General features: G+C 62.5%; 104 protein-coding genes and 3 pseudogenes (1 of these 107 running past the window's edge). 56 read left to right on the top strand and 51 right to left on the bottom strand.

Annotated features, from left to right (window positions below; genetic code table 11):
* Positions 1-78 precede the first annotated feature (78 nt).
* The gene (locus AB7245_RS38995; RefSeq protein WP_014492272.1) at positions 79-246 is read left to right on the top strand and encodes a hypothetical protein; all 168 of its coding nucleotides are present in this window, start codon (positions 79-81) and stop codon (positions 244-246) included.
* 11 nt (positions 247-257) lie between these two features.
* Here the strand turns inward: AB7245_RS38995 and AB7245_RS38990 are convergent, their stop codons facing one another.
* The 3 genes from AB7245_RS38990 to putA form a co-directional block, all read right to left on the bottom strand.
* The gene (locus AB7245_RS38990; protein ID WP_085399818.1) at positions 258-905 is read right to left on the bottom strand and encodes a glutathione S-transferase family protein; all 648 of its coding nucleotides are present in this window, start codon (positions 903-905) and stop codon (positions 258-260) included.
* Between the two features lie 341 nt (positions 906-1246).
* Positions 1247-2452 carry a CaiB/BaiF CoA transferase family protein gene (locus AB7245_RS38985; protein ID WP_085399819.1) on the bottom strand — a complete coding sequence of 402 codons (1206 nt, stop codon included), beginning with the start codon at positions 2450-2452 and terminating at the stop codon, positions 1247-1249.
* A 116-nt stretch (positions 2453-2568) separates the two neighbouring features.
* A complete protein-coding gene (gene putA / locus AB7245_RS38980; RefSeq protein ID WP_085399820.1) occupies positions 2569-5568 on the bottom strand; it encodes a bifunctional proline dehydrogenase/L-glutamate gamma-semialdehyde dehydrogenase PutA in 3000 nt (999 codons plus the stop codon).
* A 114-nt stretch (positions 5569-5682) separates the two neighbouring features.
* Between putA and AB7245_RS38975 the strand changes: the two genes are divergently transcribed.
* Complete coding sequence (locus AB7245_RS38975) at positions 5683-6144, top strand: Lrp/AsnC ligand binding domain-containing protein (protein ID WP_038954741.1); 462 nt, start codon at positions 5683-5685, stop codon at positions 6142-6144.
* Positions 6145-6314: 170 nt separating this feature from the next.
* Here the strand turns inward: AB7245_RS38975 and AB7245_RS38970 are convergent, their stop codons facing one another.
* From AB7245_RS38970 to AB7245_RS38955, 4 genes are all read right to left on the bottom strand, one after another.
* Complete coding sequence (locus AB7245_RS38970; RefSeq protein WP_008134691.1) at positions 6315-6515, bottom strand: cold-shock protein; 201 nt, start codon at positions 6513-6515, stop codon at positions 6315-6317.
* Between the two features lie 208 nt (positions 6516-6723).
* A complete protein-coding gene (sorB, locus tag AB7245_RS38965) occupies positions 6724-7032 on the bottom strand; it encodes a SorB family sulfite dehydrogenase c-type cytochrome subunit (RefSeq protein WP_071917135.1) in 309 nt (102 codons plus the stop codon).
* A gap of 12 nt (positions 7033-7044) precedes the next feature.
* Positions 7045-8244, bottom strand: a complete 1200-nt coding sequence (sorA, locus tag AB7245_RS38960; RefSeq protein WP_085399821.1) for a SorA family sulfite dehydrogenase catalytic subunit — start codon at positions 8242-8244, stop codon at positions 7045-7047.
* A 334-nt stretch (positions 8245-8578) separates the two neighbouring features.
* Complete coding sequence (locus AB7245_RS38955) at positions 8579-10309, bottom strand: adenylate/guanylate cyclase domain-containing protein (RefSeq protein WP_135215202.1); 1731 nt, start codon at positions 10307-10309, stop codon at positions 8579-8581.
* Positions 10310-10675: 366 nt separating this feature from the next.
* On the opposite strand from AB7245_RS38955, the gene AB7245_RS38950 reads away from it, so the two are divergent.
* Both AB7245_RS38950 and AB7245_RS38945 read left to right on the top strand, forming a co-directional pair.
* A complete protein-coding gene (locus AB7245_RS38950; RefSeq protein ID WP_244623209.1) occupies positions 10676-12247 on the top strand; it encodes a glycosyltransferase family 39 protein in 1572 nt (523 codons plus the stop codon).
* A 257-nt stretch (positions 12248-12504) separates the two neighbouring features.
* Positions 12505-12747 (top strand): hypothetical protein, encoded by a 243-nt coding sequence (locus AB7245_RS38945; RefSeq protein ID WP_085399824.1) that lies wholly within the window; start codon positions 12505-12507, stop codon positions 12745-12747.
* A gap of 12 nt (positions 12748-12759) precedes the next feature.
* On the opposite strand, the gene AB7245_RS38940 is transcribed toward AB7245_RS38945, so the two are convergent.
* The 4 genes from AB7245_RS38940 to AB7245_RS38925 form a co-directional block, all read right to left on the bottom strand.
* The gene (locus AB7245_RS38940; RefSeq protein ID WP_167768100.1) at positions 12760-12960 is read right to left on the bottom strand and encodes a hypothetical protein; all 201 of its coding nucleotides are present in this window, start codon (positions 12958-12960) and stop codon (positions 12760-12762) included.
* 316 nt (positions 12961-13276) lie between these two features.
* Complete coding sequence (locus AB7245_RS38935; RefSeq protein WP_275552114.1) at positions 13277-13411, bottom strand: hypothetical protein; 135 nt, start codon at positions 13409-13411, stop codon at positions 13277-13279.
* Between the two features lie 585 nt (positions 13412-13996).
* On the bottom strand, positions 13997-15022 hold the full coding sequence (locus tag AB7245_RS38930; RefSeq protein WP_085399827.1) for a YcjF family protein: 1026 nt from the start codon (positions 15020-15022) through the stop codon (positions 13997-13999).
* On the bottom strand, positions 15019-16488 hold the full coding sequence (locus AB7245_RS38925; protein WP_085399828.1) for a YcjX family protein: 1470 nt from the start codon (positions 16486-16488) through the stop codon (positions 15019-15021). The genes AB7245_RS38930 and AB7245_RS38925 overlap by 4 nt, the downstream gene beginning before the upstream one ends.
* 179 nt (positions 16489-16667) lie before the next feature.
* Here AB7245_RS38925 and trhA point away from each other — a divergent pair, with 179 nt between their 5' ends.
* Both trhA and AB7245_RS38915 read left to right on the top strand, forming a co-directional pair.
* A complete protein-coding gene (gene trhA, locus AB7245_RS38920; protein ID WP_028151267.1) occupies positions 16668-17363 on the top strand; it encodes a PAQR family membrane homeostasis protein TrhA in 696 nt (231 codons plus the stop codon).
* A 93-nt stretch (positions 17364-17456) separates the two neighbouring features.
* On the top strand, positions 17457-18251 hold the full coding sequence (locus AB7245_RS38915; RefSeq protein ID WP_085399829.1) for an SDR family oxidoreductase: 795 nt from the start codon (positions 17457-17459) through the stop codon (positions 18249-18251).
* A 139-nt stretch (positions 18252-18390) separates the two neighbouring features.
* On the opposite strand, the gene AB7245_RS38910 is transcribed toward AB7245_RS38915, so the two are convergent.
* Complete coding sequence (locus AB7245_RS38910) at positions 18391-18852, bottom strand: MarR family winged helix-turn-helix transcriptional regulator (RefSeq protein ID WP_085399839.1); 462 nt, start codon at positions 18850-18852, stop codon at positions 18391-18393.
* Between the two features lie 75 nt (positions 18853-18927).
* On the opposite strand from AB7245_RS38910, the gene AB7245_RS38905 reads away from it, so the two are divergent.
* Entirely contained in the window at positions 18928-19704 is a 777-nt protein-coding gene (locus AB7245_RS38905; protein WP_063985429.1) for an SDR family NAD(P)-dependent oxidoreductase, read from the top strand.
* Between the two features lie 109 nt (positions 19705-19813).
* Here AB7245_RS38905 and mdlC read toward each other — a convergent pair whose 3' ends face one another.
* From mdlC to AB7245_RS38885, 4 genes are all read right to left on the bottom strand, one after another.
* The gene (gene mdlC, locus AB7245_RS38900) at positions 19814-21436 is read right to left on the bottom strand and encodes a benzoylformate decarboxylase (RefSeq protein WP_085399830.1); all 1623 of its coding nucleotides are present in this window, start codon (positions 21434-21436) and stop codon (positions 19814-19816) included.
* A 140-nt stretch (positions 21437-21576) separates the two neighbouring features.
* On the bottom strand, positions 21577-22428 hold the full coding sequence (locus AB7245_RS38895) for an FAS1-like dehydratase domain-containing protein (protein WP_085399831.1): 852 nt from the start codon (positions 22426-22428) through the stop codon (positions 21577-21579).
* A 15-nt stretch (positions 22429-22443) separates the two neighbouring features.
* On the bottom strand, positions 22444-23547 hold the full coding sequence (locus AB7245_RS38890) for a CaiB/BaiF CoA transferase family protein (protein WP_085399832.1): 1104 nt from the start codon (positions 23545-23547) through the stop codon (positions 22444-22446).
* 9 nt (positions 23548-23556) lie between these two features.
* Positions 23557-24726 carry an acyl-CoA dehydrogenase family protein gene (locus AB7245_RS38885; protein ID WP_063985425.1) on the bottom strand — a complete coding sequence of 390 codons (1170 nt, stop codon included), beginning with the start codon at positions 24724-24726 and terminating at the stop codon, positions 23557-23559.
* Between the two features lie 125 nt (positions 24727-24851).
* On the opposite strand from AB7245_RS38885, the gene AB7245_RS38880 reads away from it, so the two are divergent.
* Positions 24852-25772 (top strand): LysR substrate-binding domain-containing protein, encoded by a 921-nt coding sequence (locus AB7245_RS38880; RefSeq protein WP_085399833.1) that lies wholly within the window; start codon positions 24852-24854, stop codon positions 25770-25772.
* Positions 25773-26067: 295 nt separating this feature from the next.
* Here AB7245_RS38880 and AB7245_RS38875 read toward each other — a convergent pair whose 3' ends face one another.
* Together AB7245_RS38875 and AB7245_RS38870 are read right to left on the bottom strand one after the other, a co-directional pair.
* The gene (locus tag AB7245_RS38875; RefSeq protein WP_439035570.1) at positions 26068-27342 is read right to left on the bottom strand and encodes a cytochrome P450; all 1275 of its coding nucleotides are present in this window, start codon (positions 27340-27342) and stop codon (positions 26068-26070) included.
* Between the two features lie 54 nt (positions 27343-27396).
* Positions 27397-28662 (bottom strand): cytochrome P450, encoded by a 1266-nt coding sequence (locus AB7245_RS38870; protein WP_085399840.1) that lies wholly within the window; start codon positions 28660-28662, stop codon positions 27397-27399.
* Between the two features lie 400 nt (positions 28663-29062).
* Between AB7245_RS38870 and AB7245_RS38865 the strand changes: the two genes are divergently transcribed.
* The gene (locus tag AB7245_RS38865; RefSeq protein ID WP_193560897.1) at positions 29063-30208 is read left to right on the top strand and encodes a YjgN family protein; all 1146 of its coding nucleotides are present in this window, start codon (positions 29063-29065) and stop codon (positions 30206-30208) included.
* 3 nt (positions 30209-30211) lie between these two features.
* Positions 30212-31324, top strand: a complete 1113-nt coding sequence (locus AB7245_RS38860; protein WP_063985420.1) for a M48 family metallopeptidase — start codon at positions 30212-30214, stop codon at positions 31322-31324.
* Between the two features lie 66 nt (positions 31325-31390).
* On the opposite strand, the gene upp is transcribed toward AB7245_RS38860, so the two are convergent.
* From upp to AB7245_RS38845, 3 genes are all read right to left on the bottom strand, one after another.
* Positions 31391-32020 carry a uracil phosphoribosyltransferase gene (gene upp, locus AB7245_RS38855; RefSeq protein ID WP_014492299.1) on the bottom strand — a complete coding sequence of 210 codons (630 nt, stop codon included), beginning with the start codon at positions 32018-32020 and terminating at the stop codon, positions 31391-31393.
* A gap of 252 nt (positions 32021-32272) precedes the next feature.
* Positions 32273-33511, bottom strand: coding sequence for a URC4/urg3 family protein (locus tag AB7245_RS38850; protein WP_085399835.1), 1239 nt, complete (start codon positions 33509-33511; stop codon positions 32273-32275).
* 7 nt (positions 33512-33518) lie between these two features.
* Positions 33519-34775 (bottom strand): GTP cyclohydrolase II, encoded by a 1257-nt coding sequence (locus tag AB7245_RS38845; RefSeq protein WP_028159520.1) that lies wholly within the window; start codon positions 34773-34775, stop codon positions 33519-33521.
* Between the two features lie 388 nt (positions 34776-35163).
* Here AB7245_RS38845 and AB7245_RS38840 point away from each other — a divergent pair, with 388 nt between their 5' ends.
* Positions 35164-36291: a threonine synthase gene (locus AB7245_RS38840; RefSeq protein WP_085399836.1), complete on the top strand. Its 1128-nt coding sequence runs from the start codon at positions 35164-35166 to the stop codon at positions 36289-36291.
* A 187-nt stretch (positions 36292-36478) separates the two neighbouring features.
* On the opposite strand, the gene AB7245_RS38835 is transcribed toward AB7245_RS38840, so the two are convergent.
* Positions 36479-37294 carry a DUF2927 domain-containing protein gene (locus AB7245_RS38835; RefSeq protein WP_085398749.1) on the bottom strand — a complete coding sequence of 272 codons (816 nt, stop codon included), beginning with the start codon at positions 37292-37294 and terminating at the stop codon, positions 36479-36481.
* An 84-nt stretch (positions 37295-37378) separates the two neighbouring features.
* Positions 37379-37957 (bottom strand): L,D-transpeptidase, encoded by a 579-nt coding sequence (locus AB7245_RS38830; protein ID WP_063985416.1) that lies wholly within the window; start codon positions 37955-37957, stop codon positions 37379-37381.
* Positions 37958-38226: 269 nt separating this feature from the next.
* On the opposite strand from AB7245_RS38830, the gene AB7245_RS38825 reads away from it, so the two are divergent.
* Positions 38227-39774: an acetolactate synthase large subunit gene (locus tag AB7245_RS38825; RefSeq protein ID WP_085398748.1), complete on the top strand. Its 1548-nt coding sequence runs from the start codon at positions 38227-38229 to the stop codon at positions 39772-39774.
* 38 nt (positions 39775-39812) lie between these two features.
* Entirely contained in the window at positions 39813-40331 is a 519-nt protein-coding gene (locus AB7245_RS38820; protein WP_085398747.1) for a hypothetical protein, read from the top strand.
* Between the two features lie 88 nt (positions 40332-40419).
* Here the strand turns inward: AB7245_RS38820 and AB7245_RS38815 are convergent, their stop codons facing one another.
* Positions 40420-41958, bottom strand: coding sequence for a peroxidase family protein (locus AB7245_RS38815; RefSeq protein ID WP_085398746.1), 1539 nt, complete (start codon positions 41956-41958; stop codon positions 40420-40422).
* A 336-nt stretch (positions 41959-42294) separates the two neighbouring features.
* The gene (locus AB7245_RS38810; RefSeq protein ID WP_085398745.1) at positions 42295-42528 is read right to left on the bottom strand and encodes a DUF3551 domain-containing protein; all 234 of its coding nucleotides are present in this window, start codon (positions 42526-42528) and stop codon (positions 42295-42297) included.
* Between the two features lie 254 nt (positions 42529-42782).
* On the opposite strand from AB7245_RS38810, the gene AB7245_RS38805 reads away from it, so the two are divergent.
* The 6 genes from AB7245_RS38805 (at position 42783) to AB7245_RS38780 (ending at position 47585) form a co-directional block, all read left to right on the top strand.
* Positions 42783-43121, top strand: a complete 339-nt coding sequence (locus AB7245_RS38805; RefSeq protein ID WP_085398744.1) for a hypothetical protein — start codon at positions 42783-42785, stop codon at positions 43119-43121.
* Positions 43122-43291: 170 nt separating this feature from the next.
* The gene (locus tag AB7245_RS38800; protein ID WP_071909689.1) at positions 43292-43777 is read left to right on the top strand and encodes a hypothetical protein; all 486 of its coding nucleotides are present in this window, start codon (positions 43292-43294) and stop codon (positions 43775-43777) included.
* A gap of 92 nt (positions 43778-43869) precedes the next feature.
* Positions 43870-44352, top strand: a complete 483-nt coding sequence (gene greA / locus AB7245_RS38795; RefSeq protein WP_085398743.1) for a transcription elongation factor GreA — start codon at positions 43870-43872, stop codon at positions 44350-44352.
* 203 nt (positions 44353-44555) lie between these two features.
* Positions 44556-46142 (top strand): tetratricopeptide repeat protein, encoded by a 1587-nt coding sequence (locus AB7245_RS38790; protein WP_085398742.1) that lies wholly within the window; start codon positions 44556-44558, stop codon positions 46140-46142.
* A 20-nt stretch (positions 46143-46162) separates the two neighbouring features.
* A complete protein-coding gene (locus tag AB7245_RS38785; protein WP_085398741.1) occupies positions 46163-46726 on the top strand; it encodes a hypothetical protein in 564 nt (187 codons plus the stop codon).
* A 181-nt stretch (positions 46727-46907) separates the two neighbouring features.
* Positions 46908-47585 (top strand): hypothetical protein, encoded by a 678-nt coding sequence (locus AB7245_RS38780; protein WP_085398754.1) that lies wholly within the window; start codon positions 46908-46910, stop codon positions 47583-47585.
* A 91-nt stretch (positions 47586-47676) separates the two neighbouring features.
* Here AB7245_RS38780 and AB7245_RS38775 read toward each other — a convergent pair whose 3' ends face one another.
* From AB7245_RS38775 to AB7245_RS38765, 3 genes are all read right to left on the bottom strand, one after another.
* The gene (locus AB7245_RS38775; RefSeq protein ID WP_028151240.1) at positions 47677-48042 is read right to left on the bottom strand and encodes a hypothetical protein; all 366 of its coding nucleotides are present in this window, start codon (positions 48040-48042) and stop codon (positions 47677-47679) included.
* Positions 48039-48473 carry a hypothetical protein gene (locus tag AB7245_RS38770; RefSeq protein ID WP_085398740.1) on the bottom strand — a complete coding sequence of 145 codons (435 nt, stop codon included), beginning with the start codon at positions 48471-48473 and terminating at the stop codon, positions 48039-48041. Before AB7245_RS38770 ends, AB7245_RS38775 begins: the two co-directional genes overlap by 4 nt.
* A gap of 62 nt (positions 48474-48535) precedes the next feature.
* On the bottom strand, positions 48536-49813 hold the full coding sequence (locus AB7245_RS38765; RefSeq protein ID WP_244623211.1) for a metallophosphoesterase family protein: 1278 nt from the start codon (positions 49811-49813) through the stop codon (positions 48536-48538).
* Positions 49814-50123: 310 nt separating this feature from the next.
* Here AB7245_RS38765 and AB7245_RS38760 point away from each other — a divergent pair, with 310 nt between their 5' ends.
* Together AB7245_RS38760 and AB7245_RS38755 are read left to right on the top strand one after the other, a co-directional pair.
* The gene (locus tag AB7245_RS38760; RefSeq protein WP_085398739.1) at positions 50124-51461 is read left to right on the top strand and encodes a TAXI family TRAP transporter solute-binding subunit; all 1338 of its coding nucleotides are present in this window, start codon (positions 50124-50126) and stop codon (positions 51459-51461) included.
* Between the two features lie 33 nt (positions 51462-51494).
* Positions 51495-52244, top strand: a complete 750-nt coding sequence (locus AB7245_RS38755; RefSeq protein WP_085398738.1) for a DUF4239 domain-containing protein — start codon at positions 51495-51497, stop codon at positions 52242-52244.
* A 301-nt stretch (positions 52245-52545) separates the two neighbouring features.
* Here AB7245_RS38755 and AB7245_RS38750 read toward each other — a convergent pair whose 3' ends face one another.
* The gene (locus AB7245_RS38750) at positions 52546-53451 is read right to left on the bottom strand and encodes a LysR family transcriptional regulator (protein WP_085398752.1); all 906 of its coding nucleotides are present in this window, start codon (positions 53449-53451) and stop codon (positions 52546-52548) included.
* Positions 53452-53564: 113 nt separating this feature from the next.
* On the opposite strand from AB7245_RS38750, the gene AB7245_RS38745 reads away from it, so the two are divergent.
* The 4 genes from AB7245_RS38745 (at position 53565) to AB7245_RS38730 (ending at position 59501) form a co-directional block, all read left to right on the top strand.
* Entirely contained in the window at positions 53565-54461 is an 897-nt protein-coding gene (locus AB7245_RS38745) for a sterol desaturase family protein (protein ID WP_038388984.1), read from the top strand.
* 394 nt (positions 54462-54855) lie between these two features.
* A complete protein-coding gene (locus AB7245_RS38740) occupies positions 54856-56382 on the top strand; it encodes a coniferyl aldehyde dehydrogenase (RefSeq protein ID WP_247346175.1) in 1527 nt (508 codons plus the stop codon).
* A 183-nt stretch (positions 56383-56565) separates the two neighbouring features.
* Positions 56566-57246: a 3-oxoacyl-ACP reductase FabG gene (fabG, locus tag AB7245_RS38735; RefSeq protein ID WP_085398751.1), complete on the top strand. Its 681-nt coding sequence runs from the start codon at positions 56566-56568 to the stop codon at positions 57244-57246.
* A gap of 923 nt (positions 57247-58169) precedes the next feature.
* Entirely contained in the window at positions 58170-59501 is a 1332-nt protein-coding gene (locus AB7245_RS38730) for a tyrosine-type recombinase/integrase (RefSeq protein WP_259216370.1), read from the top strand.
* Between the two features lie 620 nt (positions 59502-60121).
* On the opposite strand, the gene AB7245_RS38725 is transcribed toward AB7245_RS38730, so the two are convergent.
* The gene (locus AB7245_RS38725) at positions 60122-60412 is read right to left on the bottom strand and encodes a hypothetical protein (RefSeq protein WP_439035569.1); all 291 of its coding nucleotides are present in this window, start codon (positions 60410-60412) and stop codon (positions 60122-60124) included.
* 500 nt (positions 60413-60912) lie between these two features.
* Here AB7245_RS38725 and AB7245_RS38720 point away from each other — a divergent pair, with 500 nt between their 5' ends.
* Positions 60913-62229, top strand: coding sequence for a DUF5623 domain-containing protein (locus AB7245_RS38720; protein ID WP_439035568.1), 1317 nt, complete (start codon positions 60913-60915; stop codon positions 62227-62229).
* Between the two features lie 182 nt (positions 62230-62411).
* On the opposite strand, the gene AB7245_RS38715 is transcribed toward AB7245_RS38720, so the two are convergent.
* Entirely contained in the window at positions 62412-62708 is a 297-nt protein-coding gene (locus AB7245_RS38715; protein ID WP_439035567.1) for a hypothetical protein, read from the bottom strand.
* Between the two features lie 48 nt (positions 62709-62756).
* Positions 62757-63305 (bottom strand): 3'-5' exonuclease, encoded by a 549-nt coding sequence (locus tag AB7245_RS38710; protein ID WP_439035566.1) that lies wholly within the window; start codon positions 63303-63305, stop codon positions 62757-62759.
* 291 nt (positions 63306-63596) lie between these two features.
* Between AB7245_RS38710 and AB7245_RS38705 the strand changes: the two genes are divergently transcribed.
* Positions 63597-63779: a hypothetical protein gene (locus tag AB7245_RS38705; protein ID WP_439035565.1), complete on the top strand. Its 183-nt coding sequence runs from the start codon at positions 63597-63599 to the stop codon at positions 63777-63779.
* Between the two features lie 150 nt (positions 63780-63929).
* The gene (locus AB7245_RS38700; RefSeq protein WP_007594558.1) at positions 63930-64973 is read left to right on the top strand and encodes an IS110 family transposase; all 1044 of its coding nucleotides are present in this window, start codon (positions 63930-63932) and stop codon (positions 64971-64973) included.
* Between the two features lie 741 nt (positions 64974-65714).
* Here AB7245_RS38700 and AB7245_RS38695 read toward each other — a convergent pair.
* The 7 genes and pseudogenes from AB7245_RS38695 to AB7245_RS38665 all read right to left on the bottom strand — a co-directional run bounded on the left by AB7245_RS38695 (position 65715) and on the right by AB7245_RS38665 (position 72117).
* Complete coding sequence (locus AB7245_RS38695) at positions 65715-66803, bottom strand: hypothetical protein (protein ID WP_439035564.1); 1089 nt, start codon at positions 66801-66803, stop codon at positions 65715-65717.
* A 100-nt stretch (positions 66804-66903) separates the two neighbouring features.
* Positions 66904-68391, bottom strand: coding sequence for an amidohydrolase family protein (locus AB7245_RS38690; RefSeq protein ID WP_439035563.1), 1488 nt, complete (start codon positions 68389-68391; stop codon positions 66904-66906).
* Positions 68392-68614: 223 nt separating this feature from the next.
* Entirely contained in the window at positions 68615-69292 is a 678-nt protein-coding gene (locus tag AB7245_RS38685; RefSeq protein WP_439035562.1) for an SOS response-associated peptidase, read from the bottom strand.
* Between the two features lie 294 nt (positions 69293-69586).
* Positions 69587-70615 (bottom strand): IS110 family transposase, encoded by a 1029-nt coding sequence (locus AB7245_RS38680; RefSeq protein WP_439035561.1) that lies wholly within the window; start codon positions 70613-70615, stop codon positions 69587-69589.
* Positions 70616-70697: 82 nt separating this feature from the next.
* Positions 70698-71147, bottom strand: a complete 450-nt coding sequence (locus tag AB7245_RS38675; protein ID WP_439035560.1) for a hypothetical protein — start codon at positions 71145-71147, stop codon at positions 70698-70700.
* A gap of 79 nt (positions 71148-71226) precedes the next feature.
* The gene (locus tag AB7245_RS38670; protein WP_439035560.1) at positions 71227-71676 is read right to left on the bottom strand and encodes a hypothetical protein; all 450 of its coding nucleotides are present in this window, start codon (positions 71674-71676) and stop codon (positions 71227-71229) included.
* Between the two features lie 46 nt (positions 71677-71722).
* A pseudogene (locus AB7245_RS38665) lies at positions 71723-72117 on the bottom strand (hypothetical protein).
* A 144-nt stretch (positions 72118-72261) separates the two neighbouring features.
* Between AB7245_RS38665 and AB7245_RS38660 the strand changes: the two are divergent.
* A pseudogene (locus tag AB7245_RS38660) lies at positions 72262-73192 on the top strand (Ku protein).
* Between the two features lie 472 nt (positions 73193-73664).
* The gene (locus tag AB7245_RS38655) at positions 73665-74489 is read left to right on the top strand and encodes a ribonuclease HII (RefSeq protein WP_439035559.1); all 825 of its coding nucleotides are present in this window, start codon (positions 73665-73667) and stop codon (positions 74487-74489) included.
* Positions 74490-74520: 31 nt separating this feature from the next.
* Here the strand turns inward: AB7245_RS38655 and AB7245_RS38650 are convergent.
* The 4 genes and pseudogenes from AB7245_RS38650 to AB7245_RS38635 all read right to left on the bottom strand — a co-directional run bounded on the left by AB7245_RS38650 (position 74521) and on the right by AB7245_RS38635 (position 79183).
* A pseudogene (locus tag AB7245_RS38650) lies at positions 74521-75046 on the bottom strand (ATP-dependent DNA ligase).
* Positions 75047-75925: 879 nt separating this feature from the next.
* The gene (locus tag AB7245_RS38645; RefSeq protein WP_439035558.1) at positions 75926-76417 is read right to left on the bottom strand and encodes a GNAT family N-acetyltransferase; all 492 of its coding nucleotides are present in this window, start codon (positions 76415-76417) and stop codon (positions 75926-75928) included.
* A 79-nt stretch (positions 76418-76496) separates the two neighbouring features.
* A complete protein-coding gene (locus AB7245_RS38640; protein ID WP_439035557.1) occupies positions 76497-77711 on the bottom strand; it encodes a hypothetical protein in 1215 nt (404 codons plus the stop codon).
* On the bottom strand, positions 77708-79183 hold the full coding sequence (locus AB7245_RS38635) for a coproporphyrinogen-III oxidase family protein (RefSeq protein WP_439035556.1): 1476 nt from the start codon (positions 79181-79183) through the stop codon (positions 77708-77710). The genes AB7245_RS38640 and AB7245_RS38635 overlap by 4 nt, the downstream gene beginning before the upstream one ends.
* Before the next feature lie 734 nt (positions 79184-79917).
* On the opposite strand from AB7245_RS38635, the gene AB7245_RS38630 reads away from it, so the two are divergent.
* From AB7245_RS38630 to AB7245_RS38620, 3 genes are all read left to right on the top strand, one after another.
* Positions 79918-80265, top strand: coding sequence for a DinB/UmuC family translesion DNA polymerase (locus AB7245_RS38630; protein ID WP_439035779.1), 348 nt, complete (start codon positions 79918-79920; stop codon positions 80263-80265).
* Positions 80266-80352: 87 nt separating this feature from the next.
* Positions 80353-80547, top strand: a complete 195-nt coding sequence (locus AB7245_RS38625; protein WP_007596423.1) for a hypothetical protein — start codon at positions 80353-80355, stop codon at positions 80545-80547.
* Between the two features lie 16 nt (positions 80548-80563).
* On the top strand, positions 80564-81049 hold the full coding sequence (locus AB7245_RS38620) for a hypothetical protein (RefSeq protein ID WP_439035555.1): 486 nt from the start codon (positions 80564-80566) through the stop codon (positions 81047-81049).
* Positions 81050-81658: 609 nt separating this feature from the next.
* On the opposite strand, the gene AB7245_RS38615 is transcribed toward AB7245_RS38620, so the two are convergent.
* Complete coding sequence (locus tag AB7245_RS38615) at positions 81659-82345, bottom strand: HAD family hydrolase (protein WP_007596419.1); 687 nt, start codon at positions 82343-82345, stop codon at positions 81659-81661.
* A 1626-nt stretch (positions 82346-83971) separates the two neighbouring features.
* Between AB7245_RS38615 and AB7245_RS38610 the strand changes: the two genes are divergently transcribed.
* Positions 83972-84133, top strand: coding sequence for a hypothetical protein (locus AB7245_RS38610; protein ID WP_157158605.1), 162 nt, complete (start codon positions 83972-83974; stop codon positions 84131-84133).
* A gap of 1155 nt (positions 84134-85288) precedes the next feature.
* Here the strand turns inward: AB7245_RS38610 and AB7245_RS38605 are convergent.
* Positions 85289-86572, bottom strand: a complete 1284-nt coding sequence (locus tag AB7245_RS38605; RefSeq protein WP_007596417.1) for an NAD(P)/FAD-dependent oxidoreductase — start codon at positions 86570-86572, stop codon at positions 85289-85291.
* A 357-nt stretch (positions 86573-86929) separates the two neighbouring features.
* Here AB7245_RS38605 and ybgC point away from each other — a divergent pair, with 357 nt between their 5' ends.
* Positions 86930-87373 (top strand): tol-pal system-associated acyl-CoA thioesterase, encoded by a 444-nt coding sequence (gene ybgC, locus AB7245_RS38600; RefSeq protein ID WP_007596415.1) that lies wholly within the window; start codon positions 86930-86932, stop codon positions 87371-87373.
* Between the two features lie 125 nt (positions 87374-87498).
* Positions 87499-87780, top strand: coding sequence for a hypothetical protein (locus AB7245_RS38595; RefSeq protein WP_007596414.1), 282 nt, complete (start codon positions 87499-87501; stop codon positions 87778-87780).
* A gap of 4 nt (positions 87781-87784) precedes the next feature.
* Here AB7245_RS38595 and AB7245_RS38590 read toward each other — a convergent pair whose 3' ends face one another.
* Positions 87785-87985 (bottom strand): hypothetical protein, encoded by a 201-nt coding sequence (locus AB7245_RS38590; RefSeq protein WP_439035554.1) that lies wholly within the window; start codon positions 87983-87985, stop codon positions 87785-87787.
* Between the two features lie 860 nt (positions 87986-88845).
* On the opposite strand from AB7245_RS38590, the gene AB7245_RS38585 reads away from it, so the two are divergent.
* Together AB7245_RS38585 and sbmA are read left to right on the top strand one after the other, a co-directional pair.
* Entirely contained in the window at positions 88846-89589 is a 744-nt protein-coding gene (locus tag AB7245_RS38585) for an outer membrane protein (protein ID WP_035993548.1), read from the top strand.
* Positions 89590-89753: 164 nt separating this feature from the next.
* Positions 89754-90965, top strand: a complete 1212-nt coding sequence (gene sbmA, locus AB7245_RS38580) for a peptide antibiotic transporter SbmA (RefSeq protein WP_259216372.1) — start codon at positions 89754-89756, stop codon at positions 90963-90965.
* 2159 nt (positions 90966-93124) lie between these two features.
* Here sbmA and AB7245_RS38575 read toward each other — a convergent pair.
* Complete coding sequence (locus AB7245_RS38575; RefSeq protein WP_369126693.1) at positions 93125-93226, bottom strand: hypothetical protein; 102 nt, start codon at positions 93224-93226, stop codon at positions 93125-93127.
* 291 nt (positions 93227-93517) lie between these two features.
* The gene (locus tag AB7245_RS38570) at positions 93518-94252 is read right to left on the bottom strand and encodes an outer membrane protein (protein WP_007596410.1); all 735 of its coding nucleotides are present in this window, start codon (positions 94250-94252) and stop codon (positions 93518-93520) included.
* 1215 nt (positions 94253-95467) lie between these two features.
* On the opposite strand from AB7245_RS38570, the gene AB7245_RS38565 reads away from it, so the two are divergent.
* Together AB7245_RS38565 and AB7245_RS38560 are read left to right on the top strand one after the other, a co-directional pair.
* Positions 95468-95872 (top strand): YbgC/FadM family acyl-CoA thioesterase, encoded by a 405-nt coding sequence (locus tag AB7245_RS38565; protein ID WP_439035553.1) that lies wholly within the window; start codon positions 95468-95470, stop codon positions 95870-95872.
* A gap of 93 nt (positions 95873-95965) precedes the next feature.
* The gene (locus AB7245_RS38560; RefSeq protein ID WP_085401797.1) at positions 95966-96433 is read left to right on the top strand and encodes a nuclear transport factor 2 family protein; all 468 of its coding nucleotides are present in this window, start codon (positions 95966-95968) and stop codon (positions 96431-96433) included.
* A gap of 209 nt (positions 96434-96642) precedes the next feature.
* Here the strand turns inward: AB7245_RS38560 and AB7245_RS38555 are convergent, their stop codons facing one another.
* Positions 96643-97356: a type 1 glutamine amidotransferase gene (locus AB7245_RS38555; RefSeq protein ID WP_085401798.1), complete on the bottom strand. Its 714-nt coding sequence runs from the start codon at positions 97354-97356 to the stop codon at positions 96643-96645.
* A 29-nt stretch (positions 97357-97385) separates the two neighbouring features.
* A complete protein-coding gene (locus tag AB7245_RS38550) occupies positions 97386-98312 on the bottom strand; it encodes a LysR family transcriptional regulator (RefSeq protein WP_085401799.1) in 927 nt (308 codons plus the stop codon).
* A 151-nt stretch (positions 98313-98463) separates the two neighbouring features.
* Here AB7245_RS38550 and AB7245_RS38545 point away from each other — a divergent pair, with 151 nt between their 5' ends.
* Genes AB7245_RS38545 through AB7245_RS38505 form a run of 9 tightly spaced genes read left to right on the top strand, consistent with a single transcriptional unit; the run spans position 98464 to position 107256 of the window.
* Positions 98464-99420 carry an N-carbamoyl-D-amino-acid hydrolase gene (locus tag AB7245_RS38545; RefSeq protein WP_085401843.1) on the top strand — a complete coding sequence of 319 codons (957 nt, stop codon included), beginning with the start codon at positions 98464-98466 and terminating at the stop codon, positions 99418-99420.
* A 53-nt stretch (positions 99421-99473) separates the two neighbouring features.
* On the top strand, positions 99474-100298 hold the full coding sequence (locus AB7245_RS38540; protein ID WP_085401800.1) for an ABC transporter substrate-binding protein: 825 nt from the start codon (positions 99474-99476) through the stop codon (positions 100296-100298).
* The gene (locus tag AB7245_RS38535; RefSeq protein ID WP_014492344.1) at positions 100295-101152 is read left to right on the top strand and encodes an amino acid ABC transporter permease; all 858 of its coding nucleotides are present in this window, start codon (positions 100295-100297) and stop codon (positions 101150-101152) included. The genes AB7245_RS38540 and AB7245_RS38535 overlap by 4 nt, the downstream gene beginning before the upstream one ends.
* Entirely contained in the window at positions 101149-101913 is a 765-nt protein-coding gene (locus AB7245_RS38530; RefSeq protein WP_085401801.1) for an amino acid ABC transporter ATP-binding protein, read from the top strand. Before AB7245_RS38535 ends, AB7245_RS38530 begins: the two co-directional genes overlap by 4 nt.
* Before the next feature lie 15 nt (positions 101914-101928).
* Complete coding sequence (locus tag AB7245_RS38525; protein WP_439035552.1) at positions 101929-102744, top strand: ABC transporter substrate-binding protein; 816 nt, start codon at positions 101929-101931, stop codon at positions 102742-102744.
* A complete protein-coding gene (locus AB7245_RS38520) occupies positions 102731-103615 on the top strand; it encodes a polysaccharide deacetylase family protein (protein ID WP_439035551.1) in 885 nt (294 codons plus the stop codon). Before AB7245_RS38525 ends, AB7245_RS38520 begins: the two co-directional genes overlap by 14 nt.
* An 8-nt stretch (positions 103616-103623) precedes the next feature.
* A complete protein-coding gene (locus tag AB7245_RS38515) occupies positions 103624-104280 on the top strand; it encodes an aspartate/glutamate racemase family protein (RefSeq protein ID WP_085401803.1) in 657 nt (218 codons plus the stop codon).
* 22 nt (positions 104281-104302) lie between these two features.
* Positions 104303-105886: an ABC transporter substrate-binding protein gene (locus tag AB7245_RS38510; protein WP_085401804.1), complete on the top strand. Its 1584-nt coding sequence runs from the start codon at positions 104303-104305 to the stop codon at positions 105884-105886.
* Positions 105883-107256 (top strand): amidohydrolase family protein, encoded by a 1374-nt coding sequence (locus AB7245_RS38505; protein WP_085401805.1) that lies wholly within the window; start codon positions 105883-105885, stop codon positions 107254-107256. The genes AB7245_RS38510 and AB7245_RS38505 overlap by 4 nt, the downstream gene beginning before the upstream one ends.
* Here the strand turns inward: AB7245_RS38505 and AB7245_RS38500 are convergent.
* The gene (locus AB7245_RS38500) at positions 107246-108163 is read right to left on the bottom strand and encodes a LysR substrate-binding domain-containing protein (RefSeq protein ID WP_085401844.1); all 918 of its coding nucleotides are present in this window, start codon (positions 108161-108163) and stop codon (positions 107246-107248) included. The two genes, AB7245_RS38505 and AB7245_RS38500, sit on opposite strands and share 11 nt — an antisense overlap.
* A 273-nt stretch (positions 108164-108436) precedes the next feature.
* Here AB7245_RS38500 and AB7245_RS38495 point away from each other — a divergent pair, with 273 nt between their 5' ends.
* The 7 genes in view from AB7245_RS38495 to AB7245_RS38465 are tightly spaced (at most 29 nt apart) and all read left to right on the top strand, a layout consistent with a single transcriptional unit that may run on beyond the window.
* The gene (locus AB7245_RS38495; RefSeq protein WP_085401806.1) at positions 108437-109471 is read left to right on the top strand and encodes an ABC transporter substrate-binding protein; all 1035 of its coding nucleotides are present in this window, start codon (positions 108437-108439) and stop codon (positions 109469-109471) included.
* Between the two features lie 23 nt (positions 109472-109494).
* Positions 109495-110535 (top strand): ABC transporter ATP-binding protein, encoded by a 1041-nt coding sequence (locus tag AB7245_RS38490; RefSeq protein ID WP_085401807.1) that lies wholly within the window; start codon positions 109495-109497, stop codon positions 110533-110535.
* Complete coding sequence (locus tag AB7245_RS38485) at positions 110532-111407, top strand: ABC transporter permease (protein WP_085401808.1); 876 nt, start codon at positions 110532-110534, stop codon at positions 111405-111407. The genes AB7245_RS38490 and AB7245_RS38485 overlap by 4 nt, the downstream gene beginning before the upstream one ends.
* Entirely contained in the window at positions 111404-112210 is an 807-nt protein-coding gene (locus AB7245_RS38480; RefSeq protein ID WP_085401809.1) for an ABC transporter permease, read from the top strand. Before AB7245_RS38485 ends, AB7245_RS38480 begins: the two co-directional genes overlap by 4 nt.
* Before the next feature lie 8 nt (positions 112211-112218).
* Positions 112219-113355 (top strand): NAD(P)/FAD-dependent oxidoreductase, encoded by a 1137-nt coding sequence (locus AB7245_RS38475; RefSeq protein WP_439035550.1) that lies wholly within the window; start codon positions 112219-112221, stop codon positions 113353-113355.
* A gap of 29 nt (positions 113356-113384) precedes the next feature.
* Complete coding sequence (locus AB7245_RS38470) at positions 113385-113681, top strand: (2Fe-2S)-binding protein (RefSeq protein WP_063981059.1); 297 nt, start codon at positions 113385-113387, stop codon at positions 113679-113681.
* On the top strand, positions 113678-114217 hold the 5' portion of the coding sequence (locus AB7245_RS38465) for an NAD(P)/FAD-dependent oxidoreductase (RefSeq protein WP_085401811.1). It continues 879 nt past the right edge of the window; only the first 540 of its 1419 coding nucleotides appear in the window; its start codon is at positions 113678-113680; its stop codon lies beyond the right edge, outside the window. The genes AB7245_RS38470 and AB7245_RS38465 overlap by 4 nt, the downstream gene beginning before the upstream one ends.

Genomic DNA, 114217 nt, shown 5'->3' with positions numbered 1-114217 from the left:
CGTGATCCGAAAAAGTGTGTAGCGGTTTTTCGAAAAGGTCACGCGCCAGATAAAACCAGCAACCGGTTTGGATGACCCATGACTGAGACCAGCGACGCCGACAAGGAGCGCAATCGCGAGATCGCGCGCAATGAGGAAGCCAAGCAGGTCACCGGCAGCATCCGCGTCAGCACCTGGGCGGTCGCGGTGGTCGTCATCGTCGGCGGGATTCTGTTCACGCTGGGCTGGCTGGCACTGCGGGGTTAGTGCCAGCGCCCTCACTTCGCGTAATTCGTCATCCGCTTGCCGGGCAAGAGTTCATAGGCCGGCTTCCAGCCGGGCAGGGTGGCCATGCGGCCGAGCCAGGCGTGGACGGCAGGATGGCTCGCCGCGAAATCAAAACCGTGCTCGTCGCTCGGATAGTGCAGGTAGGCCATCATCGAGATATCGGCGACCGTCGGCCTCGCCCCGATCGCAAAGGCATTGTGCTGGAGATGTCCGTCGAGAATGCCGAGGAAGTCCTCGAGCCGCCGGCGAAAATGCTTCAGCACCTGCGGATCGTTTTTCTCAGTGAACGCCCGCATGAAGCGATAGGTCGCCATGTAGCCGGTGAGCTTGTGGTTGTCCCAGAACAGCCAGCGCAGCAGCTCGAACTTCTCGTCCTCGGTCTCGGCACCGAAACGGCCGTACTGCCCGGCAAGCTTCAGCAGCAAGGGCGCGGTCTGTGTCATCTTCACGCCGTCGACCTCGAGCACGGGAATCTCGCCCATCGCGTTCACGGCCTTGCGCCATTCCGCCGTGCGCGTGACGCCACCACCGAAATCGGTCCACACCGGCTCGAACCTCTCGCCGCAAAGCGTCAGCATCAGCGCCAGCTTGTAGCTGTTGCCGGACTCCGGGAAGTAGTGCAGGCGATATTTGGGCATGAGGGCCTCACGAGACGCGATGTTGTCGTGAGTTTATAGCGAGATCGTCCCACGCCGTCATTGCGAGCGCAGCGAAGCAATCCAGCAATGCATCCGCGGTGGGATTCTGGATTGCTTCGCTGCGCTCGCAATGACGTCGTCTGTGACGACGAGCTACCTCCCCAACGTCGTCCCGGACAAGCGCGGCGAAGCGGAGCGCAGATCCGGGACCCATAACCACAGGAAGGTGTTTGGCGAAGACTCGGAGTTGGCAGCTCGTGTCACAACCACTCCCTGTGGTTATGGGTCCCGGGCTCGCGCCTTGCGCGCCCCGGGACGACAGGGGAGTTTGTGGCGCCGCCCTACCCCACCGCGCCTGACGACCGCAGCTGCTTGATTGCCTTCTCGTCGTATCCCGCCCCGCGCAAAATCTCGTCACTGTGCTCGCCGACGGCCGGCGGCTTGCGCGGCTGGACCTTCTTGGCGCCGTCGATCCAGATCGGGCTGGAGATGGTGAGCATGGTGTCGTTCTCGAACGGCACCAGCACCTCGTTGTCGAGCATCTGCTTGTCGTTGGGGATGTCGTCGAGAATGCCGACGATGCCGAACACCAGTCCGTTGCCGTCGAGGATCCTGCGCCACTCGGCGAGATCCCTGGTGGCAAACGTCTCGTCAAAAATCTTGATCAGCTCGACCGAGCGGGCGTGGCGGTCAGCCTTGGTGGCAAAGCGCGGATCGGTGATCAGGTCTTCGCGTCCCAGGCATTTGGCGAGCGTCGGAAACTGCTTCTCCTCGCTCAGCAGCGACAGGATCAGCCAGCGGCCGTCCTTGCACTGGTAGTGGTTGGCGACCGCATTCAGCGCGCGCTCGCGCGGCCGCCGCTCGGCGAACCTGGCGCCGCAGAGCTTGGCCTGCGCCAGCGTGCCCGCGGCCCACACCCCGTTCGCCATCAGATTGGAGGCGACATGCGAGCCCTTGCCGGTCTTCTCGCGCTGATACAGCGCGGTGACGATGGCGCCATAGAACGCCATGGCGCAGGGATGGTCGCCCATGCCGGCGACCGAGCGGGCCGGCGTCGTGTGGGTGTCGGCGCGGACGAGGTCCATCAGGCCGGAGCGCGCCCAATAGGCGTTGCTGTCGAAGCCGGGCTTGTTGGCCTCTTCGCCCTTCTCGCCATAGCCGGTGAACGAGGCGTAGATCAGCCGGTCGTTGAGATGGGCGAGGTGGTCATAGGTGATGCCGAGCTTGGCGCGCACCGGCGGCGGCATGTTGGTGATGAAGACGTCGGCCTCTTCGACCAGCTTGTAGAGCACGGCCTGCGCCTCCGGCTTAGAGAGGTCGAGCGCGATGCTCTTCTTGTTGCGGGCCTCCAGCAGCCAGGCGAAATTGTGCTCGCTGCTCGGATAGCCCGGAATGTTGGGCAGATTGCGGTAGGGGTCGCCGGCGCCGGGCGGCTCGATCTTGATGACGTCGGCGCCGAAATCCGACAGCACGGTCGCGGCCGCGGGCGCTGCGATGAAGCTCGCGCAGTCCAGAACCTTGAGCCCTGCAAAAATGCCCTTTTCCATCGCGGCGTAGCTCCCTCGCTCTTGTTGTTTCCCGCGCGCTGGAATTGGCGCAGATCAAGTCATGGCAGCATTAGACCGATGTTTCAGCGGGATGCAACGGCGCCAGGCGCAGGGCCTCACTCCTCCCCCGCAAGCAGCGCGGCATTGCCGCCGGCTGCCGCGGTGTTGATCGTCACGGTCTGCTCGGTCGCAAAGCGTGCGAGATAATGCGGGCCGCCCGCTTTCGGGCCGGTTCCGGACAGCCCGTTGCCGCCGAATGGCTGCACGCCGACCACGGCGCCGATCATGTTGCGGTTGACATAGATGTTGCCGACCTGCACGCGATCGATGATCGCCTCGATGGTGTCGTCGATCCGGGAGTGAATGCCGAGCGTGAGTCCATAGCCGCTGCGCTCGATCGCCTGCAGGACGCGGTCGAGGTTTTCCGCGCGATAGCGCACGACGTGCAGGATCGGTCCGAACACCTCCTCGGTGAGCTGGCCGGCGTCCTTGAGCTCGAAAATGTGCGGGGCGACGAAGCAGCCCTCGGGCGCAGTGCCGGCAAAGTGCAGCCGCGCCTCGCTCTTCATCCGCGCGATATGCGCATCGAGGCGCTGCTTGGCCTCGGCGTCGATCACCGGACCGACATGGGTCGCGACATCTGCGGGATCACCAATCCTGAGTTCGCGAGCAGCGCCCGCGATCATCTCGATCATGCGGTCGGCAACATCCTCCTGCACGAACAGCAGCCGCAGCGCCGAGCAGCGCTGGCCGGCGGAGCGGAAGGCCGAGGTCACGACGTCGTCGGCGACCTGCTCGGGCAGCGCGGTCGCATCCGCGATCATGGCGTTGATGCCGCCGGTCTCCGCGATCAGAGGCACGATGGGCCCGTCCTTGGCGGCGAGCGTCCGGTTGATCAGGCGCGCGACCTCGGTCGAGCCGGTGAAGACGACGCCGGCGATGTCGGCATGCGCGGTCAGCACGGCGCCGATGCGGCCGTCGCCGGTGACGAGATGCAGCGCGCTCTTGGGAATGCCGGCCTCGTGGAGCAGGGCTACGGCCTCGCGGGCGATGCGCGGCGTCTGCTCGGCCGGTTTTGCGACGACGCTGTTGCCGGCCATCAGCGCCGCCGTGACCTGGCCTAGGAAGATCGCCAGCGGAAAATTCCACGGCGAGATCGCGACGAAGGCGCCGCGCCCGCGCATGGCGAGCGCATTGCTCTCGCCGGTCGGGCCCGGCATGGCGGCATCAACGCCGAACAGCTTTCGACCCTGCGCGGCATAATAGCGGCAGAAGTCGGCGGCCTCGCGCAGCTCCGATAGCGCATCGTCCAGCGTCTTGCCGCCCTCGGCTTGCAGCAGCGCGATGAAATGGGCGCTCCGGCTCTCCAGAAGATGCGCGGCCTGCTCCAGTGCGGCCGCGCGCGTAGCCGCCGGCGTCCGGCTCCAGGCGGCAAAGCCGGCGCGCGCAGCAGTCACCGCCGCATTGGCTCGGTCCGGCGTTGCGTCGGCTATGGGCTTGAGGTCGGCTGCCTCGGCCTTCACGTCTGCCAGCAACCGGTCGAGGGCCGCGCGCGCGCCGAATTCGACGCCGCGCGAATTGCGCCGCTCCGGCGCGAACAGATCGCCCGGCAGCGGAATTCTGGGATGGGCCGCCGCTTGCGGCCGGACGATGGCATCGGCCGGACGCTGCAACAGCGCCACAACCGGCACGCGATAGTCGGCCGCCTGCGCCACGAACGACGAGTTGGCGCCGTTCTCCAGCAGCCGCCGCACCAGATAGGCGAGCAGGTCGCGGTGGCTGCCGACCGGGGCATAGGTACGATAAGCGATGTCGGGGTGATCCTTGGCGAGCTGTTCATAAAGCGCCTCGCCCATGCCGTGCAGGCGCTGGAATTCGAAGCCGCCACCATCTTGCGCAAGCTCCAGCACGGTCGCGACCGTCAGCGCGTTGTGGGTGGCGAATTGCGGGAAGATGCGCGGCCGCAGACTCAAAAGCTTCGAAGCGCAGGCGACGTAGTTCAGATCCGTCATCGCCTTGCGCGTGAACACGGGATAGCCGTCCAGCCCGCGCTCCTGCGCGCGCTTGATCTCGGTGTCCCAATAGGCGCCCTTGACCAGCCGCACCATCAGCTGGCGGTCATGCGCGCGCGCCAGCGCGTCGACATAGTCGATCACGGCGCTCGCGCGCTTCTGATAGGCCTGGATCGCCAGCCCAAAGCCGTCCCAGCCGCTGAGCGAGGGGTCGGCGAGCGTCGCCGCGATCACGTCGAGCGACAGCTCCAGCCGGTCGGCTTCCTCGGCATCGACGGTGAAGTTCAGATCATGGGCCTTGGCGCGCTGCGCCAGATCGAGCAGCTGCGGCACCAGCTCGGCCATCACGCGCGCGCGGCTGATCGCCTCGAAGCGCGGATGCAGCGCCGACAGCTTGACCGAGATGCCGGGACGGTCGGGCAGGGGATGGTTGCCGGCCGCCTTGCCAATGGTCAGAATCGCGCTCGCATAGGCGTCGAAATAGCGCCTGGCGTCCGCCGCGGTGCGCGCGCCTTCGCCGAGCATGTCGAAGGAGTAGCGCGTCTTTTGACCGGAGCGCGGACGGCCTCGCTCCAGCGCCTGCTCGATGGTCTCGCCCAGCACGAAATGGTTGCCCATCAGCCGCATCGCCTGGCGCGTGGCGGTGCGCACCGCCGGCGCGCCCAGCCGCTTCACCAGCCGGCCGATGGTGCCGTCGGGCGTCTCGCCGGGCTGGATCACCCGCGCCGAGAGGCCGAGCGCCCAGGCCGAGGCGTTGACCAGGAAGGCGGTGGACTTGGTCTCGTGGTGGATGAAGTCGCCCTCGCCGAGCTTGTCCTCGATGAACTGGTCGGCGGTGCGCGCGTCGGGCACGCGGAGCAGCGCCTCGGCTAGCACCATCAGGGCGAGCCCCTCCTTGGTCGAGAGCGCGAACTCCCGCAGCATGTCCTCGACACCGCCAAGCCGGTCGTCGCGCTTGCGGATCGCCTCGATCAGCCGCGTCGCGGTGCGGTCGATCCGCGCCTCCTGCGGCGGGCCGAGATGCGAAGCCGGCAAGAGCCGCGCGGCAATCTCGGCATCATCGGGCGCGTAGGGGGCGGTGAAGGGCGGCGGGATGTTCGGCATGGCGTGTCCTGTGGCTGAAATCCAGGATAAGGCCCGCTAGACCGTAGTTCGATAGACAAATTAGTCATTTTGCCTTAGGAAATGAAGATCATTGCTATATTGGCCACATAAAATATGGAACTCGATCGAATTGACCGGAAGATCCTCTCAATTCTGCAGCAGGACGGGCGCATCGCCAATGTCGAGCTCGCCGAGCGCATCGGGCTGTCGCCGACCTCGGTCGGCGAGCGGCTGAAGCGGTTGCAGCGGGAGGGCTTTGTCGAGGGCTACGGCGCGCGGCTCAATCCGCACCGGCTCGGCCTGGGTCTTCTGGTGTTCGTCGAGGTGCTGCTCGACAAGACCACGCCGGACAATTTCGAGCGGTTCGCGCGCGCGGTGAAACTCGCACCCGAGGTGCTGGAGTGTCACATGGTTGCAGGAGGCTTCGACTATCTTGTGAAGGCGCGGCTTGCGGACATGACCGCCTATCGACGCTTCCTCGGCGAGACGTTGCTGTCGATGCCGGGCGTGCGCGAGACGCGAACCTATGCGGTGATGGAAGAGATCAAGCGCGACGCACCATTGCCGGTGGACTAACGAAGGGCCGTCGCGATTGTCATTGCTGTGGCGTTGAACGAGCGGTCTTCGCGGGAAAATAGCTCTCCGTGTGCAATCGCAACGCCCGTCGTCGAATGCACTGGCCGTCTTCTAAAATTTTTTTGGCCCGGCTCCCGGACAGATCCGGGAGGCAGCAAAGGCTGCCGGGCTTATACTTTGAGGTTCTCTGCGGAGGTCTTGCCCCGGTTTGCGATCTCTTCGTATTCCACCGTCTGTCCTTCGTTCAGGGACGACAGACCGGCTTTCTGCACTGCCGAGATATGCACGAACACATCCTTGCCGCCCGACGCAGGCTGGATAAATCCATAACCCTTCGTCGGGTTGAACCACTTGACCGTACCTTTAGCCATCACGTCTTCTCCGCGGGTCTTCCTCCGAGATCTCGAACCGCCAGTCCCCGCCAACCGGCCGGTTCGGTCCTAACAGGATACGCGGAATGTGGCCGGCTTGGTAGCTCAAACCATATCGGCATTTCGCCGAATTCCGCTCAACTTCGCAGCGTTTTTGCCGATTTTGCCCGTTTCGCGGTCAATTGATCGGCACGCCGCGCGCCATCCGTCAATAAGTCGCGGCCAGATAATCGACGATCTTGCCGACATCGGCATCGTCGATCGGGGCGCCATAGACCTTGATCATCTTGGTCACCTCGGCCTGCCAAAAACCTTTCTTGTCCTTCATCGGCGGCTGCGTGTTGACGTAATCGGCCGAGTGGCAGGCGCTGCAATTGCCCTGCACGACCTCGAGATTGGGGCCCGGCTTGAAGGCGGCGACCTCGTCGGGCGTCTTGTAGTTGAGCGGCGCTGCAAGGGCCGAACCGACCATTGCGGCGACGGCGAGTGAGATGGCGAGGAGAACGGTGCGCTGCATGATCATTCTCCCTCAGGCCACGGTGACGCGGACGGTTTCGACGACGTTGCGTAGATAACCCGCCGGGTTCCAGCGTGGCGCATCCGGCTGGGTCTCGCCGCCATTGCCGGTGGCGCGCACCTTGAGCTCGTGGGCGCCCGCCGCGAGCTTCACCGGCAGCTTCCATTCACGGAATGAGTATTTGCCGAGATCCTTGCCGAGCTTGGCGCTGACCCAGGTCTTTCCGCCGTCGGTGGAAACCTGGACGTCCTTGATGCCCTTGCCGCCGTCGAAGGCGATGCCGCGCAGCGTCGTGCCGCCGGCCTTCAGCTTGGCGCCATCGGGAACGCTGGTGATGAAGGATCGGATGGTGAAGCGGTTGATCGGGATCGTCGCCTTCGGCGCGGTGCCCGGTTCGACCGCATTGTTCGGCGTGTCCGGAATGCGATAGGCCGACTTCATCCAGAAGCCGTCATAGACATTGTCGATGACGGTGATCTCGTTGAGGTGCTTGACCCAGTAGGTGCCGTAATAGCCGGGCACGATCAGGCGCAGCGGAAAGCCGTTGAGGAACGGCAGGTCCTCGCCGTTCATGCCATAGGCCAGCATCACCTCGCCGTCGGTGGCGTGCTCGAGATCGAGCGCCTTGACGAAATCGGGCGTCTTGTCGCTGACGGGGCCGTCCATGCCGTTGAAGGTGACCTGCTTGGCGCCGCTCTGCACGCCCGCCATCTCCAGCACGGCCTTCAGCGGCACGCCGCGCCAGCGCGCATTGCCCATGGCGCCATTGGCGAGCTGGCCACCGGCGACACGCGGCTCGGAGAAGCCGCGGCTGTTGCCGGAGCACTGATTGACGGCGACGATCTCGGTCGCCTTCATTTTCCTGATGTCCTTGAGCGACAGCTTGAGCGGCTTGTCGACCTTGCCCTTGACCTCGAGCGTGAACTTGTCGGGATCGAGATTGTAAGGCAGGTCCGAGAGGTGATAGCGCACGAAGAACGCGTTATTCGGCGTGATCGGACCGTCGTTGAAGATCGCGAACGGCGTCTCGAGCTGCGGCGGCCGGCTGGTCAGGCCGATCATCGGCCGCTTCTGCGGATATTTCACCAGCGGCCGCTCGCCATTGGCGAAGGGAAGCGTGACGGTGTCGAGTGCCAGCGCCCTGGTGGAATTCAGTGTGGCCGCCATAGCGGCAAGGCCCGCTCCTTTGAGCAGGTCGCGTCGATCGAACATTCTCGTCTCCTCCCGGAGCTTTTCGTTGGACCGCAGTCATCACCGCGATCCCGCGCTCATCTGTCGCAACGATCGAGATGAAGTCAATTCGTGCTTTCGCAGCAGGCCCATGTCGCTGCGTTGCAGCAAGCCGGTGTTACGTTCGTAACGAGATTGCCGAGCTGTAGCCGCAGTGACAGTGCACTCCCTCGCCCCGCCTGCGGGGAGAGGGTTGGGGTGAGGGGGAGTCTCCGCGAGCGAGGTGAGAGTTGGATTCGCGGAGGCTCCCCCTCACCCGGAATCCGCGCTGCGCGCGCATTCCGACCTCTCCCCGCTTGCGGGGAGAGGTGAAGAATCAGGCCGCGACGCGCTCGCTTCGGTCAACCAGCGCCGACAGCTGCCTCGTGTCCGCAACGACGCGCACGGCCAGGGGCTCGTCGCGGCCGCGGATCGCGACCTCCTGCTGCGGCAGCGCATCGTCGGCAAGGCCCGCGGTGCGGCGGACCTCCTCCGAGACGATCGCTTCGCAGGCCAGCGTCTTGGTCATGTCCTGGAGGCGGGCCGCGACATTGACGGCATCGCCGAGCGCGGTGAAGACGATGTGATCGCGATAGCCGATATCGCCGATGATCACCTCGCCGCCGTGAATGCCAATGCCGAAGCGGATCGGCTGGCGGAGATCGTGGCTCAGGAGCTCGTTGAGCTCGTCGATATGCGTGGCGATGCCGGCGGCAGCCTTCAGCGCTTGTCGGCAGGCGGTCTCCGGATCGGCTGACAGCCCGAACAGCGCCAGCATGCCGTCGCCGACGAACTGGTTCGGCTGGCCGCCATTCTCGATCACGGCCCGCGAGACGGCGCCGAGGAAGCGGTTGACGATGAAAACGGTGTCGAATGGCAGCCGCTTCTCGGCAAGCTGCGTCGAACCGCGCATGTCCACGAACAGGCTGACGAGGTAGCGCTCCTGGCCGATTCTGGCTGATGTCGAGGCCTGTCCGTCCGCCGAATGCGTGTGGGGCGTGAAGAGCTGGAAGAAGGAGAGGTCGGAGTCCGGCCGCAGCTGGCAGGCAAGCCGGATCGAGGGATCGGCGGTGCCGACGCGCGCGAGCACGAAGGCCTCGCGCTGCGACGGCACGGGCAGGGCGGCATGATCGCCGATGATGCGGATGCGGCAGGTCGAGCAGCGGGCGCGGCCGCCGCAGACGCTGGCATGCGGCACATTGTGGCGCAGGCTCGCCTCCAGCACGGAGAGACCCTTCGGCACGCGCACCGTCTTGCCGTTGCCGTAGGACAGCGCGATCATGCCGCGGCGCCGCTCGCGCAAGGCGCGCACGCCGCGTGCCGCCAGCGCCAGTCCGAGCAGGCCGACATAGCCGATGGTGAGGCCGCCGGTGATGCGGTCGAGCGTCGCGGCTTCCGCGGTCGAGCCGAGCTGGCGGCGGGTGAGATTGTGCGTGCGCCATTCGCCGTCGTCGACCTCGATCTGGACACTGCGTCCGCCCTGGTAGACGCCGAGCAGCGACAGCGTCGGGATCAGCACGGCGGCGGCGAGCAGATAAGGCGCGGCGCGCGCGAAGAACGGTTTCAGGCGCAGCCAGAAATAGATGCCGATGCAGCCATGGACCCAGGCGATGATCAGCAGGATCGTCATGGTCCAGATGCGGTTCGAGGTGACGAAGAACAGATAGAGTTCCTGCGGATAGAGTTTCTGGTGCCCGTACAGCGTGTAGCCGAGCCGGACGCCGATCACATGGGCCATGACGAGGGCGGGGATGCTCAAGCCAAGCACGAGCTGGAGCGGCTCGATCGTCCGCCAGCGGAACTGGCGGCGTTGATAGAGCGCGTAGATGCCGAGCCCCATATGCGTGAGCGCGGCCGTATAGAACACGATCGCGATGGGGAGGAACCGCCAGAACGCCGTGTGATAGTAGACCCCGATCTCCATGGCATCGACCGAGATGTTGCCGAGCGCATGGTTGAGGAAATGGCTCACCACGTAGGAGAACAGGATGACGCCGCAGACCAGCCGAACCTGCCGCATGCTGGTCGCGCGGGACAGTTCGGACAATCGTGAGGATGCAGTGGCCATGATTCAGTTTGTATCAGTTCATGAAGGAGAACAGCCAGCGTAGCGTTTAATTCCAGGGGCGGACAGCTGGCCTGATCACATGCGCGGCAAGGTTACCGAACCGTAGGGTGGGCAAAGGCGCGCGCCACACCCACCGCTGTCGTCCCGGACAAGCGGCGCGCCGATCCGGGATCCATAGCCACAGGATCGGATTTGACGAAGACTCGTGGTTACCAGTTCGCGCCACGACTCCTCCCTGTGGCTATGGGTCCCGGGCTCGCGACTTCGTCGCGCCCCGGGACGACACCGGTGTTTGCGGCACCACCCCCTGCATTGACTCCCCCTCCCAGGTTGGCGAAAAGCGCGGCCGTGACGACAGCCCCTGATATGACCGTGTCCCCAGCCGGCGCCGCGCGCCGACCCCTCGTTATGGCCGTGCTCGTCATTGCCGCGATGACGCTGCTGCGGATCGTCTACGCCTCCGCGATCGAGCTGCGCACCGACGAGGCCTATTACTGGACCTGGTCGAAGGAGGCAGCGCTCAGCTTCCTCGATCATCCCCCCATGATCGCCTGGTTCATCCGTTTTGGCACCGCGATCTTCGGCGACACCGTGCTCGGCGTCCGCTTCGGCGGCATCGTCGCGATGCTGGTGACGCAGCTGCTGCTCGCCGACATGGTCCGCCGCCTCACTCATGATGCGCGCGCCATCATGTTCGCGGTGCTGATGCCGGAGGCTGCGCTCTATTACGGCCTGCTGATGGCCAAGGTCGCGCCGGACGTTGCCATGATCCCGTTCGCGGTGGCGATGATGTGGGCCCTGGTGCGGCTCGCGCAGGGCGGCGACGGACGCTGGTGGCTGGCGGCGGGCCTGTTCGCCGGGCTGTCGATGCTGTCGAAATTCACCGCGATCATGTTCGCGCCGGCGGTCGCCGCGTTTCTGCTGGTGCCGGATTGGCGCTGGCGCTGGCTGCGCAGTCCTTACCCCTATCTCGCGGTGCTGATCGCGATCGCCGTGTTCTCCCCGGTGCTGATCTGGAACGCGCAGCACGACTGGGCCTCGTTCCGTTTCCAGGGCGTGCGGGCCACTGCCAATTACGGCATCTCGCTGCGCACCATCGGCGACTACATCGGCCTGCAATTCGGGCTGGTCGGCTTCGTCATGCTGCCGGTCGTGCTGTCAGGCCTCGTGATGACGGCGTGGCGCGGCTATCGCACGCGCGAGCCGGTCGCGATCCTGCTGTCGACCGCGGTGCTGGTGCCGTTCCTCTATTTCTTCTTCAAGTCGACGACGCTCAGGGTCGGCGACACCTGGCCGATGTTCATGTGGCCGGTCGGCTTTGCCGCCGCTGCGGTCAACCTCGTCATGCTGTCGCACGAGCACTGGTCGGCGCGGATGATCCGCTCGAGTATCTTCTGGCTCAACACGGCGGTCGTCACGGGGATCGCCTTCGTCGTCATCGTATTCCTGTACTACGTCGCCGCGCCCTGGAACCTACTCGGCAAGATCGATCCGATCGGCGCCGAAGCCGGCTACGAGCAGATCGCGGCGCGTGCGCAGGCTGCGCTCGACGAGACCGGCGCGACCTGGATCGCGACCACGGACTATCGCACCTACGCGATGATGCGCTGGCTGTTCAGGGGCCGCGTGCCCGTCGTCGAGATCAACGAACGCGGCCGCTTCCAGGATTTTCGCGATCCCGGCATGGATCGGATCAGCGGGCATGCGGGCATCTATGTCGGGCGAGAGCCGGACAATCGCGCACCGGTGTGGGGATCGATCCCTGCGAAGCGCGAGCAGCTCGGCCAGGTCGAACGTCGGTGGCGCGGCGTTCTGACGGATACCTACGTGATTGAGAAGCTCACCGGCTGGACGCCGGAACTCTCGCCGCCAACGGATTCGCCGCTGTTTCAATGGCGGGTGCTGGCGGGGGAATTCGAGAAACGTACGCTCGCCTAACGAGGCACCCTTCTTCCCTTCTCCCCTTGTGGGGGCCCAAATGCAAACGAGGCCACGCGTTGAAGCGGCCTGGCGTGGCATGAGAACAACATACAAACAGAAATCTGAGCTGATCGCTTAGCTGCAACCAGCATTTTTCCCGACATTCACAGGCCGCCATCCCAGATTACCACCCGCTCAGGCATTTAAGCCACTAAGCTGGAGCTATCGTGACGAAGCATATTTTCTCTTATTGATATTATCTACGGGGATAGGACATGTTTGATGTCTATCGCAATGGCAAGCGGGACTTCCTCGTCGTCAGCAACGGCTCTCCGATGCCCGCGCTCTACTCTTCCAACAAATGGCGCAAGAGCAGAGCGAGAGTTCTCAAGGTCAGCGACGAGATCAGGGCAGCCGTCCAGGAGCGAGGTTATTATCTTGGCAGCGTGCGGGTGACCAAGAAGGACCTGATCCACACCGAGTGCACCGTTGTCGATACGACACCGGGCAATCTCTGAACATCCGGCCGACTAGGCCGGCAACCGCGCCAGCCCGGCCTCAATCACGACGATGTCTTCCTCGATCTGCCGGATCGTACTCCTGCAGTCGATCCCGGTACATGCATCGAGATCTGCGATAAGTTTGCGACGCTGTGTTCGAAGCTCATCAAGAGCTGCTTGGTCCCTGAGGGAAACGTAGCCCTCCACGATCAGCTCAATTGCACCTGCCACCATCAAACTCCCCACGCCTTGTTAGCCCCGGCAAGGCACTCCCGACCAGCCGAGGATCGAGCGTGCCAATTGGTTACGCGGCTCAATCCCGCGCACTGAGTTCTTCCAGAACAACGCGCCTCCGCAACTCGTGCGCAGCAGCGGTCAAACGAGACCCTGCGATCAGCCCGAGCCGCCTCAATCTTGGCAGAGCGACGGGGTCGCACAGCTCGATGGAGAGCCCGGCGCCCAATATCGCAATGGCGCGTTGCTCCTCCGCGTCGAGATCAGTCCATGGGATGCCCTTCATCACCGGCCTCAAATCGTCCAGTGCACCTCAAAATCCAAACGCGCGCCTGATATGCCGCAGCATATCCATGGCCGCGTCGGTGTACCGGCCGTTGGTCAGGTATCGATCCAGTTGCAGTGTGCTGATCAGCGCCACAAGCGCTGCCATTAAGCCCTTAAACATTGGGCCTCTCCTGAAAGAGACCGCCAACCGGGCGTGTCGAAATATTGAGCCGTTCTCAGAATGCGCGCCGCATATGGCGGCCTAATATGCAAATGGTGACATTGACTGGTAACCAGTTTCTTAACGGGCTGATGCGCCGTGGATGGGGCGGCCAGAGGCTGACTTGAAAGCGGCGACTTGAATTGCCGCTTCCTTGTGCTCAGTTGCCATTAACTGCGGCACATAATCCTCCAATACTCGAAAGGGCTAACTCGATAGTTCGCTTGCGAGGTGCGGCTTGACTGAGCAACGTCATTTTACCGGACAATTGCCCTTTAACCCCGTCCGGGTCTGCCTCAGATCAGCCGGCGAGGGATGATATTCCGCTCGTTGGCTCGATTGGGTGGCATCAGCTGCTCGGAGCCTTTCGTGTGGTCCTTTGCTGTTGCGGCACTGTTCCTGGCGCTGTTGGTGTTTGGTGCGGTCGGGTTTATCATTGTCAGCTTCGACTTTCCCGATGAACCGCGAGCTTAAGCTTCGCTCTTTCAGACGGCGCGCCATGGGTCGGTCCGGCGAATGGCACGAACGATGGCGCGGATAGCGCCGCTACTCCTCGTCCTTCTTCCGCAGCAGATCCGTCGCGAGGTCCGACAGTTTTGGCGGCGGCAGCGCCGCGAACGGCAGCGGCCGCGTCACGTCGATCGCGGCCAGACCCAGCCGCGCGGTCAGCAATCCGTTCAGCACACCTTCGCCAAGCCGCTGAGACAGCTTTGCCGCAATCCCATGGCCCAGCATCTGCTGCACCAGGCTGTCGCTCGCGGCCATGCCGCCGGTGATGGCGAGATGGGCGATCACGTGGCGGAGCAGGCGGATCATGCCGAGCGCGCCGGGGCGGCCGCCATAGAGAAAAGCGAGCTGACGGATCAGGCGCAACGCGGCCACGAACACGAACAATACGTCGATCGCCGCGCGCGGCGAAACTGCGGTCACGATCGAGACCTTTTGTGCGGCCGACGACACCAGCCGCCGCGCTTCCGCGTCCAGCGGCGACATCAGTTCGCGCTCGGCAAGCCGGATCATGTCGGCGCCGTCGATGATATCGCCGGTGTGGCTTTCCAGCGTGGCGCGCGCGCGGGCGAGCTGCGGGTTCTGGTGCGCGATCTTCAGCAGGTCCTGCACGATCACGCGGCTCTCCTTGCGATCGTCGCTGGCAAGGACCGCGGCGGCGCGCGCATGCAGCTTCTCGATGGTTGCAAGGCGCGCCAGCCCGAAGGCCTCGCGCCCGATCACCACCGCGAGCGCCAGTGCGGTGACGAAGGCGAATGCGAGGCCGACGAAGCCGAGCGTTTCGCTGCGCGCAAACAGATCCTCGATCAGACGGACCACGCCGAGCCCGGTGCCGAGCAGCGTCAGCCCGCCGAGCCCGGACCAGAACAGCGTGCCCCAGGGAAAGCCGCGCCGCGCCGGAAGCGCGGCCTCGATCGGCACCGGCAATGCCTGCGGATCGTGCTCCGGCGTGATCTGGATCGTGGCGCGTCCGAGCCGGCTGGTCTCGTCGGCTTCGGTGACGACGACGCCGGGATCGTCGAGCCGGAACGTCGCCGGCCGCCGCGGCTTGGATCGATCGTTCATGACAGCTTGTCTCCGATCAGGAACTGCAGGGCACGGTCGAGGCGGATGTGTGGCAGCGCCGGCTCGTCATTGCCCTCGCGTTCGAGCTTTGGCGGACGGAAGCGCAGGAAGCGAAAATCGCTCTTCTCGGCGGCCTCGGTCGCGAGGCCCCGGAACGCGCCGGTGCCGTTGAACAGCGGCTCGGGGTCCTGCGGCAGGTCACCCGGAAAGGTCGCAACCTCCGTGTTGCCGTCAAAGAACTCGCCGCCGGCGCTTTCGCCGGCCGCTGGCGTTCCCAGGATCGACGGCAATTTGTCGCGGCCATGCGCGACCTGGGCCTCGCGCGTGGCGCGAACTGCGGCGAGCGCCACCACGTCGATCTCCGCGCCGGTATCTTCCGCGCGCACCACCGCGCGGGTGACGGCGCGGCGCAGCACCGCCTCGAGCCGGTCGTGACTGGAATGATGCAGATGGTCCGCCTTGGTCGCCGCGAACAGGATGCGGTCGATACGCGGCCGGAACAGGCTGGAGAGGAACGTGCTGCGGCCGATGCGGAAGCAGTCGAGAATTCCGGCAAGCGCGGCTTCGAGATCGTGCAGCGCTTCGGGGCCGGAGTTGAACGCCGCGAGCGCATCGGCCAGTACGATCTGGCGATCGAGCCGGGCAAAATGATCATGGAAGAACGGCCGCACCACGACGTCCTTGTAGGCCTCGAAGCGGCGGACCATCATCGCCCACAGCGAGCCGTCCGGTGCCTGGCCGCCCACAGGCACGTCGAGCGGCGCAAAAGTCAGCGCCGGCGTGTCGGCGAGATTGCCGGGCATCAGGAAGCGGCCGGGCGGCAGCAGGCTCATCGCGAAGCGCTCGTCGCGGCAGGCGCGCAAATAGCCGGTGAAGAGCTTTGCCGCCGTCAGCGTCGCCTGCTCGTCCTCGCGCGCCTCGGGCTTGAGCGTCGCGAGATGCGCGTGCCAATCCCCCGCAAGATGCGCGCGCGGCGCCTCGCGCGACAGCGCGAGGCTTTCGGCTGACCATTGCTCATAGCTCTTCTGGAGCAGCGGCAGGTCGAGCAACCACTCGCCGGGATAATCGACGATGTCGAGCGTCAATGTGCGATCGGCGCCGTTCTGGCGCTGATAGTCGATGACGAGCCTGAGTTCGCTGATGTCGACGGTCGAGTTCGGCCAGCGCCGCTCCTCGAGCAGCGCGCGCAAATGGTTCTCATAGGCGAAGCGCGGCACGGCGTCGTCCGGCTGCGGCGCCAGATGCGCCCGCGCGATCCGGCCCGAGGCATAGGCCTCGAACACCGGAAAGCGGCCGCCACGGGTGAGGCCGTGGATCAGCGCGGTAATGAATACGGTCTTACCGGCCCGTGACAGGCCGGTGACCCCGAGACGCACCGTCGGGTTGAAGAAGTGCTCACCATAGTCGATCAGCGCCCTGGCCGACAGCCGCGCTTCTTCGACCATATCCTGGAAACTGAATGCCATATGAACGTGATTGATCTCGGGGCGGGCGGAACAGTGAAGCCGTTCACAAAAGTGGCAATTGCGTAGGGAAAATCAAGCTTCATACTTCCACCGCCTTTGTCGGCAAATCAGCCGTTTGAACGATGCGCCGATCGCGAAAGACCCTACAAGAGGGCATTGTCTTAGCCTTGCGGATTGCCATGACCGTCTTCCAGCTGAAACAGCTTGCATCCACCTCCGTCCACGCCGCGGCCGACGCGATCGGCTGGAACTACGACCGTGCCGAATTGATCGCGGACGGCGTGATCCACGCGATCGGCGTGTTCTGCGGCATCGTCGCCGCCACGGTCCTGGTGGTGCTGACGGCGGTTTATGCCGACGCCACCAACATCGTCGGGGTCTCGATCTATGTCGCCGGCCTGCTCTCGATGCTGGTGCTGTCGGCGACCTATAATCTCTGGCCGGTCTCGCCGGCCAAATGGCTGCTGCGGCGATTCGACCATTGCGCGATCTATCTGCTGATCGCGGCGACCTATACGCCGTTCATCCTCGAGGTGAGGGACAGTGTGTTCGCGCTGGTGCTGCTCGGTGGCGTCTGGTGCGTCGCGATCCTGGGTATCGTGCTGAAACTTCTCTACCCCGGCCGGTTCGACCGCGTCGCAGTCGGAATCTATCTCGCGATGGGCTGGAGCGGCGTGATGGTCTACGACGCCGTGGTCAAGGCGCTGCCTGCGCTGGTGCTGGGCTTCATCCTTGCGGGCGGCCTGCTCTACAGCTTTGGCGTGATCTTCCATGCCTGGCGGCGGCTGCGCTTCCAGAATGCGATCTGGCACGGCTTTGTCTTGGCCGGCGCGGCGTGCCATTATACCGCGGTGCTCGACCTCGTGTTGAGCTGAGCAAGATCCGCGAAGCGGAATAAGCGAAGCGGTATAAGATAGCGAAGCGCTATCCGAAAAGAGAAGCGCTACAAGACAAAGAGGAGACGTCGCATGCAGGTGACCGGCAAGGTCGTGGTCGTCACGGGCGGCGCAAACGGCATCGGCAAGGCGCTGTGCGAGGCCTTCCACAAGGCGGGTGCCGCCAAGGTCGTCGTCGCGGACATGGACGCCGCCAATGCAAGAGCCGTCGCCGCCACGGTGGATGGCGCGGCCTTCAGATGCGACGTCGCGCAGGAAAAAGAGATCGCCCACGTCATCGAGGAGACCGAACGGCAGTTCGGCCCGATCGAATTGTTCTGCTCCAATGCCGGCATCGGCGGCGGCTTCGATCCGATGTCGGTCAATGCCGGCGGCGCCTCCGACGAGCCGTGGCAGCGGAGCTGGGCGATCCATGTCATGGCCCATGTCTATGCGGCGCGGTATCTCATTCCCCGCATGAAGGCGCGCGGCGGCGGATATTTTCTCAATACGATTTCGGCGGCAGGTCTGCTGTCGCAGGTCGGAAGCCCCGCTTACTCCACCACCAAGCACGCCGCGGTCGGCTTTGCCGAAAACCTCGCGATCTCGCACAAGGCCCACAACATCAAGGTGTCGATCCTCTGCCCGCAGGGCGTCGACACCAACATGCTGCGCTCGATCCCGAAGGGCCCGCAATCCGGCGACGGCGATCTCACGCCGGAGCAGGTCGCGAAAGACGTGCTCGCCGGCCTCGAGCAGGAGACGTTCCTGATCCTGCCGCACCCCCAGGTGCTCGGTTACATGCGCAAGAAGACCGAGAATTACGACCGCTGGATCGGCGGCATGGCCAAGATCCAGGCCAAGATGCGGGAGGAGTTCGGGAAGTAGGGTAGGCTGGTGCCACCCGCACCGCTGTCATTCCCCGCGGAAACGGGGCATCCAGTACGCCGCGGCCTGTCGAGGAATCACAGCCGTCTCTGGAATACTGGATCGCCCGCCTTCGCGGGCGATGACACTGAGAATACGGCTACGCCGCCGACTCCCCCTCATCCTCCATGCGGCTCTGCCGCAGCGCCCGGGCATAGAGCATCATGCCCTCGCGCACCGTGCGCTGCTCGGCCTCTGTCAGCGCGGCCAGCGCGCCGCGCACCTGCTGGCGTCCGAACGCGTGCAGCGCCTCCAGCGTGCGCCGGCCCTTCGCCGTCAGCGACAAGAGCTTGCTGCGCGCGTCGGCTTCATCAGGCGTCTCCCGCAGCTCGCCGCAATCGACCAGCTTGCGCACCAGGCGGCTGACGCTGGATTTCTCCAGCCGCAGGAAATCGCCGAGGTCGCCTGAGTTCATCGGGCCGCGGATGCCGATCTCCAAAATGGTGTGCACCGCCGAGGGCGGATAGTCCGAGGCCGCCACCGTCGCATCCATGAAGCCGAGCTCCCGCACCATCAATCGCGAGGCGGCGCGGATGTCGTCGATCAGCGCAAGCTCGGCCATCTTGACTCCCGGCATATAGTTGTATCATACAACTATATGCGCGCAACGTCGCGCGCAAGCGTTTTGGAGTGAGCCATGAGCGGAACTGTGCCGGCCGGGATGCGGATGAGAGGCAAGGTCTGCCTCGTCACGGGCGGCGGCAGCGGCATCGGCCGCGCCACGGCGCTGCGGATGGCCTCGGAAGGTGCGGAGGCGATTGTTGTCGCGGGACGGCGGGAGGCCGAAATCAAGGACACCGCCGCAGCGTGCCGGGAGCTCGGCGCTGACGCGATCGCGATCCAAACCGACATCACGCAAGAGGATGACGTCGAACGGCTGGTTCGCACGGCGGTCGAGCGCTGCGGCCGGCTCGATGTCGCCTTCAACAATGCCGGATTCCAGGAGCGCCGCGCGCCGCTGGAAGAGCAGGGCACGGAGATCTACGACACGGTGTTCGACACCAATGTCCGTGCGCTGTTCCTGTGCCTGCGCCATCAACTGCCGGCGATGCTGGCGCAGGGCCGCGGCAGCATCGTCGTCAACGCCTCCGTCAGCGGCGTGCGCAATCCCAATCCCGGCTTCTCGCTCTACTCGGCCTCGAAGGCGGCGGCGATCTCGCTGACACGCTCGGCCGCGATGGAGAACGCCCCGCGCGGCATCCGCATCAACGCCATCGCGCCCGGCCGCGTCGTCACCGACATGATGCTGCGCGCCGGCGTCGGCGATGTCGCAACCGTCAGTGCGGGCCTGCCGCTGCGGCGGATGGGGAGCCCGGAGGAAGTGGCGGAGGCCGTGGTGTGGCTGTCGTCCGACGCGTCGTCGTATGTCGTTGGCCACGTGCTCGCGGCGGACGGGGGATTTTTGGCGTCGTGATGTCGTAGTCGTAGTTCGTAGCCCGGATGGAGCGCAGCGTAATCCGGGTCGACTCGCTTGTGCCACGATTCCCGGATTTCGCTTCGCTCCATCCGGGCTACGCGCCCCCCTAATGCTTCTGCCCGTACAGCACCGGCACCGCCGAATCCACGACGACCTCGACGAGGCTCGTCCCCTCGAACGCCATTCCGCGCTTGAGCGCCTCGCCCAGCTCCGCGGCCTTGCTCACCCGCACCGCATGGCAGCCCATGCCCTCGGCGAGCCTGACGAAATCGATCCCCGGCAGCTCCAGCCCCGGCACGTTCCTCACCTGCATCACCTGGCTGAACGAGCGCATCGCGCCGTAGCCGGAATTGTTGATGACGACGATGGTCAGCGGCAGTTTTCGTTGCGCGGCGGTCCACAGCGCCTGGATCGAATACATCGCCGAGCCGTCGCCGATCAGGCACACCGTCCGCTGCTTCGGCTTGCCGAGCGCCATGCCGACCCCCGCGGGCAGGGAGTAACCGAGGCCACCGCTCGCCATGGTGTAGAAACTGTCCTGGCCGCGCATCGGCATGAACTTCTGCATCGCCGGTCGGTGCGAGGGCACTTCCTCGACCAGCGACGCGTCATCCGGCATCGCCTGCGACAGCGAATGCAGCAAAAATTCGACCGGCAGCGGGTCGGCGGCCTGCGGCGCCGACGGCAGCGTGCGGCCTTTCGGCGTCGCGCGTTTGCTCTCCGGCAGCAAGTCGAGCAGCAGGCTCAGCGCCGGCTTCATGGTCGCGATGATGCTGGTGCCGACCGGCGTCACCGCCGCCGCGTCCGGATCGTCGGTGATCTGAAAAATCGTCGCGCCGCCATCGAAGATCGCGGCATGGCCTTCGACATGGAAGGTGAACACCGGCGCGCCGATGACGACGACGAGATCGTGCTCGCGCAGCGCATCGGACAGCTGCGCCGGCGAGGCGTGCAGGAACCCCGCGAATTGCGGATGACGCTCGGGGAACGAGCAGCGCGCGGAGAACGGGCTGACCCAGACGCTGGCCTTGGCTTTCTCGGCCACGCGCACCATCAAATCGACCGCGCCGGCGCGGTCGATGCCGGGGCCGACCACGAGGGCAGGGTGTTTTGCTGAGCCGAGCGCGGCGACGAGCGCCTTCATCGCGTCCGGCTCGGGCCCGATCTCGCGGCTGACCTTGCGCGCCTCGACCGGTGCGGTCGCATGCGCCCAGTCGTCGATCGGGATCGACACGAAGGTCGGCCCGCAGGGCGGCTGCATCGCGGTGTAATAGGCCCGCGCGATCGCGGCCGGAACGTCCTCGGGCCGGGCCGGCTCGACGCTGTATTTGACGTAAGGCCGCGGGAATTCCGAGGCGCGCTCGGCATAGAGGAACGCCTGCAAGGGCAGGATCGAGCGCGCCTGCTGGCCCGCGGTGATCACGAGCGGCGTCTGGTTGCGGTGCGCGGTGTAGATATTGCCGAGCGCGTTGCCGACGCCGGCCGCCGAATGCAGATTGACGAAGCCGGCATTGCGCGTCGCCTGCGCGTAACCATCGGCCATGCCGACGGCGGAGGCTTCCTGCAGCGCCAGCACGTAGTCGATGTCATCAGGCCAGTCGCTCAGGAACGGCAGTTCGGTCGAACCGGGGTTGCCGAACACCCTGTCGATGCCCAGCGAGCGCAGCAGATCGAGCGTCGCCTGCTTCACGGTGACGGACTTGCTGCCGCTCTTGCCGTTCTTGGACATGGTTTCCGTCCCCTGTAAATTCCTCATCCTGAGGAGCGCGGAACGCGCGTCTCGAAGGATGAAGGCCCGGCTGGTGGCCTCGCCCTTCGAGACGCGCGCGAAGGGGCGCGCTCCTCAGGGTGAGGGTCTAATAGCGGTGCCTACCACACCGCCGCGCCCTTCATCGTCGGCTGTCCCTCCGCATTCGCGGTCCACAGCTCCATTCCCGCCTCGGTCTCGTTGGCGTTGATGGAGAACTCGGTGCCCTCGAACAGCGGCTGCACGCCGCGATAGGTGAATTTCTTCGGTGCCTTGCCGTCGTGCAGCTTCGCCGCCATCTCCACGATCAGCGACGCCTGCAGCGGCCCATGGAAGATCAGGCCCGGATAGCCCTCGACCTTGGTGACGTAGTCACGGTCGTAATGGATGCGGTGACCGTTGAAGGTCAGCGCGGAATAACGAAACAGCAGCACGGGATCGGACACATGCGTCTCGCGGTGCTGCGCCTTCGGCGGCGGGGGCGGGGCCTTGGCGCCGGCGGGCGCGCTGCTCGTCATCTCGCGATAGACGATGTCCTGCCGCTCGCGGATGGCAATGCCCCGCGGCGAGGAGATGCTGTGCTCGACCGAGACGAAGCACAGCGTGCCGGTCGTGCCCGATTTCACCTGCACGTCGGCGATGCGCGAGGTCCGCGTCGATTCATCGCCGACGCGCAGCGGCTGCAGGAATTCGATCTCGCCGCCGGCCCACATCCGGCGCGGCAACGGCACCGGCGGCAGGAAGCCGCCGCGGGTCGGATGGCCGTCGGGGCCGAGCATCGACATCGGAAACACCGGCTGCGCCAGGCACCAATGCACCGTGAACGGCGCGGCATCGCCCGCTTTGGGCTCGCCGACCTCCTGGAACAGGGTCGCGCGCAGGCCCTTCACGAGCTGCGCGGTGACGATGTCGGTGGCCTCGGTGCTGCGGCCGATCCATTGCCGCAAGTGGTCGATGTCGAGCTTCTCGGTCATGACGCCTCGCTCTTGTTATGACTTCCTGGCCGGCCGCTCGCCGATGGCGGGCACAGCGCCGTAAGCGCGGGTCTCGCCGACGATGATCGGCGCCGGCGCGGGATAGCTGACACGTCCCTGCGGCGTGTCGACCTCGATGCGGCGCAGATGCGGATGATTGGTGAGGTCGGCCATGGTGTTGACCTCGGCAAAGGCGATGTCGGCGTCCGACAGCCGCTTCAACAGCTCGTCGCGCGTCATCTTGCCGAAGATATCTGCGACCGTCGTGTCGGTGAAATCGCGGTTGCGCACGCGCTCGACCATGTTGGCGACGCGCGGATCGGCCGGCAAATCGGGCTGGTCTAGCACCTTGACGCAGAGCGTCTTCCACTCGCGCTCGCTCTGGATCGAGATCAGGATGTCCTTGCCGTCCTTCGAGGTGAACACGCCGTAGGGCGCGATCGAGGGATGGCGCAGGCCCATCCGCTTCGGCGGATTGCCGGCTTCGGAATTGAGCAGCGGCACGGTGCACCAGTCGGCCATCACGTCGAACATGGAGATGCGGATGTCACAGCCCTTGCCGGTGCGCCCGCGCGCGATCAGCGCTTCCAGGATCGCCGCATGCGCGGTGGCGCCGGTCGCGACGTCGACGATCGACATGCCGACTCGCGAGGCTCCATCAGGGTTGCCGGTGATCGAGGCAAGGCCGCTCTCGGCCTGGATCAGCAGGTCATAGGCCTTGCGGTGGGCGTAGGGGCCTTCGTCGCCATAGCCGGTGATCGTGCACGAGATCAGCTTCGGATAGTCCTTCAGCAGCCGTTCGCGCGAAAAGCCGAGCTTGTCCATCGAGCCCGGCTTGAGATTCTGGATCAGCACGTCCGCGCTCGCGATCAGTTTCTCGAGCTCGGCGCAGCCTTCTTTCATTGCGAGATCGACCACCGCCGATTGCTTGCCGCGGTTGAGCCACACGAAATAGCTGCTCTGGCCCTTGGCCGCCGCGTCATAGCCGCGAGCGAAATCGCCTTCGGGCCGCTCGATCTTGATCACCTCCGCGCCGGCGTCTGCCAGCCGCGACGAGCAGAACGGCGCCGCGACCGCCTGCTCGACCGCAATCACCCTGATCCCGTCCAATGCTCCCATGACGCGACCTCAGTACGAGCGGGGCATGCCGAGCACGTGCTCGGCGACGTAGGACAGCACGAGGTTGGTCGAGATCGGCGCCACCTGGTAGAGCCGCGTCTCGCGGAATTTGCGCTCGACGTCGTACTCCTCGGCGAAGCCGAAGCCGCCATGGGTCTGGATGCAGGCGTTTGCCGCTTCCCACGACGCATCGGCCGCCAGCATCTTGGCCATGTTGGCCTCCGCGCCGCAGTCGAGCCCGGCCTCGTATTTGCGCGTCGCTTCCTTCACCATCAGCTCGGCCGCGCGCATCGAGGCGTAGGCCTTGGCGATCGGAAACTGAATGCCCTGGTTCTGGCCGATCGGCCGGCCGAACACCGCGCGCTCCTTGGCGTAGTTCGTGGCCTTGGCGATGAACCATTTGGCGTCGCCGACGCATTCGGCGGCGATCAGGATGCGCTCGGCATTCATGCCGGAGAGGATGTAGCGGAACCCCTTGCCTTCCTCGCCGATCAGATTCTCCGCCGGCACCTTCATGTCGGTAAAGAACACTTCGGTGGTGGCGTGGTTCATCATGGTGCGGATCGGGCGGATCTCGAGGCCGTTGTTCTTGGCCTCGCGCATGTCGACGATGAACACCGAAAGACCATCGGTGCGCTTCTTGCTCTGCTCCTTCGGCGTAGTGCGCGCCAGCAGCACCATCAGGTCGGAATGCTCGGCCCGGCTGGTCCAGATCTTCTGGCCGTTGACGATGTAGCTGTCGTTGCCTTCCTTGCGCGCAAAGGTCTTCAGCGAGGAGGTGTCGGTGCCGCTGGTCGGCTCGGTGACGCCGAACGCCTGAAGCCGCAATTCGCCGCTTGCGATCTTCGGCAGATATTTTGCCTTCTGCTCGTCGTTGCCGTGCCGCAGCACCGTACCCATCGTGTACATCTGGGCGTGGCAGCCGCCGCCGTTGCAGCCAGCGCGCTGGATCTCCTCGAGGATCGCAGCCGCGGCGGAAAGCTTCAGGCCCGCGCCACCATATTCCTCGGGGATCAGCACCGAGAGATAGCCGGCCTGCGTCAGCGCATCGACGAAGGCCTTGGGATAGGCCATCTCGCGATCGAGCTTGCGCCAGTACTCGCCGGGAAACTGCGCGCACAGCTTCGCGACGGCTTCGCGGATGTCGGCGTGATCTTCGGTGTGGTGTTCTTCACTCATGGCGTTTCCCGTATCTAGCGGCAGTCAAGATAACGCCGGCCGATCCTCTGGCGTTGTGAAAACATCGCCAGCCCCCTATGCTCATTTGCTATAGCGTATGAAGTAGCCTTCGAGGATTGGCAAGCATGGATTTCCGGCAGCTCAGGACCTTCAGTTGCGTGGCGGAGCTCGGCAGTCTCTCCAAGGCCTCCGACACGTTGCGCGTGGCGCAGCCGGCGCTCTCTAGGCAGATCAAGCTGCTGGAACACGAGCTGCGCACCGAATTGTTCACGCGCAATGGCCGCGGCATGGTGCTGACGGAAGCCGGCCGTCTCCTGCTGGCACGCACCTCCGGCATCGTGCGGCAGATCGACCAGATCCGCGACGACATCCAGTCGACCAAGGGGCCGCCGTCCGGCCAGGTCGTGCTCGGCCTGGTTCCGACCGTGAGTTGCGTGCTGTCGGCGCGCTTTGCGCGCCGCTGCGTCGAAAAATTTCCCGGCATTTCGCTGCGCATCGTCGAGAGCTACAGCGGCCATCTCGTCGAATGGCTGCATCGCGGCGAGATGGATCTGGCCATTCTCTACGGCCGCTCCGCCGATCTGCATCTCAACGTGGAGAGCCTTGGCCGCGACAACATCGTCGCGGTTGGCCCGCGCGGCTGCGGCCTCGCGCGCAAGAAGAGCGTCGATGTCGGCTGGCTGCTGCGCCAGCGGCTGGTGCTGCCCAGTCATTCCCACGGTCTCCGCGCGCTGATCGAGCACGCCGCCGCCCAGCGCAAGATCAAGCTCAACGTCCAGCTCGAGGCGGATTCCTTCCGCGTGCTGACGAGCCTCGTCGAGGAAGGCCTCGGCTTCGCGCTGCTGCCGCCCTCGTCGGTCCACGGTGAGGTCGCCGACGGACGGCTGGAGACCGCGCCCGTATCCAAGCCGATGACGCGCGAACTCATTTTCGCCTCTCCGATCGACCGCCCGGGCTCAACGGCGTCGCTCGCCATCACGACGCTATTGCGCGAGGAAGTCGCGGCCTGCCGCAAGGAAGGCCTGTGGGACATCAAGTTGAGTTGAGGGCCAGTGCTGAATTCTCAGGAGAATTTAGGACACAAGCCCGCAGCTGGCCCTTCGCATATTGAGCGAGCTGTCATGCCGGAATTTTATAGCCGGCCGCGCGCTCCTCGAGCGTTAGGAGCACACTCTTCGTCCTACACTCGGTGTCATTGCCCGCGAAGGCGAGCAATCCAGTATTCCAGAGACGGCGCGGCTAGAATCGAGGAGCCGCGGCGTACTGGATGCCCCGCCTGCGCGGGGCATGACAGCAGAGATTGGCGAGGCCGCTTGCCTTAAGGTAGTCCCTAGAGCACGCCTACCCCGGAATCCTCACCGGCAACGACTCATATCCCTTGATGAAGCTCGAATAGATCCGCTTGGGCTCGCCGACCACCTCGATGCGGTCGAAGCGCTTCAGCATCTCCTCCCACACGATCCGCAGCTGCAGCTCGGCGAGGCGCATGCCGACGCAGCGGTGGATGCCGAAGCCGAAGGAGAGGTGGGTGCGCGGCCGCGGGCGGTCGATGATGAAGTCGTTTGGCTTCTCGAACATCTCCTCGTCGCGGTTGCCCGAGACGTACCACATCACGACGCGGTCGCCTTTCTTGATATGCTTGCCGCCGATTTCGGTGTCGGCAAGCGCGGTACGCCGCATATGCGCCAGCGGCGTCTGCCAGCGGATCACCTCGGGCACCATGGAGTCGATCAGCTCCGGATTGGCGCGCAGCTTGTCGAACTGGTCCGGGTTCTCGCTCAGCGCCAGCACCGAGCCGCTCATGGTGTTGCGCGTGGTGTCGTTGCCGCCGACGATGAGCAGGATGATGTTGCCCATGAGATTGTCGGGGTCCATGAAGCGCGTCGCATCATTATGTGCCATCAGCGACAGCAAATCGTTGCGCGGCGCGGAGTTGACGCGTTCGTTCCAGAGCTTGGACATGTAGTCGTAGCATTCGTCCATCTCGCGGCGGCGCTCTTCGGCCGAGGCGACGATGCCGCTCTTGGGCAGGGCGGTCGCGACATCGGACCAGCGCGTCAGCTTGCGGCGTTCTTCCCAGGGGAAGTCGAACAGGGTCGCCAGCATCTGCGTCGTCAGCTCGATCGAGACGCGTTCGACGAAATTGAAGGTCTCGTTGCGGGGTAGATTGTCGAGCACGGTCTGCGAGCGCTGGCGGATCAGTTTTGCCAGCTCGTCCAGATGCGTCGGCGTGAACATCGGCGACACCGTCTTGCGCTGCGCCGAGTGCTGCGGCTGGTCCATCGCGATGAAGCTCGGCCAGTCATAGCCCTGCGGCACGTCGCGGATCCCGATGCCGCCGAGCGTCGAGTCCGAGGAGAAGATGCCGTGACTGGTGTCGACATGCATGATGTCGTTGTACTTCACCACCGACCAGTACGGCTCGATCGGCGCATTGGTGCAGTAGTGCACCGGCTCTTCCTTGCGCAGCCGCTCGAACCACGGCCACAAGGTGTCGTCCTGGAACAGCCTGGGTGCGCCGGGGTGGAATTGCGCCAGCGGCGTCGCATAGGCCTCCTCGCGGGCCCTGCGCATGCGTTCGGCGTTGTCGGTTTTGACCGGAGTCTGGATGTTCATGGTAGTAGCTCCAGTGTTTCTCTTTCTCCCCGCAAGCGGGGAGAGGGAGTGATCTCACGCCGTGATCTTCACCGGCAAGGTTTCAAGTCCCTTTACGAAACTCGAATAGACCCGTTTGGGTTCGCCGACCACGTCGATATGGTCGAAGCGCTTGAGGATCTCTTCCCAGATAATCTTGAGCTGAAGTTCGGCAAGCCGCAAGCCGACGCAACGGTGAATGCCGAAGCCGAAAGAGAGGTGCGTACGCGGGCGGGCGCGGTCGATGATGAAATCGTAGGGCTTTTCGATCGCTTCCTCGTCGCGGTTGCCCGAGACGTACCACATCACGACCTTGTCACCTTGCTTGATCTGCTTGCCGCGGAACTCGAAGTCGGCAAGCGCGGTGCGCCGCATATGCGCCAGCGGCGTCTGCCAGCGGATCACCTCCGGCACGAAACTGTCGAGCAGGCCGGGGTTCTCGCGCAGCTTGCGATACTGCTCCGGATGCTGGCTCAGCGCGTAGATCGATCCCGACATCGTGTTGCGGGTGGTGTCGTTGCCGCCGACGATCAAAAGGATGAGATTGCCGAGGAAGTTTTTTGCATCCATGTCGCGCGTCGCGGCACCATGCGCCATCATCGAGAGCAGGTCACTCTTCGGCGGCTGCTCGATGCGCTCCTTCCACAGCCGCGCGAAATAGCCCGCACATTCGGTCAGCTCGGCCTGCCGTTCGTCTTCGGTGGCGACGAGGCCGTCGGGGCCGGGAATGGTGGTCGCGATATCGGACCAGCGCGTCAGCTTGCGGCGGTCCTCCCAGGGAAAGTCGAACAGCACCGCGAGCATCTGCGTGGTGAGCTCGATCGAGACACGATCGACCCAGTCGAACACCTGGCCCACGGGCAGATTGTCGAGGCACTCGGCGGAGCGCTCGCGGATGCTGAGCGCGAGATTGTCCAGATGCGTCGGTGTGAACATCGGCGCCACGGTCTTGCGCTGCGCCGCGTGGCGCGGCGGATCCATCGAGATGAAACTCTCGCGGCGCAGGTCCGGGTCGATGTCGCGGATGGTGATGCCGCCGAGCGCGGAGGCCGAGGAGAACACCGAATGGTTGGTCTCGATCTCCATGATGTCGTTGTAGCGCGTCACCGACCAGTACGGCCCGAACATCGAGTCCTTGCAATAGTGCACGGGATCTTCGCGGCGCAGCCGATCGAAATACGGCCAGAACGTATCGGTCCTGAACAACTCGGGATCGCCCGGATCGAACTGCTCCAGCGGCAGTGACGTGGCGCGCGCGCGTAGCTCGTCGAGCTTCGCCGCGCTCTCGATGGTCCCATGCATGACCGCTCTCCCTGACATGAACCGCGCGTTCTCGTTGAATTCTGCGCTGCGGTATTTGATTTGCAATTACAGCCGGTTGTCTGCGTCGGAGCAAGGGAGACTTTTGCCACATCCAACCTTTGCGAGAGGTGGCTAGATGCGTAGCCCGGATGGAGCGGAGCGAAATCCGGGATTCGGGCCGCCATTGGCGCTGTCCCGGATGACGCGGAGCCTGTCATCGGGCTACGGATCAGCAACCGTCACGCAGATGTGTCAACGTGATCTCCCGCACCCCCGCGCCTGCGGAATCATGCGAGAAATCGAGGTAAATCGAACCCAGCCATCTTGGGGATCGACCAAATCTCTGATCTATAGTTTGACCGTATCAGGTCCGCACCCCGAGGTTGCCGCCGTGAACGACATGCAATGGGCCCCCATCGGCTCCGAACCCTTACCCCCGCCGCTGCCGCCCACGCGGGTCGACTTCACCGGCAACCGCTCCGAGTTCCGCAAATTGGTCACCAAGGGTGCCATGCTTGAGCTCGTCACCTTCGGCTTCTACCGGTTCTGGCTGGTCACCGACATCCGCCGTCATTTGTGGACGAACACCGCGGTCGACGGCGATGCGGCCGAATACACCGGCCGGGCCAAGGAGCTGCTGGTCGGCTTCCTGTTCGCGCTCGCGATCCTGGTGCCGATCTACCTCGCTTATTTTCTCATCGGCATCGAGTTCGAGCGCTGGCAGGGCTTTGCCTCGACGCCGCTGTTCATCAGCTTCTACGCCTTCGGACAGTTCGCGATTTTTCGCGCGCGGCGCTATCGCCTGACGCGCACGGTCTGGCGCGGCGTCCGGTTCTGGATGGACGGCTCGGGCTGGGCCTATTCGTTCCGGGCCATGGCGTGGGGCCTGCTGGTGTTCCTCACCCTCGGCCTGGCGCTGCCCTGGCGCGAGGCGTCGCTCGAACGCTACAAGATGCGGCACACCCATTACGGCGATCTCTCCGGCGACTTCGAAGGCGACGGCTGGACCTTCTTCAAGCGCGGCTGGTGGCTGTGGCTCTTGAGCCCGATCGCACTCGTGATCTTCCCGCTCGCCCCGTTCTTCTATGCCGAGTTCAAGGCGCGTGAATGGCGCTGGTGGCTCGACGGCATCCGCATCGGCGGTGTCAGCCTGTCCTCGGAGTTGCCGCACAACGCGTTCTACGGCCTGTACTGGAAAGTGATCGGCTGGTGGATGCTGCTTTCGACCGTTTTCGCCGCCTATATGGGCGGTGGCGCCTTACTCGTCGTCCAGCTAAGTGGCGTTCCGGCTGATCAGGTCTTCGGCCCCGGAAATGCCGGCAAGAGCATCCCGATGCTGGTCATGATGGTGATCGGCTATTTCGCCGTGGCGCTAGCGATCAACATCGTCATGCGGGTCTATCTGCAGCGCGATCTCTGGGCCAAGGTGCTGGAAACCGTCGAGGTGCACAACATCGGGGCCGCGGCGGATGTACGCGGCAGCGGTGAGCTTGCCAGCGCGCTCGGCGAAGGCTTTGCCGATGGGCTCGATGTCGCGGGATTCTGATCTGTGAGTGAGTTGTCCACCGAGGTTCCGGCGCAGTCCGCCAAGCCGACGATATTCTTCGACGGCGTGTCGAGCCGCAGGCGGGAGGTGTCGCTGGCGCTCGGTGACGCGCTCGACATCGTCGAGGAGGGCGGAGCGCCGGTTCGCTGGACCTATGCCGACATTCGCCGCGCCGACAGTCCGGCCGGGATTTTGCGCCTGGCCTCGACATCCGCGCCGCCGCTGGCGCGGCTTGAAATTCGCGACGCCGCGCTCGCCGCCGACGTGACCGCCCGCTGCATGCGTCTCGACGAGCACCAGACGTCGCGCCGCGGTGTCGCAAAGATCGTCGGCTGGTCGGTGGCCGCCGCCGTCTCCATCGTTTGCGTCGTGCTGTTCGGTGTGCCGCTCGCTGCCGACCGGCTAGCGCCGCTGGTGCCCAAGCCGATCGAACGGCGCATTGGCGACGCCTCCGAAGTCCAGGTGAAAACCATCTTCGGCCGCAAGGCGTGCGAAGACCCCGCGGGCAAAGCCGCGTTCACAAAACTGGTCAATCGTCTGCGCGATGCCGCCGGCCTCGACGACGATTCCATGACGGCCGGTGTACTGCCGACCTCGGTGCCGAATGCATTCGCGCTGCCCGGCGGCAAGGTGTACGTGCTGAGGGGCCTGGTCGACAAGGCCGAAAACCCCGACGAACTCGCCGGCATCCTTGCCCATGAGCTCGGCCATCTCAAGCATTACGACAACATGCGCGGGCTGATCTACAACGGCGGCACATCGTTCCTGATCGGCCTGTTGTTCGGCGACGTCACCGGCTCGAGCGCCGTGATCTTCGCCTCGCGCAGCGTGGTCGAAGCCTCCTATTCGCGCGAGGCCGAGACCGCCGCGGATACGTTTGCGATCGAGATCATGCACAAGCTCGGCCGCTCGCCGAAACCCGCGGCCGAACTGATGTTCCGCATCACCGGCAAGGAAGGCGGCTCCGGCCTCACCACGATCCTGGCGAGCCACCCGCTCACCGAAGACCGCCTCGCACGCATGACGAAGGAAGATCGTCCCGCCAGCGGCCCGCCGCTGCTGACGGACAAGGAATGGCAGTCGCTCAAGCTGATTTGCGGCAGCGGGAAGATCTAGAGCGTTTTCGAGCGAAGTGGCGACCGGTTCGCGTGAAGAAAACGCGTCAAAAAAAGAGCTCCGCGCCTACCGCGTCCCGTAAGCGCGGTCGCCGGCATCGCCGAGGCCCGGCAGGATAAAGCCGTTCTCGTCGAGACCTTCGTCCACTGCAGCCGTCCAGATCGGAACGTCGGGATGCAGTCCGCGCAGCCGTTCGAGCCCTTCAGGGGCCGCGATCAGGCAGGCGAGACGGATGTCCCTGGCGCCGCGCTCCTTCAGCCGGTCGATTGCGGCGACGGCCGTGTTGGCGGTCGCGACCACCGGGGTCACCACGATCGCGAGGCGCTCGCTGAGGTCGGACGGCGATTTGAAGAAATACTCGACCGCGGCAAAACTGTGCGGCTCGCGGTAGAGGCCGATATGGGCGACGCGCGCGGTCGGCACCAGATCCATCATGCCGTCGACGAAGGTCGTGCCGGCGCGCAGCATCGGCACGAATACCAGCTTCTTGCCGGCGATCTTGGCCGAATGCATCGTCGCCAGCGGCGTCTCGATGACGGTATCGGCGAGCGGCAGATCCCGCGTGATCTCGTAGCACAGCAGCATGCCGATCTCCTTGATCAGCTCGCGGAAGGACTTGGTCGAGATGGACTTGTCCCGCACCAGCGTCAGCTTGTGCTGCACCAGCGGATGATCGACGATCGTGACGCCTTCCATGAAACGCTCCTAACGAAATGCACTTGGGTGAAACGCGACGGGCCGTTGCTTCTTCCCTTCTCCCCCTGTGGGAGAAGGTGGCATAGGCGGCCCTTGGGCCGCCGTTCTTAAGAACGCCGATGCCCCGCATCGGCTACGGCGCCGGATGAGGGGTCTCTCTCCACGAACTCCAATGAGAGATGCCCTCGCGGAGACAACCCCTCACCCGGCTTCGCTTTCGCGAAGCCACCCTCTCCCACAGGGGGAGAGGGTTTAGAAAACCGTGCCGTCGCTGATCACCTTGAGCGGCGGCGCGCCGTCCGGCCGGCGCGCGAAGGCGATGGCGCGGCCGGCGGCCCAGCTGCCACCTTCGAGAATGCTCGCGAGGGGCAAGGTCTCGGGCGTGCGGCCGAGCCTGGCGCGGATGCTGCCCGCAAGCCGGTCGAGCAGCGCGACGGTGAGCGCGCGCCATTCTACGACGAGCAGGGAATCCACCGCATGCGCGCGCTCGGCATCGGCGGCGTCGCGCAGGCGCAGCACCTCGTGATCGACGAACAGGCCGCCATTGCGGTATTCGGCGAGGCCGGTGAGGCCGTCGATGTCGGTGACGTCAAAGCCGGCGCGCTGCAGCGGTTCGATCAGCGAATAGCTCAGCCATTGCGACAGCTTGTGCAGGGGTACGAGGCCTGCCGTTCCGTCGTCCGCCCCGATCGCCGGATGACGCCAGCAATCGCCGAGCGGAATCCCGGCGAGCTCGAGCCGTGACGGCCAGATCGGTCCAAGCTGGTTCAGCACTGCGGACAGGATGGCGGGCGCGGCGACCGCGCCCCCCACGGCCTGTGCCGCGATGTGATCGAACAGGCCGCCTGGCCGCGGCGTATCGTGCAGGCCGAAGATGTCCGCGCGCTCGGCAACCAGCTTGCCCAGACGTCGCAGCAGATCAGTGCGTCCGTCGAGACCGAGCAGCGGATTGGCATCGCTCGCCTGAAAGGCGGAGGTGAGGGAGGCGAGCGGTAGTTTCGCCAGCACGTCTGCATCGGCCCTGAACGGCGCACGCGCATCGCCGGAGAACAGGCCGCCTGCAAACATGTCGAGGCTTGCGATGGCAAGCCCCTCCGATCGGCCGATACTTTCGCCGGTCACAGCGTCGCGATAGCGCCACGTGGCTCCCGCACCTGCGTCGAGCAGCACGCTGACAATGGCGAGGTCGAACTCGGCGCGCGCACGTGCCGCGCGATCCGGCCACGATGCGACGTTGGCAAGCCTCGCCCAGCGATCGACGCCGCCGAGCACGAAATGCCGCCAGCGGGCATGGAAGGGAATCTCCAGCGTCGGATAGGCCTTGCGCGTGACCGCGATCACGGCCTCCGCGACGCCGTCCATGCGGTCGAGGTCGATCGTGAAGTGCCGGAGCCCGCCGGCGAGGCCGATCTCGAGCATTTTTGCGGCACGCGCGCGAACCGCTCCTGCGCTGAGCAGGGAGCGGGCCTGTTGTTCCAAAGCCTCCGCCATCGCGCGATCAGTACTTTTCCAGCGAGCGCCCGACCACGCCGTTCACGTCCTTCTCCGGCGCGATGTCGGTCGAGTAATAGCCGGCAGCCTTTTTCGCGGCGATCTCGACATAGGCGTCGGCCGGGATCAGCTCCGGCGGGATCGGCACGCGCTCGACGATGTCGATGCCCTGCGAGGTCAGCGCGTCATGCTTCATGTCGCTCATCGACAGGAAACGGTCGATGCGCTTCAGGCCGAGCCAGTGGATCGTATCCGGCATCAATTGCTGGAAGCGCGCGTCCTGGACGCCGGCGACGCATTCGGTGCGCTCGAAATAGGCGGCCGCCGCGTCGCCGTCCTCCTGGCGCTTGCGCGCATTGTAGACCAGGAATTTGGTGACCTCGCCGAGCGCGCGGCCTTCCTTGCGGTTGTAGATGACGAGCCCGAGCCCGCCCTCCTGCGCGCCGCGCGCGGATTCCTCGATGCCGTGGATGAGATAGGGGCGGCAGGTGCAGATGTCGGAGCCGAACACGTCGGAGCCGTTGCACTCGTCATGCACGCGGCAGGTGATCTTGGTGCGGTGGTCCGGAAGTTTTGTCACATCGCCGAACATGTAGACGGTGGTGCCGCCGATCGGCGGCAGGAATACCTTCATGTCCGGCCGGGTGACCAACTCGGGGAACATGCCGGCGGTCTGCTCGAACAGCGTGCGCCGCAGCTCGGTCTCGCCGGTGCCGAAGCGCGTCGCAAGGCCCGGCAGGTACCAGACCGGATCGATCGCGATTTTCACCACCGACACGCTGCCATTGGCGTGCACGACCTCGCCGTCGGCGCGCAGCCGTTTTGCGGCGAGCGCCTCGCGGATCTCCGGCAGGTCGAGCCGCGCGCGCGTCACCGCGATGCTCGGCCTGATGTCGACGCCCTCGGCGATGTCCTTGCCGAAATTCTCCGCGACGAGATGCCCCCAGGGATCGAGCGCGACGATCTTGTCGGGATCGCGCCATTGCTCGAACGGCCCGATGGTCGCGGCCGGAAAGGTGTTGGTGAGGTCGGGCCGGCGGATCGGATCGAGCGCGCCGGCGGACACCGCGAGCGCCCGGTACATGGCGTAGGAGCCGCCATGGCTGCCGATCACGTTGCGATCCCCAGCGCGCGATACCGTGCCGATGATCGGCCCCCGGGTGCGTGCGTCGGCTGCGCCCCAGTGAATCGGAAACGCGGCCTTTTTGCCCGGCTCCGGATGGGAGGTCAGGCGGATGTGATCGGTACGGTTCGCGCGGCTCATGTCCAGGCTCCCAAAAAGCCGACGGCCCGCCGCTCGGACGGGCCTGGCTCACTTGCGTTGCCGGTGCCGAACACCGGCGACGCGAGCTCAATCCAACATATTGTAGCGGCTGGCGACGACAGACAAGTTAATGGTTCCCCGCCGGGCAGGCGACCCTGGCCAAATTCCCGTCACCGACGGGCAGGTCCGGCTCGCCTGGATGCCGCTCCTTCGCCCCGGCCGAACCTTGCTATTCGATCCGCGCGATAGGTCTAAGGATTTGAACTAGTTATATTTTTTATGTTTCCAAGAGGGCGGCGCGGCGGTTGCGCCACCGCGGTGCCGTGGACTGGACCAGACCCACATAATCGGACAAATCGTATAGATCGCCTCTCGCCTGGAGACTGCCATGCCCACCGCCAGCTACATCGACCCCCGTAACGGACGGCTCTATCCGCTGGACCAGCCGCGCTGGTGCTCGGACGAGCGGACGCCGCTGCTGGTGACGCCGGGACCAGGCATATCGCGCGCGGACATCGACGGCGCCACGCGCTCGCTCTGGCGCTACCGGGCGGCGCTGCCGGTCGAGATCAAGAAGCCGATCACGCTCGGCGAAGGCTGCACGCCGCTGGTCCAGCAGGACTGGGGCGATTTGCGTCCGTTCTTCAAGCTCGAATGGTTCAACCCGACCGGCAGCTTCAAGGATAGGGGCTCTTCGGTGATGCTGTCATTCCTGCGGCAAATCGGCGTCGACGCGATCCTGGAGGACTCCTCGGGCAATGGCGGCTCGTCGATGGCGGGATTAGGTGCCGCCGGCGGCACGCGCGTGAAGATCCTGGCGCCAGCCTCGACGTCGCCGGCCAAGATCGCGCAGGTGCGCGCCTATGGCGCCGCGGTTCAACTCGTCGAGGGGCCGCGCGAGGAGTCGGAGGCCGAGGCCATCCGCCAGTCGAGCCAGACCTTTTATGCCAGCCACAATTGGCAGCCGTTCTTCCTCGAAGGCACCAAGTCGCTCGCCTATGAAATCTGGGAAGACCTCGGTTTTCGCGCGCCCGACAATATCATCGTTCCCGTTGGCGCCGGCAGCAGCCTGCTCGGTTGCGCCTTCGGTTTCCGCGAGCTGTTGAAAGCCGGGCAGATCGCGAAGCTGCCGCGCCTGTTCGCGGCGCAGCCGCTAAACTGCTCGCCGATCGATGCAAGCTTCAAGGCGGGTGTCGACACGCCGGTCGCCCGCGAGGTGAACAAGACCGTCGCCGAAGGCACCGCCATCAAGAATCCGCTGCGCCTGCGCGAGATCATCGGGAGCTTGCGCGAGAGCGGCGGCGGCACCGTTGCGCTGACCGAGGACGAGATCGTCGCCGCGTTGCGGCGTCTTGCGCGGCAGGGATTGTTTGCCGAACCGACCAGCGCCAGCGCGGCTGCTGCATTGGAAAAACTCTCCGCGGCGGGATCTATCAAGGCGAACGAGACCACGGTTGTGGTCCTCACCGGCACGGGCCTGAAGGCTGCGGCCACGGTTGCTGATCTCGTGCAGTAGAGGCGGAGGAGGCGTTCCGCTTACCCTCCCCTGGAGGGGGAGGGTCGATCGCGCGTAGCGCGAGCGGGGTGGGGTGATCTCTCCACACGGGCAGCGCTTCGGTGGAGAGACTTTCACCCCACCCCGTCTCACGTCGCTGACGCGCCGCGAGCCGACCCTCCCCCTCCAGGGGAGGGTAAGACGCGCCTCACTCCTTCAAATCATTCACGCGCTTCACCCAGGCGCGCACATCGGCGAGCACCTGGGGCAGCACCGCCCTGACCTCCTGCACGGTCATGCCGGGTTTGATGCGGGGATCGTAGAGCAGGTTGAGGATGTACTGGTCGTAGACGTCGAAATAGCCCATCGACACATTGTCGTTGAACATGGTCCACGGCACGCTCGCGGTGTCGTTGATAGGGCCGAGCGATTGCAGCAGTTCCTCATAGGCGCAATCGAGGAAGGTGAAATCGCCGTTGTCGACGGTGAGGATGACGTCGGAATGCTCGATCTCGAAATTGTCGTTCTTGCGGAAGCCGGACAGGCATTGCGGATCGAGCGAGGTGCGGATCTCGCGCGCCTTCTCCGCGCCGTAGAAGCTGGAAATCGTCCGAAACAGGTCGCGGTCGCGAACCAGCTTCACCCGCACGTTCGCGGCTTCGCTGGTGTCGATCATGGCGATGTCGAGATGCTGCACGCGCCTGCCGATGTCGGCCACGACCTTGGCGAGCTGCGTCTTGCGGTCGGCGCGCTCGCTCTCGGCGTAGACGCGCACCGGCCCGTCGAATTTCCGGATGCGGTCGACGCGGCCGGCGAGGTGGTATTCGGCGCCGAACGCCGTCTTCAGAAAGCCTTCGACGATCTCGCCGTCGGTGAAGCTCTTCTTCTCGGCGCGCTGGCGCGAGGCGATCGCGGGCAATTCGCCCGCGACGGCGATGGTAGCGGTGTCAGGGGCGAACGCGAAAGTGGCGAGCGCCAGCAGGGCGATGCGAAAGCCTGACGAAGGCGGGGCCAATGCGCTCATTACGACCCGACGCTGCCGTATTCGGCAGCGACGCACAAGACCGCATATTCACGCGCCCTGCGGGTTCCCGCAGTTCGCCGACGGCTAGTTGTTGAGCACGACCACCTTGGTGCCGACCGAGACGCGGCTGTAGAGATCGCTGACGTCCTCGTTGGTCATGCGGAAGCAGCCCGAGGACACGGCCTGGCCGATCGTCTCCGGCTCGTTGGAGCCGTGGATGCGGTAGAGCGTCGAGCCCAGATACATCGCGCGCGCGCCGAGCGGATTCTCGATGCCGCCCTTCATGTGGCGCGGCAGGTCGGGCCGGCGGGCCAGCATCTGCGACGGCGGCGTCCAGTCCGGCCATTCCTTCTTGGCGGTGATCCTGTGCACTCCGCCCCAGCGGAAGCCGTCGCGGCCGACGCCGATGCCGTAGCGCAGCGCCTGGCCGTTCTGGAGCACCAGATACAGGCGGCGCTCGCTCGTGTTCACCACGATCGTGCCGGGGGCGTAATTGCCGTTGTACATGATGGTGGTGCGGGGGATCGGGCTAGAGCCGCCGCGGAAGAAGCTCGGGCCGAAGCCCATGATCTCGCGCGAGTCGAACCCCTCGGCGAATGCGCCGCCGGCGGTGGCCGACAGCAATGCGATGGCGGCAATCGGCGCGGCAAAAAATCGGATCATTGTTTCCCCCAGTAAAAAAATCGGATTCAACTGAAGTCACAGGCCATATTTGCGGGCATTTCGCAAGCCACGGGCCCGTGAGGGAGATCATCCTTAACGTCTGGCGTTGCCAAACCGGCAACCACGCTAATTTGCCTGAAAGCATTAGCCAAACAAGCGGATCGTCGCGCGGGGCAGGCCGGCGATGCCGGCTATTGCTTTGACGGAGGCGGCGAACAATGATTGATCGAGCGGACATTTGAATATTGCCGGTTGCAGGGAGCTTTGGGATGAACGGTGCGGAAAGCCTGGTGCGGACGATGGTCAAGGGTGGGGTGGATGTCTGCTTCACCAACCCAGGCACCTCCGAGATGCATTTTGTCGCGGCGCTCGACCGCGTGCCGGGCATGCGCTGCGTGCTCGGCCTGTTCGAAGGCGTGGTGACCGGCGCCGCTGACGGCTATTTCCGCATGAAGGGCACGCCGGCTTCGACGCTGCTCCATCTCGGCCCTGGCCTGGCCAATGGCCTGGCCAATCTGCACAACGCCAAGAAGGCGAATTCCGGCATCGTCAACATCGTCGGCCAGCATGCGGTCTACCACATCGACTACAACGCGCCGCTGACCTCCGACATCGAGGGCCTGGCCCGGCCGATGTCGTCCTGGGTCCGCACCTCGCCGGACTCCAAATCGGTTGCAGCTGACGGCGCCGCGGCGATCGCCGCCGCCAAGAGCGCACCGCCACAGATCGCGACCCTGATCCTGCCCGCCGACACCGCCTGGAACGAGGCCGATGGCATCGCCGAGGTACCGGCCGAGCAGCAGCGCGCCAGCTATTCGCCGCAGGCGGTCGAGCGGGCCGCGAAGATCCTGCACGGCGATGGCGAGGGTACGCTGCTGCTGATGACCGGCAGCGCGCTGAGCGAACAGGGCCTGGCGCTGGCCGAGCGTATCGCCGGCAAGACCGGCTGCACGGTGATGGGCCCGACCTTCCGTCCCAAGATGGCGCGCGGCCGCGGCCGCTATTCGATCGACCGCATTCATTACGTGATCGAGAACGCGCTGCCGATGCTGGCGAAGTTCCGGCACATCGTGCTGATCGAGTCCGATGATCCGGTGGCGTTCTTCGCCTATCCGAACAAGCCGAGCATGCTCAAGCCCGAGGGCTGCGAGGTGCATCGCATGACCTCCTGGGGCGAGAATTCGGTCGCGGCGCTCGAAGCACTGGCCGGCGCGGTGAAGGCGAGCGCGAAGGACGTCAAGCCGCAGGCCCTGGCTGAGCTGGTGAAGCCGACCGGCGCGCTGACCTTCGCCTCGATCGCGCAGGCGATCGCATGCGCCATCCCCGAGAACGCGATCATGGTCGACGAATCCCTGACCACCGGCCGCGGCTTCTTCCCGCCGACGGCGGCGGCCGCTCCGCACGACTGGCTCCAGAACATGGGCGGCTCGATCGGCTTCTCCACGCCGCTTTCGATCGGCGCCGCGATCGCATGTCCGGACCGCAAGGTGATCACCATGGTCGGCGACGGCAGCGCGATGTACACGATCCAGTCGCTGTGGACGCAGGCCCGCGAGAACCTCAACATCGTCACCATCGTGTTCGCCAACCGCATCTACCAGATCCTGCGCGGCGAGTTCGACAATGTCGGCGCCGGCGAGCCCGGCCAGCGTGCCAACGACATGCTGCGCCTCGACCGTCCGACGCTGGACTTCGTCGCGCTGGCGAAGGGCATGGGCGTCCCCGGCCGCGCCGTCACCAATGCCGAAGAGTTCAACAAGGCTCTGGCCGAAGCCGTCGCCGAGCCCGGGCCGCGGCTGATCGAAGTCCAGATGTAGGGCACAGCACCAGGGAGCGCCGAGGGCCGGGGGGCAAGATGCAGACCGAGCTGAACAAGGTGATCGCGGCGCTCCGGGACTTCTACGCTCACGAAGGATTCTTGTTCGAGAAGGACGTCGGCGAGCGGGCGGTGACGCACCGCTTTGCCGTCTATCTGGAGCGGCAATTCTCGGGCTGGTCAGTCGATTGCAACTACGACCGCCTCGGCGAGCGCACGCTGCATCTGCCGCACGGCACGATCGTCTCCACCGACGATCATCTGGGAAAATCGATCTACCCCGATGTCGTCGTGCATCAGCGCGAGATCCCGAACAATCTGCTCGCCGTCGAGATCCGCAAGGCGAGCAATCACACCTCGCTCGAGCACGACCAGCACAAGCTGATGGCGCTGACCGACGCGCATGTGTGGTTCGCGTACTGGATCGGCGTGCTGCTGGTGCTGGACAGGCAGCATGTGACGATTTCGGAAGTCTATGTCAGCGGCCTGGTCGATCAGCCGCTGTCGCTATGGTTTGCGGCGCGGCTGGAGGAGAGCGGTCTCGGGGCCGCGCATTAGACCGTCTCCACAGCGTCATGGCCGGGCCTGTCCCGGCCATCCACGCCTTGTCACGCAGCACAAAGAACGGGTCTCATCTCATCAGGCCTCAGTGCAGCGGATCGCCCTGGCCGAGCGCATAGGCGACGAGGTCCTTCAGCGCGAAGCTGGAGCCGGTCACCGGCGTCCATTGCGGGTCGAGCGACAGCACGGAGGAATGGTCGCCGAACATCATGCCGAGGAAGACCTCGGCGACGATGCGACCGCCGACGGGGCCGAGCTGCGGCGTGTTGATTCCGGTCGCCGGCGCGCCGGTGGCCGGGATCGTCACCGCGGTCTGGAATTGCCGCGCCTCGGCAAGGATGTAGGTCCAGAGCGGGCAATTGCCGGCAAACACGCCGTTCGCGATGGTTGCGATCCCAGTTTGCGGATCGCCCGCGCCGGGTTCGTCGACGGCCTTGCCGACGATGATCTGATCATCCGTCAGCGGCGTCAGGTTCATCGCCTTGGCGACGGCCTGGCCTGAGGGCAGGCCGAGCCGCCAGCTGCGCTCGAGATTGCGCAGCGCCAGCGACGACGGATTGGATGCGACCTCCGGCGGCAGCTTGCGCAGCGGATCGACCAGCGAGGCGTCGATGCGATAGGCGAACTGCAGCCGCTTCTTGTTGTCGGGGTTGGTGTCGTCGTCCTCGACGCCGTAGGGACGCGTGTCCAGATCGATGAAGCGGCCCCAATCCATGGCGCGTCCCGGGCCCATGGCGCGGAAGCCGGTCAGCGCGTTTTTGTCGGGATTGTTGGGGTCGGGGAAGATCTGCAGCAGCATGTTGTCCGCATCGTTCAGCCGATAGCCGGGGCGGATCATGGAATGGCCGAGACGGTAGGCCGCAACCGAGAACTCGACCGGCATGAACGGGTAAGTCTTCCAGTGGTAGTGGGCGAGCTTGCTGCGGTCGTACTGGCCTGCGGTCCTCAGCTCGTCCAGCACGCTGGCGTGAACGATGCGCGGCAGGAAGTCGTTCAGCACGACGTATTGATAATGGAATCGGACGCGCTGCTGCACGTCCTCGAACGACAGGCTGTCGTTGTCGTCGACCATGCGGTTGTGAAAGCGCAGCATCAAGGCCTGGAACTGCGAGACGATGCTGTTCTCGTCGTTGCGGGGGTCGCCGATCAGGGCGCGGCCCTTGAAGCGCGGCAGGTCGCTGGCATCGGGTACGCCCGCGCCGGTCAGCTTCTCGCCGAGCCGGAACTTGATGCCGTCATACATGTAGGGCTGATCGTTCGGACCACGGCCGTAGAGATTGTCCAGATCGAGCGACGGCGTGCGGAAGTCGACGAGCCCGTCGGGATCCTGCTGCTTGGTCAGCGAGCTGACCGGATCGAAGGTGATGTCGTGGTCGATGAACTGGCCGAAATAGGTGTAGAGCGCGGGAATGCCGCTCTCCTCCGCGTCCGGCCCGTCCTTCGGACCATCGAAGTCGGCGACCATCTTGTCGGCCAGCGCCGAAAGGTTCGCGACATTGTCGGCGTCGTTCGGACCGAATTTCGCCGGCGTGAGCTTGCGGAACATGCGTCCGAAGCGGCCCTGGGAAAGCGGCGAACGCGTTGCGTTCAGACCGCGCGGAACAATGCTGTGGCGGCTGCTCATTGAAAACACCTCCCTGAAAAGTCACGACGTGCAACGAATAAAGCTAAAGTTGTTCGCAACAGAATATGCATGTCACGCTAGATCAGGCGATTGGGTGCCACAAGCGATCTGCTTCACACACTGCGCGACATCGATGTTGTTCCGGGAGGGAGCGTTACGAGCAAGCTGCGGCCGCGCTTTGCAAATTTTTCCCTGTGCGATGACGGATAACATTCTCGTCATCGGCGCGCACGAGCGGCTTCGCGCAAGTGAGTTCGCCGGACTGTCGGCGAAGCGGATCGTCTTCACGCAATAAGTGTGGCGGGGGGCGCGTCCTGCGCGCCCGCCGCGACGTCGTCAGTAGGCACGCTGCTGCGAGAACGCGTAGCGCGGATTGATGCCACAAGAGGCCGACGTGCCGGAGGCGGTGGCGAGGCACTGCTGATAGCTCGCGAACTGGCAGTTGCCGGGATAGCCCCACATGCGTCCCTGCAGGCAATATCGATCGTTTGCAGGATGTGCCTGGGCGGCCGGGGATGCTACGGCGACCAGGGCGGCGAACGATGCGAGAGTGAGGATGATGCGACGCATTTCAATCTCCTTCGAGAGCGGGTGGACGGGTACGTCAGCGAGCTGGGCTCGTCTGAGGCATGTCATGCCTATCTTGGTGTCGGCGGAATGCCGTGCGTTCGCGACATGGCACATCATGACGCAGCTGGCGGCCAGCAATGTGATCTACGCCACAGTTCGCGGTGGGGGTCCGGGCCTATCGTGAGCAGACTTGCGCGCGTCGATCCCGGAGAACCAGGCTTGTCTCATTCGGATCAGGTATTTTGGAGGTTCTAATGCAAAGGTCATATTTGCTGGCTGCGACAGCAGCGCTGGCGCTTTTCATGCAAATACCGCTCGCGCTGGCCCAGAATGCGCCGGCCGCCGGTGGAACCGCAGCGCCTGCCGCGACAACCACTGCGCCGGCAGCGACGACGACAACGCCGGCCGCGACCAGCGACACCTCCAGCCAGCCGGCCGACTCCAAGAAGAGCGCATCGAAGAAGCCGGCGAAGAAGAAGATGACGCGGCAGCAGGAAATCGATCATTCGGTCGACAGCGGCACCGTGCCCGCGCGCTACCGCAACTCTGTGCCCAGGCAGTACCAGCGGTACATTCCGTTCGATAAGCGGTGATGGGTCTCACGGCGGGCGACGTGATCGGACGTCGGGCCGCCGGTGCCATCGTGTGACGGCCTTGGTGTGACGCCTTGTCGTAGCGCCTTAACCAAGCGGAATCCGGCCATACATCCCCAGTGGCGGTCCGCGAGAGCGGTGCTAGAGTAGGCCGAAGCCCGGGGGGAGAAATGAGCGACGACGTGAAGGATGCTGGCCTTGTGGCCATGATCAGCAGCATCCTGGGAGGCAACAAGCGCGCAGACAGCAGTGCTCCGCCGCCGCTCACCGAGGTTCCGCCGACAGCGCCGACGAACGGGTTCGACCTGATCGAGCCGTCCACCCCCGATCCTGCACCGGCCGAACCCGACGCTGCGCCCGATGCCGTGCCGGCTGCCGCGAAGCCGGTCGAGCGGCCGGCGAAAATCACGACGACGCCTGATGGCAAGAAGTTGCTTCCTGCCGAGGCGATTGCCGATCTGGTGCTTGGCGAGCTGCGCAAGCTGGAGAATTTTCCGGCGACCGGCGCCTCCGTCACGGTCTACGGTTACAAGCACTGGAATGCGATGATCACCTTCGCGCCGTTCTCGACCACGTTCCAGAACGCGACGCGGTTCCGCCAGGCCGTACCGGACCTGGTCTTCAAGCTGCGCCGTTTCGTCGAACTTGAGATATAGTCCGGGACAATCACCGGCTGCTGTTCGGCGCGATTCCCCGTTGTGGGGCGAGGCGCGAGCGGGTGTCCGAAACAGTTCGACAGGATTCTGAATTGAGCGTCGCCTTTACCAAGGAAGAAAGCGCCGAAACTGCGTCCGAGACGCTGCTGCCGGATCGCCCGATCTCGCCGCATCCAAACCTCGTGACGGAAGCCGGCTTGCAGGCGCTGCAGGCGCAGCTTCGCGAGGCGCGCGAGGCCTATGAAGCCGCGCAAGCCATCGAGGATGTCAACGAAAAGCGCCGACAGTCGGCGGTGCCCTTGCGCGACGCTCGTTATCTGACCGAACGGCTGCGCACGGCGCAGGTCATTCCCGATCCGGCGTCGACCGATGTCGTCGCCTTCGGCAGCACCGTGACCTTCAGCCGCACCGACGGCCGCGTGCAGACCTATCGCATCGTCGGCGAGGACGAAGCGGATCCAAAGGCCGGAACGATCTCGTTCGTGGCGCCGGTCGCGAAGTCGCTGATCGGGAAGGCGGTCGGCGATGTCGTGGGTTCAGGCGCGCAAGAGATCGAGATTCTGTCGATCGCGTAGCGACGCGATCCGAGGCCAGAATGATGCGCGCGTAAGGATCGAACTCCGACGGCTCTGGCTTCGGATTGGTTTCGCCAACTTCGAGGCGCCGCTGGGTCAGTTGCGCTGCCGCGATTCACTTCGCTGTTCAAAAGCCGCGAACGTCATATAGTGAGGGGGGTATCAAGACCAATTCATTGCGTATCAGGCAAAGGGAGGGATCCATGCGGAAGTCCCTGTTCCTCGTCATCGTAGCCGGTTTCGGCCTATCAGGACCACAGGCTCTGGTCGCGCAAGACGATGTAGATCAGCAGCTCGGCAGCGTTCATTTCCAGACCTCTTGCAACGATGTGGCCCAGCGTCGTTTCGATCGCGGGATGCGCTATCAGCATTCCTACTGGTACGCCAACGCCAAGGAGATCTTCGAAGAAGCCATCAAGGCTGACCCGACATGCAGCATGGCCTATTGGGGCATTGCGCTCACCTACATGGACAATCCGCACAATGCGATTCCAAAGCCGAACCTCGCGCCAGGCCTCGCCGCGATCATGAAGGCCAAGGAGATCGGCGCCGCGACCGAGCGCGAACGCGACTACATCGATGCGCTGATGGTGATGTATGCCGACTACGACAAGATTCCTCACGTCCAGCGGATGCGCATGCTGCGTGACGCGCAGGCGCGCGTCGCGGCAAAATATCCAGACGACGACGAAGCCCAGATCGCCTACGCCATTACGCTCAATACCTCGGCGGATCTGAACGACAAGACCTATGCGCAGCAAATTAAAGGCGCGGCGATTCTCGAGCCGATCTCCAGGCGGCTGCCGATGCATCCGGGCGTGACGCATTATCTGATCCATCTCTACGACTACCCGGCGCTGGCGCAGAAAGGGCTCGATGCCGCCAATCGTTACGCCAAGATCGCACCGGCCGCGCCGCACGCCCAGCACATGCCCTCCCACATCTACACGCGCGTCGGCTATTGGAAGGAATCGATCGACTCCAACACCGCTTCCGTGAAAGCCGCGATGGCCGAAAAGTCGGTCGGCAACTACCTGCATGCGCAGGACTACATGGTCTATGCTTACCTGCAGCTCGGCCAGGACAAGCAGGCGCGTGCCGTCATCGACGACATGATCAAGGAGACCGACTTCAAGGCGACGGTCGCGGCGGCAGACTACGCGCTGGCGGCTTCGCCGGCGCGTTATGCGATCGACCGTGGCGATTGGGAGGGGGCCTCGCAGCTGCCGGTCAGGCCGAGCAACCTCAACTTTGCGATGGCGGTAACGCATTTCGCCCGGGCCCTCGGCGCGGCGCGCTCCGGCAAACCGGAGGCCGCCAAGGCCGACATCCAGAAGCTGGCAGAATTGCGCGACAAGCTGCAGGACGCCAAGGACAGTTATTGGTCCGGAATCGTCGACATCCAGCGTCAGGTCGCCGTCGCCTGGGTGCTTTACGCCGAGGGCAAGTATGACGAGGCGCTCAATGCGATGAGTGCCGCGGCGGATGCCGAGGACAAGACGGAAAAGCACGTGATCACGCCCGGACCGCTGGCGCCGGCACGCGAACTTTACGGCTTCATGCTGCTCGATCGCGGCATGGCCAAGGAGGCGCTTGCTGCATTCGAGGCAACCAAGGCGAAGGAGCCGAACCGCTTGCACGCGTTCGCGGGAGCGGCCAAGGCGGCCGAAGCCCTTGGTGACAGGGAAGCGGCACGACAGAACTGTCAGCAGCTCGTAACGCTGACGGCCAGTGCCGATTCGGAACGCCCCGAGGTCGCGGCGGCGAAGCAATATCTCGCCAGCAACTGACCCGGAACGAGAACGGTGAAATGATGAGAAGGGCAGCCGCCATCGCCGTCGCAGCAATCTCGCTGGGAAGCGCGCTGGCGGCATCGCTCTTGTGGCTCCATGTGCCACGGCATGCCGCCGCGAATTCCGCCACGCCGGTGTGGCAGGAGGTGACGTGGCCCTTCTCGATCGACCAATGGGGCAAGGGAAAGGCGTTCCGCTGCAGGGCTTCCGACTGCGGTGTCGAGGTGACGCTGTACCTGCGTGCCAAGATAGGTTTTTGCAATTGCACGACGGGCGTCGCCGATGACGAGGATCTCGATCGCATGGGCGATACCGTTCTCCTGGGCGAAGTCTCTCCACGCGGTTCCGGCCATCCCATCAGGATTGCGTCGATGAACGGTCGCAGCCGCGCCTACACGCTCAACTCACGTGGCGCTCCCGGCAAAACGCTGGTGTCGGTCGTCTACAACGAGCGTTGCGACATGATCGCAGCGACCGCTGTCATTGGCCACGATCGGCCGGAGACCATCGAGCCCCGCGTGATCGAGTTTCTGGGCGGCAGCACCGCGATGCACTGGGCTGAGGTCACACTAGGTCTGTGATCGACTGCGTCTTCCCGATCAGCGAGCATTTTCAATGCGGCGAATGGCCCGCGCAGCTGGGGCGAGGATTGCTATCGACAGGGGCAATCTCATTCGCCTAAACATGAGCCATGCGTTTCCGTCGTCTTGTCCCGATATCGAAGGTCTCCGCCCTGTCCGCGAAACAAAGCGCGGCGGCTGGATGAGACGGTTTTTGTCGGGGGCGTTGCCGTTCTACGCGCTGGCCGGATTGGCCATGTGCATGTACCTCGTCCTGTACAAGACGAACCTGTTCGACTTGAACGCCATCGTCCAGGATGCGACCGGTTCGGCATGGTTTCCGGTCTTCATGTTCGCTTGCGTGCTCCTGGAGTCGGTCTTTCCGTATTTCGGCTATTTTCCCGGAACCGCCCTCATCCTGATGTCCGTGGCGCTCAATCCGAAGCCTGCGGATGTCTCCGTTTTCATCGTGGCGTGGGCGGCCATCATCGTGGGCGCCGTTCTGAGTTACGGACAGGCTCGCTTTTTCAGACCGATGTTGCAACGGGTTGCCTCAAAAGCGGCACTGGGCCGATGTGAGTCCCTTCTCGACTCCTATGGTCCGTACGCGCGCGTTGCCTTGTTCGTTCATCCCAACGCTTGCGCGATGTATTTCACGGCACTCGGACTTCTCGGCCGGAACCTGACGCGAGAGCTCGCTTATCTCAGTGTGGGTGCAGCAGCCTCCGTGGGCATTCTGTTCGTCGTCGTGACCAGGCTGGTGTCGTCCGCAGGCGCCACCGATGATGGGGAATTGCAGGTGCTGCTGGCGGCAGGCCTGGTCGCCATCGGAACCCTCGTCGGTCTCTACGCGGCCTTGCGGCCGGATCGGGCTGCTTGAAGCTTGATCCGGAAGAGCGCGAAGCGGTTTTCCGACCAGAGAGCCCGCTTTGAGCTTGGTCGGTCATGATCCATGTGCGGAAGCACCCAAGTCAGAGCCTAAACCAAGGCAGGGTGAGATAGACGCAAGCGATCATCGAGAGGATGGGAATTACCCACACCCATCCCGACCAGAAGTTTCGCACTGAACGTCCGGGTAACGACGCAGCAACGAGGGCGACGATCAGTGCCCCGAGCGCGGCCGTCGCGGCCCACCCGTACCAGTACATCGCTGGAGCTAGAAATCCCATCGCAGGGTCAGCAACGTCTCGCGAATGATGCGTGCCCGCCAGCACGATGCCGAGCGACGGGAAAACGGTGAAAAGAGCAAGGTCCTTTGCGAGTGCAACCACGTAGAGGAAGCCAAATGTCGTCCCGAACGCGAATGCAAAGCGGCGGAACGCAGCCGATAACGTCATGCGCCGAAACCCCTGATGTTGTTTACGACGTGGCCAGTTAGGAAGCCCCACCAGATGACAAAGGCGAGGATCGAGGTGAGCATCGTGCGCGTCTGAGCAGGCTCGTCGGCACGCGGCCGTCGCCAGCAAACCCAGTAGGCTGGTAGCAACGCAAAACCGATAGCGGCGAAGTGCTCCTTGAGGTCGAAGAAGCCCAGGGCTGGCCAATGACCGGCGCGCTCTAACTCTGGCCTGATGTCGACGCGAAAATACAGATAGATGATCCCACCGAGCAGGATGGAGATGGCATACAAGACGACGACGGCGTCGGCGAACCGGGCCGATGGCACGGAGCGAAAGCGGCCGAAAAACGAACTGGGGCGCGTTCCCACAGTCGCCCACGTCGCCAAGGTCTGGTGCGTAATCGCGCCAAGCAGTGCAACGGCGACCAAGCCGTGAATAATCAGGAGTACTGTCGCCAGAACCTCACTCCCGGCCTATTGCCCGCTTGCTGTCACGTGAAGAGTTCCTCAGTCCCGAATGGCTCCGCCGACCACGGCCGGAAGCGATTGAGGGTGAACTTAGTCTTCTGGCCGGGTTCAACGTCCACCAGCACGTAGTTGTACTCCTCTTGCGGAGGCTGGCCCTTCCAGTAAAGGTCCCGCGGATAGTCGGCGGGCACCTTGATGCTGGTTCGCCCCGGCAGGATTGGGTCTTGTTCTGCGCCCCCACCGCCCAACATCAGATACTTTACCCCATCTACATCGTAGATTTCCGTGGTGTGGACGTGCCCGTTCAACACGATCACCTCCATGTCCTTGGCATACGACGCAATCACCTTGTGCGGGTTATCGGGAGCCGGGATCGGGCCTAAGCCTGACCGCGCAAACACGGGATAGTGGAAGACGATAAACGCCTTCCGAATGCCGTTGGCCTTCGCCTCGTCCATCCACTTTTGAAGCTGGGTCATCTGCTCGGCATATTTTGGCCGATCAGCGTCCCACAGCGACGGCGAACGGTAATCGTACTTGCCACTCCAGAGATAGATGAAGCGGGTGCCCTTGAAGTCGAATTTGTAGATGAGGTTTTCCGGCGTGACGCCGAATTTTTTCAGATACGGCACAGCCGAAAGTACGCCCTCAATCTTTGGGTCGGCCCACACCTCATGATTACCCACACTCATGAAAAAGCGCCCATCCAGACCGGCCGCGCGCATCTCGTCATCCGGCGCGGGTAGCTTCTTCAACATTGTTTCGTTCACGCGCTTCCAGTATGGGCTGTCACTCACGGTCAAGCCCTGATTGCCCCACCACACAGCGTCACCGCTATTGACCACGAATTTGGCGCGACCGGATTGAACGTCCTTGACAATTTCGCGCGTCACCCATTCGCCGCCCTGAAGCCGGAACATGGTTCGATGCACTCCGGGAAGCAGTTTCACGTCTTCAACGGATGCCTCAGTGACCCAACCCTTATCTACCGTCAGGGTCATCACTTCCGTCTTGGATGCGAACGGCATGACGACCTTGACCAGGTCCTTTGTGACCGGATCGAAGATCATCTTCACATCCTTCGCTACGACGGCCTCGGCGACCTTTTCCGGCATGACCAATCCGAACATCTCGACGAAGAACTTGCTGAGGTCCGGTTGTCCCTCTTTCAACGGGAGGTACATCATCGGTCGGGTATCGCCGACCGCAGCGAATGAAAAACCGGCTGCGGGAAGCGGTGCTTGCGCGGGCGTTGTTTGTGTCTGGGCACCGGCAACGAGTGGCACGGAGAATGCGGGCACTGCTGCGAGTGCGCCTAGAACCAGGCGACGACTGGGCTCGTTAGGCCAAGAGGATTGCATGATGATCACCCCTGATCGAGGAGAGGGAATGAGCCGCCGCATAGGGCGCGCAAACAGCCCGATTTGCCGGCCGTTTCCCGTAGACCTTCAGCGGTGGGTGAGCTTGATATAGATCAACGTCCTCATCTGCCGTAGCAGCGAGCACGTAGAGCGGCGGCTGGCAGCTATTCTGGCCGCGGACGTTTGCGGGCATCGCAGGTGTGCAGAAATACAGCGGCAGGGACGTGGCGAACCCACACAGGTGGCGAGCATGATGTCGATGAAATTGCCGCTGTGGCTTCGCTTTTTCCTGCTCGTCGGCGTCGTCGCCTTTGCGGCAGGCGCGGGTCTCCTTGCCTATCGGTACTACAGCCGCCCGGTAACGCTGACTGTGGCGGTCGGTTCGGTCGACGGCGAGGCGGCCAAGGCAATGTCAGCGATGGCAGGCGAGTTCGTTTCAGCGAACGCGCCGGTCCGGCTCAAGGTCATCGACAGCGGCACCGCGCTTGAGGCCGCTGCCGCTTTCTCCGCGGGCAAGGTCGATCTCGCTGTGGTTCGCGGCGATGTTGGCGACTTGTCGCAGGCGCAAGCCGTCGTCGTCGTCAGCCATATGGTCGTACTGATCATCGCGCCGCCGGGATCGTCCATCGACAGCATTGCCAACCTGAAGGGACGCACGGTCGGCGTGGTCGGCGGAGCAGTGAACGCCAAAATTGTCGATGTGTTGACCAAGGGATACGATCTGGCGGGCGCAAAAGTTGTCTTCAAGAACCTTGCTTTGACGGATGTCCGGCAAGCCATTCAGTCAAAGCAAGTCAGCGCCCTGCTTGTCGTGATCCCGCTCGCCGAAAAATACCTCTCGCTCGTTCGCGGATTTTTTCAGCTTGACCGTAAAAAGACCCCGGTACTGATCCCAATCGAGTCCGCGGGGGCAATTGCAGAGAATGAGCGCGCTTTTGAAAGCTTCGACGTCCCGAAGGGCACACTGCGGGGATCGCCGCCGGTCCCGGAAGATGACCTGACGACTCTGAGGACCTCGCTATATCTGGTTGCGCAAAAGAAGCTTGGCACTGATCTGGTAACCGACCTCACGGAGGCGATCATGAGCGCGCGCAGGAATCTTCTGCGTGAGCAGCCGATTTTCGCGCAGATCACCGCGCCCAGCACCGACCAGGATGCCTACCTTCCGCTGCACCCTGGCGCCGCAGCCGTCTACAACAGCACCACGCAAAGCTTCATGGATGAGTACGGCAACTGGATCTATTTGACGCCGATGGTACTGGGTGGCGCTGCCACCATGCTTGCGGCGGCGTGGAAATTCCTGGGCCTCGGCAGCCGCGCAGCCGAAGGCCCGCTCGATTCTCTCTACGCCCTGGCGCGCCGGATTCGGAAAGTCGATACAGAGGCTGAACTTTCGGATATCGAAGACGAAATCGACCGCATTCTAAAGGCGGAGCTCGCCAAATCCGCTGCTGGAGACGAGAGCGCGGTGGATGATGCCACATTGAACGTGGCAGCCCACCGGCTGGAGAGCTTGATTCACGACCGACGCACATTGATCGCCAAGGGACCCGCAGTTGCCTCCGCGGCGAAGGCGACACAGCGCTAAGTCACGACACGCCTCGCAACACAGTGGTGAATCATGAATGCAATCGCGCTATCGTGCATCACGTTTCTATGCATCTCAGGCGGTGCCCTGCTCGGTATGTTCCTTCCTGGGCATCACTTGAGCACGGATGACAAGGATGTGGTCAGGCTGGGCACGGGCCTCATCGGGACGATAGCCGCGCTTGTCCTCGGTCTGCTGATCGCCTCGGCGAAGGGCTCCTACGACACGCAGAGCACTCAAGTCACGCAGATGACGAGTAATGTTGTCCTGCTCGACAATCTGCTGGCGCAGTACGGACCGGAGGCGAATGACGAACGCAATCTGTTGCGGCGCGCCATCGTTGTTTTAGCCGATCGAATGTGGCGCGAGAAAAGTTCCGAGGTTGCCAAGGCGAACCCCTTCGAGGCCAGCGCCGTAAGCGAAGCATTCTTTGCGAAGCTTCAGGAGCTTTCGCCGCAGAACGATTCCCAGCGCTCCCTGCAAGCCAGGGCCATACAGATCGCCACCGACATTGCGCAAACCCGCCTGTTGCTGTTCGCACAGACGAACAACTCGATCCCTATGCCGTTCCTGGTGGTGCTGATTTTCTGGCTCACCATCATCTTTGGAAGCTTCGGCCTGTTTGCCAAGCCCAGCGCAACCGTTTTCGGCTCGCTGTTCGTTTTTGCACTGTCGGCCGCCGGGGCGATCTACCTGGTCCTGGAGCTGGGTCAGCCATTTGCGGGTTTGATGCAGATTTCCAGCGCGCCACTGCGCAGCGCCCTCACGCCGCTCGGTCCCTAACGTTCGCATGATCGAGGTTGCCGGCCAGAGCGAGCCCCGACTGCTATCGTGGTCGTCGCGACCTGCTGCAGCGGTTTTTCGAGTTGATCAAGATGCCCATTGTGCTGCGATGTCCGAATCTGGCCCATGTCGGTCGGCTGCCTGATTCTGCTTGCGAGGGCAAAGCGGACATTTGGGAAATTAGCGAGGTCGGCTAAGGGCCACAAGCAGACTCCGGCGTCTGGTCGATCACTTCGAAACAGTCGTCATATGGACAGGCCGGTAATCCGCACCGGACGATGCGTCGAGTGCGACAAGGCGCCTAGACGTTGATCTCGGCCGCTGCCCGCACAATCGCTGCTACGGTTGCCTTGGCTGCCGGCGACGAGGTTCTCCCTCGCAAACACACGATGCCCGTGCTTGACGGCGGCGACTGCCAGCCATGTACGACAAGCCGGACAAGCGCGCCGGATTCCAGCTCCCCCCGTACCGCCGCGTTCGTCGCACCCAGAACAGTATCCGTGGTGAGCGCGACCGTCTTGAGCAGGCCGTAGTTGTCGCACTCGAGCGCAATGGCGGCCTCCTGGCCCGCAGGCAGGCCCAGCAGGGCGGCGAGCTCCACCTTTGAGGGGCTCAGCAACTTCGGTGCGGCGAGACCGTACGCCCAGACGTCCTGCAGCATGTGCTCGCGCCCGGCCAGCGGATGTCCTGCCCGCACATACAGGCCGGCCTGCTGCCCCCCGATCAACTGGATGTCCAGCGCGGCATCCCCAGGCATGTCACGGACATCGGCGGCAAAGAACTCGATGCTTTCGGTACGCAAGCTCTCCAGCAACTGCGCCCAGTTGCCGACCTCCATGCGCAGCGCCACCTGCGGGTGCTGGCGGCGCAACGCCACAAGCGCGCGTGGCATCAGGGTGGCCGTTAGCAGCGGCCCGACGCCGAAGGCCGTGTCGCCGAGCTGGCTGTCGCGGTAAAGATCCACGTCGCGCTGCAGGCAACGCGCCTCGAACAGCAGCTTGCGCGCCCGCTCAATGACGAATTCCCCGGCACGGGTGGGGCGGACATCACCAACGTCGCGGTCGAACAGGCGGATACCCAGGTCGTTCTCGATGGCCTGGATGCTGCGGCTGAAGGCCGGCTGGCTCAGGTGGGCGGCTGCGGCGGCGCGGGCGAAGTGCAGAGTGTCGGCAAGGGCGACAACGTGATTCAGGCGGCGCAGATTCACGGCATTGCTCTCCATGCATCAAGACGATGAATATTATGCATTGGACGCAATATGGCGACACCCCTTAGACCGTTCCACAATTCAAAACATGAGAGCGGCAGGAGACGTCCCATATGAGCTCGCAATTGCAGTACCTCTTAATTGGCGCCTGCATCCTAGGCTTTGCCGCCATGGAGTTCGTCACCCGGCGGTATCAAGCCACCGTGCGCGGCAACGCGACAGCCAACGACGCCTGGCTTGAAGTGCTGATGTTCGTCAGCCTGATCGCCATCACCCAGCCTATCGCACTGCTGGGCAGCAACGCGTTGTGCAGCTGGCTCATGCCGACGCAGCACGACGCCTGGGCCAACCTGCCATGGTGGGCGATGGCCGGACTGCTGCTCATCGGCGATGACCTCACGCAGTACCTCTGGCACCGCGCCTCGCACACGCCGTTGCTGTGGCCGCTGCACCGCGCGCATCACAGCGCGGCCTACATGAGCGTGCGCATTACCTACCGCAACAACTTCTTTTACTACCTGATGATGCCGGGCCTGTGGATCGGCGGCGTGGCGGTGTACCTGGGTTTCGGCCCAGTCTATGCGGCGTACCTGGTGATCAAGTTGGCGGTCATCCTGGGCGCGCACTGCGCTTGGGCGTGGGATGCGCCGCTGTACCGCATCCGCGCGCTGCATCCGCTGATGTGGGTGCTGGAGCGCACCATCTCCACGCCGGCCACGCACCAGGCGCACCATGCGCTCACCAACGAAGATGGCATTGGCCACTACAAGGGCAACTTCGGCAACCTGCTGTTCTTCTGGGACGTGCTGTTCGGCACGGCGCATATCACACGCAAATATCCCGCCAAGGTCGGCCTGCAGGACGACATCCTGTTTGGCCCGGAGCGCTGGACGACGCAGATGTTCTACCCGCTCGTCCACTCAAAGCGCGAACATTCGGCGCTCCGCCCCGGCGGCCGTGGCTTCACCGAAGCAGACCTGCAGACCGAAGCTAAGCAGAAGGCCACCTGAACGCGGGTAGCGTCGAGGCGCCGCAGCAAGCGTTCGCGATGCCTCGGAAGGAGCTGGAATGGGTAACCATCTGGTCCGCGAGCGGCCTCTTGGCCACACCGAGATGAGCCGAGCGGAAACCATCGTGCTTGCGGCTGGAGCACCGCGCTTGTGGCGGTCTTCATCCGACTCATTGGTATTGGTTAGGAGAAGGCGATGATCGTCTGTTCTTGCAATGTGTTCAGCGACCACCAGGTGCGCTCAGTGGTCATAAAAGAAGCGCGACGGCCCCGCATGAGCGAGGTGTATGCCTGCCTCGGATGCTGCGCCCAGTGCGGCTGCTGCGCTCGCGCCATCAAGCGGATCATGGATGAGAGGCCGGGCTCCGTCCATGCGAGCGCAAGCATGCACTGACTTGGAGTTGACACGGTCACGGTCAGCGCGTGCCCTGGTTATCCACCTGGAGGACACGCGAAACCCAGAGAAAGCGAACATCATGAACGTGCCTGTCAATTTCCGTTCCGTCGACATTCCCGCCGAACTGCAGTCCTGCTTCGCCGCGCAGCGGGCGGCCTATTTGGCGGCGCCCGAGCCATCCTACGATCAGCGCATTGCTGACCTGAAGGCCCTCGGGCAACTCCTGAAGGACAACAAGGACGAGCTGGTCGCAGCGATCAACGCCGACTACGGCAACCGGTCTGAATTCGAGACCCTGTTCGCCGAATATTTCGTTGTCCTGGAAACAATCGCCGACGCCAGAAAGAACCTGAAAAAGTGGATGAAACCGCAGCGCAGGCACGTCGACTTCATGACCTACCCGCTCGCGCGCAACCGCGTCATCCCACAGCCGCTCGGCGTCGTCGGGGTCATCGTTCCCTGGAATTTCCCGCTTAACCTCAGCTTCTGCCCGCTCGCCGCAATTCTGGCCGCCGGCAATCGTGCGATGGTCAAGATGTCGGAAAATTCAAGAGCGCTCGCCGAGGTCCTGATCCGTGTCTCGCCAAAGTATTTCCCGCTCGAGAAGCTTGCCTTTTTCGAGGATGGCGGCGGACGAGGACCCGCATTCTCGTCATTGCCCTTCGACCATCTGCTGTTCACGGGATCCGGCGCGACTGGTCGCGCAGTCATGGCAAACGCGGCCCGCAACCTCACCCCTGTCACGCTTGAATTGGGCGGCAAGGCACCTGCAATTGTTGGGCCTGACTTCCCGGTCAAGACAGCGGCAGAGCGCATTCTCTGGGTGAAGATGTTCAATGCCGGTCAGATCTGTACGAATGTCGACTACATGTTTCTGCCCAAAGGGAGTGAGGACGAGTTCGTCCATCATTGCCGCAAGCTGTTTGCCGAGCGCTTCCCGGACATCAACGGTCAAGACTACACGTCGATCATCGATGAACCGTCGTTCACGCGGCTGCAGGCGACCCTGGAGGATGCCCGTACAAAGGGTGCAGTCCTGGTCAATCTTGCGGAACGGCAGATTCCGGACACGAAGCAGCGCAAATTTCCACCGCATCTCGTGCTAAATCCGACGGACGACATGATTGTCATGCAGCGCGAGATCTTTGGCCCGATCCTGCCGATCAAGACCTATACAGATCGGCAGGAGGTCGCCGACTATATCAATAGTCACGACCGACCGTTGGCAATCTATCCATTCACCTCCGATGCCGAGCTGCGCGACTTCTACATCTCGCGGGTGATGTCGGGTGGCGTATCGGTCAATGAAGCTCTCCTGCACGTCGGCCAGCACGACCTGCCATTCGGTGGGATCGGTGCGAGCGGTATGGGCCATTACCACGCGCGCGAGGGGTTCAACACCTTTTCAAAATTGCGCCCGGTCTTCTATCAAGGTCCTCTCTCGCCGATCCAAATGCTATTTCAGCCGCCCTACGCCGGCCGCCCAATGAGCATCCTGCGGACGATGATCAAGTGGAAGACGTGATGCGTGACTGTGGCAGATCGGCGCCAATGATATGCGCCGCAAGCCTGGGCGGATGCCGGGCGTCGTCGGCATTTTATCCCGGTATCGTCGCGGTCGATCTCAGCCAGGGCGGCGCACATTTTGAAGCTCTGCTGACCATAGTGATTGCGGCGTCGATTCATTCTCATTCGCACGGAGACCGCCATGAAGGGTAACGTCTTTATCATCACCGGCGCGCTGGGCGCGCTTGGCAAGGTGGTCACCGAGGAAGCCCTTTCGCGCGGCGCGCGAGTCGCCGGTATCGATCATGCTGAGTCGCAGTTCGCCGCAACAGCCCAGCGGATCGAATTCGGCCGCATCGACCTGACCGATGCGGCACAGGCGAAAGAGGCGATCGATGCCGCCGCCGCGCATTTTGGCGCGATCGACGCGCTAATCAATATTGCTGGCGGATTTGCCTTCGAGACCATTGCCGACGGCGATCCCAAGGTTTGGCAGCGCATGCATGCTCTCAATGTCGAGACCGCGCTGAATGCTTCGCGCGCAGCGATCCCGCATCTTCTCAACTCGCGGGCGGCCCGCATCGTCAATATCGGTGCGACGGGCGCACTGCAGGCCGGCCCCGGCATGGGTCCTTATGCGGCGTCGAAGGCCGGCGTGCATAAGCTGACGGAGTCACTAGCTGCCGAGTTGAAAGGCAAGATCACCGTCAATGCGGTGCTGCCCTCGATCATCGATACCGCGGCAAACCGCGCCAGCATGCCGAAGGCCGATTCTTCCAAATGGGTCGCGCCAAAGGAACTCGCCGATGTCATCCTCTTCCTGGCGAGTGACGCCGCCAGCGCCGTTACCGGCGCGCTGCTGCCGGTCAACGGACGGGTCTGAAGCGCGGTTGCGCCGCTACCAGCTTCCGAAGCACAGTTCAGCTACCGGATGCCCCTGCGCCGATATCGATGTACGTCCCAGTCGCCTGTCCCGCAAAGACCACCGAAAGATGATAGTCCTCGAGGTTCTGTGAATAGGATAGCTCCAACCCAGCTTATTGCGATGACCGAGGTCGGCATGTCCGCTTTGGGTCAAAAGCCGACCTCGGGTGAATGACCGCTTTTGGCAAAGCGGACGTTCGCACGCCTCGCAAGGGAGCTTTCAGCGACTCTTGAAATCTAGGATCAATGGTGGGCGCACATGGGATCGAACCATGGACCTCTCGCGTGTCAAGGCGGGCTAGTCGCTCGGTGGTGCGGGCCTCTCCTTGGATGATGCCATCATGCCGGTGTTTTGCCCGACGCGTCAATCGAAATTCGGAAAATGCGCAACCCATTGATCCGACTGATGCCGGCTACTGTGCATGGGGTTGTTTTCGACATTTTTGATCAGACGGCCCCGACAGCCGTCAGGCCTGGGTGATCGTTCGCAACCGGCAGAGGGTTCAGGAAGATGGATGGTGGGCGCACAAGGGATCGAACCTTGGACCTCTCCCGTGTGAACCACAATCCGTAGACCCGAGCCAACCAAATCCGGCCATAGTTAGTATGTAAAAATGCCTTTGATTGACGAGGGTTATGGCCCTATTTGCCCATAAGAGCCCATAGCTGACCTTGCTACATTTTGTATGCCCCCGTTGTGCCCGCCGGGGATTTTCCCCGGGGCACTAAAACGGGGGGAGGTCTGAGACCCGGTTCTGTTTGGGTCTGTGGGTTCTCCCTGCGCGGGCACACGGCAAGGGGAAGGTCTGAGCCCCGGTTCTGTTCGAGGGCTGACCGCCCTTCTTGCGGGGCGCGCGGGGGCACAGAGAGAGGGAAGGAATCATGACGGAGCCGGCCAACCAGCTGACACTCACCGATGCAGTGATCCGCGACGCAACGCTGCCGTCGGGTAAGGCGCAGCATTATCTCCACGACGACAAGCTGCCCGGCCTCGCCTTGCGCATGCGCGCCACCGGTGGCCGGACCTGGGTCTATCTCTTCACCAAGCCGGGGGTGAGGGGAACCCAGCGCAAGACCCTCGGCGCGTGGCCCAAATATAATGAGAAGGCAGCGCGCAAGGCCGCCACCATTGCCGCAGGCGAGGTCGTCAAGGGCTTAGACCCTAACGATGCGAAGCGCGAGGCGAGGCGGCAACAGGCAGCCGAGAAGCAGTGCACCACGCTCGCGAGCCTCATTGTTGAAGATGGTCCCTACCAGGCGTCTTTGACCGAACGCCAAGTCGTCAACTGGAAGCCAGCAATGTCGGCGCTGCGGCGCGGGCTCAAGGATCACGCCGAGAGCGGCGTGGGGGACCTGACGCGACGGCAGATCATGGCTGCGGTCGAGAAGATTGCAAAGACTGGCAAGCGAGGTGCAGCCAAGGACTTGCGCAAGCACGTGCATACTTTTCTCGAATGGTGCGTCGGCGAAGGTTACGTCGAGCACAACGTGCTCGCCGGCTATCGCGCGCCGAAAGAAACCCGTGCGCAGAGAGTCGGGCGCCGAGCAAAGGGCCGCGCACTGACCGATGAAGAAATCATCAAGGTCTGGGATGCATCCGGCAAGCTCGGGGCTTTCGGTTTCCTGGCACGCATGTGCCTGCTCGGCGGCCCGCGCCGCAGCGAGCCTACCATGATCGAGTGGCGTAAGCACATCATGGACGACCGGATCACCTTCGATGCGGCGTGGACCAAAATGGGGTTGCACCACGATGTGCCGCGCACTCACTTGGTTGACGAGGTGCTCACGGCCGCGAAACATTTCCAGCGCGCGACGTCCGACTATGTCTTCCCGTCACCGAAGACCGGTGGGCAGATGTCGGGCTTCACCAAGATGGTCAACCGCCTGGTCAAGGAAGCGGGCGTTGCCAAGTTCACTATGCATGACCTAAGGCGCAGTTTGCGCACCATCATGTCGCGCTGTGGCTACGACAACGAAATCCAGCGGTTGTGTGTTGGGCAGAAGCCAAGCGGAATCGATCAAGTCTACAATCACGACGAACAGTGGATCATCCGCAAGATGGCGTTCGAGGCGGCTCACGACTACATTGCAGAGCTGGTTGGCGCGAAACGCATCGGGAAGATCGTGCGCCTGCAGCGGACGAATCCGCTTGACCCGATCAAGGCCGAGCTGCTCGGCCGTCTCCGTGAGCATTATGCGGCCGAGGCGTCCTAGTCGTCTTATCGCACTTGGCCAGATAGTCCCGCACCGCATCGACACGATAAAGGGGCCGGCCATCGACGTAGCGCCATTTCAGCGGGTGGTTCGGATCGCGCCGCCACTGCTCTAGGGCGCCGGGGGTGCGCCGGATGACCGCGGCTGCCTCCAATGCCGTCAAATTAGAGCTGCCCGGCAGTGTATCGATATCGAACGTCGCGGGCGGCGGGATGCCACGGTTCTTGCGACGGCGCTTCGTGGCAAGCGGCATTTTGCTGTCATCTGGAGACCCAAATGCCTCGATCCGAGCCTTTTCGTCCTTGCCGCGCATGCCTCTGCCCCGAACCATGATCGGTCTGAGGCGATAAGATCCCAGCCATCTCCAGCAAGAAAGAAATCCTAAGCGCGGCTATGGCTGCTGGGTAGCTGTGGCGTACAAATAGGACGAATCGCCCCCTTGCCGAGAGGTTGTAGCGGCTTGGGGTCCGGGGGCTGATCGGCATCCTAATGGGCCCCCATCTGGGGTCAATGTTAGCCGACAATGATTGGTTTAGTTATCGAAAGCGCTAAACCTGCAATCGGACCGATATGAGCGGGAGGATATCTAGCTCAGCCAAAGCTTTGTCCATGTCCATGTTTCACCCGGGGGCACCAGTTGCCTGGGCAGAGCTTTCCGCGTTTTTGAGATACTCATTCATGAACTCGATTGAAGTCTCCATTCGCCAGTCCAGGTAAGGCTCGAAGTTGGAGACCAACTCCTGGATTTCGTCATCGGACATGCCCATCGCGCCAAGCAGGCAAATCTCAAGGAACAGGTGCGCTTTTTCTTTCAGGACGACTGCGTCTCGCGACCACAGGAAGTCTTTTGTAAGCGTCTTCTTCCCTCCATAGTGCGTGAGGAAGTTTCGAACGTCTTTCAGCAGACCCATGTCATCGCCGCCGCGACGAAATAACGGTGTGAGACTTTTCGGGTAGAGAGAGAACAAGGCTACACAAGCCCAGGGGAGGTCGAGAAATAGGCGTTCTTGGTCGAATCCCCGGGGCCAATGAGACAATTCATGCCGGGGGACGGTGCCCAGTTCAACTTTTTGATGCCGCGGAAATTTTCTACTTCCAAGTAGACGATACGCATTCATTCTCCCCAGGCCGAGCCGCACAACCTGTGCCCTCAGTTTAAGACTGCCACGATCTCGGGTCCCTCCAGGAGAGGTAATACAGTAGCGCAACCTGAGGTCATGCCAGATCCTGGGTGCATCCTTTCGCGAAGGTCTCGGTCGTGGTATATTTCGAGTCGGCTCCCGGCAGGAGCCTGCCGCCCGTCGTAGCGAAGCCGTTGAGGCACTGTCCAGATCAATCGTTCCCGCCATGTCATGCCGGGCTCGAGAGGTGGTTGACGGGCGACGCTTCGCTAAGGGCCGGGAGACCTGACGTGTCGAACGATCACATTCGTCCGTCCTCTATTGAGGGCATCAAGCAGCTCGCCAAGCGATTGAAGAAGTCCGACGGCATTAAGCATGCTGTCGCCTTGGACAAGGCATCAAAGGCGGCCGGCTTCGAAAATTACAAGCACGCACTGCGTAAGCTTGGAGACAGCCTCGCAGCCCCCAGGCCGTCGGCCGAACTGTACATCTCCGTTCTTTGGCGGGATCGTACGACCAAGGTTACGGGCTGCGAGATCCTGAAAATGCCGCTGGGCAGACCTCTGGACGCGCTTGTTGAGCCGGCGCAATACAAAGCATCGCGGGGGCTGGGTACGATGCGCCGAGAAGGTCCTGATCATCTCGCAGACACATATACCGCGTCGTCGCAGGAGGCGGCGCGGGAGGCTGCGTGCGAGGCCGCCAGGACTGTTCAGTTTATTGAAGCGGCCCAATTGGTCCCGTCAAAGGCGAAACGATCTTTCCCCCGAGGACAAGTCCAGCATCGGATGCCGGGCTCCGATCACGATGCAGCGTGGTTCGACCCCGCAGCGAAGACCTTCATCCGCACCAATGAGCCTTATGCCCAGAGCATCACTCGCGAGCAGAAGGAATGGGCTGACCGACACGGTTGGGTGGTCGCGACTTCGCCCTGGAAGGGAATGTATCGCCCTGACGGCGGGACATCGCTCTCTCTCTTGGCCGATATGTCCAAGGGGTATCTGCTGGAGCCGATAATGTCGCGATTGGCGGACGCACCGGCTCCCATCGTGGCGTCGGCCTGGGATGGCGAGTCGAGGCCGATCGTGCCAGCCTTCGTCAGCCCGGGGCAGGCGGCGGTGATCGAGGCCAAGGCGCGCGAGGTCAAAACAGCTGGCGAGCGGCGCGGCTCCAACAACCCGGTCCCATATAGCATGTTTCTTTCGGGAGCGCAGCGCCGGTCGAAGACGCGCATGCCGATTGAGGGGCACAAACTGGTCGGGCGACTGCTGAAGTCGATCCTGATTGGGACGAGAGCACGCGCAGGAGTTCACCGACGCGTCGACGCGATCCGCTGCGAGCTCGATAACTGGGTCCAGTGTGAATATAAGCGCGACGAGCTTTCGGATGACGTGTTTTTCGATCTCTACTATCACGAACTTCCCGAGGGAGACGCACTCGCCGTGGTACCCACAAGCTGGGATCGGCACATTGTGAATCTTGACGAGGTTAAGGCTACACTCGTCCGGTACTATCCTGATTGCCCGCCGCTGCGCCAATTGCTGAAGAAGGCCGATCTGGCGATCGCATCTCTTCGCACTTGGAATGTCGCCCCAATGCCTACATGAAGTGTAGAAGGGACATCAATCGAAATCGGGATCCCGACGTTTGGTGAGCGTCTCTGACCGAACAATCGCTCTCGGATGAATAGGCACAACGCAGGCGTTTGATCCGGCGTTGTGCCTACAATCCCCTCAATACCTGTTGCCGATCGCGCAGAGATTTCGGCATCGAGCAGCACCGCGCCCCACTAGACCCTGACGGAAAACCGATTGAATGCAGTCAGGCTCTGAATGCGCGGTTCAAGCTCCCGCTGATAGATCGTCTTTTGCAAGAACTCGATTTCCTCGTTTTGATCGCCGTCATCGACATCGATGTACCATGACTTTGGCCGTCCATCGGGGCCGTCACTCCAGCGATATCCGCGTCGCTTAAGTTCATCCTTCAGCTCGAACGGCGAATGCTCGGCCCAGATCCTAATGGTTTTGCGCCGCGCGCGTTCCAGTAGCACGGAAAGAACAGTCCGATTGTGATGGGGGAGCTGCAAGGCTAGGATCTCGAGGAGCGCGAGGCAGTCATCGACGGCGCGATGAGCCTAATGAAACAGGCCCGCCTTCATCAGCAGATAGGGCAGTCGTGAACCTTCGAAACCATGATTGCGCCATTCAATCTCGCTAACCGAGCACGCCCACGCTCGATATTCAAACGACGGACAGTAACGCTCGATGAACTTGCGATCGAAAGCGGCATTGTGGGCAATGATGACAACAGCATCCGCCGCGAAGGCGGCAACGCGATCCGGGTCAAGGCTGTGGCCATCGATCATCTCGTCGGTAATCCCCGTGAGAGCCGTAACCTCCGCGGGGATGGGCGCCGACGGCTGGTTGAAGCAGCTGAAGGTATCGAGAACTCGGGTAGTCCGGCCGTCCGGCAGGTAGGCGAACTTGACCATTCCGAGCTCGATGATCTGATCGCGGGCCGGATTCAGGCCGGTTGTTTCGACATCCAGCAGGAGAGCTGTCTTGACTGCTTCACCGTTGCTCGTAGCGAATTCTGATCGCGGAATGAGCCGGCGCAAGACGCGATAGTCCGGCGATTGCTCGAGCACAGCCGCCATTTCGGACAGGGTCAGGGGATCGGTCATGTTCATGGCCACTAGATGAAACCGCGCTCCGTGCGCGCCTGAGTGCACTCTATCGGATGCGATCGTGCGAGGCATTGGAGCCTGTGGATAGCTCTTCGCCCGGTGCACGTCTCGCAGCTAACGATTCAACGGAAATAAGCCGATGCAAATGCACATCCTTGATGGGCTCCGCGGCGAGGATCGATCCACAACGTGCGATGACCGATCGTCACTGCTGCGTAGGTGGCTCTAGCGTGGTCTGGGCGACTCACGCTACCCATCATTCCCAATTACCTCACCAATGGGAATGAAATGGTTGCAGCCACGCGTGAACTGCGGGCTTCTGGTTATGGGCTTGAAGTGGACGGCCGACTCAAAGCCGAATTTGCGACCAGAGACGGCGCCAGAGCAGGTGGAGAAGAACTCAAGAGGCGTTTTCCCATGCTTCAGATCAGAATTTATGATGCGCAGACGCATGCGCGCGAGGAAATCTAGATCCGCTGGGTTTAATCTAGGCGGAGTTGCTCCGTTTGCGCGCGTGCGGCTGCTGCCGCAGCGGGCTCTCGTGTTGGGGTGGACGGCCCCCTTCCGCCGGTCTGCGTGGCAGGATGGGGTCGTCGATGACCTCAAACGAAGGAGCCGCCCGTGGAAACGATTGTTCGTATCGGTTTGGACACGTCAAAGAGCGTATTTCAGTTGCATGGCGTTGACGGGATGGAGCAGCCGGTCTTGCGACGCAAGTTGAGACGCGGCCAGGTTCTGGCGTTCTTCGGCCGTCTGCCGCCTACGCTTGTCGCGATGGAGGCTTGCGGAGCGTCGCACTATTGGGCGAGGGAGCTGCGTTCGCTGGGGCATGAGGTGGCGATGATCCCGCCGCAATATGTCAAACCGTACGTGCAACGTGGGAAATCCGATGCGGCGGACGCCGAGGCGATTTGCGAAGCCGCGAGTCGACCGAAATTGCAGAAGAACTTCGTGCCAATCAAAAGTCCCGAGCAGCAGGGCGCACAGATGCTGACTCGTGTACGCAACCAGTTCATTGGCAGGCGCACCCAGCTCGCCAATTCGATCCGCGGCTACGCCGCAGAGTTCGGCTTTACCGCGCCCAAGGGGCTTTCAAGGCTTCCGCAATTGCTGATCGATATTAGGGCTGATGCGACAGTCCCGGACTTGGCGATGGAGTTGATAGAGGCGTTGGCTGCAGAAATGGCGCGCGTCGATGATCAAATCGTTACGCTCGACAAGAAGCTCATGCAACTCCATCGGAGCAGCGAGATGAGCCGAAGACTTGCGACCATTCCAGGAATTGGTCCGATCGGCGCGACGCTGCTGTCAATCAAGGTCGTGGATGCGCGCGGATTCAAGTCGGCAAGAAACTTTGCCGCGTGGCTTGGCCTGACGCCAAAGAATCACTCGACGGCCGGCAAGAATCGGCTCGGGGTCATCACCCGCGCCGGCGACGGCATGTTGCGAACCGTTTTGGTAGCTGGCGCGACGGCAGTGATCGCGGATATGCGACGACGCGGGAGTCGCCCTTGGTCCTGGCTGAAAGACATGATCGCTCGCAAGCCGCCAAAGCTGGTGGCGATAGCGTTAGCAAACAAGCTGGCGCGGATTGCTTGGAAACTGATGGTCAGCGGCGAACGGTACCGGCCTGCGAGCGCCGTACCGATGCCAACGCCGACATAGACTTGAACGACAAAAAGAGCTTGGCGTCAGACGGGCAGATCTGACGCTGGGGCCGGAACTTGCAGGAAAGGAAGAGGTGGTACGTTCGGCGCGAGCCGGTCATGTGAGACACTCCGCTCGGTTTACCGGCAGCAAATGCCGCTCTCGTGTTTGGAGCTCACTGTCCGCGAAGCCCATCTTGGCCAGTGGTCGCAAGACCCGATAATAGGCCGGACATATGAGCGCAAGCGATCCGAGCATGCTGCCCGAGCCAATCCTTGCAAGTCGGGGGCCGTCCACATATGAACCGAGCCGCTTCGCGTCTCGGCCATCCGGCTTCGATTCCTCGCGCAAGGACTGAGGAGCTCGTCGCCCGGGCACCCGGGAAAGGTGCCCGCCTGCGGCGACCGCTATCGCTGCCCGTTCTTGGGTGCCGCTATTGAACCGGTCTCGTCGCTGCAATCGGACCGCTGCTCCTTCGGGTCGCTAATGCTTCATGCTCTCCGAGTGCCTCTTTTGATTCTTCCACTCTGCCGCTTTGTCTACATCTCGGCCGAATTCCCCAGCATTCCCACGAAACTTCTGAGGGCACTGCCGCGCGCGCGAGGGCAAAGCGCCGGCCGACGCCCGCGCGACGGGGCGGCTCCCTTCCCTCAAGTGAGGGTGGGGCGGCGCTTCCGCATGGACCCAAGGCAGCAAATCTCTAGTCTACCGTGGAAGGTGACACGCGATGCACGCAACACGTTCAGTGGGAGCGAAGTCTTACTGGTTGCCCATGACGGTGAACTGGACATCGTTCAGATAATTGCCATTTCCGCGTTGCGACCCACCCAGAACATAGAGAAAATTGTTGTATTGCACTGTGGCCTGGCCCCAGCGGGGCACAGCGAATTGATGTGTGTCGAACACAAACCGCCCGGTTTCACTGTCTGGCGCGAGGGGGGCAAATTGCACGTTGTTAAAGTAGTTGCCCTGTCCGGCATTACCGCCGAGCACAACGAGCGACGGCCTCCCAGCCGCTAACGTGACAGTCATTGTATGACCGTACAGCGGCATGTTCAGTCTGGCTGCATTGGTGTGCCAAGCGTCAGGACAGCCGTCATCCCTGATTGGAGCATATTGGACATCGCTAAAAACGTCTTCAATTAGCAGGTCACCCCATCCTCCAACGACATAAAGTACGCCTTTGTTCACAGCTACGCCTGGAGCTGAACGGCCACCTTTGAGATGAAATGGACATAGTTTCCACTGGCCGAGCGAGCCATCGGAATTGATCTCTGCGGTCTCGATCGTATCGAAATGAACGGTATCCTTGCCAACCTCGCCGACGCCGGCGATCGCCGCGAGATAGCTCGTGCCCGACGTCGTGGCGAATATCTGCAACGCGAGATTAGAACGAGGTATAGCGAGCTGGTTGGGACTGGTAGTCCACGACCCAAGCATACCGTCGGGCATCACGCGGGCGTACTGAGCGTCGGCACGCGTCCCCTTATTCGAAAAGCCGCCTACGACGTAGATGAACCCCTTGTGGACAGCTACGCCCATTCCCGAGCGCGGCTCGACGAAGGGGGTTGTCTTCGCCCATGCTCCTTGAGAGATCGCACCGTCGTTCCCTAAAAGTGCAGTTTGAACATCGTTGTACAGGGTGAAGTTGCTCCCCGAAGCATACAGGCCTCCTAGGATATAGATCCTGTTGTTGAAAAGAGCCGCGGCATGCGAGGTCCTAGGACCCTCGAACGGTGTCGTCGCCTTCCAGGTGGAAAACGTGAGTTGGTCGCCACGAGCGGCGGCCAGCGTCGCAAGCAGCGACATCACAACAATGGCGCAATATATATGCACGGCATTTCGCATGAGATTGCCTCCGACAGATCAGTTGAGCGCTTGCTTGTAAGCACCGTTGTAAGAACCAACCGATGCTGCAATGACTTCGAGTGAAGACCCCATGACGTGATCAGTCGCACTCAATGTCAGGCAGGCTCGAGCTTCCTTTCGCAAGAGCTGCATTTAGCGCCTTCTTGATTTCTGCCACGCTCCAGCCGCGTACGCCTGCTTCGCTTTGGCCGAGATAGATAGCCTTCGTTGCACCGCAGACGGTCACTTGATCAACCGCCGTTCCAGTCGGTAGCAGCTGGGTCAGCAGTGCAGGATCGCCGTAGATTGGCTGGCCGCCAACCACGACCAATGCAATGTCGGCAGGAGTGGCCTTAACAACAGGGTCGAGGGCAGTTGCCTTTGTCGGATCGACTGTGACGTTGACGACGACGAAATCCGCGAACTTGCTCGGAGCAAGGCTACCGACATAGTCTGAGATGCGCGCCATCTTCGCCGGCGTTGATGTGGCCATCTTGATAAGGTCGTCGGACTTCACGCCGTAGTGCCGCGCGGCGTAGCCCATCTCTTGGAGCATCCCAGCGCTGCCAGACGGGCTCCAATCCGGAGCAATTGCCATGTCGATGTCCGCTAGATGAGCGGCTGCGAGGTTAACCGTCGAGCCGTATAGTTCATCGTTGCTGCGTGGAGACCACACTAAGCCAACCTTGCTTTCCTTCATGCCCTTGAAATCTAGATCGCGCAGCGCCGTGCCATGTATGAGGATCAGGCCTTCTCGCTCGATGGCGGACTCGATGCCGGTCTTCAAGTCCTTCTGCCGCAGGATTTCCTTGCTCAGCATGGTGTATTCGCGATGAGCCGCGGAATCAGTCGGTGCGCCTTCTGAAAGGTGGACGACCATCCCGCGCAGTGTCCCGGCTTTGAGTTCGCACAGAAGGAAGTCCATCCGGCCATGCGTCAATTCCAGCGGGAAGACGTCATTCTCCATGACATCAAGCACCGTACGGTCGATCGTCGCATCGGTCGGGCAAACGGAGTCTTTCGGGTCAGGGTTCGGATTGTTGAACGGTATGCCCGAAGCCGTATCCAGGTTACGGGGTAGGCCGGCCACGCATTTCGCGTTGTCTGGATGTTTGACGTCCGCAAGCAATCCACCAAGGACGGACGTCGCGCCGCCCGCAAGGGCCTTGATTTCTGCATAGATCTCGGTTTCGCAGGCTGCGTCAGCAAGCACTATGTTGTGTGGGGCCACCAAGGCCCGGTCGTATTCTGCGGTATCCTGCCATTCATATCTGTTGTTGAACTTCCTCGCTGGGATCCACCGTGGCAAGACGTTCCATGTCAGATGGTCGTGCAGATCGATGAAGCCTGGGAGGATTATGCCGGGGACTTTGACGGCCGAGGAAGAAGACGGGATCGACGCACGCGGACCCACAGCGGCGATCATTTGCTTTGAGATGGCAATTGCGCCATCGGAGATGATGCCGTTGGGGCTAAGCACCATTCCGCTGATCGTCCAATCGTCGGCGGCGTTGGCTGTCGTGAGTGTTGAAAAGACCAATGCGGCCAGGGTAGTGCTGCACCCAGCGATTCTAAAAAGAGTTCTCATGCGCGACATGCCCTGAATTGATGTGATCGAAAATACGGCTCTGAAAGGTTTCCCAACTTAACTCGGGGTTGCGAGAAGATACAAGGGCAACGGTGGCTTGCGCCGAGAGGTGACGCCCCTGCACACTGCACCGACCGGTTGGCACCATTCGCAAGCGCGACTTGCGGGGCGGGCGCGCTCATGAACCGAGCCGCGCGGCCACCCTGTACCATGTCGGCCGCCGTCACGTCACGGATCCCGCCGGATCTTCTTTGACACCTCGAGCGACGATCCGAAGCGATCCATCCGGAAGCGGTCGCTGCAGCTTCAGGGCATCATCACTACCCGCGGTCATCCAGGTCTCGACCTCGTCCGGCGTCGTCAGGATGACGGGCATCGCCTTCGGATGGATGGCGCCGACCTCGGCGTTCGCCTCCGTCGTGAGGAACGCGAAGAGGTCGTTGGTCGTCTCACCTTCCTTGACCTTCGGGACAGACGTCCAGTTGGTCCAGATACCGGCGAAGCAGGCGAGGGGGCGAGTCTCATCGAGTGCAAACCAAATATCGCCGCCCTCGGCCTTGTTGAATTCACTGAACGAGTTGAACGGCATTAAGCAGCGATTTTCGACGCCGAGCCAGCGCGCCCAGTGTTTGCTCTTCACATTGCGGATGTTGGTCGTGCCGCCATCCGGCTCCATTCTGAGCAGCTCCTTGAAATCGACGGTCTTGCCCTTGGCCTGCAGCTTCTCGGCTCGTTTCTTGGTGGCGTCCATCAGCGCTTTTGACGACGACGGCATTCCCCAGCGCGCCGTGGCGAGTTCGCGGCCCTCGGCTCCGTTGCGCACGATCGGTGCCTTGTAATCGGGAAAAACCCCTGGCATCGGCGCCAGATTGCCGACGTATCGGTTCACGACGCGGAACAACGCGCTGATTGCGGCTTGGTTGGTCGTGATGATGTGGACGGCCCCCACTTGTCAGGATTGTAGCAGACTTTTGGCCAGATCGCTTGCTATCAGATGTCCGGCCTGTTTGCGCGGACAAAGCCCGCTGGCCGAGATGGTGTTCGCTACGCACGCTCCAAGCACATGGGCGACATTCTTAGTGCCAGTGTAATCTTCGGAAGCTCGCGCGTATCGACCGATCGGTCCTTCCATCTACTGCGTCCTGCAAGTTCGTGGGCAATCCGCCGAGCAACCTGCTCGCGGGCCGATTTCAGATCAAGTCGGCATGGCGGCTACCGGCTGCTTGTACACGCCACCCGATATCATCAAGCGCCAAGCGATGCGGGCAAACTTGTTTGCCAAGGCCACCGCGACCAACTTTGGCGGCTTTCGCCCCAGCAGCGAAGCGAGCCATTGTGTGGGCTTATGACGGCCCTTTCGGATATGCCTCAGCAGTGCGGTTGCACCGACGATCAACGTCGATCGCAGTATAGAATCTCCGGCCTTTGTAATGCCGCCGAGCCTTTGCCGGCCGCCAGTTGAATGATCCTTGGGTGTCAGCCCGAGCCACGCCGCAAAGTCGCGACCCGATCTGAACGTCTCGGGCGGCGGCGCTTTCATGCTGAGCATCGACGCCCCAATCGGACCGACGCCTGGAATTGTCGCAATACGCCTGCTGATGTCATCCTCGCGATGCCACTTCATCAGCTTGGCCTCGATCTTCGCCAGGCGAGCTTGGACCGCGGCATACTCGTCAGCCTGAAGGCGGAAGAGATCCCGCGCCATTTCCGGCAGGCTTTCGTCTTCGAGCACACGTTTGATGAGTGCCGCGACGTTCTGCTGGCCGGCGGGCCCGACGATACCAAACTCAGCCGCATAGCTCCTGAAAGCATTGGAGAGCTGCGACTTCACGCTGACCAGGCGTTCCCGCACAGTCATCAACATGCAAGCCGCTTGCCGTTCCTTCGACTTCACCGGTACGAACCGCATGCTGGGCCGGGTAACCGCCTCGCACAGTGCCTCGGCGTCGGCCGCGTCGTTCTTGCCGCGCTTCACGTAAGCCTTCACGTATTGAGGAGGGATCAGCTTTACCTCGTGTCCGAAAGATTGGAGCAGGCGCCCCCAATGGTGCGAGCTGCCGCAAGACTCTATGGCGACGAGAACCGGCGGAAGCCGCTCGAAGTAGCGGATCATCTCAGCTCGCCGAAATTGGCGCCGGACAACCACTACCTCATTTTCATCAACACCGTGAAGCTGGAACACCGACTTCGAGGTATCCATGCCGATACGAACGGGAATATTCATTAGACTTTCCTCTCATCTTTCTGTGACGCCGAGAGCGCCATCAAACCGTGGGGATGAGAGGCCGTCCACACCAGCACATCGGTCAGGCTTCGGTCCGAGGGTGGCGCGGGTCCCAGGCTAATTGTAGCAGAGTCGCGGAGGGACGCCGGCCCGCCTTTGCGCATTTGCGGCAGCGCAGCCGGCTGGCGAGATCGTGCACGAATGTGGTCGGCGGATGCTTCATCGCCGCGAGGTCAACGTCGCTCGGCGTCTTGCAGCGTGCGCACTGGATCTCCAGCCAAGGGAAGCCTCCATTCACCGCTTGGTCGATGGTAGGCGACGGATCTATTGGTTCGCCGTCTGACCACATCCGCTCGTTCCAGCTTTCGCAAAGCAGCTTGTCGGCCTGCTGGATAAGCGCTTCTCCTTTCGCCCGCGTCTCCGCCGACCGGGTAGCCAGGATGTTGGCCATTGCCCGCGCCTTGCCGAGCTCTTTCGCCAGAGCCTTGCGGTCGCCGCCCGACAGCGGCGTAGGGTGATACTTCGAGGCCATCCGGACATCCAGGCGCAAGAGATCGGATCGGCGATATGGAAGCGGGCTAAGGCGTCTCGAACGCCGGCCAGCACATCGGTCAGGCTTCGGTCCGAGGGTGGCGCGGGTCCCAGGCTAATTGTAGCAGAGTCGCGGAGGGACGCCGGCCCGCCTTTGCGCATTTGCGGCAGCGCAGCCGGCTGGCGAGATCGTGCACGAATGTGGTCGGCGGATGCTTCATCGCCGCGAGGTCAACGTCGCTCGGCGTCTTGCAGCGTGCGCACTGGATCTCCAGCCAAGGGAAGCCTCCATTCACCGCTTGGTCGATGGTAGGCGACGGATCTATTGGTTCGCCGTCTGACCACATCCGCTCGTTCCAGCTTTCGCAAAGCAGCTTGTCGGCCTGCTGGATAAGCGCTTCTCCTTTCGCCCGCGTCTCCGCCGACCGGGTAGCCAGGATGTTGGCCATTGCCCGCGCCTTGCCGAGCTCTTTCGCCAGAGCCTTGCGGTCGCCGCCCGACAGCGGCGTAGGGTGATACTTCGAGGCCATCCGGACATCCAGGCGCAAGAGATCGGATCGGCGATATGGAAGCGGGCTAAGGCGTCTCGAACGCCGGCCAGCACCCGTCTTCTTCGTGTCTTCCGGTGCGCTGCTGGCAGGTGTTGTCGATCAGTCGCTGCGCGACGTCCTTCCAGACCGCGTTGCCGCCATACAATCGGACGGCATCGGCGGTCTGGATTTCCACGGTTCGCTCGCAGCGGCGGCAGGAGATGCGCAGGATGTGGCGTTGAATTTCCGAAAGACGTCGCTGCCGCATCTGGGCCCCGGCAGCCACGGCGCGCGGGTCTTTGAGGATCGATTCCCAGTAATGGCGGGGAGTGGCGCATCTGGAGCCGTAGCGGGGAGAGCTGGCCTGCGGGCGGCTTGAGCGGCCAGCTTTTCCATCTGCTTTGGCGTCGGCATGCGCCAGCTCGCGGGTCGATCGGTCATTTTCGAATTAGAACATAAAGAGAACAAAAGTCGAGTCCGCTCCGGCCCGCGTCGAGAAAAATCGTCGTGGGGGGAAGGGGCGCGGTGGCGGAACCAAGCTGGGTGGATCGTCTTGATTCCGGCATCAGTATCGGAGTTCCCCCAATGGCCCCCCGCGCTAACTGGAAAGGCTTCCTGCGTCTTTCCCTCGTCACCTGTCCGGTCGCGCTCTATCCGGCCACATCGGAATCCGAAAAAGTCTCCTTCAACCAGCTCAACCGAAAGACCGGCCACCGGATCAAATACGCCAAGGTCGACGCCGATACCGGCGAGGAGGTCGACAACGAGGATATCGTCAACGGCTACAAGGTCGACATCGACACCTTCATCGAAGTGACGAAGGAGGAGCTCGAGAACAACGTCGCGCTGGAATCGACGCGAACCATCGAGATCGACGAGTTCGTCGACCGCAGCGAGATCGATCCGCGATATCTCATCCGTCCTTATTATCTGCGCCCTGACGGCAAAGTTGGGCACGATGCCTTCGCGGTCATTCGCGAAACGATCCGCGAGATGAACAAGGTCGCGATCGGTCGGGTGGTGCTGACCAATCGCGAACACATCATCGCGCTCGAGCCGCTCGACAAAGGGCTGATGGAACGCTGCTGCGTTATCCCAACGAAGTCCGTTCCGCGGATGAGTATTTCGACGACATCCAGGACGTCAAAGTCACCAAGGACATGCTCGATCTCGCCAGGCAAATCGTCAACCAGAAGGCGGGACATTTCGAGGCGGACAAGTTCGAAGACCAGTACGAAACCGCTCTCATCGAGCTCATCAACCAGAAGCGCGCCGGCAAACCCATCACCGCGAAGCGCGACCCCGCGGCGAGAACGTGGTCGATCTGATGGAAGCACTGCGCAAGAGCATCGGACGAGAGGGGGCCGCGGCAGAGGCATCCAAGAAATCAGGAAAAAAGCCGCGCAAGGCGGCCGCCGGGCAGAAGGAAATGCTGATGCCGATCGCAGGCAAAAAGCCGGCGAAAGAGGCCGCGGCGAAGAAGCCGGCGGCCAAGCCGCAGCGGAAGTCGGCTTAGGTATCTCGTGAGGCATTCGGTGACGCCGGACGGCCACTGTTTTGTTGTTCGCGGCAGGCTCTGGCGGAGGGCAAATCACACTCTCGAGATGTCACGCGAGATCATTTCGTCGACAGGCTAATGGTGGCCCGGCGGGCGGTGCGCGATGCCAGGAAGGGCGACAGACGGCGAAGCCGAAGCAACGGGGCATAGGGCCGTGGACGAGGTTAAGCGGGCGCTCGGCTAGCGCGGCTAGCATGCCATCGCCATTTCTCCGTCGCCGGCATGACGTATTGGCCTTGCTCGGGATGAACACACCCCTTGGTTCCCTCTGAGGCAGATGGACGCGGTGTCAGTGGCGACGCGGAAGTGAAAGCGGGCCAGTTCCTTCGAGAGGGCGTTGCGCAGCCGATGAGGCGGTATAGGTACTTCAGACAATCGCCACAAAATTCACCGACACGCTTCCCTACAGACAGTCTTCACGAAGGGCGTTATGTCCCAGTATTCACTAGACGTATTGCGTCAACGCTACATCGTCGAGAAAAGACCGCTCGAGGCCAGCGTGGAGCAGATCTTGCGTGCCGACAGCCGCGCGGGAGCGCGTGCCATCCTGGCTGCAATCGATAAACGTCGCTTCGAAAATCGGTCCGAAGGGCAGCGCCTCCGCAAGATGCTCCGCTTCGAGACCTCGCTCTGGGAGAGCGGCCATTTTGCCGTGGCAGGTGTGGACGAGGCGGGAATGAGCCCTCTCGCCGGGCCCGTGTCCGCTGGAGCCGTGATCCTTAAACCAGGCACGCGGATAGTCGGGATCGACGACTCGAAAAAACTCGACGCCGCGGCTCTCGAAGAACTCGCGAAGGAAATCAAGGAAAAGGCAGAGAGTTGGTGCGTAGCATTCGTCGAGGTCGAGGAGATCGACGCAATCAACATCTATTGGGCAGGCATCCAGGCGATGCAGCGGGCGGTCCGGGGGCTAGGGTTGACGCCGCAGCACTTGCTGATCGATGCGAAGCGGTTGAAGGAAATCGACATCCCTCAGCAGGCAACTATTAAGGGCGATGCCAAGTCCGCCAGCATCGCGGCCGCCTCCATCCTCGCGAAAGTCGAGCGCGACAGGGTCATGCGGGCGCTCGACGTGCGTCACCCCGGCTACGGATTCGCAGATCACAAGGGCTACCCGGTGCCGGCTCATTATGAGGCGCTCGCCAGCCTTGGCGCATGCGCAGCTCACCGGCGATCGTTCGGACCGGTACGCAAGGCTCTCGGGTTGCCGCCCCTGCCGCCGTGGCCTTCGACATCCGAGCGCGAAGCCGGCTGAATTCTAAGTCGTATGCTTCGTCACAAGCGCATTATTTTCGCGACCGGCTCCTTTCGCGAACAACGTCCTTCGCGTTTTTGTCAGACCGCAGCCCGAGATAGACCGGCTGGCGCAGCTCGCCCTTGCTGGTCCACTCCGCGAACTTCACTTCTGCGACCAATGCAGGGCGTACCCAGGTCGTGACCTGCTCATCCTTCACCTTGGCAGGGAACGGCGACTTGGCGGTCTTGAGCTTCACGAGCTTTAGCCTCATGGCGCAGGGCGTTCTGAAGCAACTGGAAATGGGATACGCCGTCCTTTCCGATCGCAACCAGCTCGCCATCGATGACAGCGTCCGCCTTCACGCCTTCAAGTGCTTTCGCGACCTCGACATAGGAGTGGCTGATGATCTTCCCGTTGCGACTGTAGAGTGCGACCCGACCACCCCGGATTTCCGCGACCATGCGAAAACCATCGAATTTGTCCTCGAAGACCCAATTGGGATCGTCGAAGGCCGAATCTGTCAGAGTGGCCAGCATGGGCTGCAGGCGGCGAGGCAGATTTGATTTTCGAGCCATGGCTGGACGACGGGAAGAGAGATGGGCAGGAACGAGTGGAATGTATCGTGAGTTCCGTGCGACACTTGAAGAAGATGGTTCAAAAAGCCAGGGCGTGCAACGTCACCGGGTGCGTTGCCTGCGCTCTGAGCGGCCTTTGAGACAATTCTGCTCGCCAATTCGATGCTGTACTTGGGGCGAAGTTTAACATTCCTGAATCCACAAGTCGGCAAGACCGGTTAGGATGGGGTTTTCCCTCTTGGGGGCACCTCATGTCGCAGGCGCACCGCGCTCGAACGGAAGCGTGGTCCAGGGCGCGCCTCACACGCGGCACCGAAAACCGTCGCTGATTGAAGCTCCGCGACAATCAGACTTCAACAAAACTCTTGCGCGACAATCTGCGCGGCAATCATCTCTCCGCCGCGACACTGTCGCCATCCAGATTGCCGCGCCTTCCCATCCAGATCGACGCGCTACACAGACGCTCGTAACTTGGAGCCGCTGGCAGCCGATTACTCATTGTCCGACCGAGCGCCGTGCCGACAGATTGGCCTTGAGCAGGTCTTGTCTGCTGGAAGACTGGGGGCTGATAAGTGATACGCGCTTCGGTGCCGCGGCAAGGTCGACGCGTTGAGCTGTTCCAGCTGATCTCGGATGCCGATAAGTCGCGGGCGCACCGCTCCAGCTCTCTTTTGAGCTCAACGCTGATTCAGGCAGGTGTGAGTTTGGGCGTGCGTTCGAGGGCTGTCGGTTGCGAAATCTTTAGTCCTCGTCAGCTACAGTGACACGATTCATTCCGGCCCCAGATCTCGCGGGACTGTTGAAAGGGGGGCTTCGCGGGATGTGACGGTTTTATCTGAGCGGTCCGTAGAGCTTCATTCGAATATCCGCATCATTTGCTCATGTGGGGTCGTCCTGGCCAATGAGCCGCTTCTCGTAAAAGATCACTGCATATCCGTGCAACGTCCCTTCCTTGCGGCGAACATAGCCAGCGGTCTCGTAAAGTCTCTGAGCCCCTGCTTGGATCGTTGTTGTGTCGAGCATTATCCACTTGACACCGAGAGCAACAGCTCGCGACTCCAATTCACGAAGAATCCTCCTTCCAAGCCCTCGTCGCTGAAAGTCGGGATCGACTCGCATACGTTTAACTTCTGCGACATCGTCATCGACACGTTTCAGCGCACCCATGGCAGCGAGTTGGGGACCAATATAGGCAACTACGAAGTCTCCGCCCGACCCGATGTATACTGCGCCGATACTGCGTAAATCATCCTCCCAGGTCCCTTCCGGGCCACACACACCAACATGCTGCGATGCGCTTCTGTGCAGATGCCATACACCATCGCTATCCCCGGACTCGAACCGACGAACGATCAGTTCGTCTTGAGACATCGATTATCACCTCTCGACGGGCGTCGAACACCGCGCCTATGGCATCGTTTCTGTTTAGCCAAGCAGGACCACCGTCAGCTTACCGACCCGCCTCTGTCAACAGTCGCTGAGAAAGGACAGCCTCAACATTCTCCGATACCTCAACGCCGACGATTGGACGACCCGGCTCGACGGTATATTTTAACGCCGTACTTCGGTGCATCAGGGTAAACCGATCCAGCGCACAAATGCAGGACGCGCGCAGCCTTCCGATTTCGTCGCCGTGATGCTCCACTACTGGCGAAATCGTCGCAAGCCTGGGAAACTCCCCTTTCCCTTCTAGCCAACTCGGCTTGATCGGTGCACTCCCGTTGTCTGACGAGAGCCAGCGGAATACCTCGTGAATGCACCTCTGCGGATAATATTCGGAAAGCCGATATAGATCACTATAGAATTGCGGTTTCTGGTGGAAGAGTTCTTCACCTAGTAGTAGCACCGACACTGCCACGATCCGGGCCGAGAAGCGGCCGCTTGGACCAAGCGTATTCTTGTAAGGATTTTTTCCGTAAAACACACGAAATTGGCCAAATAGGTCCGGTGACATATGTTCATAAAAGCGCGTCAGAATATAGTTTGCTGACTCAAGGCGCGCCAAGCAAAGCGCAAGACATTGCCCCGCATCCACCTCGGCCGCATCACGCAAGTCAAGGAGAGCGTCCATTGCTGACTGCAATTCGCTCTCGATGATCTGATGGCCTAAGCAAAAATCTCGTTCCTCGACCCCGGCCGCGCCGAGGCAGTATACGCGTGGATCGTTCTGCAACGGATTCGTAAGGATCATATCTTCATAGGAGAGGACCTCGATGCCGGGTTGCCGGTCACAACTTGATCGCGCAAGGCGGCTCAGTGCCTCTCCCACCGTCAGCTCCGCGTCCAGGGGGTGAAGGCCGGCAAACGCAGACATCTGATAAGCACAATTTACGAGATATTGGATATCTGTCTTAGCGATCTCGAAGTCGGACTGCGGAAGACTTCGCAGCAACGCATCATAGTCACTCGCGGCGATCATCGCGTGGACGCTGCGTCCAAGCGCCTTAACCGCTTCATCTGGTCGTTCACTGCATTTGATTTCCGCAATGCAGTGCGGCAGTTCATCGGTGACAAAATTGCTGACCAGCCCAAGCGGGCGTTCTCGCTGCCGCCGATCAATACTATCGGCCAGATGCAAAAATATGTCGTGCCCTTCGCAAGGCGAGCTTTGCGGAGTGGAAACGGAAAAAGGAGTGACCATAAACGAGCCCGCCCGCGGCTTCATCGAAATGCAACTTGCATTTCGGTACTTGATCCGTATCGAGCGGCCGGTGAGTAATCATGCTTTTCGAGCAGATCAGTTCGTTTGTCTGCTATCCTACTGTCGTTATACGCGACCTGCTCAAGTATATTGTTCGAGAAGAATAGCAGCGATACCGCGCCCGAATTGATGGTGCCGGCGGCAGTTAACGAAAGCAGGCCGTCATTTGAAATGCAGATGAGGCCTGCCTCATTCAACTTTTCCAGCTCGCGGCCAAAGCATTTCTCAATCGACACCCCAAACTCCCGCTCGAAGCGGGAGAGCGACACTCCACTGCTTCGCAGGGCAAACATTACTGTTCTGCGCATGAGATCATCTTGCGACAGGACAACACCCTTCCACACTGGCTTCTCGCCAGCCTCGACCCTATATAGATAACGATCTAAATCTGCCTCGTTATAGAACTGGCACTGGCTCATGTAGCCAAATCCGGCAACCCCAAACGGAACCAGATTATTGTCGTTCCAGGAATCGTATTTGCGGCGCTGTTGAACCGAGTGTGGCTGCGACTGCTTACTCCAGTAGAAAATCGGCCCGTGACGATAGCCCAGTGTCGTGAGGATGTGCTCGGCCATAAAATGCATGATAATGCGCTCCTTAGCCCCGGCGAATTGATATCGTCCCTGAGCCAAATGGCGGGCCACGGGGTCTGTAGATTTGAACATCAAGGGGAATACATTGAACTTCTCTATCCCCAAATCTAGTAAGCCGATGAGTGAGTCGTACCAGCTACGGAGCGTTTGCTGCGGCAATCCATACATGAGGTCGAGCGAGAGATTCTCAACGCCCATCTCATTCAGCAATCTTACGAGTTGTACTACCTCGTCCACGCGGTGTCCGCGGTTTAGTATGCGTAAAATGCTCGGATCTAGACTCTGAACGCCCAATACAAAGCGGTTTACGCCGGATCTGAGCAGTGTCGATATGCGATCTGCAGCATCCACTTGCTTTGCAAGAGAGGGATGTAATTCGAAGCTCACCTCGGACTTAGACAGATCAAAGCGCCGGCCAATCATACCAAATAGCGTTTTGAGTTGACTGTTGGTCAGGAACGAGGGGGTACCGCCTCCGAAGAAAGCAGTCTCAACAGCTCTGTCAGCCAGTGCCGCGTCCGACCAACTCATCTCTTTATCTAAGGCCGCCAGATAGCGCTCCACTCGCTCGGGAGATGGATGGATTTCTTTGGCGAAGTGGCAAAAGGTGCAATGCTGATCACAGAAGGGGACGTGAAAGTAGAGATCAATTGACGGCGTAACCTGAAGCAACAAGTTTTCGGCATCTAGATCGCCCATTGCCTTGAGAGGCGGATATGTGCCGACGAGATAATCGTTGTGCGTGTCAAGGTGCAAATTCCGTGACCTCAACATGTCGAGGTTAATGTCGTAGGATCGGTCGATCGCGAATTCCAAGGCTTCGGAATAGGTCGGGGCGCGCATTTTGTTGAACTCCTCTAGCTTTCGTGTGAAGCAAGGGGCGATGGCACCTCCGTCCCTCGCTTCACATTCCGCTCTTCAGCTCGGGCTCGATACCGTAGCCATGCGTTTCGATAAAAGGCGCGGGGTTGTCGGCTCCCCCTCGAGGCAACCACCGTAGATCAGAACACGGGCCGCCATCCGCTCGGCTACACGCGAGGGTCGATTATGGTTCGGCGAGGAAGACAGATGCCGTGGCCCACGCGAATGCCCCCTCGGGCGTTGCTAAACGGCACCGAGGAAGACTTCAGGCGGAGAGGGTGCGAATACTCCTCGAGAAAATGGTGCTCGACCTCGGAGATAGCCACCCGCGGGGCAACGCGGCAAAGCTTTAAGCCGGACGTAGGCAACAGCGCAATGTCCATGGCATTTTCGATCAATCGAGCAAGCTTCATTTGAACTCCTGGGTCAGCGACAGCAAGGCCGTGATGGTCGTACAGAATCTTTGCGGTGTCCCAGCAATCCACGTGCCACCAAAGCCGCTTGCGAGCCTCGCTTGAAGAGGGCAAAACCATATTCTTCGGCGCAACGGCGGGATACTCGCGCCTCAGTGTCTGGTCCCCGACATTAACGTCTTCAGCCGGACACGGCTGAACACGACAAACGCGGAATGTTGAATGATGATGGAGGCCTCTCATGTTCAATCGCGAACATCTGCACGCGGCGCCGCGTCGTCAAGATCACCGGCATCGCCTTGACTGGGTGTCGACACCCCGGCGTCCCCCCCCGTTGTCAGGAAGGCACAGCCGCTCATCGAGAAGGTCTGGAGGCACTGCGAGGACAAAGGTTCGCGGGGCCGGACGGTTAAACTGAGGGGCAGGTTCAACGATCTCGAGATCATCACGCGGAGCAGGACCGGACGCGTCCCGATTTCGAGCCGCTGCGAGCTCGAAACTTGTCGCTCGTCTTCCTTCAAACGAGATACCCGCTCCAAAGCCGATCCGCCTTCTTGTCTTCACGCCAGGGCGAACCGTAGGCCGAGCTGCAGCTCGGCCTACCAATTTGAGTCCGCATCGATCAGAATCAAGACCGCGGTACATCAGTAGAGCGCGAGCCCTCGTGCGCAACGCGGCAGAGTTTACCTCAACTGCGGGAATCCCAAGGTCGAAAGACTTACGGTAGGATAGGCGTCCATGTTTGAACACCCCACGACCGCTCTATCGCAAGCGGTACTTGACGAGGTTTGCCAGACGCTTCCGCGCAAGGGGAGCGGCGCTGGTTTGGCCTCCGAGATCGTCGAAGCCGCAAAGACCGACGAAACAACGCCGAAGCTGCTGCGGCATATAGGGCGTAAAGCCCTGGCCCGAGCGTCGATCATGTGGCGTTGATCGGGCGAGGTGCGGAGTGAACTTCCAGGTCACAGTCTTGAAGATCCTGGTGAGTTACCCCCAAGGATTTGCCGTGATGGCGGGCCTCAAGCGGGACATGGCAATCCTCGCGACCAGCGGCCCGGAATGGGCCGAGCGCACCAAACGGCTGGCCGCGCGCGTTCCCGGGCTGGACATTTTTTCGGACGGCCTCGTTGAGCGCCAAAACGGCGGTTGGAGAATCACGGTGAGAGGGCGAGTTGTGCTCGAGACCATGGAGGCGCGCCGAGGCCAAGACGAGCCGACGGAGAAGGTCCCAGTCGAAACGGCCGGGCCGGTGCCATCGGTGCCCAGCCCTCGGAACGAGCGAACCGCTGACGCGAGCGCTTCCAGCGTCGCCGCGAAGCCCGCGAACGCGCGCGAGCGCATGCATCTTGAGGAGCAGCCGCCGAGTTCTCCCAGCGGCTCAGAAAGTCAGGTCGTTGACTCGCCTGTGGCGCACACGAACAGGTCCCCTGGGTAGGGGGTGTGGGAGCGAATTGGACTATGTCCGCCAGCAGCGGCGAAGCGCATCTCCATCCGGCAGCGCGACCCGCGCGTCAAACCGAACCGGTGCCTTTGGCGTACCGTGCGGCACGAGCGCTGGTGCTGTTACGGTTGCGGAGTTCCGGATGCCCAACTGGCCCCGTCAGCGTCCAACCATGACCCCGGCCTACTGCTGATTTCGTCCAGACCAGTACTGACTTGCGATGGAATAGCTGGGGTCAGCGTTCGACGCACGGGGTGAAGTTGCTCTCCGATTCTACAATGTGACGCTTGCCAACACGCTCGACTATCTGGGATCGCTGAGGTCGTAAGAGCGGCAATGTGTGGGTGAGAGATGGGTTATTGTTCGATCTGGCATCGTCAAGCCTCGAGCAGTCCACCGGTGACGACTACAGGCGCCTGGAATGCCGCGAGTGCGGCAGGTACCGGATTACGGGTTCGGTATTGCAGATGCTGGACTCGCGACTGAGTTGAGCCATGCGACGCGTGCGATGTCGAAGGCGGAGTTCGAATCGCCGAGATAAACTCGTTCAACATGGACGACATGATCAAGGTTTTACAGACGCTGTGCGGTGATCTTCGCCGATCATGATTTGTGCATTCCAAAAAAACCGTAGCTTCGTAAGATTGGCAACAGCTCATGAAGGTTGTTAATCGTGTAGTCTGGATGCGCCGCTTGCAGGCGCGCCTCGGAAACAAATCCCCCGGTAATGGCTATACTTATCAGTCCGAGATTCCGTGCAATATCCGTTTCGATCGGCATATCGCCGATGATGAAAGTTGACGCTGGTTTCAAGTTGTTCTTCTGCATGTATAGACGAAGTCGCTCTCCTTTGCTTGTCGATTTGTATTGCGTGTCGCGGCTTTCGAACGCGAGCACATCGTCGATGCAGTCATTGATTCCAAGTCTTCTCAATTGGTAGCGCAGAGGGTCGACTATATGGTTGCTCACGATGATGGACGAAGCCCCTTCTCGGCGCGCCAACTCCAAGACTCTGCGCGCGCCCTCGCGTAGATCGGCTCTGCCCGCAAGAGCCTCATAGGCGTCGTGAAACATTGCACTCCCATCGCGATCCACCGTCGCAAGCTCGTCTCGCGATAGTCCGAGGCTGCGATAAAGAAGAGACAGCGGAACGTCGCAATGTTCCCGAAGCGTCTTCATGTCGATCGTTGTACGACCAAAGCGATCTAGAATTGCATTGGTGGTTTCGAGCAGTGCGTATGCATCATCGAGCAACGTTCCATTCCAATCGAAGACGAGAACCGGTTTCATGATCTGACCTTAAGCATAGATTCCGTGCGGGTGCCACCGTCGTTCGCCACGTATAGTAGCACCGAACTACTACGGCATGGGCATCGACACACTAGATGAGTTGAAATGCTGGCGAGAATGGAGATGATTGACGCCCGCGATCAATCGAGCAAGTTTCATTTGGACTCCTGGGCCGGCGACTGCGAGGCCGTCATGATCGTACGGGCTCTTTTCGGTGTCCCAGCAATCCACGTGCCACCAAAGCCATTTGCGAGCCCCGCTTGAAGAGGGCAAAACCATGTTCTTCGGCTCAGGCGACGGAATACTCGCGCGTTAGTGTCTGGTCTCCGACATTAACGTCTTCAGCCGGATACGGCTGAACACGACAACGCGAAATGTTGAGTATGAAGGAGGCGCCATTCGCAAGTGTTCGCGGGCGGCGCTCCATGGAGACGGGGCCTTTGCGCTGAAGACGCTCCGGTTGGCATGGGGAAGTCGGGCTTCAGCAGGCGACTGCCTGAGCAACACGCGATTTGAGGACCGCGAAGCGATCTTTCGTGGCGAGCACTCGCGGTCCTTGGCAGACTCGAGCTTCGCTGAATGCGCCTCAGGTCCGCTCATCATCCGGCTTGGGGACGCGGCCCTTGGCATCGCACTTATGTCAACGGTTACATCCAACGCACGGGCAGGGCGAAGAGGCTAAAGCCCTCGCACAATTCCCGCCAGAATATCTGCCCGCTTAAGACATTTTCGACCGTAGCAGCGCAGAAGCTGCATCGCGTGTCGCGCACGTTACGTCATCTAAAAGCGCACGTTCCTGCGACCTACGGTGATCGCGAATCGCTTCGCAAGACTAGGTGGCCGACAGTTGACGAAAGCAACAGGGGCTCAGACAGAAGAAGTTGAGCTGCTGCAAGAACACGCAAGGCTTAGAAATATGATCTAACCTGGGCATCTCCCTGCCGGGTTAACTTTGTAACTGGCCGCCCGGCAGCGCTCCTGGCAGCCTTATTGTGTTCCGGCTTGTGGACCGTGGAGGATGGTGCGCGTCAAGACTTCGACCCGTTCGGCAATTTGGCGAATTCGCCTCGCCACGTCCTCGACTGCGGTCATGTCCACCGGCTGCGTGCAGGAAATTGAGCTCATCTTCGCGTTAAGGTCCCTCAGCTCAGCCTTGCAGCGATCTAACTCCGCGTTGAGCATCGTAACTTCATTCATCGCCGTTGCCCGTATTGCCGTTGCTTCCGAGAAGATGTTTGTTCGGAGCATGCACCTGATTGCAATCTTTGTCGCGCTCGCGTGGTTCCACATGGGTAGGGCATCTCGAAAGGCACAGAACGGCCAACCCAAACACCGACCGGGTCGTTCACGCGCACAGCTGCAAATGGAGTCCCCATAGCCAATTTATATAAAGGAATGAATTTCAATGGCACGCGCATGCGTTCCTCTCAGCAAAGCCCGGGCGACCGGCCGCACTCGCAAGAATCCAAAACGATTTTCGGGCCGCAAAGAGCCAAACGGCTTGGGTCCGTTAGGCGAACCGCCGAAATGCTTAGGCAAACCGCACGAGCGCGAGGCGCGGCGAACGCTGTCTGATGACCTTCGATGGTTCAACCCGGAGCCACCGGACGCTAGTGGCAATGGCAAGTGGGCTGGTTGCGCGGCAAATCGGAGGCGAAGACGTTTGCGAAAGCTCTGAATCTTCTCAGAATGATGCTGAATTCCATTGGCGGCTCGCTGTCCGATGCATCGAAAGTAATGATGCCGGAAGTGGAAGATGCTGAAGACCCGGCCGCGAAATACTTCTAGCTCATTCTCAAGTACTCTCGCCTGAATGGGCATCTCCAAACAAGAGTGTAGAAGCCCGGCTGAACCGGACTTCCGCTGTTGTCGGTCGCTCACTTCGGATTGTGATCTGCCCATACGATCAGACGCCATCGAATGGTGCTTGTGCTGACGTATGCGCATGATTGCTTTGCGGAGGCAATGTGTGGCCTGCTGCAATTCCGATTTCGCGATGACAGCCCGTGCATCGGTAGAGAGCGGCAAAGGGAGCCGCGACTCCCGGCCCCTGATCCTGATCGAAACAGTCGCTGTTAGATTGCGGTAGGTAGTTGGCGTTCTTATAGGTAGCCATTCGACTTCTGTCACTAGAGTAAAGCCGGACTTGACCTCTCGGGGCTTACCGAATCTAATGCTGTTGCTGCTAACATCAGCGTTTGGCCCGCAGTCCGCAGCGTTGCGCGGGCAATCGGGGCCGCCAGTCGCAAGCTGGCGGTTCTCCCCGATTCGTTACGAGCAGTGGAACACGTTTCCCGGCGTGCAACCGCAAATAGCAGAACCTTACGCCGGCTATTCACAGCTTCCTGTGGACAACCTCATTATTCGGAAGAGATTTCGCCGCGCACCGCACGCGCTCGGCGCATGGATTAATTATGACACCCCAACAGAAAGCCGCGCTGGCATCTAGCACTACGATGCCGGGATAAAGCAGGGAGGCGAAGTTGCCCTGTCCATCATAAGGGAGTTTCCAGACGGGTTCAGCGAAACGAAATGACGCAGAACTCGCCTCACAGGCTGGTGCTTCCCTTTCGACCGCCGTGACGGCAACTCATGAGCGCTTCCAGTTTGGAGTGGGCCTTCGCGCTGGTGTCTCGCGATATCGAGAAACCCTTTTAAAGTGCGGCTTCGGTCACTGCCGGCTTTTGCGTTGAGCGCGTCTTCATCGAGCGATCCGTCGGGGAGATGATCCGCCTCCACGGTGCGGACTGGCATTCGGCGGAGAACCGACAGCTCGAGTCATGAACGTCACCCGTCGCAAGCTCGTCGTTTCACCATCCGATTGTCTACCCGAGGTATGCTAAGTTCCATGACGGCGCCCTTGAACACATCATAACAACATCACGAGGACCGGCATGCTTCGAGCGAGGGCAGCTTGTGAAGCCAACCGGGTTGCTGGGGTGATCAGAACCAGGAATCCATCAGGTGAACAAGCTGGGAGCCCGCCGTATAAAACGCCTCCTGCGCTGCACGAAAGCGCTGGGCTTCAACGGCGGTGACCGGCAACGGCAGGTCGTTCTCCGCGATCTGCCCCAATACGTACGAAGCCAAAACACTGCCAAACACAGTGCCTGGTGCGATTCCGCGGCCGTTATAGCCACTGAAACCGATGACTTGGCGGTCCAGCTTGTGAAGCCGGGGCAAGTTGTCGGAGGTCATTCCAATCATGCCAAACCAGCCGGTTTCAAACTGGACGCCCCGAAGTCCTGGAAAAAGCTTGTGCAACGATCTTTGGGCCCAAGCGCGGTGAATAGATCGCCCAATCCCCTCAAGCGCACCAACACTGCCAAACACGAGTCGCCCGGAGCGATCGAGACGAAACGAAGAGAGGACTTCTCGAGTGTCCCACACACCCTGCCGCTCAGGCAGGATCGACTTTCTCAGATCATCGGGCAGACATGGCGTGCCAAAGTTGAAATAGGGCAGTTGAATCTGTTCCTGCCGTACCTCAGACCAAAGTCCCTTGCTATAAGCGTCCGTCGCGACGACCACCCAGTCGGCCTCTACAGATCCGCTTTCGGTGCCGACTCTCCAGCGGAAACCATTCTGTTGCGCCATGACGGCCTCACTATGCGTAAATATCCTGGCTCCCATCGCAAGCGCGGCCCGCGCTAACCCTCGCACATAAGCCAATGGCTGTATGGTGCCGGCGCGCTTATCGAGCAGCGCGCCGGTGTAGTCGCCACCGCCTACTTTGCTGCGTGTTGCCTCCGCATTTAGCACCAGGACGGGCGCTCCACGCTTCTGCCACTGTTCGGCACGGGCCTCAACCTCCTCCAAGCCCTTACGTCCGACCGCACAATGCAAGGTGCCGGCACGTTCGACTTCACATTCGATGTGGTGCTTTTCGATGAGCTCGAATACCGTCTGCGGTCCGCGGCCGAGCTGTTCAAGTAACCGTTCACCAAAAGGCGCGCGGAGCGCGGCCGGAAGCGACTCAGGCATGAGCCACATGCCCGCATTCACGAGTCCGACGTTCCGCCCGGACCCGCCGAATCCTATTTCAGACGCCTCCAAAAGCGCAACACGCGCTCCACCTTCAGCTAGATGAAGTGCCGCCGACAGCCCGGTATATCCACCGCCAATCACGACGATATCCGCTGCAATTTCATCAGTAAGTGGAGCAGTTTGTGGCGCTGGTGGCGCAGTCAGCACCCACAGTCCGTGTGATCGTCGATTGTTTCGCATCCGCCAATCCTCTTACAAGTAGCTTCTTGATCGACCCGAGCTCCAGCAGCCATCGTGAATACCGCTAAGTTCTGGCGGACCTCTCTAGTATCCAAGCGGACCTCCCTAGTATCCAACACTGACGTGCCAGCGCCACACCGGCAGGCAAATCGCAGGCCAAAAGGGCAGTTCGTCATCACCCCGAAGATCAGGCCGAGCTACTAAGTTGTTGATCTGTTGAGGGCACGCGCAGCACCCACGCGGCGGTGCGCCGGAGCTCCGACTGCGCGAACAAAGCCAAAGCCCCTCGGCGCTTGCTCTGGAACGCGCCTTTGTGCGAGACAATGGGTCCCAAAAGGGCAGCAAGGGGACCACACCGTGAGAGCCTCTCTTGATGGCGAAATTCGCGACGGCCGCCATCATATGCAGATCCGGGTCTATTTCGAAGATACCGACTCCGGCCAGATTGTTTATCACGCAAATTTCTTGCGCTTCATGGAACGCGGCAGAACGAACTACTTGCGCCTGCTCGGAACGAATCAGCAAGCATTACTCAAAGAAGCCAAGAACGATGCGCCCGGTGTTGCCTTCGTTGTGCGCTCGATGACGATCGATTTTCTAAAACCGGCGGTCTTGGATGACATTCTTGACGTCGTCACAGTCCCGCAAGAGGTGAGGGGCGCGTCGATTGCCTTGCTGCAGGAATGCAGGCGTGGCGACGATCTCCTGGTCACAGCACGTGTACGGGTAGCGTTTATCTCAGCTGGAAAGGCGCAGCGCATCCCGAAGTCGCTGCGGCTCGCTATGGAAGGGCATAGATAAATCTGCCGCCTCATTCACGCGTTTGCCTTGCAGCGCTCCACCGAAATCAAGTCATCATGGCGGCGTAAGTTAAAGCAAATGGGCTGCGGCAAACCCGGGGCGGCTCAATTGCACAGTCCAGCCGAATGAATCAGAAGCCGGCGAAGAACGAAAATAAATCGGACTTCGTCGGCCGCTTTGGTCACAGCGACCACAGCGAAACCCACGTCAAGGATGACGGGCCGATTGGCGACTGGCGCGGCTATCCCGGCGGCGCTGCCGTGGCGAACTTGCGCGATCGCATTTCGCGGCTCTTCTCAAATGGCGGCACCGTCTCCATTGCCCCATGCTCCATCTGGCTGACGGCAGCGAGGCGGATGGTTTCCGGGCTGCGCGCCAACGCTCGGTGCTCTTGCCACTCCGGATAAAAAATCATGGAAGAGGGCGGAACCGAGCGCGATCATTTTCGACGAGATGGTCAAGACGGTCCAGGAGCCGGCCCAATCGAAGGCGGCCGGCGTCGTCCTTGGGTCTGAAAACATCAAAGGCACGTTTGTCGGATTCATTAGAAGGTACAATCTTTATGTTGTTTTCTGGAATGCGGATCAGCACGATCGAGCGATCGTCATTCACCGTCGCTCAAAGAGGATGGATATCGTCGCGGAAATGCCGCTTACGTTCGAGACCGCGCATCGGCTAGCGCTCTTCATGCCGCGTGCCGTGCCGACAACCACATTGCGCCGGATGCGCCGCCAATCGAATGAAGGGCCGCGCGGCGATTTTCGAAGTTGGTCCGGGCCTCCAATAGGCAAAACTGTTTCGTGGGGCGCCCACTTTATGTCAGCGAGTGCCATGATATCAGAATGGCAACCGGTGGCCTGTGGGCTGCCATACCTTACTTCACCGCTTGAACGCGCGAGGATAGTGCCGTGGCTAATGACGTAGAGCTTTTGATCTCGTATTTCGCGCTTTCGGGGCACGTTTACCCGCTGGGGGCCTGCTGAGGTCACTCCATTCCAATTCAAAGGCAGGGTCGAAGGGGCAGCGCGCGCGGGGTTCAACGGGTTCGGTCTTCACTACGAAGACACGATGGTCGCGCAAAGCAAGATTGGTTTTGCGGAAATGAGACGCATTCTTCAAGACAATGGCATCAAATATCTGAAGATTGAATTTCTGCTCGATTGGTACAGGACTGACGAGAAGCGAATGGAATCCGACAAATTCCGTCAGCAAACTGCTCGATGTCTCCGCCGAACTTGGAATGCGGGATATCAAGGTGGGCCCGGGATTCCAAGAAACGCATGCCGATGTGGCGCTCCGCCCATGGTGGCCTCCGTAAGGGGACACTTGGGAATGATCTGCAACGCAGAACCTAACGCAGCGTCCGGTTCACGCATTTCTTTCGGCACGAATGTTGTGACGCAGCTACAGCAATTCGCGCGCACGTTGTTAAGACGCATGAGGCTCGGGGCACTCAAGACATGAGAGTAGAAATGAAGAACTTCTTGCTTACGACTGTGAGCATTGTGGCGCTTGGCGCAATTGCGTCCGCATCCGGTGCAGACCTGGCTGCGCAGCCCGTCCAACCTCTCTACTCCAAAGCTCCGCCGCCTGTCGCGGCTGCAATTTACGACTGGAGCGGCCTCTACGTCGGTGTGAACGGCGGCTTGGGCTCAAGCTCGAATTGCTGGGACTACAATGGTCGCACCCCTGAGGGCTGTCATGATGCGACCGGCATTACCGTCGGCGGGCAGATCGGCTATCGATGGCAGATCGGCCAGATCGTGCTGGGCGTTGAAGGTCAGGGGAACTGGGCTGATCTGAGCGGATCCAACGTCAGCATTGCGTTCGGCGATGTCGACCAGAGCAAGATTGGTGCGTTCGGTACGATGACTGGGCAGATCGGTTATGCGCTCGACACCGTACTGTTTTACGCCAAGGGCGGCGTCGCAGTGGCGAGCAACACGTATCTAGTCAACTCCGCAGTCACGGGCGCGCAGTTCGCGGGCGCTGATAGCAGCCCTTGGGGTGCTACTGTGGGCGCCGGGATCGAAGTCGGTTTCGCGCCGAACTGGTCGGTAAGCGTCGAGTACGACCACTTGTTCATGCGGGATGCCGACGTGAACTTTGTCGTGGCTGCTGGTTCGCTGGGCGGCGACCGCATCCGCCAGGATTTCGATCTTGTGACTGCGCGGCTCAACTATAAGTTCGGCGGCCCGATTCTGCTCAAATATTGATCTGAAGTCGGACTGGTGAATCGAAGGCCCCGGCTAGACCGGGGCCTTTCAGGCATCGCGCGTGCGACGCGACTGGCGGGTGACCGGAAGTCAGGAACAGTTAGCGAAACCGCGGCGAGTTCATCTTCTGAGCTGAAGTTCTAAGTCGATAAAGGACGGCGAGCATGTTCGTTTCATTCTTCCCTCGACCAAAGTTGTTCTTTGCGTCGTCAATTCTTTGGACGGCGTTGGCGATGGCGTTTTGGTATGTATTTGCCGGCAATCTCTTTCCAGCCCCGGAGAAGCCGGTCGGGCTTGCGACGTTCTGGTCGGCCTCGGCGCTGTGGTTTGATCTCTATTTTGCGCTGACCGTTACGGCGTTCGCGGCGGCATGGATGTTATTTGCCCCGCATCCCTGGGCGACGTGGTCCATTCTTGGTTCGGCGTTGATCCTGTTCACCTCTTACTTTCAGGTCCAGGTCTCGGTCGCGATCAACAGCTGGTATGGACCGTTCTATGACATGATCCAGGCTGCGCTTTCGAAGTCGGCGCCGGTCACGGTCGAGCAGTTCTACAGCGAGTTGTCGACCTTTGCCGGCATAGCGCTCGTGGCCGTCGTGGTCGGCGTGATGACGCGATTCTTCGTCAGCCACTACATCTTCCGCTGGCGCACGGCGATGAACGATTTTTATGTCGCCAACTGGCCGCGGCTGCGCACGATCGAAGGCGCCTCCCAGCGGATTCAGGAAGACACCATGCGCTTTGCCAGCACCATGGAAGGTCTAGGCGTCAATCTCATCAGCGCGGTGCTGACACTGGTGGCCTTCCTGCCGGTTCTGGTGAGGTTGTCCAGTAACGTCACCGAGCTGCCTCTGTTCGGCTCGATTTCCTATCCGCTGGTGTTCGCCGCGGTCATCTGGTCGATCCTGGGCACCGGCGTTCTCGCGCTTATTGGCATCCGCCTGCCCGGAATTGAATTTTTCAACCAACGGGTCGAAGCGGCCTATCGCAAGGAGCTCGTGCTCGGCGAGGATGATACGGCGCGTGCCAATGCGCCGACATTGAGCGTACTGTTTAGAGACATTCGCAGGAATTACTTCCGGCTCTATCTGAACTTCATGTACTTCAATATCGGCCGGATCGTCTATCTGCAGACTGACGTCATCTTTCCTTATCTGCTGCTTGCGCCCACAATCATCGCGGGCAGGATCACCCTCGGCGCGATGAACCAGATCCTCAACGCGTTCAAGCAAGTGCGAACCTCGTTTCAGTATCTCGTCAACTCCTGGAGCACGATCGTCGAACTGATCTCGATTTATCAGCGCCTGCGGAGCTTTGAGGCAAAGATCCACGGTGGGCTACTGCCGTCGATCGAGATAAGGAAGCAAGCCACATGATTCCTATAGCTGTAGGGTGTTGACGGACACCTGACCTTCCGTTCCGCGTCAATCGGTCGCAACGCTGCTGAATTGCTTAAGTTGTGAGAAGGGGCACTCGAGAGAATGGCGCTCGGCGTGGAGGAACTTAGCAGCTGCATATCGGAACCCCCGTGACGTGTTGTTGTGGATGACGGCTAGCGCGCTGTTGCAGCGCGCGGACTGAGGCAAAGGGGCGGCGGATGGCTGTAGGGGCCATTACAGCCGCCGCGGGTAAGCTACAAAGCAGCCGCGTCGCGTTCGACCTCCGGTCGACCCAGCGGGTTCATGACACCGAAGACTTGCTCCGAGAAAACAGCCATGAATCTGATTTTCTCCTGGAAATGGGTTCTCAGAGTCCACACCGCCTAGTTCTACAAATAAGTACCACCGTGTCGTAAGTTCGACAGTGTGAGTCAGACACGCCTCAACGGTGTTGTCCCGCGAGCAATCATAATTGTGTCACACATGGCGCCGGACAGTGACTGACTAGCCAGAACGACCATGCGGGATGCTTCAAACTTGATCCGCTCCATGGAATACGGTGCTAAACAGGGGGGTAGGCATTATGTGGGGCGGCGAGCCCTGGTGACCGCCGGATGTGTTGGTGTCCATTCTGGTTCTGGCGGAACGGTAATCGAGCCCAGTGGCACCCAAGCACGTTCTAGCGTCACTGGATCGCGCAGCTGGGCGAAAGTTTCGGTGCGAATATCGAGCCACTCGAACCAGCGATCCTGGACGGCGACAAGCTGGGCTGGCCGGAGCACGCCGAAATTATCTCGAAGAGAAATTCTTATCACCGTAAGCTCAACTGTGAACCGTGCCAGAAGAGTTCAAGATGATGTTGCGTCGTGTTTCAACTACCAGAACCGGGATTTGACAACTCTGAGCCTGCGGACCAATCCGTTTCCGCCGAGCCGGAGCTCTGGCCGTGAACATGACCGCCAGATTGAGCAGCGTGGATTCACAAGCGTGGCTCGCCGACTATAGCAACCGCGCCGCACATCCGGCTCAAAAGGCGCGACGAGCTCCTAAGCTGGAATTGGCGCGATCGGAACAAGCAATCCACTAAGGCTGCCCAATTCACGGCTCGGCGATCCTCACCAAATGCTTTACGAACTTTTGTTGATAGCGTCAGCAAGCGTCGACTTGAAAACCAAAGGACCTATCCGCAGGATGCTTTCTTAAGCCGTCATGCATCCAGAATGAGCGGAGCACGAACTGTCACATTACCGAAACCTAGCTCTTGTACTAAGGCTCGGCCGTCTCCCTTATTCCTCCCGCTCCCTGGAGCGAAGAAGGTTTATTCCGCACGGCTTTCCGGGGGCCACCGGCCAGGCGGGCCGGAGCCGAGGTCGGCCAGATCTCCGTTGTTTTTGGATTAGCGCCATGACACCGAAAACCAAACTATGCGCTTTGTTGCGAGGTGTTCTGGACGATGCGATCGGGATGGTGCCCGAAGCAAACCGGACGTCTTCGTTGAAGGCGTGCCTCGCCGAAAAGGTATTAGCTCTGGCCGCAAAAGGTCACTTGGATCCAACTGTCTTGACGCGTCTCGCGCTACGGAGTCTGCAGGAATCCTGTTGTGGTTGCTACGGGTGCGAACTGCAGAACCCCTTCGAGGTGTGAAGGACCGAGAATGAACTCCAAACCTATTCCCCGCGCTCTGGCGTGGCTGACCGCCTGGGTTTCGGCGGGTTGCAAGGCGACGCGAGATTAGAGGTCTGCCCGGCCATGGAGCTTGCGCCCGGCAGCGATGCCATCTGAGCGCGAGGGTTATGGCGTCCTGGCCGGAGAAACTCGGGTCAGTCCTGCTGTGGATGCCGCCTTGCTTCATCATGAGGTCGCCCGTGTCCGCGGCTTTCACTGACGTCATTGCGCCCCGCCCGCGGCACAGATGGATTTCTCCTCTGTCCGCATCGGCGCTTGGCGCGCGATATCGGCGATGTCGGAGGGCAGGCTGCTCGCCTGCTCGGTTGCCGCTAGTAGCCGAAGCGGGCGAGGCCGAGTGATCCGAAAGATCGGACGGGCCGGTGAGATGTTGGAAAGCCGAGCTGCCTATCGTCCGGGTTCGCGAAGACGCGGATGAGTCGATCTATTATGTCCTCAACGCTTGCAGGCGGACTCTTGCCGTGGCCGCCTCAGCGGAGGCAGCTGTGTTCGACGATCTCGTCTGCCTCGATTGCGACGGCGATGCGCCGCTTACCCTGGCAAGGCGGCAGCCGCAAACCAAGCAGTATCATTCCCGCGGCATCGACGCAGGTTCCGAGCTCGTCGCCCTTGCGACTACCCCTCTCCACGATTACGGCTGACTTTCGGTGTCGAGTGTGCTCAGCGCTGAGCCGGCGGTTCCCCGCGAAGTGCTGAGCTTGCCGTCCGGAGAAGGAGGGGTCGCAGGCCAGCGAAAGGGGCCGGGATCGCGCAGGCGGCGCTTGAATCTCACGTCGGAATTGCCTGAATGGCCGGGCTCTGAGCGGGCCATGCTTCCCTTCAAATGGCCCCGGCTAGGCCGGGGCCATCGACGCAACTAGGGATCAATATTTCAGGAGAATCGGACCGCCAAACTTATAGTTGACCCGTACCGTGATAAGGTCGAGATCCTCGCGGATGCGATCGGCCCCACCAATGTTCCCGCTGAATTTCACCGTGCGGGGTTGGAAGAACAGGTGGTCGTACTCGAAGCCCACCGTCCAGTTCGGTGCGATGCCGTGCTCGAATCCGACCCCCAACACACCGCCCCAAAGAACGTCACTTTTCCTAGCGGCTCCTGCCACGGTCGAGCTGATCTGATGGATGTTGCTCGTGACTGCGGCGCCGCCTTTGCCGTAAAGTACGTTATTCCCAAAGGCATAACCAATCTGCCCCGTCATGAGACCGAACGCGTCAATCTTAGTCTGGTTGGTAGTATCGGAAAACGCGATGCTTTGATTGGACCCGGTCAAATCAGCCCAGTTGCCCTGGCCCTCAACACCCAGCACGATCTGGCCCATCTGCCATCGATAGCCGATCTGGAGGCCCACGCTACCGCCTGTCGGATGATGACAGCCCTCGGGCGTGCTGCCAAGGTACTCCCAACAACTCTCGCCTGAGCTCAGACCACCGTTCACGCCGAAATAGTAAGCACTCCAATCGTAGATTGCAGCCGCGACAGGTCCTGGAGCGGTGGTGTAGAGAGGCCTGATGGGTTGCGCAGGCAGATCAGCACTGAATGCGGGGGCCACCGCAGCAAGCGCCACCGTACTGACTGTCATAAGCAACAAGTTCTTCATTTCTATTTCCATGTCTTGAGTGCCCCCGAGCCGGCTGCGTCTTAACAACGTGCACGCAAATTGCTGTAACTGCATCGCAACATTGGCGCTGGAAGAAATGCGTGAATCAAACGCCGCGTCAGGTTGCGGCGTTGCACATATCTCCAACTCCTTGACATGCCCCTTCGCTTGCGAGCGTAGATCAGCGCGGTGTCCTGCCTCTTGCGCACCCGACAGCTTGACGGCATCGCTCCACGTCGCGACGTAGTAGCGTGGTAGGTCGACGGGGCGCCCGGTAAGTGCGTGTTCCAGCCGTTCGTGATCACGGAGTCCAAGCCATCGTGATCGCCCATTCCAGAGCATCGTGATCACCGTTTCCAGCCGATCGTGATCGCTATTTCAGCGATTGCGATCGGGGGGAACCAGGAGGCGCGCACCGCTGACAGTCTGCAACCCAGCTACCTTGGTCTTTTGCCTAACTCCGACTGCTTCAGCTATGCGAACGCTACAAGCAATGGGCCGGCCCCCTCAAGCCCATCCTGTCCCCAGGTCCATGTCGCCGGCGAGAAGCTGTTCGTCGACTATTCCGGCCAGGCCATGGAGCTGGGTTGACGGAGTACGATACACGCCAGTCCTGCTCCGGCTCCGCGGACGAAACCGTCAAAGCAGGAGCGATCGGTTGGGCTTTCGGTCAGGGGCGGCGCCGACGGAGCAACGAACCCGGAAACTCTCACGCAAATAACCGCACACGTTCTTAATGTGGGTCAGTGGTGTGAGGTCCGCGATAGGATCTCCCGAAATCAGGCTCATAAGTGCCGCGGTTTCGCCCATGGCACAAGTACGGGTCTAATTAGGTTGTGGGCGCGTCCGCTCCGCGGACGGGGCTCTATGAGCCAGCTTGTCGAGCCATGCTGTCTCGGCCCTTCGGATCACGATGCCTCGCGCAAGCCATAAAGTGCTCCTCGCCGGGGGCACTCGGAAAACGGGCTCGCCTGTGGCGAGCGTTATCACGGCCCCGTTCCCGCGTACCGCTCAAACACCGGTGTTGTCGCTGCACTCGTCCCGCATGCCCCTTCGGGCCGCTATGCTCGCGGCCGGGCTGACATTTCTCTCGAGGCGAGCTAGGTGAACACTGAAGCTGATCCCGAAGGCGCTGCGGCTCGCCATGAAAGGGACGTAGAAAAATCTGCGCTTGTTCACGCTATCGCCCTCCAGCGCCCCAACGAAATCAAGAACTTGGCATTCTGTTGCGATATCGTCAAACCAGAGTTCTCCGGCATCGTCTATCACGCCAGTTATCTCCGATACATGGAGCGCGGGCGCACCAACCATCTGCGGCTGATGGGCGCCGAGCAGCAGGCGCTGTTCGACCAGGTCGAAACAGAGGGCGCGGGCTTTGCCTTCGTGGTGCGCTCGATGCATCTGGACTTTCTGAAGCCCGCGCGGATGGACGACGTGCTCGACGTCGTGACGTGGCCGGTTGCGGTGAAGGGCGCCTCCATCATGCTGGCGCAGGAGGTGCGGCGAGCCGAGGACGTGCTGGTGAAGGCCGAGGTGCGCGTCGCCTTCATCAGCGGCGGCCGCGCCCAGCCGATCCCGAAATCGATCCGGTCATTGATGAGGGCCGATCTGATTTCCTGATCACCCGATAAGTGATCGGCCGATAGGTGATGGCCTATCGACTCCAGCAATTGCAGCGATAGATTGCGGCCCGGACCAACCGATGAGGCCACCATGTCGCGCCCGCCACTTCCACCCTTCACCCGTGAGACCGCCGCGCAAAAGGCGCGCATGGCCGAGGACGCGTGGAATTCGCGCGATCCGGTGAAAGTCTCGCTCGCCTATACCGAGGACAGCCGCTGGCGCAACCGCTCCGAGGTCTTTCAGGGCCGGGAGGCCATCGTCGCGTTCCTCACCCGCAAATGGGAGAAGGAGCACGACTACCGCCTGATCAAGGACCTCTGGGCCTTCGACGGCAACCACATCGCGGTACGCTTCCAGTACGAATGGCACGATGCGGGCGGCCAGTGGTATCGCTCCTACGGCAACGAGCAGTGGGAGTTCGACGAGCACGGGCTGATGCGGCGGCGCGAGGCGTCGATCAACGATATCGCGATTGCCGAGAAGGACCGCCGGTTTCACTGGCCGGCGCCGGGACCGCGGCCGGCGGATGTGCCGGGGCTGGGGACGGATCCGTTCTGAGGCTTGCGGAGATAGTGCAGCGAGCACGCTGCACCCTCTCCCCCCGTGGGAGAGGGTGGCTCGCCGCGCAGCGGCGAGACGGGTGAGGGGTCTCCCTCCGCGAGTCCGACTCTTATTGAGTGCGCTGAGGCAACCCCTCATCCGGCGCTTCGCGCCACCTTCTCCCGCAAGGGGAGAAGGGAAGAGGTGCGCGTGGCGAGGACCTTGAATTAAGGCGCCGCGCGCCGCGCCAAAAACCGCGTGATTGCCGCACCCAGCTTCGCGTTGTCCATCGGCTCCGCCAGCGACTCCCTCGCGGTCGCAACGACATCCTCCGGCGCCTTGCCGTCGCGGAGCTCGCAGCACACTTGCGCAAACTCCACGTCGAATTCCGGATGCGGCTGCACGGTCAGCGTGGTGCCGTTGGCGTAGAGCAGGCCGGCATGCGGGGTGAATTCGGACGAGAGGATCGTCAGCGCATCGCTGGGCGGCTCGACCACCTGGTCCTGATGCGAGGCGGCGATCGCAACCGCTTTGCCGTCGACGACGCCGTTCTCCGGCAGCACCTGATAGACGTGGCGGCCGATGCCCCAGCCCTTCTCCGACTTCTGCACGGTGCCGCCGAGCGCCTGCGCGATCAGCTGATGGCCGAAGCAGACACCGACCATCGGCGTCTTGTTGGCGTAAGCCGTGCGCACGAAATCTTCCAGCGGCGCGATCCAGTCGAGCCCGTCATAGACACCGGCGGCAGCACCGGTGATCAGCACGGCCTCGAGCTTGCTCGGGTCGGGGAGTGCGTCGCCATTGGGGATGCTGACGACGTCCACCGTGGCGGTCGGATCCTCGGCGCGGACCATGCGCTCGAACATGTCGGGAAACGAGCCGTGCTGCTCGCGGTACTTCTGCGGGACCTGTCCGGTCTCGATGATGGTGATGCGTGCCATGTGCCCCCCGGGTCAAAAGGTTGCGAAGCTCAGTCGCTTTCTGCCCCATGTTGCTGGTGTGGCGCTGGGCGCGCCAGCAGTGCGCTCTCTTTCCGGACCTCGTTGAGAAACGCCTTGGCCAGGCGCGACAGCGGCTCGGCTTCCGACCATAGCATATAGGCGACGGCGTGCGTCGTGGGCGTGAACGGCCGCACCACGAGGCCGCTGCCGCCGTTCTGTCGCGGCGAGAACGGATCGACCACGGCGGCGCCGACGCCGGCGGCGGCGAGCACGCAAGCCGTGTTGCAGTAGCGGACCTCGACGGTCGGCTGGAACGGCGCACCGGCGCGGGCAAAGCTGTCGCGCACGGCCTCACCGAGGCGCGTACCGCGCTCGAGCCCGATGAAGGGCATGCCGGAGAGATCGGCGGCCGAGATCACCGGCTTGTCGGCAAGCGGATGCCGCGGCGGCAGCACACAGACCATCTCGCCGGTGTGCACCACCTCATGCGCGATGCCGGGATGATGCGTCAGCCCCAGCGCGAAACCGAGCTCGGCGACGCGGCTGAGCACGCCCTCGATGATGCCCTCATAGCGCCGCACGTCGAAGAACACGCGCGTCTCAGGGCGGCGGCGAAGGAAGCTTGAGAGCGCCGACGGGATGATGCTGTAGGCCAGCGGCGGCGTCGCGACGAGCGCGAGATGCCCGGAGCGGTTCTCGCGCAGATCGCGGACGCGGTTCTCGAGCTTGGCGTGCAGCGCGAAGATCGCTTCGCTCTCCTTGTAGAGCGCCATCGCCTCCGCGGTCGGAAACAGCCGGTTGTTGACGCGCTCGAACAGCGCAAAGCCCGCCTGCGCCTCCATCGTCTTCAGCGCGTTGCTGACCGCCGGCTGCGACAGCGCCAGCTCGTCCGCCGCCGCCACCGTGGTGCGATGGCGGATGACGGCACGCAGGATCTCGAGCTGACGCAGGTTCATATCACTGCCGATTATACTCTGGGCCAAAACATCATAGCAGAACGAATTGATTTTGCAGCCCCGCTTCCGCGTAATGGTCGCGGATTTGCACGTCGCATCAAAGGGTTCATTCGCCCATTGAGGCAGCACTGCGCACATATTGGAGGCAATCTTGGTTCGTGTCCTTCGCGCCGCCGCCGCACAGATGGGGCCGACGCAAAAAGCCGATACGCGCGAGCATACGCTGGCGCGTATGCTCGACTTGCTGGAGCAGGCCGCCGGTCGCGGCGCCAGCCTCGTGGTGTTTCCCGAGCTTGCCTTCACCACCTTCTTCCCGCGCTGGCTGCTCGAAGGCGACGCGCTCGACCATTACTTCGAGCGCGGCATGCCGAACCCGGCGGTGGCAAAGCTGTTCGACCGTGCGCGCGCGCTGCGTGTCGGCTTCTATGTCGGCTATGCCGAGCTGACGCCGGACGGTCGACGTTATAATTGCGCGATCCTGGTCGATCGCGATGGCGAGATCCTCGGCCGCTATCGCAAGGTGCATCTGCCGGGCTCGGTCGAGCCGCGCGAAGGCGCGCGCTACCAGCAGCTCGAGAAGCGCTATTTCGAATATGGCGACCTCGGCTTCCCCGCCTTCCGCGCCGGATCGGCCTGGGCCCACGCCATCATGGGCATGATGATCTGCAACGACCGCCGCTGGCCGGAATCCTGGCGCGTGCTCGGCCTGCAAGGCGTCGAGCTGGTCTGCATCGGTTACAATTCGGCGGCCTATGACCCCAACGGCGGCATCACCGAAGACGCGTCCTTGCGCACCTTCCACTCGACACTGGTGACACAGGCCAACGCCTACATGAACGCGACCTGGGCGATCTCGGTGGCGAAGGCGGGTGAGGAGGACGGCTCCGGGTTGATCGGCGGCTCCTGCATCGTCGATCCCAACGGCCGCATCGTCGCGCAAGCCCAGACTTTGGCCGACGAGGTAATCGTCGCCGATATCGATCTCGATCTCTGCCGCCAGGGCAAGGACAAGATGTTCAACTTCGCCGCCCACCGGCGGCCGGAGCAATACAGGGTGATCACCGAACGCGCCGGCGTCATCGAGCCGGCCGTTCTCGACGCGGACTGACTGGCACGGCGCTGGCAAAGGACTCAAAGCAAAACGTTGGCAAAGGAGCTGACATGATACGCCTCTCGCTCTCTCTCGGTCTCGCAGTACTGGCTACCGTAACGTCAGCGCAAGCGGCAGAGCTTCCGGCGGAGATCAAGCAGGCGGGCGTGGTAAAACTCACGGTCAACTCCACCTACGCGCCGATGGAATATCGCGATCCCGCCACCAACGAGCTCGTCGGGCTCGACATCGATCTGGCCAACGAACTTGCCAAGCGGCTTGGCGTCAAGATCGTCTGGAGCGAGACGCCGTTCGCCGAGCTGATCCCGTCGCTCCAGACCAGGCGCGCGGACTTCATCATCTCCGGCATCTCCGACCGCGCCTCGCGGCGCGAGACCGCCGATTTCGTCGACTACCTCGCGACCGGCCCGCAGTTCTTCGTGATGGCGGACAATGCGGCCAAGGACGCGACAGATCTCTGCGGCAAGAAGGTCGGCACCACCCGCAGCACCAGCTTCCCGGTCGAGATCGAGAAGTGGAGCAAGCAGAACTGCGAGCCGGCCGGCAAGCCGGCCATTCAGTACGTCCCCGGCGAAAACTCGATCGACGTCCGCAACCAGCTCAAGCAGGGCCGCATCGACGCCGCCGTGCAGGGCAGCGAGACGCTGCCTTACGCGCAGACGCAGGAGCCCGGCAAATATCGCGTCGTCGGCGAGCCCTTCGCCAAAGGCTATCAGGGCATCATGTTCCGCAAGGACGACGCGGCCTTGCGCGAAGTAGTCACGGAGAAGCTCACGGCAATGATCGCCGACGGCGCCTACAAGGCCGTCCTCGACAAATGGGGCCTGGGGGCCAACGCGGTGGCCCAGCCCATGCTGAATGCGGCGCCGCAATGAAGCCGGTGCCGGCACTCGCGGAGGGTTTCCCTGATCTGTCGGGGATGCGGATCGCGCGCGAGCCGCACTGGTTTCGCTGGCTCAGCGCGGCCCTGATCGTCCTCGTGCTGGCGGCGATCGTGCGCGCCTTCGCCGGCGGCCAGATCGAATGGTCCTATGTCAGTCGCTTCCTGACCGCAAAAGTCATTCTCGAAGGCATCGTCAACACGATGGTGATGGCGGTGCTGGCCATGGCGCTCGGCATTGTCCTCGGCGTTGTCGTCGCGGTCATGCGGCTGTCGCCCAATCCGGTGCTGAAGACGGTCGCGGCCGGCTACACCTGGCTGTTCCGTGGCACGCCGCTGATCCTGCAACTGCTGTTGTGGTTCAACCTCGCGCTGGTGTTTCCGACCATCGGCATTCCCGGCCTGTGGTCTGCGCGCGCGGTCGACGTCATGACGCCGTTCCTCGCCGCGCTGCTCGGGCTCGGCATCAACCAGGGCGCCTATACGTCCGAGGTGATGCGCGCCGGCATGCTGTCGGTCGACATCGGGCAATACGAGGCGGCGCAGGCGATCGGCATGGGCCGGCTGCGCGCGCTGCGCCGGATCATCCTGCCGCAGGCGATGCGCGTGGTGATCCCGCCGCTCGGCAACGAGTTCATCGGCATGGTGAAGGCGACCTCGCTCGCGAGCGTCATCCAGTATCCGGAACTGCTGCACAACGCCGAAAACATCTACTACGCCAATTCGCGCGTGATCGAGCTCCTGATCGTCGCCGGGCTCTGGTATCTGCTCGTGGTCTCGATCCTGACGCCGCTCCAGATGCTGCTCGAACGCCGTTTTGCCCGCGGCACATTGCGGCTGGCGCGATGACAAAACCCCTCGTCGCGATCCGCTCCGTCAGCAAGAGCTTTGGCGAATTCCAGGCTCTCAGAAGCGTCTCGCTCGACGTCTGGCCCGGCGAGGTGATGTGCCTGATCGGCGCCTCCGGCTCCGGCAAGACCACGCTGCTCCGCTGCATCAACCAGCTCGCCATGATCGATGCTGGCGGCATCTGGCTCGACGGCGAGCTGCTTGGCGTGCGCGAGCAAAGCGGGCGGCTCTATCGCCTCAGCGAGCGGGAGATCGGGCGGCAGCGGCTGAAGACCGGCATGGTGTTCCAGCGCTTCAACCTGTTTCCGCACAAGACCGCGCTAGAGAATATCACCGAAGGTCCACTTCAGGTGCAGGGGCGCAAGTCCGACGAGGTGCGCGCGGAGGCGCTCGAACTGCTCCGGCGCGTCGGATTGTCCGCCAAGGCGGACTGGTATCCCGCGCAGCTTTCCGGCGGCCAGCAGCAGCGCGTGGCGATCGCGCGCGCGCTCGCCATGAAGCCGATGCTGATGCTGTTCGACGAGCCGACCAGTGCGCTCGATCCGGAACTCGTCGGCGAGGTTCTCGCGGTCATGAAGGAGCTGGCGAAGAGCGGCATGACCATGATGGTGGTGACGCACGAGCTCGGCTTCGCGCGCGAGGTCGCCGACCGCGTCGTCTACATGGACCAGGGCGCGATCGTCGAGCAGGGGCGCGCCTCGGACGTATTGGGTGCGCCGCGCGAGGAGCGCACCAAGGCATTTCTTTCGGCTGTGATCTGAAATGGGGGCGTGTTGATGAAGAGACTTTGGGTTGCGGCGGCGCTTTTCGGCGCCATGACCGTTTCGGCCTTGTCCATCGAGCTGCCGGCGGAGATCGCCAAGCGCGGCAGTCTCAAGGTGGCGCTGGTCCCGAACTATCCGCCGATGGAATTCCGCGATCCCGCCACCAACGCGCTGTCCGGCTTCGACATCGATCTCGGCGAAGCCATCGGCCGCAAGCTCGGCGTCAAGATCGAATGGCAGGAGACGAGCTTTGCCGAGTTCATGCCGTCGATCTCGACCGGGCGCGTGGACGCCATTCTGTCCGGCTTCACGGACTACGCGAGCCGTCACGACATCGCGTCCTTCGTCGATTATCTCAGGAGCGGCCCGCAGTTCTTCGTGCAGCAGTCGCGCAAGGCGGAGTTCAAGGACGCGGCATCGCTCTGCGGCAAGAAGGTCGGCGCCAGCCGCCGCACCATGTTCCCGGCGCAGATCGCGGCGTGGAGCGAGAAGAATTGCGGCAGCAATCCGATCCAGTTCATCGGCACCGACGGCTCGGCCGACGCCCGCACCGAGCTCAGGCAGGGCCGCATCGATGCCGCCGCCCAAGGCAACGAGACGCTGCCCTACATCATGGACCTCGAGCCCGGCGCCTATGCGTCCGTGGGCGAGCCCATCGCGCAGCAATTCACCGGCATTGCCCTGCCGGTCAAGGAAAAGGCACTTCAGCAGGCCATTCTCGAAGCGGTCGATGGGTTGATCGCCGACGGCACCTACAAGACCCTGCTTGCCAAGTGGAAACTGAACGACAACGGATTAGAGAAGGCGACCATCAATGCTGGACAGTAAGGCACTCAAGAGCATCCCGCTCGTTCCGGCCAACACCGCCGATCCCGCGCCGGAATATCCCTGGCCGAAACCCTACACTTCGGCGATGTTCCTGTCGTTCGACGTGGACGCGGAGAGCGCGTGGACCAGCAAGGACGCGGTGCACGCGCAGCGGCTCATCACCATGAGCTATGGCGGCTATGAGGCGCGCGTCGGCACGCCAAAACTGCTGGAGCTGCTCGACCAGCTCGATCTCAAGGCGACCTTCTTCGTCACGGGATGGTCGGTCGACGCGCATCCGGCGATGGCCGAGTCGATCCTCAAGGCCGGCCACGAGATCGGCCATCACGGCTATCACCATCTGCTGCCCGATCCCGGCGATCCCTGGATCGAGGAGGAGCTGGAGCGCGGCTTTGAGGCGCTAAAGCGCCGGCTCGGCGTCAGGCCGACCGGCTACCGCGCGCCCTATGGCGAGTTCACCGAGGAGCTGCGCGCAGCACTCGTACGTCACGGCATCGTCTACACGTCCTCGTTCCGCGACGACGTGCGGCCCTATCGCCATCGTCTCGCCGACGGCAAGCCCGGCACGATCGAGCTGCCGGTCACAGCGAGCTATGACGACTGGATGCACGGCCTCTCCGCCCGCTTCAGCCCGCGCTCGATCTTCCCCAAGGAGCACGTGCTCTCGATCTGGAAGGACGAGCTCGACGAAACCAGGGACTGGGGCGCCATGGTCACGACCGTGCTGCATCCCCAGTGCAGCGGCCGCCCCAAGCGGCTGCGCCTGCTGCGCGAGTTCCTGACCTACGCAAAGTCGTGCCCGGACGTCTGGATCACGACCGGCGAGAAGATCGCGGAGAACTTCCTGCGCCACGAAGCCGGTAACCGCTGAGCAGTGCCATGACCCGTCGTCGCATCCTCGTCATCAACCCCAACTCCTCGGCGTCGGTGACGGCGGCGATCGACGAGGCGGTCGCGCCGCTGCGCATTGCCGGCGGGCCTGACATCGAGGTGGTTGGCCTCGCCGAGGGACCGCCAGGCATCAGCTCGCAGCGCGATGCCGATAGCGTGGTCATGCCGCTGGTCAACCGCGTCACGCGCGCTGATGCCGATGCCTTCGTGCTCGCCTGCTTCAGCGATCCCGGCCTGCATGCCGTGCGCGAGGCGGCAGGCCGCCGTCCGGTGCTGGGCATCGCCGAATGCGGCATCTTTCGCGCGCTGATGCTGGGCGAACGCTTCGGCATCATCGCGCTGTCGCCATCGAGCATCCGCCGCCAGCAACGCATGGCGCGGGTAATGGGCGTCGATGGCCGTTACGCCGGAAGCTGGTCGGTGGGTGCGAGTGCGGCGGAAACGGCAGGCGCCGATATCCGCGGCCGCTTGATCGAAGCCGGCCGCGCGCTGGTCACCCAATGCCGCGCCGACGTCGTGGTGATGGGGTGCGCCGGCATGGCCTCGCACCGCGCGGCGATTGTGGATGCGATCGGCGTGCCCGTGATCGAGCCGGCGCAGCAGGCTGTCGCCGCTGCAATCGGCGCGGTCTTGTTGAATACGTAAGATCCTTCAGGAGCCTTTTGTCATGCCGATCTCCCGCCGCTCGCTCCTCAAGGCTGCCGCAACAGTGCCCGCGCTTTCACTGCCGGGCATCGTACGCGCCGAAGCGCAGAGCACCTTGCGCTTCATTCCCGTCATCGACCTCGCCTTCGTCGACCCCATCTATTCGACCGCGCAGGTGTCGCGAAACCATGGTTTCATGGTCTACGACACGCTCTACGGCATGAGCTCCTCGCTCCAGGTCTCGCCGCAGATGTTGTCGGGCCACGCCATCTCCGCTGACTTGCTGCAGTGGGACCTCAGCTTGCGCGATGGCCTGTTCTGGCACGATGGCGAACGTGTGCTGGCGCGCGACTGCGTCGCCAGCATCCGCCGCTGGGCGGCGCGCGACGGCTTTGGCGGCGAGCTGCTGGAGGCGACCGCCGAGCTCTCGGCTGCCGACGACCGCACCATCCGCTTCCGCCTCAAGCGTCCGTTCCCGCTGCTGCCGCCGGCGCTCGGCAAGGCCGCGATCAATCCCTGCTTCATGATGCCGGAGCGGCTGGCGAGCCAGGACCCGTTCAAGCCGCTGACCGAAGTCATCGGCAGCGGCCCGTTCCGCTATCTCGCCGACGAGCGCGTGCAGGGCGCGCGCAACGCCTATGCCAAATTCGAGCGCTACCAGCCGCGCACCGACGGCAAGCCGGACTGGACCGCGGGACCGAAGATCGTGCACTACGATCGCGTGGTCTGGACCACAACGCCCGATGCCGGCACCGGCGTCGCCGCGCTCCAGACCGGCGAGCAGGACTGGCAGGAGACCACGCCGCACGATCTGCTGCCGATCATCAAGGCCGCCGGCGATATCGAGACGCGCATCCTTGACCCCAGAGGCTACGCCTGCATGCTGCGCCTCAATCATCTGCAGCCGCCGTTCGACAATCCTGCCGTGCGCCGCGCGCTGCTGGGTGCGATCGATCAATCCGCGTTCATGACGGCCGTGGCTGGCACCGATCCGGCCTTCCAGGTCTCGCCGATCGGCTATTTCGCGCCTGATACCCCGATGGCGAGCGACGTCGGCCTCGACGTGTTCCGCGGCCCGCGCGACTACGCCAAGGTCAAGGCCGAGCTGAAGGCCGCGGGCTACAATGGCGAGAAGATCGTGGTGCTGGTCCCCACCAATTCGCTGGCGCAGAAGCCACTCGGCGAGATCGCGGTCGACAGCTTGCGCAAGGCCGGCATGAACGTCGAATATGCCGGGCTCGATTTCGCCGTCGTCCTGCAGCGCCAGTTGAAGAAAGACCCGATCGGGCAGGGCGGCTGGAGCGCCGCGGTCGGCAACTGGCAGGGCATCGACTGGCTCAATCCGGCCGGCAACACCAACATCCGCGGCGAAGGCAAGGTCGCCGGCTGGTACGCGAGCGAGAAGATGGGGCCCTTGCGCAGCCAGTGGCTGGCGGCCTCCGAGCTCGCCGAGCAGCAGCGCATCTGCCGCGAGATCCAGGCGGTCGCGTTCGACGAAATCCCCTATATTCCGATCGGCCTGTACAAGCAGCCGACCGCCTATCGCAAAGCCATCACCGGCATTCTCGACGGCACCGCCGTCTTCTGGAACGTACGCCCCGCATGAGCACCACAGCAATTTTCGGCAGCTATGTGCTGTCACGCAAGGACGGCGCGCAGGACGTGTTGCGCGACCATTGGGTCTTGGTCGAAGGCAAGAAGATCGCGGCAATCACGCGCGACAGGCCGAGCGCGGATCAGGTCTATGATCGTCCCGGCCGCTTCGTGCTGCCTGGTCTTTTGAACCTGCACAATCATTGCTTCTCCGAGGCGGTGGCGCGCAGCCACACCGAGGACGGCAACGGACGCCGTAACAACCAGAGCATCGTCTATACGGTGCTCTTGCCGCTGACCAAGCGCGGCGCCGATCTGTTGTCGGCGGAAGAGCGCATGGCCGTCGCACGGCTGGGCATCCTTCAACTTCTGAAGGGCGGCGCCACCACCGTGATGGAGCCGTTCCGCAACTCGATCCCCGAGATGTTTGATGCGGCCGAGGAGATGGGCATCCGCTTCTACGGCGCGCCCTATCTGTTCTCGACATCAGATGCCAAGGCGGGTCCTGACGGCGTGGTCCGCTATTCCGGCGACGATGGCACCGCCGACATGGCAACCTGGGACGCGCTCTATCAGCGCTGGAACAATCGCGGCGACGGCCGCATCAGTCTTGCGATGAGCCCGCACGCCACGGACACCTGCGGTCCCGATCTGCTGAAAGCCTGCGCCGCACGGGCGCGCGAGCTTGGCGTGCCCATCACGACGCACATGGCGCAGAGCCGCGCCGAGGTCGAGACCATCGGCAAGCGCTATGGTGGCCGCACGCCGGCGCAATATCTGGACTGGCTAGGCCTGCTCGCGCCCGACCTCATGGCCGCGCACTGCATGTTCAGCACCGACGACGATCTCAAGCTGATGGCCGCCTGCGGCATGACCGTGCTGAATTGCCCGCGCGTATTCGCGCGCGCCGGCGTCACCGCGGCGTTCAGCCGGTTCGCGGAGCACGGCGTCCGCACCGTGGTCGGCACCGACGGCTACAACATGGACCTGCTTGGCGAACTCAATGCGGCGTCGCTGATCTCCAAGGTCACGTCGCAGCGCGCCGATGTCGCCAATTCGCCGGAGCTGATCGAGGCCAACACGGCCGTGGCCGCCGACGTCATCAAGCGGCCTGATCTCGGCCGGATCGAGCCGGGCGCGACGGCCGATCTCACCGTCGTCGATCTCACCCATCCGCATCTTCAGCCGCTGTTCGATCCGCGCCGCGCGCTGATCGCGCTTGCCAACCGCGCCAACATCGATCAGGTCATGGTCGACGGCCGCATGCTAGTCGATGAGGGATGCTATCTCGGCGCCGACGAAGCGGCGATCACGGCGGCTGGTACCGCTGCGATCTGCAAGATCTGGGACCTGCCGGAGGCGCAGGCCGCGTTCAACGGCTGAGTGTTGCGTCGTCCTCGAATTCAACCAGCGCCTTGCGCATGGTCTCGACCAGATCGAGCGCCACGGGCGAGGGGCTGCGCTGCGCCGGAAAGACCGCGGAGAATTCGAAGTCGATGCGCGGCAGGAAGCGGCGCACGACGATGCCGCGGGTGGAGAATTCCTGCGCGGTGAAGGGATCGCAGATTGCGACGCCGAGCCCTGATGACACCATGCCGCACATGATCTCCGACAGCGTGGTCTCGACCCTGAGCACGCGGCGGACGTCGTGGCGATGGAAGACCTGGTCGACGAGGTGCCGGCTCGACGATCCCGCCGACAGCGAGATGAATGTCTCGCCCCCGAAATCGCGCGGCTCCAGCACCTCCTTCTCCGCGAGGCGGTGACCGGTCGGCAGCACCGCGACGCGCGCCAACGCGGGCAGCCGCTGGCTCGGCAGGCCGGAATGGGCGATCGGCACCTCGGCAAAGCCGATGTCGCATTGATTGTTGAGCACCCAATCGACCACGATCGGTGAGATCACGCCGAAGAAGGCGAGGTTGAGGTTGGGCCGCTCCTTCAGGAAATGTCCGGCGAGCCGCGGCAGATAGCCGTTCGACAGCGCCGGCAGAGCTGCGATCCGCAGCGACCCGGTGCGACGGCCGCGGATTTCTTCCGCCGCCGCCGTGATGCGTTCGAGCCCGACGAAGGAGCGCTCCACTTCGGTATAGAGCGCCATCGCCGCGGCGGTCGGCACGAGGCCAGTCCCGCGCCGCTCGAACAGCTCCATTTTCAGCAGCGCCTGGAGGTCGCGCAGCAGCCGGCTTACGGCCGGCTGCGTCACGGTCATCAGCGCCGCCGCCTCAGTCACGCTGCCGGTCAGCATCGTCGCGCGGAAGGCCTCCACCTGCCGCGAATTGATCCGCGCCATCTCCAATTCCATCCATAACATTTAGGCATGCAGAGGGTGCCATTATTCATTGGACGATGGAAGCCAGGGTTTGCGATCTTTTTCATCAGGACTGGAGACAGCCCGCTTTTTCGGCAGATTGGAGGGGTTCAAACCTCCGAATCGCGCCAAAACCTCGCGAACAGGGGCCGGAGCCCTGTCCGGAGAGGGTTGGCGCGGAAGGAAATGCGGAAGGCGCCTCAGTCAGAGATTTTTCGGCACGTCACCTCATCCCGGTATTGGAGATCGGTCCATATGAAGACTCTCAGCCTTCTGACCGCGGTCAGCATCGCAGCGCTCATCGCCGTCCCGTCGGCCGCCTCGGCCCAGCAGAAAACGCTCTACGTCGCCGGCTACGGCGGCTCGTTCGAGAAGACCATCCGCGACGAGGTGATCCCGGCCTTCGAGAAGGAGAACGGCGTCAAGGTCGAATACGTCGCCGGCAACTCCACGGACACGCTGGCCAAGCTCCAGGCGCAGAAGGGCAATCAGCAGATCGACGTCGCCATCGTCGACGACGGCCCGATGTACCAGGCGATTCAGCTCGGCTTCTGCGGCAAGCTCGACGGTCTGCCGGCCGATCTCTATGACACCGCCCGCTTCAAGGACGATCGCGCCGTTGCGATCGGCATCGTCGCGACCGGCCTGATGTACAACACCAAGGTGTTCGCCGAGAAAGGCTGGGCGCCGCCGACCTCCTGGAACGATCTGAAGGACACGAAATACGCCAAACAGCTCGTGATCCCGCCGATCAACAACACCTACGGCCTCGAAGCGCTGGTGATGCTGTCGAAGATGAACGGCGGCGGCGAGACCAACGTCGATTCCGGCTTCAAGATCTTCAAGGAGCAGATCAATCCGAACGTGCTCGCCTATGAGCCGTCGCCGGGCAAGATGACCGAGCTGTTCCAATCCGGCCAGGCCGTGATCGCGGTGTGGGGCACCGGCCGCGTGCAGAGTTTTGCCAACACCGGCTTCCCCGTCGACTTCGTCTATCCCAAGGAAGGCGCGGCGACGCTGCTGACGACGGCGTGTCCGATCACCAAGCCGAATGCCTCGCCGCTGGCCTCCAGCTTCATCAAGATGCTGCTCGACCCAAAGATCCAGCTCGTGCTGCTGAAGGACTACGGCTACGGCCCGGTGCTGAAATCACTGGTGGTACCGCTGGAGCTCGGCAAGATGGCGCCGATCGGCGAGCGCGCGGCAAAGCTCTATAATCCGGACTGGACTGTGATCAACGAGAAGCGCGAGGAGTGGACCAAGCGCTGGAATCGCGAGGTCGAGCGTTGATCTGATCGTTGCGGAGACAGCGCATGGCCTATCTCGAGCTCGATCGGGTCGCAAAGCAGTTCGGCGCGCAGACTGTGGTCGATGACTTCAGTCTGTCGGTGGGGAAGGGGGAGTTCATCTCCTTCCTCGGCCCGTCCGGCTGCGGCAAGACCACGACCTTGCAGATGATCGCGGGTTTCCTCGATCCCACACGCGGCGCGATCCGCCTGGAGGGCAAGGACCTCACCGCGATCCATCCCGCGAAGCGCGGGCTCGGCATCGTGTTCCAGAGCTACGCGCTGTTTCCGCACATGACGGCGGCGGAGAACGTCGCGTTCGGCCTCGAGATGCGCAACGTGCCGCGCGCCGAAAGAGCCGAGCGCGTCCGCGCCGCGCTCGCGATGGTCGGGCTTGCCGGCTACGAGGACCGCCATCCGCGCCGCATGTCCGGCGGTCAGCAGCAGCGCGTGGCCCTGGCGCGCGCGCTGGTGATCAAGCCGAGCGTGCTCTTGCTCGACGAGCCGCTGTCCAATCTCGACGCCAAGCTGCGCGAGGAGATGCAGATCGAGCTGCGCCAGATCCAGCGCACCATCGGCACCACGACGATCCTGGTCACCCACGACCAGAACGAGGCGATGTCGCTGTCCGACCGCATCGTGGTGATGAGCCAGGGCCGCATCGAGCAGATCGGCTCGCCGCAGGAGACCTATGAGAAGCCGGCCTCGGCCTTCGTCTCGCAGTTCCTCGGCAAGACCAACGATTTTGCGGCGACGATTGATCGGGCCGCGACGCCGGTGCGGGTGGTGGCTGGCTCCTGGAACGCGCCGGCGCCGGCCGGGCTCAGTGGCCCCGTCACTGTCAGCATTCGCCCTGAACGGATCGGCTTTGGCGATACGGGGCTCGGCGCAAAGATCGTCACGCGTATCTTCCAGGGCAATCACTGGCTGTTCCAGTGCGACAGCGAATGCGGGCCCGCGATCGTGATCCGCCAGAATGACGGGACGGCGCCGCCGGCAGAGGGCGAGGCGGTTCGCCTCGTCTGGCGGCCCGAGGACATGAGCGTGCGCGCGAGGGGTGTCGCATGAGCACGGCCGCCGAGGAGCGCAGCGCACGCGCGCCATGGGCACTGACGGCGCCGGCTTTGATGCTGTTCGTCGGCGTGCTGTTGATCCCGCTGGCGATGACGGTGATGCTGTCGTTCCACGACTGGGGTCAGTACAAGGGCATCGAGCCCGTCTTCATCCTGAAGAACTGGCATGAGATCGCGACCGATCCCTATTACGCCGAAATGTTCTGGCGAACGTTTCGCATCGCGATCCTGACAACGCTGCTCACCGCCGTGCTTGGTGCGCCGGAAGCCTACATCCTCAACCGCATGAGCGGGCGCTGGAAGAGTCTTTTTCTGCTCGTCATCCTCGGGCCGCTCTTGATCTCCGTGGTGGCGCGGACGCTCGGCTGGGCGCTGCTGTTCGGCGGCAACAACGGGCTCGTCAACAAGCTGCTGATGTCGCTCGGAGTGATCCGCTCGCCCATTCCCTTCATGTTCACCGAGACAGGGATGGTGGTTGCGCTCGCCCATGTGATGATGCCGTTCATGGTGCTGTCGGTGTGGGCCGCGCTCCAGCGGCTCAACCCGCAGATCGAGAACGCCGCGATGTCGCTCGGCGCGGGACCCGTGACCATCATCCGCCGCATCATCATGCCGCAGATCATGCCGGGCGTGCTGTCGGGGGCGATCATCGTGTTTTCGCTCTCGGCCAGCGCCTTCGCGACGCCGGCGATCATCGGCGGCCGCCGGCTCAAGGTCGCGGCGACGCTGGCCTATGACGAATTCCTCAACACGCTGAACTGGCCGCTCGGTGCAGCGGTCGCAACGCTGCTGCTGGTCGCGCTGGTGCTGATCGTCGTCGGCAGCAACGCGCTGATCGAGCGCCGCTACGCGGAGGTGTTCCGATGAGCCGGAACGGCCCGCTCGCGTTGATCTTCCACACCATCTTCGTCATCGTCATGGTCGCGCCGATCCTGGTGGTCTGCCTCGTTGCTTTCACGCCGGAAGGCTTTCTGTCGCTGCCGACCAACGGTTTTTCGCTGCGCTGGTTCAGGGCGATCGCCAACTATCCCGAATTCATCCATGCCTTCTGGGTCAGCCTGGGGCTCGGTGCGCTCTCATCCTTCGTGGCGCTGCTGTTCGCGGTGCCGGCGGCGCTCGCGATCGCGCGCTATCGCTTCCGCGGCCGCGATGCGCTCGCGGCGCTGTTCCTGTCGCCGCTGATGATCCCGCATGTCGTGCTCGGCATCGCCTTCCTGCGCTTCTTCACCTCGGCCGGCCTCGGCGGCAGCTTTGCCGCGCTGATCATCGCGCATGTCATCATCGTGTTTCCGTTCGCGCTGCGGCTGACCCTGGCAGCGGCGACCGGCATGGACCTCTCGGTCGAGATGGCGGCAGTCTCGCTCGGCGCCAACGGCTGGACTTTGTTTCGCCGCGTGACGTTGCCGCTGATCCTGCCCGGCGTCATCAGCGGCTGGGCGCTCGCCTTCATCCAGTCCTTCGACGATCTCACCATGACCGTCTTTCTTGCGGCACCCGGCACCGAGACGTTGCCGGTGCGCATGTTCCTTTATATCCAGGACAACATCGATCCGCTGGTGACGTCGGTCTCGGCCTGCGTGATCGCTGTTACCATGACCGCCCTCATTCTGCTCGACCGCTTCTACGGGCTCGACCGTGTGCTCGCCGGCAAGGGCGATACGGGACGATAGGAGAACCCATGTCCAGGGATTATGACGTCGCCGTCGTCGGCGGCGGATTGCTCGGCTCCGCGATTGCTTGGGGTCTAGGCCGGCTAGGCAAGAGCGTGGCCGTTCTCGACGAAGGCGATATCACCAAGCGCGCCTCGCGCGCGAACTTTGCGCTGGTCTGGGTTCAGAGCAAAGGGCTCGGCATGCCGGCCTATACTGTCTGGACCGTGCAGGCGTCGCAAGCGTGGGGCCGGCTCGCCTCCGAGCTGAAGCAGCAGACAGGCCTCGACGTCTCGCTTCAGCAGAATGGCGGCTTTCATCTCACGCTTGGCGATGACGAGTTCGGCCAGCGCACCGAGCTGGTCAAGCGCATGCACAACCAGACCGGCGCTGCCGACTACAAGATGGAGATGCTCTCCGCCTCCGAGGTGAAGAAGTCGTTGCCGCTGATCGGGCCGGAAGTGTCCGGCGGCAGCTATTGTCCGCTCGACGGCCACGTCAATTCGCTGCGGACCTTCCGCGCCTTCCACACCGGCTTCAAGGCATTCGGCATCGACTATTTTCCGGAGCGCCCGGTCTCGGCGATCAGCAAGAGCGGTGGCGAATTCCGCCTGACCACGCCGAAGGGCGAACTGCGCGCCGCCAAGATCGTGCTCGCGGCCGGCAATGCCAACCAGACGCTGGCACCGATGGTCGGCCTCCACGCGCCGATGGGCCCGACCCGCGGCCAGATCGTGGTGACCGAGCGCACCATGCCGTTCCTGCCGCACCCGCTGACCACGATCCGCCAGACCGACGAGGGCACCGTGATGATCGGCGACAGCAAGGAGGACGAGCTCGACGATCGCACCCTGAAGCATTCCGTCAGCGCCGTGATGGCCGATCGCGCGCAAAGGATGTTTCCGCATCTGGCGCGGCTCAACGTGGTCAGGAGCTGGGCCGGCATCCGCGTCATGCCGCAGGACGGCTTTCCGATCTACGACCAGTCGGAGACGCATCCCGGCGCCTTCGTGGCCTGTTGCCATTCCGGCGTGACGCTCGCCTCCAACCACGCTTTCGAGATCGCGCGCATGGTCGCAGCTGGCGCGCTCGAGCCGGAGCTGGTCGGCGCGTTCTCGGCCAGCCGTTTCGGCGCCGCCGGTGCTGCGAACAACAGCGGCTATTAGAGATATCTCAAGGAGCCAAGAGGCATCCCATGTTTAGACGATCCGAACAGGACAAGCGACCGCAGGTCCAGATCTTCGTGGATGGCACGGCCATCGCGGCGCGCCAGGGCGACACCGTCTCCGCCGCACTGCTGGCCTCCGGCTGTGATGCGCGCCGTTCCACCGCAGTGAGCGGCGCGCCGCGTCTGCCCTATTGCATGATGGGGGTGTGCTTCGACTGCCTCGTCACCATCGACGGCGTCGGTAACCGCCAGGGCTGCCTCGTGCCCGTCGCCGAGGGCATGCAGATCGAGATTCAGAAGGGCAAGCGGGAGATCGGAAAATGACTGTGGCTCCCAAGCGCGAAGCTTATGACGTCGTGGTGATCGGGGCCGGGCCCGCCGGCCTCGCGGCCGCTGCGACATCCGCCGAAGCCGGCCTGTCGACGCTGCTGCTCGACGAGAACATCGGCCCCGGCGGCCAGGTGTTTCGTGCCATCTCGTCCACGCCCGTGACCGACCGCAACCAGCTTGGCGCCGACTATTGGGTCGGTGCCGATCTCGTTCAGTCGCTCCGCGCGAGCCGCGCCGAGATTATCCATCGCGCCACCGTCTGGAGCCTCGACCGCAATCTCGAGATCGCCGTCTCGATCGGCGGTGCCTCCGCTTTCCTCAAGGCGCAGCGCGTGATCCTCGCGACCGGCGCGCTGGAGCGGCCGTTCCCGATTCCCGGCTGGACCTTGCCGGGCGTGATGACCGCGGGCGCGGCGCAGACGATGCTGAAATCATCGGCCCTGGTGCCGGACGGCCGCACCGTGATCGCGGGGCAGGGGCCTCTGCTCTGGCTGCTCGCCGCGCAGATCTTGCGGCTGGGCGGCCGCATC

Source organism: Bradyrhizobium sp. 604_D8_N2_3, assembly GCF_051810765.1.
GTDB classification, from domain to species: domain Bacteria; phylum Pseudomonadota; class Alphaproteobacteria; order Rhizobiales; family Xanthobacteraceae; genus Bradyrhizobium; species Bradyrhizobium barranii.
This window is presented reverse-complemented; position numbering and strand designations above follow the sequence as displayed.

Bases quoted from the DNA above. Each gene is read 5' to 3' on its own strand.
- mdlC (WP_085399830.1), bottom strand. From the start codon at position 21,436: ATGTCCAAGAACGGCAAGAGCGGCAGCAAGTCCGTCACCGTGAAGCAG.
- AB7245_RS38825 (WP_085398748.1), top strand. From the start codon at position 38,227: ATGAACGGTGCGGAAAGCCTGGTGCGGACGATGGTCAAGGGTGGGGTG.
- AB7245_RS38540 (WP_085401800.1), top strand. From the start codon at position 99,474: ATGATACGCCTCTCGCTCTCTCTCGGTCTCGCAGTACTGGCTACCGTA.
- AB7245_RS38985 (WP_085399819.1), bottom strand. From the start codon at position 2,452: ATGGAAAAGGGCATTTTTGCAGGGCTCAAGGTTCTGGACTGCGCGAGC.
- AB7245_RS38615 (WP_007596419.1), bottom strand. From the start codon at position 82,345: ATGAAACCGGTTCTCGTCTTCGATTGGAATGGAACGTTGCTCGATGAT.
- AB7245_RS38505 (WP_085401805.1), top strand. From the start codon at position 105,883: ATGAGCACCACAGCAATTTTCGGCAGCTATGTGCTGTCACGCAAGGAC.
- AB7245_RS38780 (WP_085398754.1), top strand. From the start codon at position 46,908: ATGAGACGGTTTTTGTCGGGGGCGTTGCCGTTCTACGCGCTGGCCGGA.
- AB7245_RS38585 (WP_035993548.1), top strand. From the start codon at position 88,846: ATGAAGAACTTCTTGCTTACGACTGTGAGCATTGTGGCGCTTGGCGCA.
- AB7245_RS38535 (WP_014492344.1), top strand. From the start codon at position 100,295: ATGAAGCCGGTGCCGGCACTCGCGGAGGGTTTCCCTGATCTGTCGGGG.
- AB7245_RS38485 (WP_085401808.1), top strand. From the start codon at position 110,532: ATGAGCACGGCCGCCGAGGAGCGCAGCGCACGCGCGCCATGGGCACTG.
- AB7245_RS38815 (WP_085398746.1), bottom strand. From the start codon at position 41,958: ATGAGCAGCCGCCACAGCATTGTTCCGCGCGGTCTGAACGCAACGCGT.
- AB7245_RS38510 (WP_085401804.1), top strand. From the start codon at position 104,303: ATGCCGATCTCCCGCCGCTCGCTCCTCAAGGCTGCCGCAACAGTGCCC.
- AB7245_RS38910 (WP_085399839.1), bottom strand. From the start codon at position 18,852: ATGGCCGAGCTTGCGCTGATCGACGACATCCGCGCCGCCTCGCGATTG.
- AB7245_RS38905 (WP_063985429.1), top strand. From the start codon at position 18,928: ATGAGCGGAACTGTGCCGGCCGGGATGCGGATGAGAGGCAAGGTCTGC.
- AB7245_RS38690 (WP_439035563.1), bottom strand. From the start codon at position 68,391: ATGAGAACTCTTTTTAGAATCGCTGGGTGCAGCACTACCCTGGCCGCA.
- sbmA (WP_259216372.1), top strand. From the start codon at position 89,754: ATGTTCGTTTCATTCTTCCCTCGACCAAAGTTGTTCTTTGCGTCGTCA.
- AB7245_RS38810 (WP_085398745.1), bottom strand. From the start codon at position 42,528: ATGCGTCGCATCATCCTCACTCTCGCATCGTTCGCCGCCCTGGTCGCC.
- AB7245_RS38885 (WP_063985425.1), bottom strand. From the start codon at position 24,726: ATGAGTGAAGAACACCACACCGAAGATCACGCCGACATCCGCGAAGCC.
- AB7245_RS38820 (WP_085398747.1), top strand. From the start codon at position 39,813: ATGCAGACCGAGCTGAACAAGGTGATCGCGGCGCTCCGGGACTTCTAC.
- upp (WP_014492299.1), bottom strand. From the start codon at position 32,020: ATGGAAGGCGTCACGATCGTCGATCATCCGCTGGTGCAGCACAAGCTG.
- AB7245_RS38675 (WP_439035560.1), bottom strand. From the start codon at position 71,147: ATGGCCTCGAAGTATCACCCTACGCCGCTGTCGGGCGGCGACCGCAAG.
- sorA (WP_085399821.1), bottom strand. From the start codon at position 8,244: ATGTTCGATCGACGCGACCTGCTCAAAGGAGCGGGCCTTGCCGCTATG.
- AB7245_RS38845 (WP_028159520.1), bottom strand. From the start codon at position 34,775: ATGAGCCGCGCGAACCGTACCGATCACATCCGCCTGACCTCCCATCCG.
- AB7245_RS38840 (WP_085399836.1), top strand. From the start codon at position 35,164: ATGCCCACCGCCAGCTACATCGACCCCCGTAACGGACGGCTCTATCCG.
- AB7245_RS38835 (WP_085398749.1), bottom strand. From the start codon at position 37,294: ATGAGCGCATTGGCCCCGCCTTCGTCAGGCTTTCGCATCGCCCTGCTG.
- AB7245_RS38760 (WP_085398739.1), top strand. From the start codon at position 50,124: ATGATGTCGATGAAATTGCCGCTGTGGCTTCGCTTTTTCCTGCTCGTC.
- AB7245_RS38955 (WP_135215202.1), bottom strand. From the start codon at position 10,309: ATGGCCACTGCATCCTCACGATTGTCCGAACTGTCCCGCGCGACCAGC.
- AB7245_RS38730 (WP_259216370.1), top strand. From the start codon at position 58,170: ATGACGGAGCCGGCCAACCAGCTGACACTCACCGATGCAGTGATCCGC.
- sorB (WP_071917135.1), bottom strand. From the start codon at position 7,032: ATGCAGCGCACCGTTCTCCTCGCCATCTCACTCGCCGTCGCCGCAATG.
- AB7245_RS38945 (WP_085399824.1), top strand. From the start codon at position 12,505: ATGTTTGATGTCTATCGCAATGGCAAGCGGGACTTCCTCGTCGTCAGC.
- AB7245_RS38805 (WP_085398744.1), top strand. From the start codon at position 42,783: ATGCAAAGGTCATATTTGCTGGCTGCGACAGCAGCGCTGGCGCTTTTC.
- AB7245_RS38710 (WP_439035566.1), bottom strand. From the start codon at position 63,305: ATGACCGATCCCCTGACCCTGTCCGAAATGGCGGCTGTGCTCGAGCAA.
- AB7245_RS38670 (WP_439035560.1), bottom strand. From the start codon at position 71,676: ATGGCCTCGAAGTATCACCCTACGCCGCTGTCGGGCGGCGACCGCAAG.
- AB7245_RS38915 (WP_085399829.1), top strand. From the start codon at position 17,457: ATGCAGGTGACCGGCAAGGTCGTGGTCGTCACGGGCGGCGCAAACGGC.
- AB7245_RS38550 (WP_085401799.1), bottom strand. From the start codon at position 98,312: ATGAACCTGCGTCAGCTCGAGATCCTGCGTGCCGTCATCCGCCATCGC.
- AB7245_RS38490 (WP_085401807.1), top strand. From the start codon at position 109,495: ATGGCCTATCTCGAGCTCGATCGGGTCGCAAAGCAGTTCGGCGCGCAG.
- AB7245_RS38635 (WP_439035556.1), bottom strand. From the start codon at position 79,183: ATGCGCGCCCCGACCTATTCCGAAGCCTTGGAATTCGCGATCGACCGA.
- AB7245_RS38935 (WP_275552114.1), bottom strand. From the start codon at position 13,411: ATGTTTAAGGGCTTAATGGCAGCGCTTGTGGCGCTGATCAGCACACTG.
- AB7245_RS38530 (WP_085401801.1), top strand. From the start codon at position 101,149: ATGACAAAACCCCTCGTCGCGATCCGCTCCGTCAGCAAGAGCTTTGGC.
- AB7245_RS38930 (WP_085399827.1), bottom strand. From the start codon at position 15,022: ATGAACGATCGATCCAAGCCGCGGCGGCCGGCGACGTTCCGGCTCGAC.
- AB7245_RS38785 (WP_085398741.1), top strand. From the start codon at position 46,163: ATGATGAGAAGGGCAGCCGCCATCGCCGTCGCAGCAATCTCGCTGGGA.
- AB7245_RS38625 (WP_007596423.1), top strand. From the start codon at position 80,353: ATGTTTGAACACCCCACGACCGCTCTATCGCAAGCGGTACTTGACGAG.
- AB7245_RS38525 (WP_439035552.1), top strand. From the start codon at position 101,929: ATGAAGAGACTTTGGGTTGCGGCGGCGCTTTTCGGCGCCATGACCGTT.
- AB7245_RS38595 (WP_007596414.1), top strand. From the start codon at position 87,499: ATGAATCAGAAGCCGGCGAAGAACGAAAATAAATCGGACTTCGTCGGC.
- AB7245_RS38725 (WP_439035569.1), bottom strand. From the start codon at position 60,412: ATGGGTCTGCTGAAAGACGTTCGAAACTTCCTCACGCACTATGGAGGG.
- AB7245_RS38480 (WP_085401809.1), top strand. From the start codon at position 111,404: ATGAGCCGGAACGGCCCGCTCGCGTTGATCTTCCACACCATCTTCGTC.
- AB7245_RS38520 (WP_439035551.1), top strand. From the start codon at position 102,731: ATGCTGGACAGTAAGGCACTCAAGAGCATCCCGCTCGTTCCGGCCAAC.
- putA (WP_085399820.1), bottom strand. From the start codon at position 5,568: ATGCCGAACATCCCGCCGCCCTTCACCGCCCCCTACGCGCCCGATGAT.
- trhA (WP_028151267.1), top strand. From the start codon at position 16,668: ATGACCGTCTTCCAGCTGAAACAGCTTGCATCCACCTCCGTCCACGCC.
- AB7245_RS38890 (WP_085399832.1), bottom strand. From the start codon at position 23,547: ATGGGAGCATTGGACGGGATCAGGGTGATTGCGGTCGAGCAGGCGGTC.
- AB7245_RS38990 (WP_085399818.1), bottom strand. From the start codon at position 905: ATGCCCAAATATCGCCTGCACTACTTCCCGGAGTCCGGCAACAGCTAC.
- AB7245_RS38895 (WP_085399831.1), bottom strand. From the start codon at position 22,428: ATGACCGAGAAGCTCGACATCGACCACTTGCGGCAATGGATCGGCCGC.
- AB7245_RS38695 (WP_439035564.1), bottom strand. From the start codon at position 66,803: ATGCGAAATGCCGTGCATATATATTGCGCCATTGTTGTGATGTCGCTG.
- AB7245_RS38570 (WP_007596410.1), bottom strand. From the start codon at position 94,252: ATGAAGAACTTGTTGCTTATGACAGTCAGTACGGTGGCGCTTGCTGCG.
- AB7245_RS38645 (WP_439035558.1), bottom strand. From the start codon at position 76,417: ATGTCTCAAGACGAACTGATCGTTCGTCGGTTCGAGTCCGGGGATAGC.
- AB7245_RS38655 (WP_439035559.1), top strand. From the start codon at position 73,665: ATGTCCCAGTATTCACTAGACGTATTGCGTCAACGCTACATCGTCGAG.
- AB7245_RS38640 (WP_439035557.1), bottom strand. From the start codon at position 77,711: ATGAAGCCGCGGGCGGGCTCGTTTATGGTCACTCCTTTTTCCGTTTCC.
- AB7245_RS38705 (WP_439035565.1), top strand. From the start codon at position 63,597: ATGGTTGCAGCCACGCGTGAACTGCGGGCTTCTGGTTATGGGCTTGAA.
- AB7245_RS38605 (WP_007596417.1), bottom strand. From the start codon at position 86,572: ATGCGAAACAATCGACGATCACACGGACTGTGGGTGCTGACTGCGCCA.
- AB7245_RS38495 (WP_085401806.1), top strand. From the start codon at position 108,437: ATGAAGACTCTCAGCCTTCTGACCGCGGTCAGCATCGCAGCGCTCATC.
- AB7245_RS38560 (WP_085401797.1), top strand. From the start codon at position 95,966: ATGTCGCGCCCGCCACTTCCACCCTTCACCCGTGAGACCGCCGCGCAA.
- AB7245_RS38830 (WP_063985416.1), bottom strand. From the start codon at position 37,957: ATGATCCGATTTTTTGCCGCGCCGATTGCCGCCATCGCATTGCTGTCG.
- AB7245_RS38555 (WP_085401798.1), bottom strand. From the start codon at position 97,356: ATGGCACGCATCACCATCATCGAGACCGGACAGGTCCCGCAGAAGTAC.
- AB7245_RS38950 (WP_244623209.1), top strand. From the start codon at position 10,676: ATGACCGTGTCCCCAGCCGGCGCCGCGCGCCGACCCCTCGTTATGGCC.
- AB7245_RS38575 (WP_369126693.1), bottom strand. From the start codon at position 93,226: ATGATACTGCTTGGTTTGCGGCTGCCGCCTTGCCAGGGTAAGCGGCGC.
- AB7245_RS38500 (WP_085401844.1), bottom strand. From the start codon at position 108,163: ATGGCGCGGATCAATTCGCGGCAGGTGGAGGCCTTCCGCGCGACGATG.
- AB7245_RS38870 (WP_085399840.1), bottom strand. From the start codon at position 28,662: ATGCATGGGACCATCGAGAGCGCGGCGAAGCTCGACGAGCTACGCGCG.
- fabG (WP_085398751.1), top strand. From the start codon at position 56,566: ATGAAGGGTAACGTCTTTATCATCACCGGCGCGCTGGGCGCGCTTGGC.
- AB7245_RS38880 (WP_085399833.1), top strand. From the start codon at position 24,852: ATGGATTTCCGGCAGCTCAGGACCTTCAGTTGCGTGGCGGAGCTCGGC.
- AB7245_RS38970 (WP_008134691.1), bottom strand. From the start codon at position 6,515: ATGGCTAAAGGTACGGTCAAGTGGTTCAACCCGACGAAGGGTTATGGA.
- AB7245_RS38975 (WP_038954741.1), top strand. From the start codon at position 5,683: ATGGAACTCGATCGAATTGACCGGAAGATCCTCTCAATTCTGCAGCAG.
- AB7245_RS38755 (WP_085398738.1), top strand. From the start codon at position 51,495: ATGAATGCAATCGCGCTATCGTGCATCACGTTTCTATGCATCTCAGGC.
- AB7245_RS38790 (WP_085398742.1), top strand. From the start codon at position 44,556: ATGCGGAAGTCCCTGTTCCTCGTCATCGTAGCCGGTTTCGGCCTATCA.
- AB7245_RS38875 (WP_439035570.1), bottom strand. From the start codon at position 27,342: ATGAACATCCAGACTCCGGTCAAAACCGACAACGCCGAACGCATGCGC.
- AB7245_RS38995 (WP_014492272.1), top strand. From the start codon at position 79: ATGACTGAGACCAGCGACGCCGACAAGGAGCGCAATCGCGAGATCGCG.
- AB7245_RS38745 (WP_038388984.1), top strand. From the start codon at position 53,565: ATGAGCTCGCAATTGCAGTACCTCTTAATTGGCGCCTGCATCCTAGGC.
- AB7245_RS38925 (WP_085399828.1), bottom strand. From the start codon at position 16,488: ATGGCATTCAGTTTCCAGGATATGGTCGAAGAAGCGCGGCTGTCGGCC.
- AB7245_RS38475 (WP_439035550.1), top strand. From the start codon at position 112,219: ATGTCCAGGGATTATGACGTCGCCGTCGTCGGCGGCGGATTGCTCGGC.
- AB7245_RS38515 (WP_085401803.1), top strand. From the start codon at position 103,624: ATGACCCGTCGTCGCATCCTCGTCATCAACCCCAACTCCTCGGCGTCG.
- AB7245_RS38850 (WP_085399835.1), bottom strand. From the start codon at position 33,511: ATGGCGGAGGCTTTGGAACAACAGGCCCGCTCCCTGCTCAGCGCAGGA.
- AB7245_RS38775 (WP_028151240.1), bottom strand. From the start codon at position 48,042: ATGACGTTATCGGCTGCGTTCCGCCGCTTTGCATTCGCGTTCGGGACG.
- AB7245_RS38470 (WP_063981059.1), top strand. From the start codon at position 113,385: ATGTTTAGACGATCCGAACAGGACAAGCGACCGCAGGTCCAGATCTTC.
- AB7245_RS38865 (WP_193560897.1), top strand. From the start codon at position 29,063: ATGCAATGGGCCCCCATCGGCTCCGAACCCTTACCCCCGCCGCTGCCG.
- AB7245_RS38680 (WP_439035561.1), bottom strand. From the start codon at position 70,615: ATGAATATTCCCGTTCGTATCGGCATGGATACCTCGAAGTCGGTGTTC.
- AB7245_RS38800 (WP_071909689.1), top strand. From the start codon at position 43,292: ATGAGCGACGACGTGAAGGATGCTGGCCTTGTGGCCATGATCAGCAGC.